This is a genomic window from Enterobacter sp. UPMP2052 (assembly GCF_053709675.1).
In genome coordinates this window covers 56,001-162,818 of record NZ_JBSKJR010000009.1, presented here as the reverse complement: position 1 = coordinate 162,818, position 106,818 = coordinate 56,001, and the positions used below count along the sequence as shown (strand labels likewise).

General features: G+C 57.1%; 83 protein-coding genes and 5 tRNA genes (1 of these 88 cut by a window edge). 30 read left to right on the top strand and 58 right to left on the bottom strand.

Annotated features, from left to right (window positions below; genetic code table 11):
• The 20 genes from ACWKX3_RS19445 to tssB form a co-directional block, all read right to left on the bottom strand.
• On the bottom strand, positions 1 to 1,193 hold a 1,193-nt coding region (locus ACWKX3_RS19445), incomplete at its 3' end, for a type VI secretion system Vgr family protein (RefSeq protein ID WP_454542249.1).
• Positions 1,194 to 1,197: 4 nt separating this feature from the next.
• Positions 1,198 to 1,722 (bottom strand): type VI secretion system lipoprotein TssJ, encoded by a 525-nt coding sequence (gene tssJ, locus ACWKX3_RS19440; protein WP_454542248.1) that lies wholly within the window; start codon positions 1,720 to 1,722, stop codon positions 1,198 to 1,200.
• A gap of 35 nt (positions 1,723 to 1,757) precedes the next feature.
• Positions 1,758 to 2,840 (bottom strand): type VI secretion system baseplate subunit TssG, encoded by a 1,083-nt coding sequence (gene tssG / locus ACWKX3_RS19435; protein WP_454542247.1) that lies wholly within the window; start codon positions 2,838 to 2,840, stop codon positions 1,758 to 1,760.
• On the bottom strand, positions 2,804 to 4,573 hold the full coding sequence (tssF, locus tag ACWKX3_RS19430) for a type VI secretion system baseplate subunit TssF (protein ID WP_454542246.1): 1,770 nt from the start codon (positions 4,571 to 4,573) through the stop codon (positions 2,804 to 2,806). The genes tssG and tssF overlap by 37 nt, the downstream gene beginning before the upstream one ends.
• A gap of 29 nt (positions 4,574 to 4,602) precedes the next feature.
• Positions 4,603 to 6,210, bottom strand: coding sequence for a type VI secretion system protein TssA (gene tssA / locus ACWKX3_RS19425; protein ID WP_454542245.1), 1,608 nt, complete (start codon positions 6,208 to 6,210; stop codon positions 4,603 to 4,605).
• Positions 6,211 to 6,312: 102 nt separating this feature from the next.
• Positions 6,313 to 9,693 (bottom strand): ImcF-related family protein, encoded by a 3,381-nt coding sequence (locus tag ACWKX3_RS19420; protein ID WP_454542244.1) that lies wholly within the window; start codon positions 9,691 to 9,693, stop codon positions 6,313 to 6,315.
• Complete coding sequence (locus tag ACWKX3_RS19415; protein ID WP_202560676.1) at positions 9,686 to 10,894, bottom strand: hypothetical protein; 1,209 nt, start codon at positions 10,892 to 10,894, stop codon at positions 9,686 to 9,688. The genes ACWKX3_RS19420 and ACWKX3_RS19415 overlap by 8 nt, the downstream gene beginning before the upstream one ends.
• Positions 10,895 to 10,896: 2 nt before the next feature.
• Positions 10,897 to 11,160 (bottom strand): PAAR domain-containing protein, encoded by a 264-nt coding sequence (locus tag ACWKX3_RS19410; protein WP_202560677.1) that lies wholly within the window; start codon positions 11,158 to 11,160, stop codon positions 10,897 to 10,899.
• A gap of 55 nt (positions 11,161 to 11,215) precedes the next feature.
• Complete coding sequence (locus tag ACWKX3_RS19405; protein WP_454542243.1) at positions 11,216 to 11,536, bottom strand: hypothetical protein; 321 nt, start codon at positions 11,534 to 11,536, stop codon at positions 11,216 to 11,218.
• Positions 11,537 to 12,052: 516 nt separating this feature from the next.
• Positions 12,053 to 12,481, bottom strand: coding sequence for a hypothetical protein (locus tag ACWKX3_RS19400; RefSeq protein ID WP_454542242.1), 429 nt, complete (start codon positions 12,479 to 12,481; stop codon positions 12,053 to 12,055).
• 1 nt (position 12,482) lies between these two features.
• On the bottom strand, positions 12,483 to 15,206 hold the full coding sequence (locus ACWKX3_RS19395) for a hypothetical protein (protein ID WP_454542241.1): 2,724 nt from the start codon (positions 15,204 to 15,206) through the stop codon (positions 12,483 to 12,485).
• 13 nt (positions 15,207 to 15,219) lie between these two features.
• Positions 15,220 to 15,729: a DUF3828 domain-containing protein gene (locus ACWKX3_RS19390; protein WP_337285606.1), complete on the bottom strand. Its 510-nt coding sequence runs from the start codon at positions 15,727 to 15,729 to the stop codon at positions 15,220 to 15,222.
• A gap of 29 nt (positions 15,730 to 15,758) precedes the next feature.
• A complete protein-coding gene (locus tag ACWKX3_RS19385) occupies positions 15,759 to 18,116 on the bottom strand; it encodes a type VI secretion system Vgr family protein (RefSeq protein WP_454542240.1) in 2,358 nt (785 codons plus the stop codon).
• Positions 18,113 to 20,764 carry a type VI secretion system ATPase TssH gene (tssH, locus tag ACWKX3_RS19380; RefSeq protein WP_454542239.1) on the bottom strand — a complete coding sequence of 884 codons (2,652 nt, stop codon included), beginning with the start codon at positions 20,762 to 20,764 and terminating at the stop codon, positions 18,113 to 18,115. Before tssH ends, ACWKX3_RS19385 begins: the two co-directional genes overlap by 4 nt.
• Before the next feature lie 286 nt (positions 20,765 to 21,050).
• The gene (gene hcp, locus ACWKX3_RS19375) at positions 21,051 to 21,542 is read right to left on the bottom strand and encodes a type VI secretion system effector Hcp (protein ID WP_006178104.1); all 492 of its coding nucleotides are present in this window, start codon (positions 21,540 to 21,542) and stop codon (positions 21,051 to 21,053) included.
• A gap of 1 nt (position 21,543) precedes the next feature.
• The gene (locus ACWKX3_RS19370; protein WP_454542238.1) at positions 21,544 to 23,223 is read right to left on the bottom strand and encodes an OmpA family protein; all 1,680 of its coding nucleotides are present in this window, start codon (positions 23,221 to 23,223) and stop codon (positions 21,544 to 21,546) included.
• Positions 23,223 to 23,912: a type VI secretion system protein TssL, short form gene (gene tssL, locus ACWKX3_RS19365; protein ID WP_454542237.1), complete on the bottom strand. Its 690-nt coding sequence runs from the start codon at positions 23,910 to 23,912 to the stop codon at positions 23,223 to 23,225. The genes ACWKX3_RS19370 and tssL overlap by 1 nt, the downstream gene beginning before the upstream one ends.
• The gene (gene tssK / locus ACWKX3_RS19360; RefSeq protein WP_454542236.1) at positions 23,909 to 25,258 is read right to left on the bottom strand and encodes a type VI secretion system baseplate subunit TssK; all 1,350 of its coding nucleotides are present in this window, start codon (positions 25,256 to 25,258) and stop codon (positions 23,909 to 23,911) included. Before tssK ends, tssL begins: the two co-directional genes overlap by 4 nt.
• 13 nt (positions 25,259 to 25,271) lie before the next feature.
• A complete protein-coding gene (gene tssC / locus ACWKX3_RS19355) occupies positions 25,272 to 26,807 on the bottom strand; it encodes a type VI secretion system contractile sheath large subunit (protein ID WP_454542235.1) in 1,536 nt (511 codons plus the stop codon).
• A 42-nt stretch (positions 26,808 to 26,849) separates the two neighbouring features.
• Positions 26,850 to 27,341, bottom strand: a complete 492-nt coding sequence (tssB, locus tag ACWKX3_RS19350) for a type VI secretion system contractile sheath small subunit (protein ID WP_088208393.1) — start codon at positions 27,339 to 27,341, stop codon at positions 26,850 to 26,852.
• Positions 27,342 to 28,204: 863 nt separating this feature from the next.
• Here tssB and ACWKX3_RS19345 point away from each other — a divergent pair.
• The 5 genes from ACWKX3_RS19345 to ACWKX3_RS19325 all read left to right on the top strand — a co-directional run bounded on the left by ACWKX3_RS19345 (position 28,205) and on the right by ACWKX3_RS19325 (position 46,137).
• Positions 28,205 to 28,561 (top strand): hypothetical protein, encoded by a 357-nt coding sequence (locus tag ACWKX3_RS19345; RefSeq protein WP_058608476.1) that lies wholly within the window; start codon positions 28,205 to 28,207, stop codon positions 28,559 to 28,561.
• A gap of 690 nt (positions 28,562 to 29,251) precedes the next feature.
• Entirely contained in the window at positions 29,252 to 41,284 is a 12,033-nt protein-coding gene (locus ACWKX3_RS19340; protein WP_454542234.1) for a BapA/Bap/LapF family large adhesin, read from the top strand.
• 80 nt (positions 41,285 to 41,364) lie between these two features.
• Positions 41,365 to 42,768, top strand: a complete 1,404-nt coding sequence (locus ACWKX3_RS19335; RefSeq protein ID WP_058608478.1) for a TolC family outer membrane protein — start codon at positions 41,365 to 41,367, stop codon at positions 42,766 to 42,768.
• Positions 42,765 to 44,957: a type I secretion system permease/ATPase gene (locus ACWKX3_RS19330; protein ID WP_454542233.1), complete on the top strand. Its 2,193-nt coding sequence runs from the start codon at positions 42,765 to 42,767 to the stop codon at positions 44,955 to 44,957. Before ACWKX3_RS19335 ends, ACWKX3_RS19330 begins: the two co-directional genes overlap by 4 nt.
• Positions 44,958 to 44,967: 10 nt before the next feature.
• The gene (locus ACWKX3_RS19325; RefSeq protein WP_088208688.1) at positions 44,968 to 46,137 is read left to right on the top strand and encodes an HlyD family efflux transporter periplasmic adaptor subunit; all 1,170 of its coding nucleotides are present in this window, start codon (positions 44,968 to 44,970) and stop codon (positions 46,135 to 46,137) included.
• 54 nt (positions 46,138 to 46,191) lie between these two features.
• On the opposite strand, the gene ACWKX3_RS19320 is transcribed toward ACWKX3_RS19325, so the two are convergent.
• The 4 genes from ACWKX3_RS19320 to ACWKX3_RS19305 form a co-directional block, all read right to left on the bottom strand.
• The gene (locus ACWKX3_RS19320; RefSeq protein ID WP_088208673.1) at positions 46,192 to 47,373 is read right to left on the bottom strand and encodes an aminotransferase-like domain-containing protein; all 1,182 of its coding nucleotides are present in this window, start codon (positions 47,371 to 47,373) and stop codon (positions 46,192 to 46,194) included.
• 74 nt (positions 47,374 to 47,447) lie between these two features.
• Entirely contained in the window at positions 47,448 to 47,972 is a 525-nt protein-coding gene (locus tag ACWKX3_RS19315; protein ID WP_058608480.1) for a 2-oxo-tetronate isomerase, read from the bottom strand.
• Positions 47,973 to 47,982: 10 nt separating this feature from the next.
• Positions 47,983 to 48,429 carry a DUF421 domain-containing protein gene (locus ACWKX3_RS19310; RefSeq protein WP_006178119.1) on the bottom strand — a complete coding sequence of 149 codons (447 nt, stop codon included), beginning with the start codon at positions 48,427 to 48,429 and terminating at the stop codon, positions 47,983 to 47,985.
• A gap of 9 nt (positions 48,430 to 48,438) precedes the next feature.
• Positions 48,439 to 48,951, bottom strand: coding sequence for a hypothetical protein (locus ACWKX3_RS19305; protein ID WP_006178120.1), 513 nt, complete (start codon positions 48,949 to 48,951; stop codon positions 48,439 to 48,441).
• A gap of 140 nt (positions 48,952 to 49,091) precedes the next feature.
• Between ACWKX3_RS19305 and ACWKX3_RS19300 the strand changes: the two genes are divergently transcribed.
• Positions 49,092 to 49,481, top strand: coding sequence for a YdeI family stress tolerance OB fold protein (locus tag ACWKX3_RS19300; protein WP_042321754.1), 390 nt, complete (start codon positions 49,092 to 49,094; stop codon positions 49,479 to 49,481).
• A 76-nt stretch (positions 49,482 to 49,557) separates the two neighbouring features.
• Here ACWKX3_RS19300 and ACWKX3_RS19295 read toward each other — a convergent pair whose 3' ends face one another.
• Positions 49,558 to 50,442 carry a LysR family transcriptional regulator gene (locus ACWKX3_RS19295; protein ID WP_058608481.1) on the bottom strand — a complete coding sequence of 295 codons (885 nt, stop codon included), beginning with the start codon at positions 50,440 to 50,442 and terminating at the stop codon, positions 49,558 to 49,560.
• A 97-nt stretch (positions 50,443 to 50,539) separates the two neighbouring features.
• Here ACWKX3_RS19295 and ACWKX3_RS19290 point away from each other — a divergent pair, with 97 nt between their 5' ends.
• A complete protein-coding gene (locus ACWKX3_RS19290; protein WP_454542232.1) occupies positions 50,540 to 51,142 on the top strand; it encodes a short chain dehydrogenase in 603 nt (200 codons plus the stop codon).
• Between the two features lie 127 nt (positions 51,143 to 51,269).
• Here the strand turns inward: ACWKX3_RS19290 and ACWKX3_RS19285 are convergent, their stop codons facing one another.
• The 6 genes from ACWKX3_RS19285 to ACWKX3_RS19260 form a co-directional block, all read right to left on the bottom strand.
• Positions 51,270 to 52,649, bottom strand: coding sequence for an amidohydrolase family protein (locus tag ACWKX3_RS19285; protein ID WP_454542231.1), 1,380 nt, complete (start codon positions 52,647 to 52,649; stop codon positions 51,270 to 51,272).
• 1 nt (position 52,650) lies between these two features.
• Entirely contained in the window at positions 52,651 to 53,607 is a 957-nt protein-coding gene (locus ACWKX3_RS19280) for a carbamate kinase family protein (RefSeq protein WP_454542230.1), read from the bottom strand.
• Positions 53,608 to 53,727: 120 nt separating this feature from the next.
• The gene (locus ACWKX3_RS19275) at positions 53,728 to 55,272 is read right to left on the bottom strand and encodes a xanthine permease (RefSeq protein ID WP_454542229.1); all 1,545 of its coding nucleotides are present in this window, start codon (positions 55,270 to 55,272) and stop codon (positions 53,728 to 53,730) included.
• 11 nt (positions 55,273 to 55,283) lie between these two features.
• On the bottom strand, positions 55,284 to 56,699 hold the full coding sequence (locus ACWKX3_RS19270) for an oxamate carbamoyltransferase subunit AllG family protein (protein ID WP_454542228.1): 1,416 nt from the start codon (positions 56,697 to 56,699) through the stop codon (positions 55,284 to 55,286).
• Positions 56,699 to 58,240 (bottom strand): acyl-CoA synthetase FdrA, encoded by a 1,542-nt coding sequence (gene fdrA / locus ACWKX3_RS19265; RefSeq protein ID WP_454542227.1) that lies wholly within the window; start codon positions 58,238 to 58,240, stop codon positions 56,699 to 56,701. Before fdrA ends, ACWKX3_RS19270 begins: the two co-directional genes overlap by 1 nt.
• Positions 58,241 to 58,346: 106 nt before the next feature.
• Entirely contained in the window at positions 58,347 to 58,952 is a 606-nt protein-coding gene (locus tag ACWKX3_RS19260) for an ankyrin repeat domain-containing protein (RefSeq protein WP_042321764.1), read from the bottom strand.
• Positions 58,953 to 59,273: 321 nt separating this feature from the next.
• Between ACWKX3_RS19260 and ACWKX3_RS19255 the strand changes: the two genes are divergently transcribed.
• The gene (locus tag ACWKX3_RS19255; RefSeq protein WP_137849814.1) at positions 59,274 to 60,203 is read left to right on the top strand and encodes a LysR substrate-binding domain-containing protein; all 930 of its coding nucleotides are present in this window, start codon (positions 59,274 to 59,276) and stop codon (positions 60,201 to 60,203) included.
• Here the strand turns inward: ACWKX3_RS19255 and ACWKX3_RS19250 are convergent.
• Positions 60,200 to 60,358 (bottom strand): YqaE/Pmp3 family membrane protein, encoded by a 159-nt coding sequence (locus ACWKX3_RS19250; RefSeq protein WP_006178132.1) that lies wholly within the window; start codon positions 60,356 to 60,358, stop codon positions 60,200 to 60,202. The two genes, ACWKX3_RS19255 and ACWKX3_RS19250, sit on opposite strands and share 4 nt — an antisense overlap.
• Before the next feature lie 179 nt (positions 60,359 to 60,537).
• Between ACWKX3_RS19250 and ACWKX3_RS19245 the strand changes: the two genes are divergently transcribed.
• The 3 genes from ACWKX3_RS19245 (at position 60,538) to ACWKX3_RS19235 (ending at position 61,627) form a co-directional block, all read left to right on the top strand.
• Complete coding sequence (locus ACWKX3_RS19245) at positions 60,538 to 60,837, top strand: ArsR/SmtB family transcription factor (RefSeq protein ID WP_006178133.1); 300 nt, start codon at positions 60,538 to 60,540, stop codon at positions 60,835 to 60,837.
• Between the two features lie 9 nt (positions 60,838 to 60,846).
• Positions 60,847 to 61,368: a rhodanese family protein gene (locus ACWKX3_RS19240; protein ID WP_058608489.1), complete on the top strand. Its 522-nt coding sequence runs from the start codon at positions 60,847 to 60,849 to the stop codon at positions 61,366 to 61,368.
• A 79-nt stretch (positions 61,369 to 61,447) separates the two neighbouring features.
• Positions 61,448 to 61,627: a hypothetical protein gene (locus ACWKX3_RS19235; protein ID WP_058608490.1), complete on the top strand. Its 180-nt coding sequence runs from the start codon at positions 61,448 to 61,450 to the stop codon at positions 61,625 to 61,627.
• Between the two features lie 38 nt (positions 61,628 to 61,665).
• Here ACWKX3_RS19235 and stpA read toward each other — a convergent pair whose 3' ends face one another.
• On the bottom strand, positions 61,666 to 62,070 hold the full coding sequence (gene stpA, locus ACWKX3_RS19230; protein WP_042322279.1) for a DNA-binding protein StpA: 405 nt from the start codon (positions 62,068 to 62,070) through the stop codon (positions 61,666 to 61,668).
• Between the two features lie 458 nt (positions 62,071 to 62,528).
• Here stpA and alaE point away from each other — a divergent pair, with 458 nt between their 5' ends.
• Complete coding sequence (gene alaE, locus ACWKX3_RS19225) at positions 62,529 to 62,972, top strand: L-alanine exporter AlaE (RefSeq protein ID WP_042321769.1); 444 nt, start codon at positions 62,529 to 62,531, stop codon at positions 62,970 to 62,972.
• 38 nt (positions 62,973 to 63,010) lie between these two features.
• On the opposite strand, the gene ACWKX3_RS19220 is transcribed toward alaE, so the two are convergent.
• Positions 63,011 to 63,355 (bottom strand): DUF2002 family protein, encoded by a 345-nt coding sequence (locus ACWKX3_RS19220; RefSeq protein ID WP_006178138.1) that lies wholly within the window; start codon positions 63,353 to 63,355, stop codon positions 63,011 to 63,013.
• A gap of 160 nt (positions 63,356 to 63,515) precedes the next feature.
• Here ACWKX3_RS19220 and ACWKX3_RS19215 point away from each other — a divergent pair, with 160 nt between their 5' ends.
• The 13 genes from ACWKX3_RS19215 (at position 63,516) to leuA (ending at position 78,372) form a co-directional block, all read left to right on the top strand.
• Positions 63,516 to 63,842 (top strand): DUF883 domain-containing protein, encoded by a 327-nt coding sequence (locus tag ACWKX3_RS19215; RefSeq protein WP_006178139.1) that lies wholly within the window; start codon positions 63,516 to 63,518, stop codon positions 63,840 to 63,842.
• A gap of 245 nt (positions 63,843 to 64,087) precedes the next feature.
• Entirely contained in the window at positions 64,088 to 64,327 is a 240-nt protein-coding gene (nrdH, locus tag ACWKX3_RS19210; protein ID WP_042321774.1) for a glutaredoxin-like protein NrdH, read from the top strand.
• Positions 64,324 to 64,734, top strand: coding sequence for a class Ib ribonucleoside-diphosphate reductase assembly flavoprotein NrdI (gene nrdI, locus ACWKX3_RS19205; protein WP_058608491.1), 411 nt, complete (start codon positions 64,324 to 64,326; stop codon positions 64,732 to 64,734). The genes nrdH and nrdI overlap by 4 nt, the downstream gene beginning before the upstream one ends.
• Positions 64,707 to 66,851 carry a class 1b ribonucleoside-diphosphate reductase subunit alpha gene (gene nrdE, locus ACWKX3_RS19200; RefSeq protein WP_404600168.1) on the top strand — a complete coding sequence of 715 codons (2,145 nt, stop codon included), beginning with the start codon at positions 64,707 to 64,709 and terminating at the stop codon, positions 66,849 to 66,851. Before nrdI ends, nrdE begins: the two co-directional genes overlap by 28 nt.
• A gap of 9 nt (positions 66,852 to 66,860) precedes the next feature.
• Complete coding sequence (nrdF, locus tag ACWKX3_RS19195) at positions 66,861 to 67,820, top strand: class 1b ribonucleoside-diphosphate reductase subunit beta (protein WP_101737087.1); 960 nt, start codon at positions 66,861 to 66,863, stop codon at positions 67,818 to 67,820.
• A 378-nt stretch (positions 67,821 to 68,198) separates the two neighbouring features.
• Entirely contained in the window at positions 68,199 to 69,401 is a 1,203-nt protein-coding gene (gene proV / locus ACWKX3_RS19190) for a glycine betaine/L-proline ABC transporter ATP-binding protein ProV (RefSeq protein ID WP_006178144.1), read from the top strand.
• Positions 69,394 to 70,464 carry a glycine betaine/L-proline ABC transporter permease ProW gene (gene proW / locus ACWKX3_RS19185; protein WP_058608494.1) on the top strand — a complete coding sequence of 357 codons (1,071 nt, stop codon included), beginning with the start codon at positions 69,394 to 69,396 and terminating at the stop codon, positions 70,462 to 70,464. Before proV ends, proW begins: the two co-directional genes overlap by 8 nt.
• Positions 70,465 to 70,473: 9 nt before the next feature.
• Positions 70,474 to 71,469, top strand: a complete 996-nt coding sequence (gene proX, locus ACWKX3_RS19180) for a glycine betaine/L-proline ABC transporter substrate-binding protein ProX (RefSeq protein ID WP_006178146.1) — start codon at positions 70,474 to 70,476, stop codon at positions 71,467 to 71,469.
• 161 nt (positions 71,470 to 71,630) lie between these two features.
• Entirely contained in the window at positions 71,631 to 72,815 is a 1,185-nt protein-coding gene (locus tag ACWKX3_RS19175; RefSeq protein ID WP_404600169.1) for an MFS transporter, read from the top strand.
• A 312-nt stretch (positions 72,816 to 73,127) separates the two neighbouring features.
• Complete coding sequence (gene mprA / locus ACWKX3_RS19170) at positions 73,128 to 73,658, top strand: transcriptional repressor MprA (RefSeq protein WP_006178149.1); 531 nt, start codon at positions 73,128 to 73,130, stop codon at positions 73,656 to 73,658.
• Between the two features lie 128 nt (positions 73,659 to 73,786).
• Complete coding sequence (gene emrA / locus ACWKX3_RS19165) at positions 73,787 to 74,959, top strand: multidrug efflux MFS transporter periplasmic adaptor subunit EmrA (protein ID WP_006178150.1); 1,173 nt, start codon at positions 73,787 to 73,789, stop codon at positions 74,957 to 74,959.
• Between the two features lie 16 nt (positions 74,960 to 74,975).
• Positions 74,976 to 76,523, top strand: a complete 1,548-nt coding sequence (gene emrB / locus ACWKX3_RS19160; RefSeq protein WP_006178151.1) for a multidrug efflux MFS transporter permease subunit EmrB — start codon at positions 74,976 to 74,978, stop codon at positions 76,521 to 76,523.
• Positions 76,524 to 76,722: 199 nt separating this feature from the next.
• Entirely contained in the window at positions 76,723 to 78,372 is a 1,650-nt protein-coding gene (leuA, locus tag ACWKX3_RS19155) for a 2-isopropylmalate synthase (protein ID WP_102890307.1), read from the top strand.
• Here the strand turns inward: leuA and ACWKX3_RS19150 are convergent.
• From ACWKX3_RS19150 to mltB, 19 genes are all read right to left on the bottom strand, one after another.
• A complete protein-coding gene (locus ACWKX3_RS19150) occupies positions 78,369 to 79,133 on the bottom strand; it encodes an AraC family transcriptional regulator (RefSeq protein ID WP_042321780.1) in 765 nt (254 codons plus the stop codon). The genes leuA and ACWKX3_RS19150 overlap by 4 nt on opposite strands.
• Positions 79,134 to 79,185: 52 nt before the next feature.
• A complete protein-coding gene (gene luxS / locus ACWKX3_RS19145) occupies positions 79,186 to 79,701 on the bottom strand; it encodes an S-ribosylhomocysteine lyase (protein ID WP_006178155.1) in 516 nt (171 codons plus the stop codon).
• A gap of 152 nt (positions 79,702 to 79,853) precedes the next feature.
• Positions 79,854 to 81,398, bottom strand: coding sequence for a glutamate--cysteine ligase (gene gshA, locus ACWKX3_RS19140; protein WP_058608496.1), 1,545 nt, complete (start codon positions 81,396 to 81,398; stop codon positions 79,854 to 79,856).
• Between the two features lie 83 nt (positions 81,399 to 81,481).
• On the bottom strand, positions 81,482 to 81,910 hold the full coding sequence (locus ACWKX3_RS19135) for a YqaA family protein (protein WP_058608497.1): 429 nt from the start codon (positions 81,908 to 81,910) through the stop codon (positions 81,482 to 81,484).
• Entirely contained in the window at positions 81,907 to 82,473 is a 567-nt protein-coding gene (gene yqaB / locus ACWKX3_RS19130) for a fructose-1-phosphate/6-phosphogluconate phosphatase (protein WP_006178158.1), read from the bottom strand. Before yqaB ends, ACWKX3_RS19135 begins: the two co-directional genes overlap by 4 nt.
• Before the next feature lie 247 nt (positions 82,474 to 82,720).
• Positions 82,721 to 82,797: transfer RNA gene (locus ACWKX3_RS19125), tRNA-Arg, on the bottom strand.
• 64 nt (positions 82,798 to 82,861) lie between these two features.
• Positions 82,862 to 82,938, bottom strand: a tRNA-Arg gene (locus tag ACWKX3_RS19120).
• A gap of 63 nt (positions 82,939 to 83,001) precedes the next feature.
• Positions 83,002 to 83,078 (bottom strand) — tRNA-Arg (locus ACWKX3_RS19115).
• A 64-nt stretch (positions 83,079 to 83,142) separates the two neighbouring features.
• Positions 83,143 to 83,219, bottom strand: a tRNA-Arg gene (locus ACWKX3_RS19110).
• 4 nt (positions 83,220 to 83,223) lie between these two features.
• A tRNA-Ser gene (locus ACWKX3_RS19105) sits at positions 83,224 to 83,316 on the bottom strand.
• A gap of 344 nt (positions 83,317 to 83,660) precedes the next feature.
• Positions 83,661 to 83,846 (bottom strand): carbon storage regulator CsrA, encoded by a 186-nt coding sequence (gene csrA, locus ACWKX3_RS19100; protein ID WP_000906486.1) that lies wholly within the window; start codon positions 83,844 to 83,846, stop codon positions 83,661 to 83,663.
• A 241-nt stretch (positions 83,847 to 84,087) separates the two neighbouring features.
• The gene (alaS, locus tag ACWKX3_RS19095) at positions 84,088 to 86,715 is read right to left on the bottom strand and encodes an alanine--tRNA ligase (protein WP_368746973.1); all 2,628 of its coding nucleotides are present in this window, start codon (positions 86,713 to 86,715) and stop codon (positions 84,088 to 84,090) included.
• Between the two features lie 131 nt (positions 86,716 to 86,846).
• The gene (recX, locus tag ACWKX3_RS19090) at positions 86,847 to 87,347 is read right to left on the bottom strand and encodes a recombination regulator RecX (RefSeq protein WP_454542226.1); all 501 of its coding nucleotides are present in this window, start codon (positions 87,345 to 87,347) and stop codon (positions 86,847 to 86,849) included.
• 70 nt (positions 87,348 to 87,417) lie between these two features.
• Positions 87,418 to 88,476, bottom strand: a complete 1,059-nt coding sequence (gene recA / locus ACWKX3_RS19085; protein WP_042321788.1) for a recombinase RecA — start codon at positions 88,474 to 88,476, stop codon at positions 87,418 to 87,420.
• A gap of 89 nt (positions 88,477 to 88,565) precedes the next feature.
• Positions 88,566 to 89,063 (bottom strand): nicotinamide-nucleotide amidase, encoded by a 498-nt coding sequence (gene pncC, locus ACWKX3_RS19080; protein WP_006178162.1) that lies wholly within the window; start codon positions 89,061 to 89,063, stop codon positions 88,566 to 88,568.
• Positions 89,064 to 89,193: 130 nt separating this feature from the next.
• Positions 89,194 to 90,072 (bottom strand): metal ABC transporter substrate-binding protein, encoded by an 879-nt coding sequence (locus tag ACWKX3_RS19075; RefSeq protein WP_042321791.1) that lies wholly within the window; start codon positions 90,070 to 90,072, stop codon positions 89,194 to 89,196.
• Entirely contained in the window at positions 90,072 to 90,947 is an 876-nt protein-coding gene (locus ACWKX3_RS19070) for a metal ABC transporter permease (protein ID WP_454542225.1), read from the bottom strand. The genes ACWKX3_RS19075 and ACWKX3_RS19070 overlap by 1 nt, the downstream gene beginning before the upstream one ends.
• Positions 90,944 to 91,597, bottom strand: coding sequence for a metal ABC transporter ATP-binding protein (locus ACWKX3_RS19065; protein ID WP_454542224.1), 654 nt, complete (start codon positions 91,595 to 91,597; stop codon positions 90,944 to 90,946). The genes ACWKX3_RS19070 and ACWKX3_RS19065 overlap by 4 nt, the downstream gene beginning before the upstream one ends.
• Positions 91,598 to 91,853: 256 nt before the next feature.
• Positions 91,854 to 92,954, bottom strand: a complete 1,101-nt coding sequence (mltB, locus tag ACWKX3_RS19060; protein WP_006178166.1) for a lytic murein transglycosylase B — start codon at positions 92,952 to 92,954, stop codon at positions 91,854 to 91,856.
• Between the two features lie 190 nt (positions 92,955 to 93,144).
• Here mltB and gutQ point away from each other — a divergent pair, with 190 nt between their 5' ends.
• Positions 93,145 to 94,110, top strand: coding sequence for an arabinose-5-phosphate isomerase GutQ (gene gutQ / locus ACWKX3_RS19055; protein ID WP_006178167.1), 966 nt, complete (start codon positions 93,145 to 93,147; stop codon positions 94,108 to 94,110).
• On the opposite strand, the gene norR is transcribed toward gutQ, so the two are convergent.
• A complete protein-coding gene (gene norR / locus ACWKX3_RS19050; RefSeq protein WP_042321794.1) occupies positions 94,103 to 95,614 on the bottom strand; it encodes a nitric oxide reductase transcriptional regulator NorR in 1,512 nt (503 codons plus the stop codon). The two genes, gutQ and norR, sit on opposite strands and share 8 nt — an antisense overlap.
• 187 nt (positions 95,615 to 95,801) lie before the next feature.
• Here norR and norV point away from each other — a divergent pair, with 187 nt between their 5' ends.
• Positions 95,802 to 97,247 carry an anaerobic nitric oxide reductase flavorubredoxin gene (norV, locus tag ACWKX3_RS19045; protein WP_006178170.1) on the top strand — a complete coding sequence of 482 codons (1,446 nt, stop codon included), beginning with the start codon at positions 95,802 to 95,804 and terminating at the stop codon, positions 97,245 to 97,247.
• The gene (gene norW / locus ACWKX3_RS19040; RefSeq protein WP_454542223.1) at positions 97,244 to 98,377 is read left to right on the top strand and encodes an NADH:flavorubredoxin reductase NorW; all 1,134 of its coding nucleotides are present in this window, start codon (positions 97,244 to 97,246) and stop codon (positions 98,375 to 98,377) included. Before norV ends, norW begins: the two co-directional genes overlap by 4 nt.
• Before the next feature lie 489 nt (positions 98,378 to 98,866).
• Here norW and ACWKX3_RS19035 read toward each other — a convergent pair whose 3' ends face one another.
• The 4 genes from ACWKX3_RS19035 to ACWKX3_RS19020 form a co-directional block, all read right to left on the bottom strand.
• Entirely contained in the window at positions 98,867 to 99,889 is a 1,023-nt protein-coding gene (locus ACWKX3_RS19035; RefSeq protein ID WP_454542222.1) for a HoxN/HupN/NixA family nickel/cobalt transporter, read from the bottom strand.
• Positions 99,867 to 102,113 carry a carbamoyltransferase HypF gene (gene hypF / locus ACWKX3_RS19030; protein ID WP_454542221.1) on the bottom strand — a complete coding sequence of 749 codons (2,247 nt, stop codon included), beginning with the start codon at positions 102,111 to 102,113 and terminating at the stop codon, positions 99,867 to 99,869. The genes ACWKX3_RS19035 and hypF overlap by 23 nt, the downstream gene beginning before the upstream one ends.
• A gap of 6 nt (positions 102,114 to 102,119) precedes the next feature.
• Entirely contained in the window at positions 102,120 to 102,665 is a 546-nt protein-coding gene (hydN, locus tag ACWKX3_RS19025) for an electron transport protein HydN (RefSeq protein ID WP_006178177.1), read from the bottom strand.
• 134 nt (positions 102,666 to 102,799) lie between these two features.
• Positions 102,800 to 103,813, bottom strand: coding sequence for a LacI family DNA-binding transcriptional regulator (locus ACWKX3_RS19020; protein WP_006178178.1), 1,014 nt, complete (start codon positions 103,811 to 103,813; stop codon positions 102,800 to 102,802).
• Between the two features lie 214 nt (positions 103,814 to 104,027).
• Here ACWKX3_RS19020 and ascF point away from each other — a divergent pair, with 214 nt between their 5' ends.
• Together ascF and ACWKX3_RS19010 are read left to right on the top strand one after the other, a co-directional pair.
• Entirely contained in the window at positions 104,028 to 105,479 is a 1,452-nt protein-coding gene (gene ascF / locus ACWKX3_RS19015) for a PTS cellobiose/arbutin/salicin transporter subunit IIBC (RefSeq protein ID WP_454542220.1), read from the top strand.
• An 18-nt stretch (positions 105,480 to 105,497) separates the two neighbouring features.
• A protein-coding gene (locus ACWKX3_RS19010) for a 6-phospho-beta-glucosidase (RefSeq protein ID WP_454542219.1) crosses the window boundary here: on the top strand, positions 105,498 to 106,818 show its 5' portion. The gene runs 104 nt beyond the window's last position; 1,321 of the gene's 1,425 nt are visible here — the first part of the coding sequence; it begins with the start codon at positions 105,498 to 105,500; its stop codon lies beyond the right edge, outside the window.

Below are 106,818 nucleotides of genomic sequence, written 5' to 3'. Positions count from 1 at the left end.
CTGTAGCGCCCCTGGTCATCCAGGTGAGCGTAAATGTCGTTCATCTCCCGGCTTTCAACCCGGGCCGGCAGGGTGCCGTGGATTTCAGGACGCGGGATTTCGGCAGGACGGTAACAGTAGCGTTCAGTGTAGGGCATCCCCCAGACCGACACGTGCAGACGGGAATCGCGTGCGCCCCGGAAGGTCACGAGCGTCAGAAGGACGCCTTCTTTCAGGGCAGCAATGACATCCTCCTGCGGCTCCAGCACCTGTCCGGGCGTAAGACCAGAGGCATTGCTGAACAGGTGAATGCGGGCCGATTTGTTCAGCTCCCGCTCGTGATGGATTCGCGCATAGAACGCCCCGGATTCGGTTTCCGGCTCCGGGCTGGTGTCATCACCCGCCTCGCGGTAAGGCGCGGCGTAGCGGTAGTGCTCCCCGGTGGTGACCGCATCGCTTCGCACGCTGACCGCCGCATCCATTGGCGTGGTGGCGGTGCGGTAGTTGTAATCCCGCGTCGCGACGGAGCCCGTGACAACCCTGTACCAGGTCCGCACGTCCCACACAGACTCTGCCGCGCCGTCGAACAGGCCCGACGGCTCGCGGTACGGCAGGCGCACATCAAACTGGTAGCTCACCTGGCTGTCGGCAAAAATAAACGTATCCAGCTCTCGGGTGTTATCCATCTCCGTGCGCCAGTAAATCCCCACCTCGGACAGAATGCGCTGGATAAATTCCAGGTCCGTTTCCCGCCACTGGGTGATAATTTCACGCGCCGGGTAAGTCCGTTCCAGCCGGAGCTCAAAGTCCGGCCCCTCCAGCCCGTGTTTACGCAGCACCTGCTCCACCACCTCCGGCACCGACTGGTTCTGAAAAACACGGCACTGGCGGGTGTGCTCCAGCAGGGCCAGGCGGGAGCTGAGCGTGAGCCGGTAGTGCGACTGGTCGGCGGTGGTGGAGAGCCATTCCAGGCGGGTGACGATACCGTGAACGTGTTTGCCGCTGCGCATGCGGAAGGAGGCATATTTCATCAGCACGTCTTCCGGGGGAATGTTCGCCTGCAGGGAGGTAAATTCGATGTCCCATTTAAACGGCTCGCTCAGTGCTTCCCTGCCGCGAAAGCGCAGGACGTCCGGTTTTACCGGGCTGTCAGTAATATCCAGAAAATAGCGGGTCTGCCCGTCAAAAAGCGCCAGCCAGTTATTCTTATCCATCACGTCACTCCTTTACCGGCACGAGGCTGAGCCAGCCGTCTCCCAGCTCAATCGTGCGGGGTTTGTCCGGGTCGAGGTCGTCCCGGGTCAGCACCAGACGCCAGCGATTGCCCTGCATATCCGGGCGGTTAAACAGCCCCACCACCGCCACAAACTGCGCGTCTTCATCCATCGGCATATTGAGCGTCACGCTGCCGTTGGGCATCACCAGCAGCGCTTTTGACGCCAGCACGTCCTCCTTCAGCACCGTATCAGCCTTGCGCAGCAACGTCTGATAATCGGCGGCATCCACCGCTTTACGATCTTTGAGCTGATAGACCCTGACCATGGTCGCCAGCGGCGTCTGTGCGCCATCGGCATTAATAGCCGTGCGCGGGATAAAATCCAGATGCAGCGTTTTAATTTTCTTATAGAAGATGGATTTCGTGATGCTGACCGTGCCGTCCGTGACGGTCTGCGTCAGGCCGCAGCCTGCGAGCAGACCACAGGCAATAAGCGTCAGCGCCCACCAGCGGGTTACTGTTGCCATGCAAAAATTCCTTTATTAAAAGAGGGAGTAGATGATTAGTCGAAGCGGTAATGCCCGTCTTCAGCGGGGGGGAACGCAGAGCATTGCAACCCTTCATAGCAGCCCAGATTGACGGTCAGGCTATCCCGGTTATTGCTGAGTTTGCCTTCCTTCAGACCCAGTAAACCAGTTCTGCCCAGCTGTATACGCCTGCCCTTACCCAGGCGAGGTTCAGGAAGCAATCGCACGGGCACGGTCAGACGCAGACGTGCATCACTGCGGTAGCCGAGATAAACACGGATTAAAACCAGCAGATCGGTATACAGGATCCCACCGGGTAACCACCCTTCGGCCTCGTCAGGATCTTCCGTTTCCAGCGTAACGAGTACCCGGCTACATGCCTCTTTTGCCGATTTACCCAGCGTGGCGCGCTGCGAAAGACGGATGCGATTTTCGCTACCCAGACCGCTGCGGTTGTCGATATGGACCTTAACCGGATCGGGCTCGGTGATGATTGCCCGGGTATTCGGTGCCAGCAGGCTCACCAGAGCCCGAATGCCTTCCGCATTGCGGGTGGGTAAGCGCATCGTACCGAGTAAGGCCAGAAAGCGGGAAACCGGTGTGGCCACCCGATCGGCCGTTCCCGGTATGCCAAGCCCAACCAGTCCCAGCAGACACTGTGATGTGGCATCGCGTCCACCAGCCTCGAAGGTGGCCGGATAGGCGTATTTTCGCCAGATTCGGTAATACTGCGTGGTGATGCGGTGGCTAAAGATGTCCAGAAACGAGGTGACCGCCTCGTATCCTTCCCGCCGCTGCGCAATATCATCCAGGTAAGCGGTTGGCAAGGGCGAGTCCACGCCATACATTCCCAGGAATGTAGTGCGAACGGTCGGGGGCAATTCAGGATGGTCTTCATCGGTTTCAACCGCTTTCAACGTGCTTACCGGAAACCCCATTCCGGGCCAGGGCCGGAAGCGCACCGGGTCGTTGGCCGGGTGGCTGGTGGTGCCCAGTTTAGGCGCGTCCGGATTTTCCTGCTCCAGCAGCTGGCAGAAACGATAGAAATTGGCCCGCCAGATATCTTTGTTAAGGGCCGGCGTCAGCCCGGTACGTGCTGGCTGTGATTCTCGCGCCATCTCAGTCGTTTTCCTGTCGGTTGCAGTACCAGCGTGAGCTGATTAAAAAGGTGAATATCCGCATAGAGCCCGAAGAACCGGTGCAACATCTCGCCGAAGAGATTCACATCACCTTCGCCTGCAAAGTTGTCCATGTTTAGCGTGATCTCAATGTCCACGCCCCGGAGCATAAAGCCCTTCTCAAAACGGCGGATCAGCGTGTGTCTCACCGCGACAATGGCTTCAAGCCGACGTCGGTTCATCTCATCGTCGGTCCAGTCATACAGCGCCAGCGTGCCGCGCAATACTTCTGGGTTGTCCATCATGCTGAGGAAGTTTGAGCCGAGATGGCTCATCACCCGCCAGTGAAAACGATCGTTTGCCGGGGGATACAGCGGCATCGTCGGTGCGGTGATGTTCAGCACCCTGACAGGCACTTTTCCTGCCTTAACAACCCTGTCCAGCAGCGTGCTTTCCAGCGCCTTACGCGGAAGCTGACCGTTGGTGCCGGTTATCCGCATCGACAGTGACTCCGGTTTTTCAGACAGTTGCTCAAGCTCGAACGAGCGCCCACCGAGAATGAGCCAGGTGTCATAAAGCCCTGACGGGCCGCGTTTCACGCGGGTGTGGAAGTAACGCTCAGGGGCATCGTGGCGCATCATACCGCCACGGTGGCGGAAGCTGGTGAACGGCACATAAGGATGTTTGCCATTTTTCAGCGCACCATGGATATTATCGACGCTGTAAATTTCGGTGTGGCCATCCTGAAGGCGCAGCGGCCTGAGAAGGTATTCATTTTCCAGCGGGTCAAGCGTCAGCGGGTCGGCTTCCAGCGTGAAGAGATTGATGACCGGCGCACAGTGCAGCCGGAAGTTTTCTGTCTCAAAGGGCAGATCGGATGACCAGGCTTCGCTGAGCACAATGTCGATTTCAAACCAGGTACTGGCCGCAGTGAGCCCGATGGCGTCGAGACCGCGCAGTTCAACAAACATAAACTTCTGGCGGAAGCTGAAATACTCCAGCAGCAACTGGTAACCGCTGAAGGCTGTATCCCCTTTCTTCCACAGTCCGTCATTGTCGTCAAAGCCCATCGGTTTACACCAGCCGTCAAACTGATGACGTTCGGTGTGTGTCCCGGCATGACGGGCATACATGGCATGTACGCGTCGGGTCATTGCTAAATGCAATGCTGAACTGACCGGGCTCTCCGCGTTGAGGAAGATGGCGACCTTGTCGATCCCGGCTTTGCTCCAGTCCACTTTTTCGGGGCATTCGAAGCGCAGGCGAATCGCCGAACGTCCATTGGTTTCCGTATGCAAACGGGCGTCCGCAAGATGCAGGGGCTGCAGCGGAACATCACGGGTCGCCCGGTACTGGCAGGCCGTTTTATGCGGCCCTACGGGGCGCGACAGAACAGAGAAACCTTCCTCCAGCATTTCGGCCTGGCGCAGGCTACGCCAGTCAGGTGAGAACTCGACGATGGCCAGCGACGGGATAGTCCGCATATAGTGCGGCCACAGCAGGCTCACCAGCCCTTCGGTCAGTTCCGGCAGGTCATCATCCAGCTTTTCGCGCAGACGGCCCATCAGGAAGGCAAAGCCTTCGAACAGGCGCTCCACATAAGGGTCGCGAGCACCGGTTTTATCCAGATTAAGCATCGCTGCTCGGTCCGGATGGGCCCGGGCAAATTCTTTACCTGCCTCACGCAGGTAGCGCATCTCTGCTTCGTAATAGCGCAGGGTTAAATCATCCATGCACAAAATCCCTGAAAGTATTTAAAAAATTAGCCACAGAGCACCATGGCACGGGCAGGATCGATGGCAATCAAGCCTGCGAGCAAAGACTCCATCTCAGGCATCAGACAGGCCTTATCCGATTCGCTGCGACCGGCTTTCATACGTAGCAGCTTCAGTCGGCGGGCCTGAACCTCAAACAGCAGGCCGGGTTCCCAGTCTTTAAGCGTCAGTTGTGGTGCACAGATAGTCAGTTCGCCAAGCAGATGAAGCGCCATTTCGTTTCGGCCATACTGCTCTGCCACCCGGGCCATCAGCAGGCGTATCAGCCAGCGGTGGCGCGGGGTGTCCATCCCCGGACGGGACTGGAGCCAGGCAAAAGCCGCTTCGGGCCCTTCCGAGTCTCCCTTCTCCATAGCTTCGGACTCAAGGAGCAGCACATCATCAGCCTGACCATTAACGACGGTAGCGGGTTCATCGCCATACATCAGACCTTCTTCATTCACTTTTTCAGCAATCCAGGCGGTGGTGACTTCATCAGCAAACGGGGTGCCGTCATTCCAGGCCAGACCTTCAAGGCCCGGGAGGCGCTTAAGTAGCAGCCGCAGATCGAACAGGACGGAGTCTGTCCAGGTATCCCACGGCTGACCCGCATGGCTGAGCCCCTGCCAGAGATACCACTGGAGATCGAGCCAGAAATGATTGACCCCTTCGCAATACATCTGGCTGGCCTGCTCAACCAGCTCGGTCCAGTTTTTCTGAAGCCAGAGCCGCTTAAGCTGAGCGCGATACTCAGGTTTCGGCGGTACAAGGCGGGTGCGACCGCTGCTGTCGAGAGGGGGGATTTGATCGACCGTATCCCACCGCACGGTCTTAATCAGCCGGTGAGAAGCCAGCCAGCCCTGCGGCTGCTCGCTCAGCCAGCGGGAAAGTAGCCTGGTCTGGTCGAGTAAATCGCGGCCCGATTTCACCGCAGACAATTGCGGTGAATCCGAATGGGCAGATTCACGCCCGTACTCCTGGGCGCTACTGTTCTGCGGGATCAGAGCGTCCATGCCACCTGAGCGTGCCAGGCGGTTTTCAAGAGCAGTACAGAGGCCTGCAAAAGACGGTTTTTCAGCATCGGGCCAGTTTGCCACAGCGGATGCAAGCAGGTTTATGGCACCAGCCGTCAGACCGGCATCATTGCTGTCCACCTCGGGCCATAACAGCAGTGCATCAATCACTTTTGCACTGTTCAGCCACTCCAGCGCCGCTTTCCGGGCAGCGGGACGCAGCGGATGACAGGCCTGCCCGTAGCGGGTCAGCATCGCGACAAGAAGCAGTAAGCCTTCAGACAACCCTTTTTCACCGTCGCGGCTGAGTCGGGCCTGCACGTACCAGGTCACGACACGAATGTCTTTGGCGCATTCGCAAAGACATTTCTGGGCAAGCTCGCACAATAACGCTGAATCGGTACCTGAGAGCTTGTTGATCTCCTCACGCATCAGCTGAAAATTATCGTCGTATGCGGGATCGTCCCCGGTTTCAGACCCGGAGGTGAACGGGAGCAGCCAGTTATCCCAGAGTGCCAGGGCGTCACTTGCCCGGGCGATAAGGCGCTTCTGTTCTTCTGTGTCGTTGGCGCAGGCGGTTAACAGCTCTTCCGGTGAACTCATTGTTTTTCCCGTTTGTTAGTCTCTTTCATAAATCTCACGACCGCTTTCGAAGAAGCGTCGTTTTACCCATTGGCGGTGTGCGCTGACGTCGATTGCCCTTCGTCACTGGAATCCTTCTGCGTCAGCGACGTCAGCGGCGACGTCGAAGATCGTTTCAGGAAGAGTGAACCCCTGAAGCTTCAGTAGCGCCAGAGGACCGTCTCCAAGCTCGCTGCGCATCACAAACTTCAGCGGATTCCCGTCAGGGGTGATCCACACCAGCTGCGTGCGGCTGGCATCAAGCGGAGTGATGAGTGCCTTGTCCAGCAGGCGAATAAAGCCCCAGTTCCCCTGGTTGCTGGCGTAAAGCTGCATACCGCTGTTAACGCTGCGCCAGTTGAGGCTAACACCCGGATAATACGTATTTCCCGGCCAGGTAAAGCTCTGCCAGCTTTCCATCTGGTTGAAGTAGTCGAGGTTTTGCTCATCAAGCGAAAGCTGTACGCGAGCAACGTCACGAGACGGACGTGCCATCAGCTCGAAATGAACATTCGCATCGCCCTGAGAGAAGACGATATCGGACAGTTCCGCCAGCTGGTTAATCGCACGGAGGAACCCGGGATCGACCACCATTCCCTGGCTTGCGGATGGATCAACGACCCAGCGATTCCCTTCCTGGTGAAGGATCCCGCCCAGGTTAGTTTTCAGAAAGGTGGTGATTCGACCCGAGTCGCTGCGCAGGAACTGCGCCAGCAGCGGCAGGGAGGCATCGCTGCCGGTAGCTTTGAACGGATAGCGTCCCGCAAAAGCCTTATTCCACTGTTCGACAATGGTCGACTGCCAGCGGGCATTGAGACTTCCCGCAGCCGGGGCAAGCACCTGTCGCCAGGCCAGATCCAGGGGTTGCACAAACAGCGACTGACCAAACCCGTTCCACTCCTGACCCAGGCTTGCCGCAACCAGGCTGCCGTAATCACGGGTATCGGTCAGATCGATGGCTTTTCCCTGAAACACGGTCTGGGCCAGCATCTGCGACATGGCCTGCGGATCCGGTGCGCTTGTAACCTGCTGAAGCTTCAGCCGCACCTGTGTGACGCGGGCAAGCCACGACTGGAAGCTGAGGTTACCGTTGCTACCGGTGCCCTCTTTCCCTTCCATCAGCCCCATCAGCGGGCCAAACACCGCATCGAGCGGACCTTTAGGGCCCTGCGCCTGTTCAATGAACTGTTTTGCGTTTTTATTCTTACCGACCAGTTTTTTCGCTGAATCCACTATTGAATCCGCCAGCGCCTCGCCTTTCTGTCCGGTTTTTCCCTGCCAGGCCAGCGTGTTCATAAGTGCGACCAGCGGCGACTGTCGGACATCGCCGATTAGATTAAGCTGGGCGATCGCTTCAGACAGTGAGGTGGCTTCCTGCCACTGAATGCTGTTGACCATGTTCAGCCACGCATTGCCAAAATCGGTAAAATAGCGTTCCGTCAGGCGGGCCTTCAGCGCTTCCGGGGAGATATCACTCCCGGCCTGATGGGTTTTATCCGTCAGTACCCAGTCGATTTCGTCACGACGGGTTTTGACCACCTCATCAATTGCATCCTGAACCTGCTCTTCCCAGGCCTGGCGCGTAAACATGCCCGGGACGGCGTCGCCGGTGCTGAATACCGTTGAGGCATCGGTATCACCGGTCATGTCCGCCAGCGTTAAATCAGGCCAGTTACTGGCAACGCGCTTAAGCATGTCCTGGTACAGCCCGGACTCAGCGTTCCGCTGGCCAATCTGTTTGAGCAGGATCTGACGTACTGTGCTGATTAATTCAGCATCGGGCTTAATTTTCCATTCCGGATGTGCCGGGAGGTTCTGCGCATAAAAGCCCAGTAGTTTCGGCGCTATTTCCCGCCACGTGCCGTCCGGCACATTCTGGCGTTTTGGCCAGGCCGTCATCACGTTTTTTGCCAGCCACCCCGCGTCTGCTTTGTCCGGACGGGCCATCATCAGGTAACTTTTTAGCACGTCGTAGGTATGCTGTGTGCCCTGTATACGGGCATCACTGGCGGGAGGAAGTTGCACAAAGGCATTCAGCTGCTGCCTGAGATGCTCTGCTGTGGCATCTCTCATCAGCTGTGCGTTATTTTTCGCATACAGTGGCCAGAGCCCGGCCAGCGTGTCGCCGTCCTGATTAAGACCAAATCGGGTGTACCACGGCGCACCTGTCTCTTCACGATGCTGCAGACGGGCAATGGATTGCTGAAGAATAAGTTGATTACGCAGCCGTTCAGCCAGCGGTAGCGAGGTATCCGCAGCCTGTCTCGCCGTCTCCTGCGCCTGATAAATCTGGGTACGGTTAACGATGAGGGACAGTAGCGTACCGGTCCCCCAGAGGACAATCAGGGAAAGCAGGGTTAACCGCAGCATCTTCAGCCCGTCGAAGCCCAGTTTTCTGCCGCTGACGGCATCACAGTCATCAATGACGACTTTCCAGGTCGGCGTGTCAAGGCGCGTGTTTGGCACCGTTCCAGCAGCGACCAGTTCAGGGCTGAACATGACACCGCGTAAACGCCACGCCGCAGATCCCTGCATCAGCCCGCAGAGTAAAACGGTCAAACTGGCTTTTAGCTCTTGCCGCAGATGAGAAGACAACTGAAGCAGGCCGTTATGTTCCGGATTATTCAGTATCTGTGCCATACCCGTTTTTTGAAGGTGTAGCGCCAGTGTAGAAAACGCTTCACCTGCGCCTTTCACGGTGCCTTCCGGCCCGAATATAACCCCTGTCGCAGCCGTTTCCGCGCCCTGCTGAGCACCGGTGGCTTTATCGGTCAGCCACAGCCAGACGGGCGCCTGCCAGCCCAACAGGTGGTCGGCTTTCTGGCGACAACGCAAGAAGGCATCCCGTTCGCTATCCGTCGGGAGGGCTGAGGTACTCATCACCTGGACGATGCCATCAACCGGTTGCCCGGAACGCAGGCGTTTCAGTTTTGAAAGGAAGATCTCATCCGGGAGTGACTGCGCATCACCGCCATAGATCAGCACGTTGCCGTCGCCTTCCTGCCAGAGGTCATGACACAGGCCCGGGGCCGCTTTCTGGACGTCGTCCGGATTACCCATAACCAGCAGGAAGCGCACCTTACGCTGCCAGCGGCGACCATAGCGAAATAACAGGTGTTCGGACACCGCATCTTCGCTGAAGATCGGTTCTTCGTCGTCTTCTATGCTAGCGATACTACCCGCTACAGGAGCGGCAATCTGAGATTTTTTCTGTCCCCAGTGGAGGTACAGACCCGATTTACCGGCGAAGTCGAAAGCCTTCTCTGTCAGCCAGCCGAGTAAAAACAGCGCGGCAACCAGCATGGCGCAGAACGTGAGTATGCGCTGGCCGTCATACGGACCGAATCCGGTGGCCAAGGCGACGTTTTCCGGAAAGGCATAAAACAAAAATGCCACGATAACCGTCAGGAAAAATACGACAGTCACTACGGAGCCGATGAGTGTTTTAACTTTTACCTTAGACATTCTTAGGCGATTCCTTGCGAACTTCTTCTTTGGTGATGACGGCGATCCAGACGTCGTCTTTGTCGGCGGCGGGTTGCGCGGCGATAACCTGCATCCCTCGTTGCTCATAGGCTGCATCGGCAAGCATGATGGCAACCCATGGAGCCGCATGGCCGGTGTAGCCCAGCACCGGGTCGATACTGAAGTTGTCTTCAGAAAGACTAAATTCCACACCGCTCGCCTCGCAGGCATTATTCCAGCCGCTGCCCGATGTCAATGTGGGACCGGAGATCCAGCTTCCTTTGAGTTCATTGGGTTTGGTCTTCGCCCAGAGTAGCGCCCGGTTGAGCGTCTTTGTGAGCGTTGTTTCTGTTCCCCTTTCGGGCCGATGAAGGCGAAGCGCATTCGGCCAGGCGTGGGCTTTACGATTGCTGAATACCACCATAGAGACAGCGTCAGCGTCTTCTTCCCGGGGGGACGCCGGTAATGACAGCGTGATGGCAACCAGCATGCCCGCATTGTCCCATCTCTTGTCCAGCCAGGCATCAAATGCGCCTAGTCCTTTACCGGCCATCAGGCGAAATATCCTGCCTGTTTTGAGTGAGAGCTCAGCCTTAAGCTGCTCTTCAATCAGGGGATACAGGTCATTGTCACAGTCCAGCATCAGCCAGCATGGCAGCTCTGGAGGAAGTGGCTGAACGATTACATCCACACGCGCGGTCAGCTTGATGACCGCTGCTTTCAACGCTTTCGACAAATCCGTTTGATATTCTGTTAATGCCGCGTACCTGACAGGTTTGTCACACCCTCTAGGGTGCGAAAAGTCGATATAGGGAGCGGCGACCTTCATCACCTCCAGCAGGTCGTCGGTTTTGTTTCCGGCCGGACTCTGTATATAAGTACCGAGGATCCAGGCACAGCGTTGACCGCGCAGAATTTCACTGTCAATGAGCGCTTCTCGCTCAACATTTCGGGACTCGGTCCCCACCTGTTCGGCTTTATAGGCAAACCTGCGTAAACCGAAAATAAGCCCCCAGGTGCAAAATGGAAGACCCAACGCAGTGAACCAGAAGACAAATCCGGTTCGCTCTGCCGTCCAGCACCATAGCGTGAGCGCTATCCCCCCCAGCATGATAAATGCCAGGAACAGCAGCCAGCGGCGGGTGCCGGGACGGGCTATCTTTGGGGCTTTTTCAGGAATAGCATCCAGCCAGACGGGCATAATCAGGCAACCTTTGCTGCGACAAATGAACTGATCAACGTACAACCACAGGCGCATTTGTGACCATGAAATGCAACCGGGATACCATGATCAAGATAATTAGGATTGCCTTCTATGATGGTTGTCGGGCCATGCCCCGGAACCGGGCATGACACTTTGTCGCCTTTACGGGCAGCACCTATACCGCCGAATTTCATCGTTTCGGAAGCGGTCATGACCGAACCACCGTGGGTGGTTTTATCGCCTTTGCGGATAATTTGAAGCATAAATTTACCTCATAAATGTCTGTGTCATGAAAGATGCCAATGCAATAAACGCTTCTTACCAAGTATTTTTAAAGTCAATTTTTCTCAATGAAGCCAATTTGACCCAGCCAATTACATTGTTTCCTGACTTCGTTTGATAAGAAACTTGGGTATAACTGCCCTGCGTTTCTAATCGCTGAACATAATCACCATTGACAATGAATGTGTTTGTTTTCTTCATGCCGGAATCAGTTTTTTTTTCAAAAAAACACTCACGCTTCTTACTTTGAACTTGATAAACAACCTCACCAGAAAGGAAATATTTTTGAGCTTTCTTATATTCATTGTTATAGGACAGCTTTATTGCTTTTTCTGGATCGATGGTTGTATTAAGCAACTCTGTTTAATTCTTATCAAACAAAACCCATCCTATTGTGCCTGTACCATCAATATCAACCACTAGCTTTGCTCTAATAATTGAATCATCATCTTCATCAATTATTAAGTTTACTTCTTTAGATTTAACATTCCATTCATTAAATGGATAGTTACTGCTCCTCACTTATTCAGTGAAATATGAGTGGCACTGTTCTGGGCTTGCAGCAAGCGACGTAGACAACGGCAACAAAGAAAGTAATAGGGCCGTCATTCTTTTATAATCTTTCATTTACTCTCCTCTTTAATTTCATCAGCAAAAGTATGCCTCATTTTAGAAATGGCAGTTCTGTTATGCTTTTGAATTATAGGGTTTCGTGAGTGCCAGTTAGCCCAATTACCTCTACTCCAGCGTATACAACCAACTTTATATTACATCGTAACTGATACTGATGGAAATATAATATCAAACATGCATTTTTAGATTTTCTGAAAGTTGGAATTTAGCACCTTCATTAGAAGGTGCTTATAGTACTGGTTAGTCTGTACCATATTCTTCTCCGTTCCAGCGAAGAATATACTTTGGTCCACATAATAGGTCTTTCATTCCATTATGACGTTCTCTGGACACACTTAGAGAAGTACACATGTATGAGCCATCGATAGACTTACCATCATGCATTTTTATCTGGAATGTTAATATTGGAGAGTTGTCCAAGCTAGACATGCAATCTGACTGATCACAAGTGCCAGGTGGTGTTGTGCTTGAAAAAGTATATTCAATAGTATCTTGGTACCCATCACTATTCAGATCAACATTTACAGTACCCGTTTGCCCATCCTGAAAACCTGTATCCTTGAGCTCGTTGGCGTTGACTAATACATCCTTGCTATGAGCACAATATGCTGAAATTGATATAACTAACAAACATAATGCTGTTGTAACGTGTTGTACTTTTGTTACCATATTATCCTGCCTCAGGAATGCCTAATTTGTAATATACCCTAATGTTTTCTGCTATTTCATTTTTCGTGATCTTACCATCATTATTTTTGTCATGATATAGGTTCTTACTATAGTAGTCCCCATCACTTCTTTGATAAACAATATCATTTGACCCAAGCAATATCGTTTTAGGTCTGAATATCGAGTAATATACATCCTCAAGAGTCCATTGTTCTGTTGGAACCCCGACATTGTCCGCCTGCATTTGAAAGTATTTCTTGACATATTCCATTTGCTCTACGTGGTCCATTGCTCGGAGTTGCCGGGTTGACGTTCCTAGATCTTTGGCCGTATCGTCCATAAACTGAATTAGCCCCGTTGCAGATGAGCCCGGGTTTTTGATATCTGTTCTAAATGTATTTCCTGTTTCTAGTGCGATACATGCCATAATGTAGTTCGGGTCAATACCTAATTCCTTCGAAACTTCTAATAACTTGGACCTAAATGCATCAGCTTTAACTAAACCAAATTTTTCTGCGAATTTTTTCATCCATATAATTTCATCTCTTTTAATCAGTGAGCCTAAAAACATTATTGGATGCATATGCCATAACGAAGGTCCAAGTTTTTCTTTCCTTCCTTTATTTACATCCTGCATCCATGCCATTTTATCGAGAAAATCTTCGCTGTACTTCTTCCATTCAGGGGCATCTTTCTTGAGCGCATTCAGGAACGGTTGCCAGATAGCATCCTCTTTTTTGAAGTACCAGTCGCTGGGATGTTTTACGATAGTTTTCTGAATAACGTCACGATAGTCGGGATTATGAAGTGCTCTCCAGTATTCCCCTGGTGAGTAACGGTCGCTTCCACTGTCAATTTTATCCAGCAGGCGCTGATAATTATGTTTTACCAGTGCATGACTGGTGCGAGTATCTCCTGTTGCGGCCTCGTAGAGCAAATTAATGAGCCAACGGAAGAATCCTACGGGCTGATTTTTCCCATCAAGGTAATCAAAGCTGTCAGGCTCTGCTGTTTCAGTTCTGAAACCCAGTTTGGCCAGATCATACTGCGACAGAAGCTGCGGTTCAGCCTGCCCTTTGAGCGCATATGCATTTTCTCGTCGCAACTGCCAGTATTCCTGTTTGGTCGATTTGTCGGTTTCCGTTTGCACCTGTTTTAGTGAAAGAAGCCCGCTCCTGGTAGTCGCTCTGGTATCTTTTGTGAATTTTCCAGTAGCGACATCTTTTTTATACAGAGCAAGCCCCGGAGCATACTTCAGCCAGAGGGGATTTTTCTCGCCGACTTTGTCAGGGTTAGTCAGGAATTTTTCCAGATTGTCATCCATGCTGATGCACTCGATATGTACCTGATATCGCGCCTCATATCCCCCGTCCTTAGGTGCCTGATAGTAGCCCATGTGCCCAACAGGTTCACCAGCCTTGATGGCATAAGGCGTCGGGCACACAACCTGGTCAAATTTCATTGCCTCTTTGGCTGGAGGCATCAATTTCTGCCACCAGGAAGGATGGGCCGGATTAGGCGAAATATTGTTGTTATCCACCAGTATCCAGTATTCCTGACCAGGCGTCAGGGAGCTTTCTTTCTTTTTCTCCGTCGTATCCTCAGGGAGTTCCAGGAGAGTAACAAGTCCGTATTCTCGCTGATTGAACGCAACAGTATGGAGACTTCCGTTCGTCTTGTCCCATTCGATAACAGCCCCCTTCGGCATCGTGCCTTTTTTATAACTGTTGCTGACACCTTTGTTCTTTGTACTGGCCGACATCACCCATTCAGGATCGTAGGCTGGCAGCGAATCCTGAAGTGCCCACTTTGTGTCGCTATAGGCAGAATACGGGGCCAAATGCATATACAGGGTATAAAAATGCACCCCGCTGGATTCTTTCTCACCTGGCTGGATATAGTGTTTTACCAGAACAAATGAACCCGAAAAACTCAGCGGACCAGATTCCCATGCAAGCGACAGATAATCCTTGCAGACACGATAAGCAACCACTTCCCCGTCAGCCATGCATCGCACTGCCTGTTCACCTTTAAAGGGAACCGGGAAATCAAAAGCCTCCAGAGGAGCTTTACCACTCAAGGCACACCATGGAGTGGTGGCTTCGGTAATATGAATACCCCCATGCCACATACCGCTGCGGCCAATCGTATACTGTCCAGTGGATTCCCCACCAATGTGGGACAGAATATCCTCTGTCGTTGAAAACTCCTGGCCGCTTTGCTTTGTGATGGGGAAGCAAATTTTTACCTGTTTATGCCCGTTATTTTCGGTATGCTTCTGCGGCTGCTCCTTGGCGTCAAAACGATACATGATAAATGCAGGTTTTAGATTCTGATAGGCACGTCCCGGATAAAAACCAAGCTGTTCCTGTCTGAAGTCTGAAACCCACTGGGTTCCGTTAAACATTGCCATATGCCCATATGGATGGCCGGGTATAGGCTGAATAACTACGACATCACCGGCCTGCTGTCCTGGAATGGATGTAACACTGGGTAATGATGAACCATCTCCGACATATGTATAAACAGGCATAAATTTCTTTGCCTGTATATGTGGACCATAATCAGCGGCTGCCGGAAAGGTTAAACCCGGACGGGGAGCAGGTCTTGTTATGGTAATACCACCAGCTTCAATTGCTTGCCTTACATATTTTGCACATTGAGACTTGCTATGAGCACGTGCATTAATATTAAGATGGGATAATGCTGAGTCTTTATTCCACATAAAATCATCTCAATTACTGGAAGCGGTAGGGTGCTATTCTCAAATCTGAAACCTTATCAATTTGCCACTTTTCATTGTTTTTAATCATGGAAACCATAATGATTTGCTGTGTTTCCCGCCTTCCCAAATAAACTTTAACGCTGGCTCGTTCCTTACCGGATTTTATCATTTCGGCTTTAATTACTTTCCAATCATCGTAAGCATCTTGTGCTCTAATGATATAGACATATCCCAACCCAGGTTCAACACCATCGATTTTACAAACTGGATCATGCCTACCTTCACATATTTCATTTTTCTTTATTTCTTTATTGAACCTGGGAGTGACATATTTATTCATCATGGATTGAAATATTACAGCGTCAGGCGGAATCATTTTGAAATAAAAATCCATATACATAGAATAAAATTCTTTAGAAACCTGTGCTGGGCTTTCTTTATTATCAATTGCGGACCAAGTACTGAAATTTACCAGCAACAGCACAGCAATCAATAGAATATAAAATCTTTTGGAAATATTCATAAAATATCCAGATTAAACCATAAGTTTTATTAGTCATTAAAAGATTTGCTGCTCATTTTATTTTCCTGAATAATATCCGTCAGGTTGAAGTTCGGTGTTTCGTTGGGAATATTTGCGCCAGTACCCGGAACTAAATAGCTGGTCGTTTTCATAATGAATTCACCTTCAGAACCATGCTCAATCCCGTTCTTACTCAGCCTCAGGTAAGACCCGCCACCGTTAAGCGTCAGTGTTTCAGGCGTGCTGATAATAATTTCATCTTCACTGCTGGTCACCGTCAGCTGTTTTTCAGAAAACAGAGCCATCGTGTTGTGCTGCGCCTGGATCTCAATATCCCCCTGGTTGGCCACCACCTTCGCCCCCTCTTTATGTACGAACAGCCCCAGCGCCTTTTCCACGCTTATCGACAGATTTTTCATCGCACCGACATTAAGATGCTGACCTGCATTGATCATCGTATTGCGGGTGCTGCTGAGCTGAAGGTGTTCACCTGAAGTCAGGGCCACGCCCTGCGGGGCGCTCCCCAGCAGCACGGCTGACTGAAGGTCTTTGATTCTGTCGGTCACCAGACTCATCTGGGTGCTGATATCCGATACCAGCGCCCCGGCAGCTTCAGCCGCGCTGTTCAGGGCCTGCATCTGGCTGTTGGCCTGGTTTATCTGGTTAATCGCAGGCGCCATCTCCAGCACCGGGCCCTGCGCTTTGGTCTGGCCATCCGCCGTCAGGAACAGCCCTTTTGCCGCACGGACTGCGCCATGCTCATCCGTTCGCAGTTCAAACCCGGCACCGCGTTTTTCACGCTGGCCATTGACCAGATGGCCCATGTTCAGCTGCGTCTTGCCGTATTCCGTCGCGAGCTTGATATGCTCCTCGCCGCGCTTATCCTCCATCCGCAGCTTGTTGTTTGCCGGCGTGCGCCACACGTTACGCGTGTGGTTGTCGCGGGTGACGAGGTCCGGATGCTCCGAATCATGCAGGGCGTAGGCGATATACGGACGGTCAGGGTCGCCGCCGTCAAACATCACCGCGACTTCCGTACCGTCGAGAAGCGGCGAGTGGAATCCGTACGTATCACCGGCGTACGGTTTCGCCAGCCGCAGCCACAGGTACGCATAGCCCTGTTCAGCACTGCTCCGGTCGAAGTCCAGCCTCACCCGGTAGCGTCCGTCCGGGTCGAGCCAGGAATAGGTGTCGCCTTTCTGCGTGCTTTCCACCCGGGCCGGAAGTGAGCCGGATATCACCGGGCGGTTAAGCAGTGCCGGACGCCAGCAGACGGTTTCGCTGTAGGGGATACCCTCAAACGTCAGCGTAAAGCTGCTTTTGCGTGAACCACTGGTGCGCACCGTGGTGATGACAATACCGTCCTTCACGGCATCGGGTAACGTGCCGTCCGTTTCCAGCACCTGCCCCGGGGCAAGATGCGGGCTGGAGGAATGCCCGCTGACGCGGAACTGCGCGTTCAGGATGCGTTCATGACGCAGTCGGGCGAAGTATGCCCCGGTCTCTGCGCTTTCCGCATCGCCTGCCGTCAGGAAGGGCTCCGCGTAGTGGTACGTTTCCCCGGCAGTGATACCGTCCTTGCTGCTGATACTCTCAGCGCTGTCCTGAGGCGTCAGCGCCTCGCGGTAGTTGTAGTCCCGGGTGGCCACACTTCCGCTCACCACGTTGTATGCGGTCTGGATATCCCAGATGCTCTCCTGCCCGCTGTCGCTCATCCCGGCCGGGTTACGCAGCGGCAGCGTGACGCCCGTTTCATACTGCTGCTGGCTGTCCTGGAATATCACCACGTCCTGTTCGAGACGGCTGTCCATTTCAAAGCGCCAGTAAATGCCCACCTCTGCCAGCAGGCGCTGGATAAACGCCAGGTCAGTTTCCCGCCACTGGGTAATAAGCTCCCGGGACGGGTATTCCCGGGAGAGCCGGAACGCAAAATCGGGGCCTTCCAGACCGTGTTTACGCAGGACATGTTCAACCACGTCAGTAACCGACTGGTTGAGGTAAACCTCACTGCCTTTCGTCAGGCCAAGAAGCGCAATGCGGGGAACCAGCGTCAGGGCGTAACGGGTATCCTCATTCGAGGTGGACACGCGGCGAAACGACTCAACCACGCCATAAACCGTGCGGACCGGCAGCGCCGGCGTCCCGTCATACACCGGGGTCTGGAAGGTAAATGACGCCGGTTTCAGCAGCAGCCTGTCGCAGGCGATATCCGCAGAGGAGCAGGTGACGACCACGTCATAGCGCCAGGGCTGGCTGAGGGATTCCAACGCGCTGAAACGCAGCACGTCCAGATGTTCAGTGCAGCCGTGCACGTCAACGCGATAGCGTGACTGTCCCGGCAGTTGTTGTATCCGGTCGCCAGCCTTGCTTATCAAAGCATCGATCATGACGCCACCACTTCTGTATGCTCATCAAACGCCAACACAATCCCCTCTTCCTCATCCCAGCCGAGGGTAAGATGCTGCGGCTTCTGCCCCGCCGCCATGTGCGTCAGCAACTGCTGGCTCAGCACCGGCAGTATCTGCTGGTTCAGCAGGCTGTCGATGTTGCGCGCCCCGGTGTCCGGCAGCAGGCAGGCACCGGTCAGTGCGTCCAGCAGGCCGTCGGCAATTGTGGTCTTTATGCCGTAGTGGCGCGCCAGGCGCTTGCTCACCTGGTTCAGCTTCATCCCGACGATGGTGCGCATGGCGGCCTGTGTCAGCGGGCGGTAAATCACCGTCTGGAAGCGCGCCAGCAGCGCGGGCTGGAAGTGGTCACGCAGGATGGGGCGCAGCAGCTCATGCAGGTCCCCGTCGCTGGCCTCCGGCTGCTCATCCAGCATCTGCATCAGGTGGTCGCTGCCGAGGTTCGAGGTCATCAGTATGACCGTGTTGCGGAAGTCGATTTCGCGCCCCTCGCCGTCGCGCATGAAGCCCCGGTCAAACACCTGGTAGAACAGGTTCATCACGTCCCGGTGCGCTTTCTCGACCTCATCAAGCAGCACCACGCTGTACGGGCGCTTGCGCACCGCTTCGGTAAGAATGCCGCCCTGGCCGTAGCCGACGTAGCCCGGCGGGGAGCCCTTGAGCTGGCTGACGGTGTGCGGCTCCTGGTACTCGGAGAGGTTGATGGTTATCAGCGATTTCTCGCCGCCGAACAGCTCGTCAGCCAGTGCCAGCGCGGTCTCGGTCTTGCCGGTGCCGCTGGTCCCGGTCAGCAGGAACACGCCCTGCGGGCCGTTCTCCGGCGCAAGGCCGGTTTTGGCGGCGCGCAGGCGCCGGGCGATGGCGTTCAGCGCCGCGTCCTGGCCCACCACGCGCCTGGCCAGGTTATCCTCCAGGCTCAGCAGCTCCGTCTGCTCGTCCTTCATTAACGAGGAGAGCGGGACCCCGGTCCAGTCGGCAATCACCGTTGCCACGGTCCGGGCGTCCACGTCCAGGCCCAGCAGCGGGCTGCCGTTCTGCACGCCGGTGAGCCGCTGCTGCAGGTCCGCGATGTCCGCGTGGCGGGAGAGGTCCTGGCGGCATTCCGAGAGCTGTTTTGTGAGGTTCAGCTCTTCCCCGTACCGGGCTTCCAGGGCACCGAGGTCGCGGGTGATGCGGCTCTCCTCCTGCTCAATTGCCGCCAGACGTTCGCCGGACAGGGGGCTGCCCATGGCGGTATCTTCCAGCAGCGCCTGCTTCTCCATATCCAGCGCCGTGAGCTGCGCCTTCATCCGGGTCAGCGGCTCCGGGACGGTGTCGAGGCTCATGCGCACACGCGCCGAGGCGGTATCGAGCAGGTCCACCGCCTTGTCCGGCAGCTGGCGGCCCGTGAGGTAGCGTCTTGAGAGGGTGACGGCGGCGCGGACCGCCTCATCCGTGATGTGCACCCCGTGGTGCTGCGCGTAGCGGGATTTCAGGCCCCTGAGCATCAGGCAGGCGGTGTCGTCGTCCGGCTCGTCGACCTTCACCATCTGGAAGCGGCGCTCCAGCGCGGCGTCGCGCTCGAAGTACTGCTTGTACTCGCTCCAGGTGGTGGCGGCGATGGTCCTGAGCTCCCCGCGCGCCAGCGCGGGCTTGAGCAGGTTGGCAGCATCCGCGCCGCCCGCCTGGTTGCCCGCCCCGATGATGGTGTGGGCCTCGTCGATGAAAAGGAGAACGGGCAGCGGGGACTGCTGCACCGCCTCAATGATGTTTTTCAGGCGCTGCTCGAACTCCCCCTTCACGCCCGCCCCCGCCTGCAGCAGGCCGAGGTCGAGGGTGCGCACGGCGACGGGTTTCAGGCTCTCCGGGACGTTGCCTCCGGCAATGCGCAGCGCCAGCCCCTCCACCAGGGCGGTCTTGCCGACACCCGGCTCGCCGACCAGAATCGGGTTGTTCTTGCGCCGACGTGAGAGGATGTCCACCATCTGGCGGATTTCATTGTCGCGGCCGAACACCGGGTCGATTTTACCGTCGCGGGCGCGGGCGGTGACGTCGAGGGTGAACCTGTCCAGGGCGTTCTGCAGCGCCGGGCTGAGCTCCCCTTCTTTTATATCCGCATTCACCGGGCGGCCCACAAATTCAACCTCATCACTTTTGGTTAATTCTTCTTCCTGCTGCACTTCTTCCCGCTCGTCGGACTGCGTATCCAGCAGCCCGCGCAGGCGCGCAAGCTGGCTCTGCCCGGTGGTGGTCAGCGGCCACAGGCCGTCGCAGCGCAGGAGCGACGGCTTTTCCACTATCGCCATCAGCAGGTGCTGGCTGCGGATGTGCGTCTCCCCCGCCAGCGAGGCGTGCAGCCACGCGCCCTGCATCAGGGTCTGCAAACCGTCCGAGAGCTGCGGGCGGCTGCGCACCGAACGCGGAAGTGTCTCCAGGAATGCCAGCAGGTCCTGCCATATCGCCTCCATGTCCCACTCATAGCGGCGGGCAATCACCGTGATGTCTCCCTCGCCCTGCTCCAGCAGCTTCAGCAGCCAGTGCTCGGGGAGGATTTCCGCATGCGCGCGGGTCTGACACAGGGAGGCGGCCCCTTCCATCGCACGGGCGCAGTAAGGGTTAAGACGACGTAGCAGGATGGCTGGATTTTCCATGAGATTCTCTCTTTGTCAGTTCCGGGCACGCTACCGCCCCTCGCTGTTGACTTACCAAAGCGCATCAGGTCAGGCAGGCAGATTGTGTGTTCTTTGCTGAGCGTCCGCGGGGCAGGCGCTCAGCAAAAACGGCGGACAGGGGCCCCTGTCCGCAAAGACGATTACCCTAAATCATTCGTGTCGCAGGAAGGCGGCAAGTTCGCGAATCCCCGGGAGCATAGATAACTATGTGACCGGGGTGAGCGAACGCAGCCAACGCACCTGCGGCGCGAAGGATGACGGGTAATTAGGCAGTCGTGCGTTCGTTCCACGAATCGGAATGAATGATGTTGCCGTCTTTATAGGTCCAGGTGATTTTCTCGTAGCGCAGCTCAATCTGTTCCAGATGGTTGTGCTTCTCGAACGCCGGGTCCTTGATGTCGTGCATTTTTGGCGCAACCTTCACCAGCTTCACGTTTTCCAGTTTTGTGTTGAAGTACTCCACTTCCTGGCCCGCGTCGTTGATTTTGTACCATTTGAATTCAGCCGATTTCAGGGTCTGGCCGGTGGTCACCGCCTTGTACAGGTACGGGCTGGAGGAGTCGATTTCCTTGGTGAACAGGAACGGCGTGTGGATACGCGTGCCGGTCAGCTTGCCGGTGTTGTTGTCGGTCGGGATGTACAGGTTATGCTCCTGCGCCACCACTTCGATACTGCCCTCGCGGTCCTTAACGTCCACGGACCCTTTGATGTCCGCGCCGCCGTCGTCCTTCAGCCACAGATAAACAGGAATTGCCATGTTATTTCTCCATTTCATTTTTTAATGCGCCATCATCCTGCGATGACGCATGGGGGTTGCCCGGTAACTTACAGGCGTTCGCCTGCGGCACCAGGCTGATTTCGACACGGCGGTTCAGCGCCCGGCCTTCCGGCGTGTCATTGGTTGCGACAGGACGGCTTTCGCCGTAGCCCTGCACCGCAAAACAGCTCTCCGGCACGTCGCCGGTGTCACGCATCCAGTCGCGCACCGATTCCGCGCGCTTAAGGGAAAGCACCTGGTTGGATTTGTCGTCGCCGGTGCTGTCGGTATGGCCCGCCACCACAATCAGCCAGCCGGGCTTCGCCTTAATGCCCACCAGCGAGTTGACCAGCAGCTTCGTGGAACCAGGCTTCAGCGCCCATCTGCCGGTGTCGAACAGCGACATGCTGTCGAGGCGGACGATTTTGGGTATCGGTTCAGGTTTTGGTGCCGGAGGTGGGACCCAGGTATCAATGGCCTGCTGCAACGCCAGCCACAGGCGTTGTCCCGGGTAATAGCCCAGACTGTAACGGACCGGCTCTCCCTGCCGCTGCCAGCGCTCAAGCAGGAGCGCATCCTGTTTGAGTACCGCCAGCGATTCGGCTTTAGGGCCATAGTGGTTCATCGGGATCGCGTTCCAGCGCTGTAAATCGGTGCCCACCTGACGAATCAAATTCCGGTTGTTGAGCGCAGAAATACCCAAGGCCGTCAGGGCACACAGCCACATCAGCAGAACAAGACGGCGGGTATGCAGCCCTCCCTGCACCAGAGAGGCGAAAGGGGCCAGTAGCGGCAGAACAGCATCCGGGAAACGGCTGGCCGGAGCAGGCGAAGCAGTCTTCCGGGGAAACTGCAGGCAGGTCCGGGAATAGAGCCAGCCTGACCAGACGGACTGCACTTCAGGATTAACGGAACCCAGACGCATTGCCACGGCAAAGGCATGAACAGGAGGCGTTAACCGATCGGATTTCTCCAGCTCATCAAGCAGGGTATTGCGGATAAATAAAAATGCCTGACTGAGCACAGACAGCACTTTGACGTTCTCACCTTCCTGCTGCCAGTCAATGAGCGCCTGCGGCGAGGCATTGTCCGGATACACTACCGGTTTGTTTCCGTGTACGAGCACCCACGGCGTTTCAGGTCCGGAAAATTCGGCGCTGACAACAACCGGTAATGAAAATCCCGTAAGCGAATGTATCTGTTTACTCTGCTGGCGGAGGGTTTTCAGCGTAGCGCGCAGGACGGCTTCATCCTGGTGCAGATCAGGCTGGCAGACGTACATCACCGAGAGCTGGCCAACCTGTCTTGGGAACTGAACCTGAATGCTGCGGACAACGTCAGTTAAGAGAGAGACATCGCCAGCGCTCAGCCACCAGCCCTGCGCAGTTTTACGCAGAGGGCTTCCCTGAAATAACGCATCCAGTTGGTCGCCACACACCAGCACCACAGGCCCCTGATTGTCCAGTAATGGCAGATCAACGCTTTCGGCACTGGCGTCGGATTCAGGATCCCCACGTCGGCAGTTTCTTAAAACAGTCCAGCATGCCAGACCCACAAGCAGCAGCGTGCCCAGACCTTTCATCACATTCCCTCCCGGAATGAAAGACCAAAGCAACCACAGCAGCGTGGCGACGCCGACAAGCGTGTGCAGGACTATCGGGAAAATGACTGATTTACGCATTAGCCGTGCAGCTCCGGTAATTGCGCAGACAGCAGCGCCTGAAGCCACAGATGGCCTCCCCACCAGACCACACCCGTCATGATGATGGCCAGTACAATCCAGAACCAGACGGATCGCATCGGACTCCAGCGATGTTTACCCGTCCGATGGACAACCAGGGAGAGACCCGCATCTGGCGGAGAAACGCGCTCAGAAAGGGCTTTGACCACCTCATCCCGCTGCGCCTGGCTAACGGCTTTCAGGCTGTACAACCCCTGAAATCCCAGAGCGATCACCCGGTGATAGCAGGTCAGAACAGCTATATTGGGTGCTGGCTGGCGCAGAACTTCCGCGATGCGATCCCAGAGCGCTTCACCTGCTCGCAGAGACCCAAAGAAGCGGGCCTGTAGCGGAGCCCTGCGCCATGCCATCTGACCTTCATCGATGAATGTGTCTTCACCTTCTCCGATGTTTTCGGATTTACGGCTCATCACCGTCTCGTCCAGCAATGCGCATTGTGCATAAGAGATATGGTCCACGCTGGCATCGTCGTATCCGGCGCGCTCCAGCGCTTCACGCACGCTTTCAACCTGTTTTACACATTTATCGTAAAGCGCACTGCCATTGTAGGTAATGGCACCTTTCTTCAGCATGGTGACGGTGAGCCAGGTCTCCGTCATCAACTGGTCGATATCAATTTCCGTTCTCATGAGCGCAGCACCGCAAACAGTTCAAGCTCCAGAGCACCCAGCAAATCGGGCACGTAGAACATACACACCCCCTGCTCCTGCATTTCATGCGCAGCCGCGCATTCCATATCAAGTGCGAAGTACTGGTTTTCCATACGTACCGGCAGTGCGGCAGGAACCCTGTTTACCGGGATCAACGGGATACCCTTGAGTGCAGCCCCATAAATGACATTGACGTCATCAGGGGAGCCTGCCTGACAGAGAGAAGGAAACTTGTCGGCGATCTGCCAGGCCGGGATATCTGAACGTACGGAAAGATAAAGGTCAGCCTCTTCACGCAGACGGATATCGTGGAGGTTTGCCTTCCAGGTCTGTCCGTCCGGACGGGACATCTCCAGAGCGATAACGCGGGATGGCAGGCTTGCTTCCAGCAGTTCAGTGACCAAGTCAAAGAGTGAAGGAAAAGCACTGGACGGCTCTGCATGGTCATAGCCCGGAATCGCGTCAAGATCGTGTTCCAGCGAGAAGGTCAGCATGCTACCTGCCAGACGGGCGAGTTCAGCCCATACCTGTTCAGGCGGCCGTTCCGGGAACCGTTCATATTCCGTCAGAACTATGGCATGCGAGTTAAGCGCGTTAAGAAGCCAGAACAGAGAGACATCGGCAACCGCAAAGTCGGCGAGCCTTTCGTTACTTTCACGTCGCATGGTCATCAGCCGCTGGCGTCGGGAGCGCAGTTGGCGATTCAGCAGCACGAGACGTTCACGCAGAACCAGGCTGGCGGCAAATGACGCAACAGGAGGAATGAAAGACGGATCCTGCCGCCATGCGTTTTGCCCATCACGGATGAGTCTTGCTACCGGGCAGACTTTCCAGGCGTCATTATTTTCATGGGCAAACCGAATCGTGCAATTGAAGCGGGCAACCGCCATGGACTCTTCTTCAGAACCAAAGGCATCCTGCACGGTTACCCACTCTTCGCGATAGCGAAGTGGACGATCGGCAGTGGCCCCTTCCTGTTCCACGTTAATCACGCCAGGCTGCATATGAGGTAGTGCAATAACTACCGTTACAGTATCAAGACCCGCCAGTTGAGCAGGATCCAGCTCACGAGGAGCTGGCGGCAAATCGCTTCGTTGAGCATCAATCAGCGTACCGTCATCCAGCCACAGGCGTAACTGTGTAATCTGGATTAGGCCCGATGAAAGAAGGCTGTCGTTAAACGCGATCTTTTCCACTCCCCACGGAAAAGGAGAAACCAGTGCCGATACGCCGGCACTGCGAAAAGACTCCCACTCAGCCTGCTGCTGGAACTGCTGAGGGGACAGCAACGCCCCCTCGTTCCACAGTGGACGATGAATTTTCATCCCTGCTACCGCCTTACGCTTTCGCTTTCGGCATCTGGCTGACCAGAGACAGGTTCACGTCCATCCCTTCCACCTGGAAGTGCGGCACCGCATACAGACGCACGCGGAAGAAGCCCGGGTTGTCCTCGATGTCTTCCACCACTACCTTCGCATCGCGCAGCGGGTGTGACGCCTGCAGCTCGTCGCCCGGATCGGTCATTTCGGTCACCAGACCGCGCACCCAGGTGTTCAGCTCCAGCTCCAGCAGGCGGCGATCCTTGGTGGTGCCGATGTTTTCACGCTGGATCAGCTTCAGGTAGTGGGCAATGCGCGACAGCAGGAAGATGTACGGCAGACGCGCGTTGATGCGGCTGTTGGCGGTCGCATCGGCGGTGTCGTACAGCGCTGGTTTCTGGGCGGAGTTCGCCGAGAAGAAGCAGGCGTAATCGCGGTTCTTGTAGTACGACAGCGGGATAAAGCCGAGGTTGGCGAACTCGAACTCGCGGGTTTCCGGGATCATCACCTCTGACGGGATTTTCACCTGGTTACCGGTGCCCAGATCATACAGATGGATAGGCAGATCTTTCACCGCGCCGCCCGCCTGCGGGCCACGAATTTGCACGCACCAGCCGTTATTGATGAAGCTCTTCACCATATTGGAGGCGAAGGAGAACGCCGCGCTGGTCCACAGGTATTTCTCGTGATCCGGGCCCTTCACCTGCTCAACGTAGTTGAAGCTGCGCACCGGCACGGTGTCCGGACCATACGGCAGGCGCCCCAGCACGCGCGGCATCACCAGCCCGATGTAGCGGGAATCGTCGGTGTCGCGGAAGGATTTCCACTTGATGTATTCGGCGCGGTCGAAGTAGTTGCCGATATCCTTAATCGCGGCCACCTCTTCCATGGAGTCTTTCAGGAAGAATGCCGGGCCGACGGAGCCGATAAACGGCATGTGTGCCGCGGCGGAGACTTTGGAGATGTTGCGCAGCAGCGCGATGTCCTGCGGGCTGGCGTCGAACTCGTAAGAGGAGATCACCGAACCGATCGGCTCGCCGCCCGGGGTGTCGTACTCGGCGGTGTAGGTGTGCCAGTACAGGCCGCTCTGGACCAGCTCCGGCGCATCCTCGAAGTCCTGACGCAGATCGTCTTTGGAGACGTCCAGGATTTCGGTTTTCACGTTCTGGCGATAATCCGTGTTGTCGACCAGCTGCTGCAGGCCGCGCCACAGGGATTCCACCTTCTGGAACGCTTCATGGTGCATCACCGCGTCCAGCTGGCGGCTGATCTGATAGTCCAGTTCAGCGATGTGCTGGTCAATCAGCGTTTTGTCGAGCTTTTCAACCTGCTGACCGGACTTGCGGATGCAGTCCATAAAGACCTGCATCGCCGCGGTCAGACGTTCGCCCGCCGGGGCGTCAGACAGCGCGGCATCGTCCAGAAAGGCGTTGATATCACCCAGGCTGGACGCCGGGGCTAGGTTGATTTTTTCAAACAGGGAGGCGTAAACGCCGTCCTTCTCAAGAACCGTGGTTTGCCCCTGTGCCGGGCTTGTTTCAGTATTAACAGACATCAGCATTCTCTCTTTTAATCCATTAAAAAACGTGCACGCAGCTTATTTCGGGGCAAGCGCGCTCATTTCGTCGCGTAATTCCCGGGACAGCGCCGGGTCTTTAAGAATTTTCTCGAGTTCTTTTCTGAAAGTGGCGTTATCAAGAAGATTGGATTTAAGGTCGCGTAATAAATTACGCATGGCCAGCATGGCGCGAAGCTGAGGGATCTGGCGGGCAACCTGCTCTGGTTCGAAGTCTTTCATATCGGAGAAACGTAATTTGACGCTCTCTTCTGAACCGTCTCCTGCCAGCGTATTACGGACAGTCAGATTAACCTCTGGAGAAAATTCTGAGAGCACACTGTTGAAGTTATTCTTGTTGACGTTGATTTTTTCGCGTTCAGATAATGGACGGGACTCTTTGCCATTACTGAAATCACCAACGGTAAGGAGTTTAAGGGGCAGTTCGACTTTCTTTTGCGCGCCCCCGGTGTGTAAAGCCAACTTTAAATTAATGCGTGCCTTAGGCACTTCATTCTGGAACGTATCAGCCATAGCAGTCCCTTTCCTTAAGGAATGATTGTTAAACGAACGACGTTTCTTTACACAGCAAATACTAGAACAAATAACCACCCAAGATCAACTTGGCAGATCGATTATCTTCAATAGGATATTTCTTAAGAATTTTCCACTAAATGTAAACAAGAACTCATGCTTTCATAGCATTAAATACAAGAAATATTGACTACTTTTTTACATAAATGCCGAATTAATAGCCACAAATGAGACAAAGAGTAGATAAATAAAGAATATCGTCTTTTTTATTGATTTAAATCAATACGGAATCTCAATCCCAGCAACATCAATACTTAACAAAGATTTTAAAGAAAGTAATAATCACCTGATTCTGAAGTATGGCGCTACTCTAAAACAGTCCAATAATGGACTATATTCGGGTTTAAAATACCGTCTATCCCGGCTAATAGATACTTTTAAAAAAACACATTTCATCCATCAATGATTGATTCGCCAGACTAATATTCTTTATTTATATTTCAAAAGAGAGGAGATACCCGTACCTTTAGCCATTTATCGGGCTGCGATGAGGTGCGGGGTTCGATTATAAAGGTTTATTGATTGCAGCCTGCAAAAGCAGGATAAAAAAATCTGCATATGCTGACGCTTCTCTTTTAACATTATTTCTCAGATGAATTATTCTCTATAAAAATGAAAAATTCTGATTGATGGTATTTATCCACTTTCGCTCAGGATAGCCATTCCCAACCCCCTCCCCTGCCCTCAGGATCCACTTGCGCGATCGGGGTCTTGATCTCATTACAGTTTTTTCCTAGAGCCACACCGTTTCGTCTGTGTCACCCTTAATCACGCTCACAACCGAAACGTTAGATGAGGATATTATGAAAAAAACAATTATTGCACTTTCTGCCATTCTGCTGGCTTCCCCTGTTTTAGCGGCAACTACACATGCAACAGATGATACCGTAGCGGCCGCCCATGCTAACGCTAACGACGCGAAGCAAAAGCTGCATGAAGAGCAGAACAAGGGTGAAGAGCTGAAACTGAAGCAACAGCATGCCGCTGAAGGTAAGCGTGACAGCGTCGGCAGCAAGGTAAGCGAAGATTCGCAGAAAGCCTGGCACAAAACCAAAGAAGGTACCGAGAAAGGGTGGGATGCCACTAAAGAAGGGACCGAGAAAGGCTGGAATAAAACCAAACAAGGTGCCAGCGACTTAGAAAAGAAAGTCACTGAATAATTCTCTGTGAACCTAAAAGGCCGCGCCAGCGGCCTTTTTTATTTCTGCGAATAATCTTTCCGTTTTTATGCTTTATTTCTTAACGCTTAAATTTTCGTCCATAGCAGAAGATACAGTATGCACAGGAATATATTTAAAAAATGCGAACACACATAATATATCCTATAGCAGATAACTTTACCCTAACTTAAATATTAATTAAGCACCCATACAACATAGAACTGTGTTAAATAATCCCTAGAAAATTTGCGCCGGAAAACGCAGACAGATAATCATCCAACTCATTGTTTTACATAGATAAAAAACCCACAAATAAATAGCGTGTTTTTTATTAGCCATAAATTATTTAATTTCCCCTTCATTGTTTCTCGATAGCTTTACAGAAGCTTAATTTGCATATTAATCCGTTTGTAGCTATATCATTTTTACACCTAAATATTTATTTCCTTTATTAATAACAGGGTTTTGCCTATTACAGGAAATTAATCACGCAACGTAATCTGTTCTAAATAAATAGTTTCATTCTGATGTTGCCACTTTTCACGCTGGCGGGCATCGATCGCGCCGAAAAAAGTACGGTAAGCGCTGATTAAACATCAGCAGCTCTGCCGGGGGCGCGCTTGTCCCTCCACAAAGAGATGGCCATGTCTTATTTGCCGTCCATGACAACTCTTCTGGAGTAATAACAATATGAGCCAAATCTCTGTTATCTCAAAACTTACCGGCGTGGAAACAACAATGGAGGGCTCTCAGGTTACCCTGAGTCATTCCTCGATCGTGGAGCTTCATGTCGAGCGAGCCGATATTGCCAACTACGCGCGCAACGGCAACGATTTGGTCATTTCCCTTCACTCCGGCGAAGTGATTACCCTCAAGAATTTTTACGTCGCAGATGCGCAAGGCGTGAGCCAACTGGTGCTTTCCGAGAGCGACGGCGCGCTGTGGTGGATAGAAGATCCTACCGGGGCTGCCACGTATGAATCCATTGCGTCGACAGACGTATTGCTTGCCGCCTCGGGGAGCGAAACCGGTGGCGCAGCCGTCTGGCCCTGGGTGCTGGGCGGGTTAGCCGCTGCTGGCGGGGTGGCTATCGCGGCAAGTAGCGGTGGTGGTGGCGGCGGAGATGACGATAATAATTCAAATCCCGGTAACCCGGGCAATCCCGGAAACCCAAACAATCCGGATACCACGCCGCCTGATGCACCGACCGGCCTACAAATTTCAGGCGATGGTAAAACGGTGACGGGCAGAGCCGAACCCGGCAGTACCATCACGTTGAAAGACAGCGAAGGTAACCTGATCGGCACGGGTAAAACCAACAGCGATGGCACCTTCACCATTGAGCTTGACACGCCGCTCACGAATGGGCAGCAAATTGTTGCGACGGCAACCGATCCCTCCGGAAATGTCAGCCAGGAGGCGCACGCCACCGCCCCGGACACCACCGCGCCTGACGCCCCTGAGATTGTGCTGGTCAATGACAACGTTGGCTCTGACGCTGGCCCCGTCGGCAACGGCAAGCCGACCAACGATGCAACCCCTACGCTAAGCGGCATTGGTGAGGCGGGAGCGACCATCACCGTTTACGATAACGGCAAAGCCATTGGCACCACGAAGGTGGATGCCGAAGGAAAATGGAGCTTTACGCCCGCAACCGCGCTGGCAGAAGGTAGCCATACCCTTACGGCCACGGCGACAGATGCAGCCGGAAATACCAGCCCTGCCTCGACAAACGTCTCGTTCATCGTAGACACCCTGGCACCTCAGGCCCCCGTCATTACCGGCGTGACCGATGATGTCTCCCCCAATACCGGCGCTGTGGGTAACGGCGGCAGCACCAACGATCAGCGTCCAACCCTGACCGGTACCGCCGAAGCTAATTCCACCGTCACCATTTACGATAAAGGGATCGCTATTGGCACCGTGAAGGCGGATGGCAGCGGCAAATGGACATTTACCCCGGACATTACCCTGGGTGAAGGCAGCCATCAGTTCACCGTCAAAGCCACCGATGCCGCCGGAAACACCGGTGCGGCATCCGGCGCGTACACGGTGATCGTAGACAGCGTCGCCCCAACGGTGCCCGTTTTAAGCAGCGTGACGGACGATGTGGGCACCCTCAAAGGCCCGCTCACCAGCGGCCAGGTAACCGATGACACCCGTCCGACGTTCAACGGGACAGGCGAAGCCGGGACCATCATTTCCGTCTACGACAAAGGTGTCTATCTGGGTCAAACGACCGTTTCTTCCAACGGAACATGGGCCTCCACGCCGTCGGCCGATCTCGCTGAAGGGTCGCATCAGATAACCGTGCGTTCCACCGACGCGGCGGGTAACACCACGGCTGCGGGCGGGAGTTTTACCTTCACCGTCGACGTCACGCCACCCGCCACGCCGGTGGCCGTCATTGTCAATGACACCAGCGGCAGCATCGTGGGGGCGGTCGAGAACGGCGGGCTAACGGATGAAACGCGCCCACGGCTGAGCGGTACAGGTACCGCGGGCGACACCATTACCATCTACGATAACGGCCAGCCTATTGCCACCGTTCCCGTCAGCGCGAACGGAACCTGGAGCTACACGCCAACGGGCGCTCTGGCCGAAGGGCCGCACGCCATCACCGTGCGGGAAACCGACCCGGCGGGCAACCAGAGCCAGCCGTCACAGCCGATCAACTTTGTCATTGATACCACCCCGCCCGAGCCGCCTCAGGTCGAGCCGATGGCCGATACCGGGATCTTCGTGACCGGCATAGCGGAAGCGGGCAGCACGGTCTTTATCTATGACGGCACCACGTTAATTGGACAGGGGATCGCCGGCACGGACGGACGCTATTCCGTTCGCGTGACGCCAGCGCAAACCGATGGCAAAACGCTGACCGCCGTCGCCGAAGATGCCGCCGGTAACCTCGGCAACGCCACGACCTTCACCGCCAGTAATTCCGGCTTCCCGGACACGCCAGTAATCATCCGCGTGGATAATGATAACGGAGACGACCCCGTCTCCGTCGGTTTCGGTCAGGCGACCAATGACAACACCCCGCTGATTAGCGGGACGTCGGCACCGAATGCCAGCATTACCCTGTATGACAATGGCGTACTGCTTGGCACCGCGCTGGCGAATGGCAGCGGTGAGTGGAGCTTCCCCTCACCGATCCTGCTCGATAACACGCACGTGATAACCGCAACGGCCACCACGCCAGCGGGCACCAGCGGTGATTCCATCTCCTTTACCGTGATTATCGATACCGTTCCTCCCGTTGCGCCTGACGATGTTGACGTTGTGGCGAACGGGACTCAGGTCACCGGCAGCGCCGAAGCAGGCAGCACCATCACCGTAAAAGATGCTAACGGCGTGACGATAGGCACGGGCGTCGCCGGAAACGATGGCAGCTTTACGGTGTCCATCTCCCCGGCACAAAAAAATGGCGAAACCCTGAACGTCACCGCGACAGACAAAGCAGGTAACGGAAGTCTCGCCACCCCGGTTGAAGCCCCGGACAGCACGGCCCCGAACAGCCCAACCGGTGTGGTCGTTGCGCCTGACGGAGGAAGTATTTCAGGTAGCGCTGAACCAGGCAGTACCGTGACCATTAAAGATCCAGACGGCACGACGGTCGGCGAAGGCCCTGTCGGCCAGGATGGTACATTCACCATTCCATTAAGCCCGGCGCAAAATAATGGCGAAGTGCTCGACGTAACGGCCACAGACGGTACCGGCAATATCAGCACACCGGCGCAAACCACAGCCCCGGATACCACGGCACCTGATGCCCCGTCGGGTCTGACCGTTAGCCCGGATGGCACCACCCTGACCGGTACAGCAGAGCCAGGCACCACGGTGACGGTGAAACAGGGCACCACCACCATCGGCACTGGCCCGGTTGATGATGCGGGTAACTTCACGGTCACCCTTAATCCGCCGCAGAAAAATGGCGAAACCCTCGACGTTAGTGCCAAGGATCCTACCGGTAATATCGGCGATTCCACCCCGGTCAACGCACCGGATGTTACTCCGCCAGCGGTGCCGGTGATTGTCTCCGTGGAGGATAACGTTGAAGCGAATACGGGCCTGCTCGGCAATGGCGTGACAACCAATGACAACACCCCGCTGCTTCGTGGAACCGGCGAGGCTGGCTCGACGCTCTCGATCTTCGATAACGGCAGGCTTGTCGATACGGTCCAGGTCGACGGAACCGGAAACTGGAGCTTCACGCCACCGGCGCTGGCCGAGGGCGGGCACATCTTTACCGTTTCAGCAGCCGATACGGCCGGGAACAGCAGCGGCTTGTCCAACAGCTGGAGCATCACGGTAGACACCCAACTGCCTGCCGCACCGGTGGTCAGCAGCGTGGTGGACGACGTCGAAGGCGTGACCGGGGCGCTGACCAGCGGTCAACAGACTAACGATAACCGCCCAACGCTCAACGGCTCCGGCGAGCCGGGTGCGACCATCACCATTCTCCTCGATGGTAATCCGCTCGGGACCGCAGTGGTGGGGCAGAACGGCGCTTGGGTCTTTACGCCGCCTGCCGACATTCCTGATGGCAATTATGTTCTGACAACGGTTGCCACCGATGCTGCCGGGAACCAAAGCCCGGCCTCCCCAGGTTTTAACCTGAACATTTTCACCGACGCACCGTCGGTACCGGTGATCGAGTCGATTACCGACGACGTTGGGCCAGTGACTGGCGGCCTGACTGACGGCGCAGTCACTGACGATTCTTCGCCTCTGCTGCAGGGGACCACCGATCCGGGCACCACCATTACCGTCTTCGACGGGGCGAACCCTATCGGCACTGCAACAGTGAACGGCACTGGCCAGTGGACCTTCACACCATCCTCTCCCCTGCCCGACGGCACACATTCGCTGACCGTCGTCGCCACCAACAGCGCGGGGACAACGACCACCTCGGATCCCATCGTTATCCGGGTGGATACGCTGGCCCCGGATACGCCGGACGCCCCTGCCGTCACGGTGAATCCGGACGGTTCAGAGGTTACGCTCGGTTCAGGCGATATTACCCGTGATACCAACCCGGTGCTGTCTGGTACCGGCACCGAAGGCGATACCATCACCATCTATAACGGGAACGAAGCTCTCGGCACCGTGGTGATCCCGCCGGGCGGCGTCTGGACCTGGACCCCGCCGGGTGGGTTAGACGATGGCACATATAACCTGACGCTGACCGTCACCGCGAAGGACGGGGCTGGTAACGAAAGCGCGCCGTCACAACCGGTTTCGATAACCATTGACACCGAAGCACCGGATGCACCAACTCCGCCAACCGTCGTTGATAACGTCAACGAGGTGACGGGGCCAGTCACCGCAGGGGACAGCATCAACGATCCGCGTCCGGTACTGAGCGGAACCGGCACGCCAAACGATGTCATCACCATCTTCGACAGCGTGAACGGCGGTGCAACCCAGCAGATTGGGGTGGTCACCGTCGGGGCGGACGGCAACTGGACGTGGCGTCCTGACACGCCGCTGGGCAATGCGCAGCATGCGATCACCACCACCGCCACCGATGAAGCCGGTAACGTCTCTGTTCCGTCTTCGGATATCACCTTTACCGTGGATACCACGCCACCCGTCACGCCGGTCATTACCGATGTCGCAGGCGTTGCTACCGGGGGAGCAACCGATGATGCCACCCCAACCCTCTCCGGGACGGGCACCACCGGCGATCAGGTGATTATTTACAATAACGGCGTCGAAATCGCGCGCGTGGTCGTTAACGCTGGCGTCTGGACATACACGCCAGACACCGCATTGCCAAACGGCACGCTGAACCTCACCGCTTCATCGATTGATGCGGCGGGCAACGTCAGCGGCACCAGCCCGGTCTACAGCGTGACGATCGATACCGTTGCGCCAACGACACCGCTGGTGGATAGCGTTTCCGACAGTAATCTGGTCGGCGGCGTTCACTACACTCAGGACACGGCACCGACGCTGAGCGGGACCGGTGAACCGGGTGCGACCATCACGGTCAGCATCGACAATACGCCATCGACCATCACCGCCGTGGTTCAGCCGGACGGCACCTGGACATGGTCACCCGATCCTGCGCTGGCGAATAACACCTCTCACACTCTCGTGGTCACCTCCACCGATGCGGCAGGCAACCTATCGGGATCGACCACCGTTACCCTCAACGTGGACAATCTGCCGCCGAGCGCGCCTGCCGACCTGGCGCTGACGGAGCAAGGCACGCCGCTTACCGGTACGGGTGAAGCCGGTTCAACCATCACTGTCCGCGATGGCACCACCGTTATCGGCACCGGGGTTGTGGGGCAAGACGGGACCTTCTCTATCGCCCTGACGCCTGCGCAAACCAACCCAACCACGCTGGAGGTCACGGCCACCGACCTCGCCGGTAACGTAAGCGCTGAAACGCCGTTCACCGTCGACGACGTGCCGGACCTGCCGGCTATCCCGGTGATCGCCACCCTGATTGACAATGAAGGCCCGGTCACGGGCGATGTGAAAGGCAGAAGCTCCGATGACACCACGCCAACCCTGAACGGCACCGCCGTCGCCGGGAGTACCGTCACCCTTTATCTCGATGGTGTGTTACTGGGCTCCGTGGTCGCAGACGCCACGACCGGCGCATGGAGCTACACCCCGACCACGGAACTGACGGAAGGATTACACCGCTTCGAGGTCACCGCGACGGTGGACGGGCAAACCAGCGGCCTCTCTCCGGCTGCGACGGTCACCATCGATACCACCGCGCCTGCGGCACCGACAATCGGTGCCGTAACGGATGATGTGGGGCCGGGAACCGGGCCACTCACCACCGGCCAGGCAACCAACGACGACCGTCCAACCCTCAGCGGTACCGCGACGCCTGGCGACACCCTTTCGGTTTACGATAACGGCAACCTGCTTGGCACCGTCGTGGTGGGCGCAACCGGCGCGTGGAGCTTTACGCCACCGTCTGCGCTCAGCAACGACACCCACTCTCTCACCGTGCGCGCCACGGATCCGGCGGGTAATCAGGGGCCAGACTCCGCTCCGTTTGTGGTTATTGTCGATACCGTGTCGACGACGCCGGTCATTACGGGCGCGGAGGATAACGTCGGGACGGTCGTCAACGTGCCGAGCGGCGGCACGACGAACGATGCCACGCCGTTGCTCTCGGGAACCGCCGAAGCGAACAGCACCATTGCCATTTTCGAAGGCGGCACGCAGATTGGCACCGTACTGGCCAACGCCAGCGGCGCATGGAGCTTTACGCCGACGTCACCGCTGACGGACGGAACCCACACCTTTAACGTCACGGCCACCGACCCACTGGGCAACGTCAGCTCATCATCGAACCAGTACACCGTGATCGTCGACACCGTGGTGCCCGATACGCCTGTGCTGACCGCCGTCACGGATAACGTTCCCGGCGGCGTGAATGGCGCGCTGACGTCAGGCCAAGTCACAAACGACAGCACCCCAACCCTGACCGGCACGGGAAATAACGGGGAGACGATCCATATTCTCGATAACGGCACGGAAATCGCCACCGTGCAGGTGGGCAGCGACGGCACCTGGACATGGACGCCAGACACCGCCCTGCCGGAGGGGCCGCACAGCATTCGCATCAACGCCAGCGATGCCGCAGGCAACGTTTCGGCGAATACACCGGCCTTTGTTCTGACGGTGGATACCGCGCCGCCGGTTGCGCCAACCCTCACCAGCGTGCTGGATGATATTGGCCCGGGCACCGGTGCGTTAGTCACCGGCTCCACCACCAACGACACCCAACCGACCCTGAACGGCACCGGGGAAATTGGTTCCACCATCCATATCTTTGATAACAACGTCGAGATTGGTACCGCCGTGGTGAACGCCTCCGGCACGTGGACCTTTACCCCCACCACGCCGCTTGGCGAAGGGCCGCACGTTCTGGGCCTGACGGCGACCGACCCGGCGGGCAATACCAGCACCGGCACCACCCTGTTTAACCTGACGGTCGATACCCTGGTCCCTAACGCGCCGGTGCTCAACACCGTCACCGACGATCAGCTGCCGTCGACCGGTACCCTGACCAACGGCCAGGCAACCAACGATCCTCAGCCGACGCTCGCCGGGACTGCGGAAGCCAACGCGGTTATTCGCATCTACGATAACGGCGTGGAGATCGCTCAGACCCGCGCGGATGAGACCGGTAACTGGACCTTTTCACCCACGCTGGCCAACGGCAGCCACACGCTGACGCTGACGGCAACCGATGCCGCGGGCAACCTCAGCCAGCCGTCGACCGGGTTCACAGTGGTAGTGGATACCGTTGCGCCGGTCGCGCCGATTATCAGCCAGGGCGTTGACGATGTCGGCACCCTGACCGGCACCTTCGGCAGCGGACAAGTCACCGACGACACGCTGCCGGTGCTCAACGGAACCAGCGAAGCCAACGCCGTGGTGCGTCTGTTTGAGAACGGCATACAGATCGGCCAGACCACCGCCGGGGCGGACGGCTCCTGGACGATTCAGCTCACGACGGCGCTGACCACCGGCCCGCATACCATTACCGCAACGGCGACCGATGCGGCGGGCAACGTCAGCACGCCATCGGGGGACTTTGTCATTAACATCGACACTACCCCGCCAGCCGTGCCTGTTGTCACCTCGGTGGTGGACGACGTGGGCGCGACGGTTAACCTGACCAACGGCCAGGTGACCAACGATGCTCTGCCGACCCTCAACGGCACCGCAGAGGCCGGCGCAACGGTGAACATCTACGATGGAACCACCCTGCTGGGCAGCGTGGTCGCCACCGGCGGGAACTGGAGCTTTACCCCGACCACCGCGCTGGGGGACGGCTCTCACACCCTGACCGTCACCGCGACCGACGCAGCGGGTAATGTCAGTGCGCCAACCACCGGCTTTGTTATCGTCGTGGATGCCTCCGCGCCAGCCGCGCCGGTCATCAGTTCCATCGTGGACGATGTTGGCACCGTAACCGGAGCCATTACCGGCGGTAACCCGACCAACGACACCCGTCCGACGCTCAACGGCACCGCTGAAGCCAACGCAACGGTGAGGATCTACGATGGCACCACGCTGGTTGGCACCGTCACCGCCGATGCCAACGGCAACTGGACGCTGCCGCAGACCAGCACCACGCTGACCGAAGGCCAGCACAACTTTACCGCCACGGCGACCGATGCCGCAGGCAATACCAGCGCGGCATCACCTGTCACCTCGATCACCGTTGATGTGACACCGCCAGCACTGCCTGTCGGACTGGCTGTTATTACTAACGGTACACACGTAACGGGCACCGCCGAAGCGGGCAGCACCGTCACCATCACCACCAGCACCGGGACGGTACTGGGTACGGCGACGGCGGATGGCAGCGGCAACTTTAACGTGACCATTGCTCCGGCACAGACCGGGGGCGAAACGCTGCTGGCGTTTGCCACCGATAAAGCGGGTAACGCCGGTGCCAACGCCTCGGTTACGGCGCCGTTCACCACCCTGCCGAACGCGCCGGTGATCGCGACCATTAACGATAACGTCGGTACCGTGACCGGCAATCTGACCAACGGCAAAACCACCGATGACACCACCCCGACCCTGAGCGGGACGGCGCAGCCTAACGCTACCGTCACTCTGTATAACAACGGCGTGGCGATGGGGACCGTGGTTGCCGACGGTGCCGGGAACTGGACGTTCACCACCCCGGCGCTGAGCGAAGGCTCCCACGCCTTTACCGCCTCGGCATCCAACGCGACGGGCACCGGTCCGATATCTGGCGCCACAACGGTGATTGTCGACGTTACCGCGCCGACTCAGCCTACCGGCACCTTTAATACGGACGGCAGCGTGTTGACCGGCAACGCCGAAGCGGGCAGCACCGTGACCATTCGTCTGGCGGATAATTCGACGGTCACGACTACCGCCGACAGCAACGGGAACTTTACCTATACCTTCCTGAATAAGCAGACGGAAGGCCAGACGCTGCAAATCACCGCCACCGATGCCGCGGGCAACGTCTCCCCGATCGGTTCAGCGCTTGCGCCGGTCGTACCGCTGTCGGCCAGCACTAACGTCGAAGAGCTGGAGTTGAGCACCACGGCCACGGTGACGAACGCGCAGTACAACGACTACGGCTTCCTGCTGGTGGGCGCACTGGGCAACGCGCTGACGCTGCTCGGCAATGACACTGCGCAGGTTGGCTTCACGGTGGGAAGCGGCGGCAGCGCGGATATCTCCGTCAATGCCAACGCCACTGGCGCGGTGCTGTCACTGCTCAACACCCTTGAGCTGGTGGTGCAGCGTTTCGATAGCGTGAATAACACCTGGACCACGGTGGTGGATACCGGACAGCCGCAGTTCGCAGACCTGCTGACACTAGGCGCAACCGGCGTCTCCCTGAACCTGGCCGGGCTTGCCAACGGTCAGTATCGCGTGCTGAGCTACAACACCAACCTGCTGGCGACCGGCTCCTACACCAGTATTGATGTGGCGGTGAAAGAGACCAGCGCAGGCACCGTGACCGGGGAAACCAGCCTCGGCGGGAACGTGATTCTCGATACGGATCCTACAGCCGGCAGCGATAACGCCCCGGCGGGAACCACGGTTAGCGCGGTCACTAACTCTCAGGGCGACACGGTCAACGTCACGGCGAACGGCACCGTCATTCAGGGCCTCTACGGTACGTTAACCATCAACCTTGACGGGACCTACACCTACAACCTGACCAATACCAGCGCCTCGGTGATTGGCCGGACAGAGAACTTCACCTACACCATCACCCATAACGGTGTCAGCGCCTCGGCGAATCTGGTGCTGTCCCTGGGTGCAGGCACCACCGCGAACAGCATTGTGGCCGTCGATAACACGGCGTCGCTGACCTACGACACCACCGTGCATGAGATCAATAACGGTACCTCGTCGCAGGGCGGCTTTACCGTGGTGGGGGTTAACCTTGGCAATACGCTCGGCCTGAACCTGCTGGATGACCTGAGCAATCCGATCATCTACAGCGTTGAGGAAGGCACCACCCGTACCATGACCATCCAGGCCTCTGTTGGCGGCGTGGCGCTGGCCTCGGTGTTTGACCTGTATATCTACAAGTTCAACGATGCGACCCAGACGTTTGAGCAGATGCGCGTTCAGCCGGGCTGGCTGCGTGCGCCGCTGCTGGGCGGAACCTCGTCTCAGCTGACGCTGAACCTGCCGTCCGGAGAGTATCTGTTCCTGCTGAATACCGCCGCGGGGATCACGGCGCTGACGGGCTATACGCTTAACGTGCTGGAAGACCACGTCTACAGCGTCTCAAGCGTGGGCACCAGCACCACCGGTAACGTGCTCGCAGACGATATTGCCCCATCCGGCACCGTCGTGTCTGACGTGAACGGCGTTGCGGTGAACAACAGCGGCGTAACCAGCATTGTCGGGGAGTACGGCACGCTGACCATCAACGCATCCGGGCAGTACACCTACACCCTGAAAACGGGCGTCGGTGCGGATCATATCGATACCCCGGATACCTTTGTTTACACCATTACCGCACCTGGCGGCGCAAAAGATACGGCGTCGCTGAACATCACGCCAACCGCTCGGGCGATGGACGCGGTGAACGATGTCAGCCAGGTTCTGGACGTCACCTCGGTGCACCATACCTCGGCCTACTCGGACACCACGGTGGGCACGGCGAGCTGGAACGCCGCCCTGCTGGCCCCAACGTCGGGCAGCGGCAGCGGGACCTTCGTGGTCGATGCCAATACCGCGCTGCATAACGTGGTACTGCACTTCAACGTCGCCTCGCTGCTGACGCTGGGCGGGCTGACCGTGAACTGGACGATCTCCCAGGGGGGGACCACCCTGCGGACCGGATCGTTCGGCGGCGGGCTGCTGCTGGGGGGCAATGCGGATATCGCCGTGACCGGTCTGGATCTTAACGCGGGCACCTACACCCTGAGCTATACGGGGAGCATGCCTGCACTTGGGCTGGGCGGCGTCACCATCACCCCGAGCGTCACCGGGACCACCTACTCCCTGAGCCAGTTCGACGCCACCATCGGCCACACCGTCAACGGTAATATTTTTGACGGTACGGATTCCGCCGGGGCAATGGATCAGCTGCACTCGGTGGATACCCGCCTGAGCGTGACGGGCTACAACGGCGTAACCACCACGCTGGATCCGTACACCGGCAGCGCCACCGTCAACGTCGTCGGTCACTACGGCACGCTGGCGATTGCGGCGGACGGCCATTACACCTACACCCTCAACGCCGGGGTGTCGCTCTCCACCATCACCTCGAAGGAGGTCTTTAACTACACCCTGACCGATGCGGCCGGTAAGACGGACAGCGCCACGCTGACCATCAACATGGCACCGCAGTTCATCAGCTCTGAGCATAACGACGTCATCACCGGTACGGCTTACGGCGATACGCTGATTTATCAGGTGCTGAACAACACGGTGGGCAACGCCACGGCGGGTAACGTCAACAGCACGGCGGGCGATCACTGGACCAACTTCTCACTGGCGCAGGGAGACAAGATCGACATCGGCGATCTGCTGGTGGGCTGGAACGGCAGTGCCTCTACCCTGGGTAACTACCTGCATGTCACTAATAGTAATGGCAATACTGTGATCTCCATCGACCGTGATGGTGCAGGGGGCACCTACACTAATACCACGCTCGTTACGCTGGACAACGTTCAGACCACCTACGACGAGCTGGTAAACCAGCAACACATCATTACCTGATAGCACCTGCACCAAATGACCCGGGCGCACAGCGCCCGGGCATAAACAATAAAGCAGTACTTTTTTATTAGGGATAAGACATGGGAATAAAGATGCCTTACTGGTGGCTCTCGTGCTGCCTGATATCTGTGCCCGCTATCGCTGCCAGTTCCGCCGCGATGATTAATACAGGAGAATTGAGCGAATCACAGGAACTACCTTCATTAAGCGGCCGCGTCGCGCCGGTGGTCGGAAACGCCGCACCCGGCACGCTCCAGCTCGGCGAAGCCGTTAACCGCGCCGTCACCTGGCACCCCGCCATCAGCGAAGCCGTCGGTAAACTTTACCAGCAGAGCGAAGAGGTCGACGTCGCCAAATCGAAATACTATCCGCAGGTTAATGCCGGCATGGAGAACGGCTACACCCACGACGGCGGTGACAATGGCTTTACCCCGTCGCTGGTACTCTCCCTTTCCCAGATGCTCTACGATTTCGGCAAAGTCGCCAGCCAGGTCCGCGCCGAAACCGCCGGGGTGGCCCAGCAGCAGGCCAACGTGCTGGTCAGCATCGATACCATCGCGCACGATACCGCCATCGCCATGGTACAGGTACAAACCATGCAGCAGATGGTCGACACCGCCAAAGAGCAGCTTGATGCACTCTCCTCCATCGGCAAACTGACCAAACTGCGAAACGACGAAGGGGCAACGTCGCTTTCTGACGTGGTGCAGACCGATGCCCGTATCGAAGGGGCACGCGCGCAGCTAATGCAGTATCAGGCCAGCCTCGACAGCGCTCGCGCCACGCTGATGAGCTTCCTCGGCTGGAACAGCCTCAACACCGTCAGCAACGACTTCCCGCAAAGCCTGTCCCGCAGCTGCGATATCGCCGAGCCGGACGATCGCCTGGTGCCTGCCGTACTGGCAGCCTGGGCACAGGCGAACGTGGCGCAGGCTAATCTCGACTACGCCAACGCCCAGATGACCCCTACCGTCTCGCTGGAGCCGGAGGTGCGTCACTACCTTAACGATCGCTACGCGGGCAACCAAACGCTGGACCGCACCCAGTATTCCGCGTGGGTGAAAGTACAGATGCCGCTCTATCAGGGCGGCGGCCTGACCGCCAGACGCAACGCCGCCGGACACGCGGTGGAGTCCGCGCAATCCACAATCCAGCGCACCCGTCTCGACGTGCGGCAGAAGCTGCTGGAGGCACGCAGTCAGGTGTTAAGCCTGATGAGCACGCTGCAAATTCAGGGTCGTCAGGAGGCGCTCAGCGCCCGCACCCGCGAACTCTATCAGCAGCAGTATCTCGACCTCGGATCGCGCCCGTTGCTGGACGTCCTCAACGCCGAGCAGGAAGTTTATCAGGCCCGCTTCACCCAGCAGCAAACCGCCGGGCAGCTTCATCAGCTCCAGCTGAACTGCCTCTACAATACCGGACGCCTGCGCCACGCGTTCGACCTTGAAAATCGCACCATCCAGACCGTGGAGATCCAGCCATGAAGCAACGCGATATCCCGCAGGGTGAGCCCATGACGGATGAGGCGCTGGCGCAGTGGGCGCAGGCCTTTGGCTACGTTGCCACGCGCTATCGCGTGGCCTGTTCGCCCGGCGCGCTGATGGCAGGTGCCCCGTGGCTTAAGGGCAAGCAGAGGGTCCCGGCCCTTACCCAGCTCGCCCGCGAAGCCGGGCTGTCGTTTCAGCTACTGACGGCGGATCGGCATGCTATCAACAGCTGGCGTCTGCCGGTGGTGGTGGAGCTAACCGAGGGGAGAATTGGCGTCATCGATCACTTCGACGGCGAGGACACACTGGAAGTCAGTTTCTTCGATGACGCCACGCACACCAACCGTCTGTCGCTGAGCGCGATGCTGCCCGCCATCCGCCACGTTATTGCCCTGCGCCCGCTGGCCGCGCTGAAGGACAGCCGCGTGGACGCCTATATCTCGAAATACCGTCCGGACTGGCTCTACCGGCTGGTGATGCGCGACCTGCGCCCCTACAGCTGGGTGATGCTGGTGGCGCTGTTTATCAACGTGCTGTCGCTGTCGGGCATTGTCTTTTCGATGCAGGTGTACGACCGGGTGATCCCCGCCCAGTCCTACCCCACGCTTTACGTGCTGACCATCGGCGTGCTGATCGCCACGCTGTTTGGCTTTGTGCTGCGCGTGGCGCGCGGGCACATCATGGATCTGCTGGGCAAACGCTCGGATCTGCGCGTCTCGGATCGCGTCTTCGGCCACGCCCTGCGCCTGCGCAACAGCGCCATCCCGCGCTCTACCGGCAGCTTTATCTCCCAGCTGCGCGAGCTGGAGCAGATCCGCGAGATGGTCACCTCCTCCACCATTTCGACCATTGTCGATCTCCCCTTCTTCTTACTGTTCGTGGTGGTGCTGGCGATCATCGCCCCGCAGCTGGCGTGGATCGCCCCGGTCGCGGCGGTCATCATGGTGCTGCCCGGCCTGCTGCTGCAAAAGAAACTGGCGGCGCTGGCGAAGCAGTCGGCGCATGAATCGACCCTGCGCAACGCGGTGCTGGTGGAGAGCGTGCAGGGGCTGGAGGACATCAAGCTGATGCAGGCGGAGAACCGCTTTTTGCAGCAGTGGAACAGCTATATCCAGATCACCGCCGAATCCGGCCTGCGCACCCGCGAGCTGACGCAGAACCTGATCAACTGGGGGATGACCATTCAAAGCCTGGTGTATGCCGGGGTGATCGTGGTCGGCGCACCGATGGTGATCGACGGCACCTTAACCACCGGTTCGGTGGTCGCCGCCTCGATGCTGGCCTCGCGCATGATTGCGCCGATGGCCACCCTGTGCGGCGTGCTGGCGCGCTGGCAGCAGGTCAAAGCGGCGAAGGAAGGGCTGGACAGCATCATGCAACTGCCCACGGAAAACCAGCGGGAAGAGACACCGATCCGCCAGGACGTGCTGCGCGGCCATTATCTGTTTGAGCAGGCGCAGTTCCGCTATCACCCGGAAGATCCGCGCATGGCGCTGCGTATTAACCGCCTGGAGATCAAACCCGGCGAGAAGGTGGCGATCCTCGGGCGCAACGGCGCGGGGAAATCGACGCTGCTACAGGCGATGGCGGGCGGCATGGATCTGGCGGGCGGCGAGCTGCGTCTCGACAACTTCAGTCTGCCTCATCTCGACGTGGCGGACGTGCGGCGCAACGTCGGCTTTATGACCCAGAACGCGCGGCTGTTTTACGGCACCCTGCGCGAGAACATCACTCTCGGCATGCCGCGCGCCACCGACGAAGAAATTTTCGAGGTGCTGGAGATGTGCGGCGCAGCGGCCTTTGTCCAGAAGCTGCCGAAGGGGCTGGACTACCCAATTATGGAAAACGGCGTCGGGTTATCCGGCGGTCAGCGCCAGTCCATTTTGCTGGCGCGTATGCTCCTGCGGGACCCGAATATCGTGCTGATGGATGAACCCACGGCCTCGCTGGACGAGCACACCGAGCGGGAGTTTATCCAGCGTCTGAGCGCCTGGCTCGGCAACCGCACCCTGGTGGTCGCCACCCACCGCGTTCCGGTGCTGGAGCTGGTGGAGCGCGTGGTGGTGCTGAAAGAGGGCATGCTGGTGATGGACGCGCCGAAAGCGCAGGCCCTGAGCAACAGCCGTATGCAGCAACAGCAGCAGGCAACCGGACGGGAGTGGAAAAATGAAAATCAGTCAGCGTGACGTCGCCGCGATGGAAGACCTGGACAATGCCCTCGACTCCGAAAGCGGCTACACCGGCGCACGGCGGATCGTTATCTTCTCCCTGCTGCTGTTTATCGCGCTCGGCATCTGGGCGTGGTTCGGCGTGCTTGATGAAGTTTCCACCGGGACCGGGAAAGTGATCCCCAGCTCGCGCGAGCAGGTTTTACAGTCGCTCGACGGCGGGATCCTCACTGAACTGAACGTCCACGAGGGCGATCAGGTCCAGGCCGGTCAGATCCTGGCGCGTCTCGATCCCACGCGATCGGAATCTAACGTTGGAGAAAGTGCCGCCCGCTATCGCGCGTCGCTGGCTTCCAGCGTGCGTCTGTATGCCGAGGTCAACGATCTGCCGCTGACGTTCCCGCCGTCGCTGGCGAAATGGAAGGATCTGATCGCCGCCGAAACGCGTCTCTACAATTCGCGTCGCGCCCAGCTGGAGGACACCCAGCGCGAGCTGCGTGCAGCGCTCGATCTCGCCAACAAGGAGCTGGCTATCACCCAGCGTCTGGTGAAAACCGGGGCCGCCAGCCACGTCGAAGTGTTGCGTCTGCAGCGGCAGAAAAGCGACCTGGAGCTCAAGCTTACCGACGTGCGCTCGCAGTATTACGTGCAGGCGCGCGAAGCGTTATCCAAAGCCAATGCCGAAGTGGATATGGTCTCGGCGGTCCTGAAGGGGCGGGAAGATTCCGTCACGCGTCTGACGGTCAAATCCCCGGTGCGTGGCATCGTGAAAAATATCAAAGTCACCACCATCGGCGGCGTGATCCCGCCGAACGGCGAGCTGATGGAGATTGTGCCGGTGGACGACCACCTGCTGATTGAGACCCGCCTCTCCCCGCGTGATATCGCCTTCATCCACCCAAACCAAGAGGCGCTGGTGAAAATCACCGCCTACGATTACGCCATTTACGGCGGGCTGCACGGGGTGGTGGAAACCATTTCACCGGACACCATTCAGGACGAAGCGAAACCAGAAGTGTTCTACTACCGGGTGTTCATCCGCACCAGCCAGGATTATTTGGTCAACAAAGCGGGACGGCATTTTTCGATTGTGCCGGGGATGATTGCGACGGTGGATATCAAAACCGGTGAGAAAACGGTGCTGGATTACATGATCAAACCGTTTAACCGCGCGAAAGAGGCGCTGCGGGAGCGGTAAGCAGTGCGACGCGTAGCCCTCTCCCGTTAAGAGAGGGCTACGTCAGGAACCCGCTTATAAAGAGGCTTTCAACCGTTTAACGGCATCAATAAGCTGTTCATCCGTTGGCGTCACAAATGACATACGCAAGGTGGTGTGGTCCGGGTTAGCGCAGTAGAAAAACTCGCCCGGCACGAACACCACGCCGTTGCTTAAGGTTTTCTCCAGCCAGCGCGTGGTGTTGATGCCATTGTTCATGTTGGCCCACAGGAACATCCCGCCTTTCGGTTTATGGAAGGACATCACGTCCCCCAGTTCCGCTTCAAGCTCGCGGGCAAAAAGCTGATACTTCTGACGGTAGGCTTCGCGGATGGTGGCAATCTGCCCTTTCAGACGTCCGGTTTTGAGGTACTCGGAGGTCATCAGCTGTGAGAGCGTGCTGGTGTGGAGATCCGTGGTCTGCTTAAGGTTAACCACCGCACGTTTCAGCCATTCAGGGACAATCACCCAGCCCACGCGAGTACCCGGGGCGAGAATTTTCGAGAAGGTGGAGGTATACACGACGTTATCCTCATTACCGATGGCTTTGGCATGGGCAATCAGCGGGCGGAACACCTCGTCGGTATAATTAATTTCGCTGTAGGGGTCGTCTTCGATGATGACAAAATCGTAGCGCTGGGATAGGGCCACCAGCTGCTTACGCCGCGCCTCAGACAGCGTGACGCCACCCGGGTTGCCAAAGGTTGGGACGATATAGACCGCTTTGATGGTTTTGTTTTGTACCAGCGTTTCCAGCTCATCGACAATCATGCCATCGCCATCGGTACCCACGGATTCAAACTGCGCCTGCGCCAGGCCAAACACCTGCAGTGCGGCTAAATAGGTTGGGCGCTCGACCACAACGATATCGCCTGGGTTAATTAAGGCGCGGGCGAGCACATCTAAAGACTGTTGCGAACCGGAGGTGACAACCACGTCATCCGCCGAACAGTGAATACCTCTGTCGGCACAGATCTGCTGGATCCCCTCGCGTAACGCCGGAACCCCTTCCGTCAGGCCGTACTGAAATGCCTCGCCAAACTGCTGGGATAACACGGCATCAGCCGCAATTTTTAGCCCTTCATGATCGAAAAGCGCAGGGTTTGGAATGCCGCCGCCCAGCGAAATCACGCCCGCCATTTTGCTATGTTTCAGAAGTTCGCGGATGGCGGAAGATTGCAGGCTTTGCACGCTGGTGGCGAGTTTTTGGGATGACATGCTGTTGGTACCTTATTTTTTCTTATGATCTCCTTCTTAGTATCATATGTCTGACGCTTTGATAACCCCTGCGCTTATGCCTTGCTCTTTTTCCATGCATAGAGGCTGGCGACCAGTTCCGCCAGAGCGTACCTTACCGACTTCTCCACCACGTCCTGACAATCCCCTGAAAAGAGCTGGCGGTCGGTCTTGATCTGGCCGTGGAAATTCCACGCAAACCAGACGGTGCCCGCGGGGGTGCCATCGTCTCCGCCGTCCGGCCCGGCATAGCCGCTGATGGCGATGCTGATATCGGCCCCGGCACGTTCCAGCGCGCCTGCCGACATCTCCCGGACGGCCTGCTCGCTGACGGCGGTGTACTTCTCAAGCGTTGAGGCCTGCACGCCCAGCATCTTCTGTTTGGCCTCATCGCTAAAGGTGATCACCCCAATGTCATAGAACGCCGCGGTACCCTCTTCCGCACAAAGCGCGGTGGCTAAATTGCCCCCCGTGCAGGACTCCGCCGTGGTTAACCGCAGGCCGCGATCGGTCAGAACGTTGGCGACCTGTTTGGTCAGTTCGCCGGTGGTTTTCGCTACGTTATAGGCTGATTGATTCATATCGCACCTTTTAACTTTCAACAGGAATAATTGAGATGTGGCCGTTGCGTTCCAGGATGGCATATTTGATTTTACTGAACTCGGTGATCCCCTGGTTTTGCCGCGCGGCGACCAGAATATCGTCGCAGGAGACATCCACCTTTTTAAGTTTGTCGGTAAAAGGCATGCCGTTTTCCACCAGAATCACCGGCGTGCCATCCAGCAGATTCTCGGCACCGGAGAAATATTTCTTCGCAATACCAAACAGAATATCGACCACCACCAGCGTGACAATGGTGAGCATGGCCCCGGTGACGGAGAAATCATTTCCCAGCAGCGCCTGCTGGGTGGCTTCGCTGATAATGAGCAGCAGAATGAGATCGAAGCTGGTCATCTGCAGCAATGCGCGACGACCGGCGATTTTAAATACCACCAGCAGAATCAGATAAATCGCCAGGGCACGGAATACCATCTCCATATCGTTCTCCTAGGGGTAGATAAATTGCCGGAAGGTGATGTCCGGCTGGTTATTCAGACCAAGCGAACTGACCGTATTCCCGAATTGCGTAGGGGTGATATACAGCCAGACGGTGAAGTCCTGTTTATTGCTGACGTTGTTATAGATCAGGTGCAGCGTATTACCCCGGCTGAACATGCTGTCCGGCTGCGGCGTAATACTGCCGGGCTGGAATGCCTTATTAAAATCGCCCCCCAGGCGAAACTCATAATGGTCTGCCTGTACCCCCTTCGCCGTAAAGGCCAGCTTATATTCCGTTTGTAATCGCCCATAACGCTCATAATTAACCGTCAGCGTTTTGGCGGTATTTTCTTTTGTTGCCGTGCTGACATAGCCGTTAGAGAAAACGCCCGCCACGGCCAATAAAATAATCAGTAAAAGAAGGCCCAGCCCCAGGCGCTGACAGGCGGCTTCAAAATTCAGTGCCAGACGACTCTCGTTTACGCCGGGTAAGGTATCTTCTTCACCATCAAATCCCGCCATTTGTCACTCCGTGCATTCCATTAAATTAATCATCCTTATGATTTATAAGGAAAAGCCCTTTTAAGACACATCTCGTTTGCCAGATTAAGCAATAGCAACCAGGCTTAATAAGTCAAGCCAACACGCTACCGGAGGCAAGAATGAAATTTTCCTACGCACCCTTATTTTGCTGCCTGCTGATGTCAACGGCCTGGGCAGACGATAACGGTGGATTGAAAAAAGGCGAGGCACCGCCACCACCGCATGCCCTGGACGATGGATATCGCGGTGCCGAGGATGCACGTATCATGACGGTCGAGCAGGCTAAAGAGATGCACGACGGGGCCACCATTTCACTGCGCGGGAATTTGATCGACGGCTCCGGGGACAAATACCGTTTCCGTGATAAAACGGGTGAAATAGATCTCGTCATTCCAAAGGCAGTATTTGATGGCCGAACGGTAGAACCTGATAATATGCTCTCCATCAACGGGAGTCTGGATAAAAAATCCTCACCGCCTGTCGTTCGTGTCAATCATATTCAAAAATAAATCCCGTTCGTACGCTACGCTTATTTCCCTTGTCGTTATCCTTATTTCCTCCCCCGCCATCCGGGGGAGAGAAATATCAGGCCAACGCGTGACGGATAAGATGTGCAATAAATTCTGTCAGTTTTGGCAGCGGGCGTAGATCCTGTCGCCACAGCAGATTTACCGGCCTCGGCGTTGGGGTGTAGTGCTCCAGCACCCGAACCAGCCCGCCGCTTGCCAGTTCTTCCGCCACCAGCACCTCCGGTTGAAGCAGCAGCCCCGCGCCCGCCCGGGCCGCCATGCGTAACCCGTAGCCGTCGTTACAGCGCAACACCGCATCGCGTTTCCAGCGCACCTCCCCTTCCACGCCCGGCAGCCGCCACTCGTTGCGCGCGGTCCACACCGTATGGGAAAGACACAGATGATCCACCAGGTCGGCAGGCGTTTGCGGCGTACCGTAGCGTGCCAGATAGTCCGGCGCGGCGCAGATCACCATCCGGTAGGGGCACAGATATTTCGCGACAACATCGTCGGCATGCATGTCCCCAATGCGAATTGCCAGATCGACCCCTTCCTCGACCAAATCGACCCGGCGGTTAGTCAGATCGAGTTCGACGCGCACCTGCGGGTAGCGCTGTAAAAACGTGGCGGTGAGTGGCGCTATCACGCATCCGCCAAACGACGTAGGGGCGGTGACGCGCAGCGTTCCGGCGGGCGTGGCGCGCAGCCGTTCGACCGCACTTTCGGCAATGGTGACCTGCTCCAGCACCCGCTTTGCCTCATCGTAATAGACGCGCCCGGCGTCGGTTAAACTCTGGCGGCGGGTATTGCGCTCCAGCAGGCGCGTGCCAAGGCGCGATTCCAGCTGGGCGATGTATTTCCCGACCATCACCGCCGACATCTCAAGCCTGGACGCCGCGCCGGTAAAACTTCCGCTTTCAACCACGGCGATAAAGGTCTCCATGCCGCGTAGCTTATCCATATTGCAAACCTCTGGTTAGTAATCCTCTAACTTTAACCCAGTTTATCCGACTTCTTATTTATTAAAGAATGCATGCTCACAACATAAGGAGTCGGCTATGAAAATCGTGATTATTGGTGCCAGCGGTACGGTCGGTCGGGCGGTGACGGAGGAGTTGAGCCGTCGTCATGAGACGATCCGCGTGGGCCGCACGCAGGGCGATCTGCAGGTGGATATCACCTCTCAGGAGAGCGTCAGCGCGCTGTTTGACTCGGTGGGTAAGGTGGATGCCATCGTCTCTGCCAGCGGTGGTCTGCACTTCGGCCCGCTCTCTACCATGAAAGACAGCGATTTCAACCAGGGCTTACAGGACAAACTGCTGGGACAGGTACGCCTGGCGTTGACCGGGCAACATTACCTGAACGAGGGGGGCTCCATCACGCTTATCAGCGGCATTGTGGCGCACGAGCCGATTACCCAGGGGGTGAATGCCACCACGGTGAACGCCGCGCTGGAAGGGTTCGTCCGCGCTGCCGCCTGCGAACTGCCGCGCGGGATCCGCATCAATTTGATTAGCCCGACCGTACTCACCGAGTCCGCCGACGCTTATGACGGTTTCTTCCCGGGTTTTGAAAGCGTCCCCGCTGCGCGCGTGGCGCAGGCCTATCGCCGCAGCGTGGAAGGGGTGCAGACCGGACGGGTATATACGGTAGGTTACTGAGCCTTACGGGCAGCGACTAATACCCCATCGGGAATGCCGGGTGGCGCTGCGCTTACCCGGCCTACAAAAGATGCGGCCTGATGCCCTCACTCCAACCCTCTCCCACGTGAAGAGGGAGAAATGCTCATCAGCCCACCGTCCCCCAGACGAGGTTGCCGTTATGGAACGTCGCGGTACGCGGTGAAATGCGCGCCACGGCCTCGGCGGAGCAGGAGGCATCCACCAGCACAAAGCTGGCGGCATCCTGCGCTTTCGGCCAGACGCGCTCGCCTTTCTCGTTCAGCGGCAGCACGTCACCGGTGGCGATACCCAACGCCCGGGAGAGCGTCTGCTCGTTCGGGCGGATATAGAGCTGGGCGTAAAGGTTGGCTTTTTCCAGCATGTCCCCCAGACCGTACGGCGACCAGTGGTCGATCACGCTGTCGGTGCCGGTCATGACAAACACGCCCTTATCGCGCAGCTGCTTCAGCGGCATGTGCAGTGTGCCAATTGGCACCGTGGAGGCAATGGTAACCTGCTGCGCCGCCATGCGGGTGGCGATCTCGTCCACCTGCTGTTCGTTCAGCGTCGCCAGCGCGAAGGCGTGGCTGATGGTCAGTTTACCCTTCAGTTCAGGCGTTTTTTCTACCGTCTCCACCATGTAATTCACCGCCGCCACGCCCGCCGGGCTGGTTTCATGCAGGTGGATGTCCACCCCTTTGTCGTAGTCCAGCGCAATCTGGAACATGGTATCAAGCGACTTCTCCATGGCGCCGTCAACGTTAGTCGGATCCAGCCCGCCCACGTAGTGCGCCCCGGCCTGCATCGCTTCGCGCATCAGCTTTTCAGAGTTAGATAACAGCAGGCCGTGCTGCGGGAAGGCCACGATTTCGCAGTCAAATCCTGCGCTGCGACGCGCCAGCACCGCCTGCAGGTTTTCGAGATTTTTCAGGCCGGATACCGGCTCGATGTTGCAGTGGCTACGGGCGATGGTGGAACCTTTCGACTGAATCAGGTCGATCAGCTTTTCTGCCCGCGCCTGAGTGTAGGGCTGCAGCTCCGGGAGCAGCTTTTGCTCAAGGCGGATCATATCCTGAATGGTGGTGCCCGCCGGGCGGTTAAGCGAGCGCCACGGGCCGCCGTAAAAGGTTTTATCGAGGTGGATATGCATATCGCGCATCGCCGGGAGCATCAGTTTACCGCCCGCGTCATAGTGCGGCAGCGTGGCGTCGGCGTAGCTTTGGTTGTCGCGCAGGGCGACGATTTTGCCGTCCCGGATCTCCAGCGTTTTCAGCTCGGTGCGGGTGCTTGTCGCCACCCCGCCGTCGAAAGTAAATCCGGCCTCCAGCAGCACGTTATCCAGGTAGTAGTGTTTTGCGGTGATGCTCATTGGTTTGCCGGTCTCGCAGGTTGGCTTTGCGCTATCGGCAGCATACGCGACGGAACCGGTCGCGCCAAACAGCGCGCAGGCGGTGACCATTTTGCCGCTCTGGCTAATAAACTCGCGGCGGCTTTTATTCTCTTTCATCTTATCTTCCTTCATTAACAATATGGGTACCGGTTTCGCCGCGCAGCGCCGCGGCCAGGCAGTCCGGCGAGGTAATCACCACGCGTTTGCCGCCGTGATGCAGGAATTCCAGAGAGGCAACGATTTTCGGCAGCATACTGCCCGCCGGGAAGTGTCCCTCCTCCCTGTAGCGCGTCATCTGCGCCACGCTCATCCGGTCCAGCGCCTGCTGGTTCGGCTTGCCGAAGTTGATGCACACTTTCTCTACGCCGGTGGTGATGACCAGCACGTCGGCGTGGATCTCGCGCGCCAGCAGCGCGGTGGAGAGATCTTTATCGATCACCGCGTCCACGCTCTGATACTCGCCCGCTTGCGTACGGACGACCGGGATACCGCCGCCGCCCGCGCCTATCACCACGAAGCCTTTTTGCGTCAGCGTTTTAATGGCATCGGCTTCCACAATGCGCAACGGCTGCGGCGAGGCCACCACGCGACGATAGCCCCGGCCAGAATCTTCAACGAACTGCCATGCCGGATGCTCAAGCTGGAGCGCATCGCGCTGCGCCTCGCTGAAGAACGCGCCAATGGGTTTGGTGGGATGGGTAAAGCCCGGATCGTTTTTATCCACCTCCACCTGCGTAACAACGGTGACCGCTTTTTGCTCGCCGCGCGCCGCCAGGCGGTTGTTCAGCGCCTGCTGGATCAGGTAGCCGATGCCGCCCTGCGTATCCGCCACGCAGTTTGCCAGCGGGGTGAGCGGCAGCCCTTCACGCTCGTGGGCAATTTCGGCGCGGCGCAGATCCAGCCCCACCTGCGGGCCGTTGCCGTGGGTGAGCACAATGTCATAGTCGGATGCCAGCATCTCCAGCACCGACTCAGCCACCGCTTTTACCGCCTGGGCCTGATGTTCCACCGATTGACTGGCGTTATCTTTGATAATGCTGTTGCCGCCGATGGCGACGACCATGAGCTCTTTCATTTGTTTTCCTTTAAAAAAGTGCGTTCTGGTGCCCTCACCCCGGCCCTCTCCCACAGGGAGAGGGGGATTAACGTTCCCTCTCCCCGTGGGAGAGGGTTAGGGTGAGGGCATCAGGCATTATCAGGACTCAGAAACCGGTGCCGCCGCGCTTGCCGCTTCCCGGCTGTCCAGCACATGCTTCACCACGAACATGCCGCCCATCATCAGGTAGGCCGTGACGAACAGCAGCGAGCTGCCCTCAGCGAAGCCGACCACCGGCGCGTGGATCACCCCGAACAGCGCCAGCAGCGCGCCACCTGCGGCAGCTACCGCGCCGCGCAACGGTTTGTTGATGATGGCGAAGATGGCGATACAGCCCCAGAGCATGCTGGCGAGCGGCGCGCCGCTGCCGAGATGCACCAGCCCTTCGTAGTAAATCCCTTTGCTGTGCAGCACGTCAGTCCCTATTTTCGCCGCGCTGGTGCCCGTCGCGCCCATCACGCTGTTCACCATGGTCAGCGCCCAGTTGGCTATCCACGGGAACAGGCAGATGAAGATAACGGGCACCTCCACCTTCGGCGTTTCGCGCACCACCTGGTTGGCGGTGACCACGCCGATAAACACCAGGATCGGCACGATGGCGGTCATCGGAATGATGGCGAGCATAAAGGCCCCCAGCCCGAACAGCGGCACGATGAACATGGTCACGCCGGAGGCCAGGGTGTAGCCGATGCTGGCCCCCATTGCCTTCCAGCCCGCGTGGCCCACGTAGACCGTCACCGGGAACGGGTTGCCCATCAGACAGCCGAGCATTGACGCCAGGCCGTTCGCCAGCATTACTTTACGCGTCGGGTATTCATCTCCCGCCGCGTGGGCGCTCTCGATGTTCTCCAGGTCAAAGATGTAGTTCGCCAGCCCCAGCGGCACGGCGGAGGCCAGATACGGCAGCGCGTGCGGCAGACCCTGCATAAAGCCGTCGATGTGTACGGATGGCGGGTTAAAGCCGAACGACGACATCGAGGCCCTGATCGCTTCCGGGCTTTGCAGGCCGGAGATCCACGCCAGCAGAGTACCGGCGATCAACAGCAGCAGGCCGGTCGGAATGCGGGCAAAGATCGGCTTCTTGCCGAACCAGTTGATGAAAATCAGCAGCAGTACGATGAACGACACGGTCGGCGCTTCGAAGGCCTGCAGCATCGGGTTCATCGCCAGCAACAGCAAACCAAGGCCAGAGAGGCACGACAGCAGCACGGTGCGCGGGATCATCCTGCGGATGGTCTCCCCGAGGAAGGAGCCGCCCGCGAGGATCAGCGCCTCAACGAAGCACCACACCAGGCCAATTTGAATGGCGAAATCCGCATCGCCGGTTTGCTGATAGACCGGCATCAGCACCAGAAAGGTCACGGTGAAGATCGACGGCGCGCTGGGGCCCGACGGCAGCGCGGTCACGTCGTTACGCCCGGTCTGGCGCGCCATCTGCAGGCCAAACCAGGTGTAGCAGACGCTCGCCACCAGAACCGCCAGCCCGAAGGCTGGCGCAATGCGTCCATAAACAATCTCCTTCGGGATGCCGACGACAAAAATGAGCAGCCCCATCATGGTCAGCAAATTGGTCAGGTTGTTGGTCATCAACCCGAAATACGCCGCCCAGTCACCTCTTTTCCACTCCAGCTTCATGTTTTTCATGGATGCATGCCTTATAAAAAGTAGCGATCGCGGAAGGTCAACAGCGCCTTTTCAAAACAGCTAAACGGCGGGTGAACAATGCCCGCGCCAATCATGCCGATACCGGCGTCCTTGTGGGCAATGGCGGTGTTGATCACCGGCAAAATGCCGCTGCCCGCTACCCTGGTGATGTCGATGGCGGTCGGAATGCCCATGAACGACAGCAGCGGAATGGTGACGTTGGGGTTTTCCCCGAGGGTGATTTCGCGCATCTGGCGGGAGACGTCGACGGCCTCCTCTACGGTGCCGCCCACCAGCGCCACAATCGCCGGGGCGGTTGCCATCGCGAAGCCGCCAATGCCGTAGGTTTCGGTGATGGCGCTGTCGCCGATGTCCAGCCCGGAGTCTTCCGGCCTGTAGCCCGCGAACATCGGGCCAATCACCTGCTGCGCCGGGCCGGTGAACCACTGCCCCGGCAGGCCGGAGACGCGCAGGCCAAACTCGTAGCCGTTGCGCGCCATGGTGGTGACCACGGTGCTGTACTCGATACCGTGCGCGGCGTCGAGCGCGGCCTTGCACATCGCCATCCACGTCGGGCCGGAGAAGTAGTCGCTGCTGGCGACAAACTCGAACACCTCGCGCTGCTGCTCTACCGGATACCCCGCCTGAATCAGCCCCGGCGTCAGCGCCTGGATCAACAGCGTGGTGCCCGCGTTGTTGCGGTTGTGGCACTCGTCGCCCATATGCAGCGCCTGCGCCAGCATCAGACGCAGATCGATTTCGCCGAGAATGTTCATTGCGTCGCGCAGCATCGGGCCGAGCACGTCACGCATCCAGTTCAGGCGGTCGATCACGCTCTGATCGTTGGCCCCCATGCGCAGGATCTTCGCCATCTGCTCGCTGAGGTTGGTAAACGCGCGGTTGCCGTAGGTTTTATTCTCCACGATGTGCATAAACATCGACGCGGAGGTGACGCCCGCCATCGAACCCACGCAGTCGTGCTCGTGGCACGGCGAGAAGGTGATGTCGCCCGAGGCCGCGACGCGCTCCGCGTCTTCGATATCTTTCGCCAGCCCCTCGAATACCAGCGCCCCGGTGACCGCCCCCTTCATCGCACCGCACATGTTTTCCCAGGCAACCGGCGGACCGGCATGAAGAATGGTGGTACGGGTCATGCCCGGCACCACGTTGATCGCCAGGTCGTAACCCACCAGCACCGGATGGGACTGAATAATACGCTCCAGCGCAATGGCGTTGGCGGCGGCGATTTTTTCCGCCAGCGGTGCGTCCGTGAGCTGGTCGAGCGCCTCCACCACCTGCATATTGCCCTGCCCCGGCGGCGTCCAGTCGAGGTGGGTGACAGGAATGTGCTGCTGTTTAAGATCGTCACTGAACATCGCAATACCAACGTTGATCACGTTCAGCGGCTGGTTAAATAAGGTGGTCATTATGCATTCTCCCCTTTGCAGACAAATTCGCGGGCCAGTAAGCCGGTGTTGGTGCTGCTGCTGGCCCAAATCACGCCAGCGTCGGTCAGCCGCTGGCACTGCTGCGCCAGCGACTGGGGATCCTGGTCGGTGCCGAGTACGTAGCCCAGAATGACCAGCGGACGGTTATCGGCTTTCGCTATCGCCTGCGCCTCCTGTATGGCGTCGATCATCACCCCGACCGGATCGTCATGTGCGCCAAAGCCGAGCACGAAGTCCATCACGATCACCGCCACTTCCGGATCGCGCGCCTCCTGCAGCAGGCGGGTGATGCGGTTGCTCGGATCGATCATCGGGTGCGGCCTGCCGTGGGTGAAGTCGTCATCGCCAAAATCCAGGAAGGTGTGGGCCTGGCTGACGTTGATGTCGCTCAGTCGCTTTGCCGGATCGGGCTGGATGTTGCTGTAGACGTCATCGTATTTCTCCAGCGCGGCAAACATCGCTTCATCGCACAGCGTGCCGCCGCAGAACAGGCCGCGAATATACTTTTGTTGCGGAGTCAGGCGGGCGCGTACCTCTTCAATCAGCGGCCAGTTGAGCGGGTGTAGATCGAGGGATTCCTGTTTAATGCCGGTCAGCAGCACCGCTTTAAGGGCTGCCTCTTTGGTGCCGCGGGCAAACTGCAGGCCGTCCTCGTCTGCGGGTGGTGCGTTGCGCCCCAGGAAACATGCAACAACCGGTTTGCGGCAGGCGCGGGCGCGGGCCAGCACTTTCTCCGCCACCGCTGGAGCTGGCGGCTTGGAGATGAGGACGATCGCCTGAGTGTTCTCGTCGGCTTCCAGCATGGCGATCGCGTCGAGCATCATCAGGCCGCCAATTTTTTCGCTCAGATCGCGCCCGCCGGTGCCAATCAGCTGCGACACGCCGCCACCGAATTCGTGAATGCGCACGCTCAGCTCCTGGCTGCCGGTGCCGGACGCCCCGACGATGCCGATCGATCCGCGGCGCACGGCGTTGGCGAAGCACAGCCCCGCGCCGTTAATGATGGCGGTGCCGCAGTCCGGCCCCATCATCAGCAGTCCTTTCTGGTGCGCCAGTTGCTTGAGCGCCAGTTCGTCGTCGAGGGAGACATTATCGGAGAACAGCATCACGTTGAGATCGTTCTCCAGGGCCTGTCGCGCCTCGCGGGCGGCAAAGGTGCCGTTGACGGAGATCACCGCCAGGTTTGCGTCAGGGCGGTGGGCTTTGGCGCTGGCAATAGTGGCGTAGCGGGCTTCATGGGAGCCTGCACTTTCCTTGCGGGTGAATAAGGCTTCAATGGCGGCCAGCGTTTCATCATTCGCCGCCTCGCCTTTAATCACGATCATCAGGTCGCCGTTTTTGGCCTCGGCTAATTCCGGCGTAAGCAGCCCGAGGTTATGTAATACGCCCTTATTCATTTCCGTCGCCATGGCCACGACGGCCTGCTCAACGCCCGGTAATTTATTGGCTTTGGTCGATACCGACATGAGCGAGACGGAATCAAACCAGGTATTCTTTTTGATAACGATTTTGGTGGGCATGGGTTTCTCCTGAATGCGGATAAAAGGGGGCCGCCATCGTGCAAAACGCACGACGGTAGAATGCTTTTTTATGTCGCTGCCAGCCGGAAAGGGCTGGCCGGATTAATTACGCGCCTGCGGCAAGCAGCAGGTCGGCGATTTCATCGAAGCCTTTTTCCCGGGCCAGTTCGAGGGGAGATTTTCCGTATTTATCGGTCATGTGCGGGTTCGCGCCGTTTTCCAACAGCAGCCTGACGATCTCCTGCTGCTTCGCGCCGCCGTCATTGAGGACAATGGCTTCCAGCAGCGGCGTCCAGCCGACAAAGTTGGTGTGGTTGACGTTGATATCGGTTTTTTCCAGCAGCTCGCGAACAATGTCGACGTGGCCTTTTTCACTGGCGGGGGTGATCCCCACGCCGCCAAAGCGCGTAAGGCGATCGAGATCGGGATTCGCAGGAAGTACAATGCGCAGCAAAGTAAGATCGTTGGTCAGGCAGCTAATCAGGAAAGGGTTAAAGCAGGTCTGATCCTGTTTATCAATATCCGCGCCGGCGGCAATTAAATATTCCACACACGGATAATGCTTTTTCAGGCTGGCAATAATAATGGCGGTTCTTTTCTGGCGATTCGTGGCGTTGATATCCACGCCTTTATCGAGGCAGGCTTTAAGCGCATCCACGTTTCCCTGCTCGGCCGCCAGCAGAAATTCAGTCACGAGTTCAGTTGCAGACATATTCACACTCCCTGGTTTTTCATTGCTGATGTCCCGAGAATAGCAACAGCCTTTCAGGAAAAGAATCCGCTTAAAAATCATTCATCGACAGGCAATTCATTATTGAGTTAAATTCAACAGTTCAGCCAAAATGTGCGGGTGTGCACTCTTTTTCTTATGTTTCGCCGCGTTTTTACGCCCGGCGCGACATTATGCTTATGGCTAAAAAAGCCTTGCGCCACGCGGCACGTAGCTACACGTCAAAATTGTGATCCGCTTCAAATGCGGTGTAACTGCGTTGTTAAAATATGTTCAAAACTAATGGTGGACGGGAGCAGTGATATGAATTCCATCTTTACCGAAGAAAACCTGCTGGCCTTCACCATGGCGGCGCGTTACAGCAGCTTCAGCAAGGCGGCGGAAGAGCTGGGCGTGACAACCTCAGCCATCAGCTACACCATCAAGCGCATGGAGACCGGGCTGGACGTGGTGCTGTTCGTGCGTAACACCCGCAACATTGAGCTGACCGAGTCCGGGTTTTACTTTTATCGCAAGGCGACCGACCTGCTGAACGACTTTCACGCCATCAAGCGCGGGATCGACACCATTTCGCAGGGCATCGAAACGCGGGTCAGGATCTGCATTAATCAGCTTTTGTATACGCCCCGCCACACCGCCCGGCTGCTGCAGGTGCTGAAAAAACAGTTTCCGACCTGCCAGATCACGGTGACAACCGAGGTCTACAACGGGGTGTGGGATTCCATCATCAATAATCAGGCTAATATCGCCATCGGCGCGCCGGACACCCTGCTCGACGGCGGCGGCATTGATTACACCGAGATCGGCGCGATTCGCTGGGTCTTTGCGATCTCGCCCGAACACCCGCTGGCATTTACCCCGGAGCCAATTGCCGAAAGCCAGCTGCGCCTGTACCCCAATATCATGGTCGAAGACACGGCCCACACCATCAACAAAAAGGTGGGCTGGCTGCTGCACGGTCAGGAGGCGATTCTGGTGCCGGACTTCAACACCAAATGCCAGTGTCAGATCCTGGGGGAAGGGATTGGATTTTTACCGGAGTATATGGCGCGGGAGGCCGTGGAAGAGGGGCTGCTGGTGACGCGGCGCATTAATAACCCGCGTCAGGATTCGCGCATGCTGCTTGCCACACAGCATGCGGCTACCGGTCAGGTGACCCGCTGGGTTAAACAACAGTTTGGCCCTGAGGGGGTACTGACCGGAATTTATCGCGATTTACTCTGGCGCGCCTAGCTTTTGGTCTGCACCCAGAACGCGTGGATCAGGCCAGGAATATAGCCCAGCAGCGTCAGGACGATATTCAGGATAAATGCCCATCCGAAGCCTTTACCCAGTAAAACACCCAGTGGCGGAAGAATGATTGTAAAGACGATGCGCCAAAAACCCATAAAATCTCCATGCAAGCTAAACAGTTGAATCTAAAAAAGAGTATTCCCTCTAAGCGTAGCCAGTTTACCTGCCCTCGCCATCACTTTTGCACCCTTTTACCCTCTTTTACGCTTTTGACACTGGTTTAATCCATACCATTAGTTTAGCATTATCTTAATTAAGGTAATGCTAAATAACCATGACTGAACTCGAACAACTTCAGGCCAGCGCTGAGCAGGCCGCCACGCTGTTAAAAGCCATGAGCAATCCGCATCGGCTGCTGATCCTGTGTACGCTGTGCGACGCCCCCGGAACCCGCGCGGGCGATCTGGCGCGCGCCACCGGGCTAAGCCCCTCGGCCACCTCTCAGCATCTGGCGCGTATGCGTGAAGAGGGGCTTATCGACAGCACCCGGGAAGCGCAACGCATTCTTTACTCCATCAAAAACGATGCGGTGCATAAGCTTATCAGCACCCTAAAATCCCTTTACTGTCCGTGAGGAGCTGCCATGTCACTTCCTGTTATTTCACCGCAGCAGGCACGCGCCCTGATTGATAAGGGCGCAAAACTTGTCGATATTCGCGATGCCGACGAGTATGCCCGCGAGCATATTCCGGCCGCGCGCGCCATACCGCTGGATTCCTTACCCGGCGAGCTACACCCGGCTCCCGGTGAAACGGTCATTTTTCACTGTCAGTCCGGGATGCGAACCTCAAACAATGCCGCACGTCTTGCCCTGGCGGCGTCGCCTGCGCAGGCATTCGTGGTTGAGGGGGGAATTCAGGGCTGGAAACAGGCCGGGCTGCCGACCATTGAAGACAAAACCCAGCCGCTTCCGCTGATGCGTCAGGTGCAGATCGCCGCCGGGCTGCTGATCCTTTGCGGCGTGTTGCTGGGTTACGGCGTCTCCAGCCTCTTTTTCCTACTGAGCGGATTTGTGGGGGCCGGACTGCTGTTCGCTGGCGTAACCGGTTTTTGCGGCATGGCGCGATTGCTGAAAGTGATGCCGTGGAACCGCCGTACCTCATAAGCAGTAACAGACAGATTAGACTGTACCCCGTCCGGGACGTGGGCTATGGTGAAGATCATTACAATGATGAGGAGGTGCTATGTTTTCTGTCGGCGATTATGTCCAACCGCGTCAGGGCGGTCCTAAATTAAAAGTGCTCGACGTGAAGGGTGAAAGCATTGTGGCCGTACAGGCCAGCGATGAGCAGGGCGAGAAATATACCCTGAAAGCGGCGGACGTTGTGCTGTATACCGAAGAAGGTGACTTCGGCGTCTGCTAAGTCAATAACCGGGCGGACTCTGCCGCCCGATTCACGGATTAGATCAGGAAATCATCCAGGCTCTTACCGTTTGCCAGTGCAGTCGCAATAGGCTTCGGCGTGCGGCCCTGGCCGGTCCACGTTTTCACCTCACCGTTGGCGTCGGTAAAGCGATATTTTGGTTCGCGCGTTTTACGTTTTTTCGCCGGCTGGCCCGCATTGATCAGGTCATTGCCGAGCAAATCGCTCGGGGAAATACCGTCGGCTTTCATCAGCTCCAGCAGCGCATTAATTTTCTCCTGCTGTTCAGCGCGCTGCCGTTCCAATTCCGCCTGCTCGGTGCGTTTTTCCTCAGTCACGATCCTGACTTTTTCCAGCACGTCTTCCAGAACTTCCAGGGATAATTCACGCGCCAGCGCACGAAGCGTACGGATATTATTAAGATTCTGTAACGTCAAAGACATATAAATTAAAAACCTTTTCAGAGGGGTAAATTGAAAATTAAGCTGCAAGAATAATTCATTTTTATCGCAATATCCACCCATGGACCCTTTTTGACATTATTGTAAATATTTTGAAAACATATTATTCATATATCCCCTCAGCACATGGATAGCGTTCCGGCGTATTAATCATCCCATCAATCAATGCTTCCCCGGATGAAAGGCAGGTTTCGGCACACTGTTAGCTCAACACATTGATTTGCAGTAATAAATGCGGGTAAGAGAGAGAAAATAACGCAGCGCGTAAGAAATAACCAATTTTAGAGAATTTTGTGGACAAAACGCCTGCAAATAAAAATTTATCACTAGTTGTTAGTTTATAGCCAGAGACTTATTCTATGCTCGATAAACAAACCAATCTAATGCACTGGCTTAAGCTGCTCAATGCCGTCATTTTGTCCATTTCAAGGAGTTCAGACATGTTCTCACCGCAATCTCGCCTGCGCCACGCGGTAGCGGATACGTTCGCGATGGTTGTCTACTGTTCCGTTGTGAACATGGTGATTGAAATCGTTCTCTCTGGCATGACGTTTGAGCAGTCGCTCTCCTCGCGCCTGGTGGCTATCCCGGTCAATATCCTGATTGCCTGGCCTTACGGGTTTTACCGTGACGCCGTGATGCGCTTTGCCCGCCGCGTTAGCCCGGGTGGATGGGCAAAAAATCTGGCGGATGTGCTGGCGTATGTGACCTTCCAGTCGCCGGTATATGTGGTGATTTTATTGACGGTAGGAGCAAGCTGGCAGCAAATCGCCGCGGCGGTCAGCTCGAATATCGTGGTGTCGATGCTGATGGGTGCGGTGTACGGTTATTTTCTCGACTACTGCCGTCGCCTGTTTAAGGTCAGCCGCTACAGCCAGGCCTGAGCAGGAAGGTAAGCGACTGGCGCAGGCCAGTCGCACGTTTACTGCGCGTCGCCAAACAGTCCCTGCAGGAACCGTTCCAGCGCCATGCGTGAACTGAAACCATGCGGTATACCATAATGCTCATGCCTTTCTCCGCCTAAATAGAGCGGAAATTGCTGATACTGATCGCAGGTTTTAATATCCGAGGCAGGCTCAGCAAATGTCTGACTTCTGTCTTTCAGTGTCGGGTGAATAATGAGAGCCGTACGCCCCATTCTCGCTTCACGGTTGACGTAAACATAATTCTCACCGCGGCGATATCCATAGGCTTTAGTCGTCACCGCATCCATGGTAAATCCCGCCTTTTCAAGAACGCGCGCCACCTCATCAGGTCGTAAATACATATATATTCCTCGTTATCTTTTCCTGCACGGCAACCTTACCGTATTGAGCAATAGCAGCGCCCTCAGAATATTCCATAAACTGCGCAATACGCCGTGACTGACTTCAGATATTAAATTCATGAGCTAAACTAAACGGGAATGCAAAATTAAGGAGGATCGTATGTTTAACAGACCGAACCGAAACGAAATTAACGACGACGCTCAGGATATTCGTAACGATGTCAGCCAATTAGCGGACACGCTGGAGGAAGTGCTGAAATCCTGGGGTTCTGATGCGAAGGACGAAGCAGATGCCGCGAAACGTAAGGCTCAGTCTCTGCTGCGTGAAACCCGTGCCCGGATGAACGGCCGTTCACGCACTTCACAGGCCGCCTGCGACGCGATGAGCTGCGCCAGCACCTTCGTGCGTGAGAAACCGATGTGCGCGCTGGGAACCGTCGCCGCCGTCGGTATTTTTGTCGGCGCATTGCTCAGCCTGCGTAAGTAATTCGCGGTGAACGCTGCCCCGGTTGCCTCAGGCGCCGGGGCTTTTCTTTGCCTGCTGCGCTGAAAAACCCGTACAGCACACCCTGCCCCGCTATGCTCATCATCGTGGCGATATCAATCTAAATTTCCCATATCTTGTATGGTTGAAACTTATCACAACTACATCTAGTATTCCCTTTAGCAAGATACACACAACCTGACGCGATACATCGCGCCGCTTTCTCATTCTAAATGGAAATACGAATCATGAGCATTATTATTTACACTCGTAACAATTGTGTTCAGTGCCACGCCACCAAACGCGCCATGGAAAGCCGCGGCGTTGCGTTTGAGATGGTGAATATCGACACGGTCCCGGACGCCGCAGACTCTCTGCGTGCGCAGGGTTTCCGGCAGTTGCCGGTGGTGATCGCCGGGGAAACCAGCTGGTCTGGCTTTCGCCCGGATATGATCAACCGCCTTGCCGCCCAGGCCGCCCGTGCATGAGTGGGCTGGTCTTCTTCTCCAGCAGCTCGGAAAACACGCTCCGCTTTATGGCGCGCGTCGGGTTGCCTGCGATCCGCATTCCGCTCAACGAGCGGGAGCGGATTCAGGTGACTGAACCCTACATCCTGGTGGTGCCCAGCTATGGCGGCGGCGGAACAGCGGGGGCCGTGCCCCGGCAGGTGATCCGCTTTCTTAACGATCCTCAAAACCGACAGCTTATCCGCGGCGTGATCGCGGCGGGTAACCGTAATTTCGGCGATGCGTTTGGACGCGCCGGGGATGTCATCTCTCAAAAATGCGGCGTGCCGTATCTCTATCGCTTTGAACTGATGGGGACACAGCAGGACGTAGAAAACGTGCGTAAAGGAGTGAACGAATTTTGGCAACGACAACCGCAGAACCCGTAGTCCAGGCGACACCGGATTACCACGCATTAAACGCGATGCTTAACCTCTACGATCGTGAGGGGCACATACAGTTTGGCAAAGACCATGATGCGGTGGACGCCTTTTTTGCCACCCACGTTCGCCCGAACACCGTGGCTTTTGAGAGCATCCAACAGCGTCTCGATTATCTTGTCAAAGAGGGCTACTACGAAGAGCGCGTGCTCGCCCGCTACGGGCGTGACGCCATCGTTAAGCTGTTCGAGCATGCGCACGCCAGGGGTTTTCGCTTCCAGACCTTTCTCGGGGCGTGGAAGTATTACACCAGCTACACCCTGAAAACCTTCGACGGTAAACGCTATCTCGAAACCTTTGAGGATCGGGTGGTGATGGTGGCACTCACCCTGGCGCAGGGGGATGAGGCGCTGGCCGTGCAACTCACCGATGAGATCCTCTCGGGCCGTTTCCAGCCAGCCACCCCAACCTTTCTCAACGCCGGGAAAGCGCAGCGCGGCGAACTGGTCTCCTGCTTCCTGCTGCGCATCGAAGACAATATGGAGTCGATTGGCCGGGCGGTGAACTCGGCTTTACAGCTCTCTAAACGCGGCGGCGGCGTGGCGTTTCTGCTCTCCAACCTGCGCGAAGCGGGTGCGCCGATTAAGCGCATCGAAAACCAGTCCTCCGGCGTTATTCCGGTGATGAAAATGCTCGAGGATGCGTTCTCCTACGCTAACCAGCTGGGTGCGCGTCAGGGAGCCGGGGCGGTGTATCTGCATGCGCACCACCCGGATATCCTGCGTTTTCTGGATACCAAACGCGAAAACGCCGATGAAAAAATTCGCATTAAAACCCTGTCACTTGGCGTGGTGATCCCGGATATCACCTTCCAACTGGCGAAAGAGAATGCCGATATGGCGCTGTTCTCACCCTACGATATCGAACGTCTTTACGGTAAAGCCTTTGGCGACGTGGCGATAAGCGAACGTTACGATGAACTCGTGGCCGACGATCGCATCCGCAAAAAGTACATAAACGCCCGCGATTTCTTCCAGACGCTCGCCGAGATCCAGTTTGAGTCCGGCTATCCGTACATCATGTACGAGGACACGGTAAACCGCGCCAATCCGATTGCCGGGCGCATCAACATGAGCAACCTGTGCTCGGAAATTTTGCAGGTCAACGCGGCGTCGACCTATGACGAAAACCTTGATTACGCCGACGTGGGCAAGGATATCTCCTGCAACCTCGGGTCGCTGAATATTGCGCACACCATGGACTCCCCCGATTTTGGCCGCACCGTGGAGACCGCCGTACGCGGGCTTACGGCGGTGTCGGACATGAGCCATATTCGCAGCGTGCCCTCGATTGAAGCGGGCAACGCCGCGTCGCACGCCATCGGCCTTGGGCAGATGAACCTGCATGGTTATCTGGCGCGCGAAGGAATAGCCTACGGCAGCCCCGAAGGGCTGGATTTCACCAATATCTATTTCTACACCATCACCTGGCACGCGCTGCACACTTCAATGATGCTGGCGCGCGAGCGCGGCCAGCGGTTCGCGGGCTTTGAGCAGTCGCGCTACGCCAGCGGCGAGTATTTTAATCAGTATCTGGAAAATGACTGGCAGCCGAAAACCGAAAAGGTGCGCCAGTTGTTTGCCCGCGCCGGGGTCACGCTGCCCACGCGCGCGATGTGGCAGCAACTGCGCGATGAGGTGATGCAACACGGCATCTATAACCAAAACCTGCAGGCGGTGCCGCCCACGGGGTCGATCTCCTACATCAACCACGCCACGTCGAGCATCCACCCGATTGTGTCGAAAATTGAGATCCGCAAGGAAGGCAAAACCGGCCGCGTCTATTACCCGGCCCCGTTTATGACCAACGAGAACCTGGCCCTGTATCAGGACGCGTATGAGATCGGCCCGGAGAAGATCATCGATACCTACGCCGAGGCGACAAAACATGTGGATCAGGGTCTGTCGCTGACGCTTTTCTTCCCGGATACCGCCACCACGCGCGATATCAACCGGGCGCAGATCTATGCCTGGAAGAAAGGCATCAAGACGCTCTACTACATTCGCCTGCGCCAGCTTGCGCTGGAAGGCACCGAAATCGAAGGCTGCGTGTCCTGCGCGCTGTAAGGAGAAAGGATGAAACTGTCACGCGTGAGTGCCGTTAACTGGAACAAGATCCAGGACGATAAAGACCTGGAGGTGTGGAACCGCCTGACCAGCAACTTCTGGTTGCCAGAGAAAGTGCCGTTATCTAACGATATTCCGGCCTGGCAAACGCTTAGCCACGCCGAGCAGCAGCTGACCATCCGCGTCTTTACCGGGCTGACGCTGCTCGACACCATTCAGAATACCGTGGGTGCGCCCGCGCTGATGAGTGACGCGCTGACGCCGCATGAAGAGGCGGTGATGTCGAACATCAGCTTTATGGAGGCGGTTCACGCCCGCTCCTACAGCTCGATTTTCTCAACCCTGTGTCAGACCAAAGATGTGGACGCCGCGTACGACTGGAGTGAGGAGTGCGAATCATTGCAGCGCAAGGCGAACCTGGTGCTGGAGTATTATCAGGCCGACGATCCGCTGAAGAAGAAAATCGCCAGCGTATTTCTGGAATCGTTCCTGTTCTATTCCGGATTCTGGCTGCCGATGTACTGGTCGAGCCGCGGCAAGCTGACCAACACCGCCGATTTGATTCGTCTGATCATTCGCGATGAAGCCGTACACGGATATTACATTGGCTATAAATATCAGAAAGGGCTGGAGAGCGTCAGCGAAGCCCGGCGCGAGGAGCTGAAAGGCTTTGCGCTGGATCTGCTGATGGATCTCTATGACAACGAGCTGAGCTATACCGAGGCGCTGTACGCCGGCTCCGGCTGGGAGGACGAGGTCAAAGCGTTTCTCTGCTACAACGCCAATAAGGCGCTGATGAACCTCGGCTACGAGGCGCTGTTTCCACCGGACATGGCGGACGTAAACCCGGCCATTCTGGCGGCGCTTTCACCCAATGCTGATGAAAACCACGATTTCTTCTCCGGCTCCGGATCGTCTTACGTAATGGGCAAAGCGGTTGAAACTGAAGATGAGGATTGGGATTTTTAAATCATTATTCCCCTCACGCTGCCCTCTCCCCTCAGGGCAGCGTGAGGGGATAATTAACGTTCATTAATTTATGATAAATCCCATGATTTTCTCCCTTATATTTCCCTGGCTACTACACTGTAATTTCCACGTCATATTCGCCTGAATCTCTTCGATACAGGCGAAATTTCCCGATGCAGAAACAAAAAATTGAGAAAAATTGAAACTGCCCTCAGCCCTTCTATCATGGGAAATTCAGCCGTTTCGCCTGTGGCAAAATTCGTGCCATAAGCAAACCCAGGGTTGTCTCAGATTCTGAGTATGTTAGGGTAATGCCAGTTAACTATTTACCATGGTAATGATATCGACATAAACAAATAACAGGACACTCTATATTGCATGGCAATTAAATTAGAAGTGAAAAATCTTTATAAAATATTTGGCGAGCATCCGCAGCGCGCATTCAAATATATTGAGAAAGGCCTCTCGAAAGAACAAATTCTGGAAAAAACCGGGCTATCGCTTGGCGTTAAAGACGCCAGTCTGGCCATTGAAGAAGGCGAGATTTTTGTCATCATGGGATTATCCGGTTCGGGTAAATCCACTATGGTTCGCCTTCTCAATCGCCTGATTGAACCCACCCGTGGACAGGTGCTGATTGATGGCGTGGATATCGCCAGAATATCAGATGCTGAGCTTCGCGAGGTGCGCAGAAAGAAGATTGCAATGGTCTTTCAGTCATTTGCGCTGATGCCACACATGACGGTATTAGATAATACCGCCTTTGGCATGGAATTAGCAGGCGCAGGCGCCGCTGAACGTCAGGAAAAAGCGCTGGATGCATTACGTCAGGTGGGCCTTGAAAATTATGCCCACGCTTATCCAGATGAACTTTCTGGTGGGATGCGTCAGCGCGTAGGATTAGCCCGCGCATTAGCCATTAATCCCGATATTTTATTAATGGATGAAGCCTTCTCCGCGCTCGATCCGCTAATTCGTACTGAAATGCAGGATGAGCTGGTAAAATTACAGGCTAAACATCAACGAACCGTGGTATTTATTTCTCACGATCTTGATGAAGCCATGCGTATTGGCGATCGCATTGCCATTATGCAAAACGGTGAAGTCGTGCAGGTCGGTACACCGGATGAAATACTCAATAATCCGGCGAATGATTATGTGCGAACCTTCTTCCGCGGTGTGGATATTAGCCAGGTGTTTAGCGCCAAAGATATTGCGCGCCGCACGCCGAACGGCATCATTCGCAAAACGCCAGGCTTCGGCCCACGCTCCGCGCTCAAACTGCTGCAGGATGAAGACCGTGAATACGGTTATCTGGTTGAACGCGGTAACAAATTTGTTGGCGTGGTCTCCATCGACTCCCTGAAAACCGCTCTGGCTGAAAATCAGAGCATTGATGCGGCCGTGATCGACGCCCCGCTTGCCGTGGACGCCGAAACGCCGCTTAGCGAGCTGCTCTCACACGTTGGCCAGGCACCCTGTGCCGTTCCGGTCGTCGGTGAAGAACAACAGTACGTCGGCATCATCTCAAAACGCATGTTGCTGCAGGCTTTAGATCGCGAGGGGACAAACAATGGCTGATCAATCTAACCCGTGGGGCACCACTGAAGCAGCGGACAGCGCTGCACAATCTGCCGACGCGTGGGGGTCATCCACGCCTGCGCCAACCGATGGCGGCACGGCGGACTGGCTCAACAGCGCACCTGCACCGGCGCCTGAACACTTCAATATTATGGATCCGTTCCACAAAACGCTGATCCCGCTCGACCGCTGGGTAACCGAAGGGATCGACTGGGTGGTGACGCACTTCCGCCCGGTATTCCAGGGGATCCGCGTCCCGGTGGATTACATCCTGAACGGTTTCCAGCAGATGTTGCTGGGTATGCCCGCGCCGGTAGCGATTATTCTGTTCTCCCTGATCGCCTGGCAGTTTGGCAGCGCGGGGATGGGGGTCGCCACGCTGATCTCGCTGATTGCCATCGGGGCGATTGGTGCATGGTCGCAGGCGATGATCACCCTGGCGCTGGTCTTAACCGCCCTGCTCTTCTGCGTGGTGATCGGCCTGCCGATGGGGATCTGGCTGGCGCGAAGCCCGCGGGCGGCGAAGATCATTCGCCCGCTGCTGGACGCCATGCAGACCACGCCTGCGTTCGTCTACCTGGTACCTATCGTCATGCTGTTCGGTATTGGTAACGTGCCGGGCGTGGTGGTGACCATTATCTTCGCCCTGCCGCCGATTATTCGTCTGACCATTCTGGGGATTAACCAGGTGCCAGCCGATCTCATTGAGGCGTCACGCTCGTTCGGTGCAAGCCCGCGTCAGATGCTGTTTAAGGTTCAGCTTCCGCTGGCCATGCCAACCATCATGGCAGGCGTTAACCAGACGCTGATGCTGGCGCTGTCGATGGTGGTTATCGCCTCGATGATCGCCGTGGGCGGTCTGGGCCAGATGGTGCTGCGCGGCATTGGCCGGCTCGATATGGGGCTGGCTACCGTAGGCGGCGTGGGCATTGTGATCCTCGCCATTATTCTTGACCGCCTGACCCAGGCCGTCGGTCGTGATTCACGCAGTCGCGGCAACCGTCGCTGGTATACCACCGGCCCTGTCGGGTTAATCACCCGCCCTTTCACGAAATCAAAATAAGGAACAACGATGCGACATAAGGTACTTTTTGCCACAGCGTTTGCCACCCTTGTCTCCACCAGCACGTTTGCGGCAGACCTGCCGGGCAAAGGCATCACCGTACAGCCGGTGCAGAGCACCATTTCGGAAGAGAGTTTCCAGACGTTGATCGTCAGCCGCGCGCTGGAAAAACTGGGCTACACGGTGAACACGCCGAGCGAAGTGGATTACAACGTGGGCTATACCTCCATTGCCTCCGGCGATGCGACGTTCACCGCCGTTAACTGGCAGCCACTGCACGACGACATGTATGCTGCTGCGGGCGGGGACAAGAAGTTTTATCGTGAAGGCACCTTCGTGACCGGCGCGGCGCAGGGTTATCTGATCGACAAGAAAACCGCCGAGCAGTATCACATCACCAATATTGAACAGCTGAAAGATCCGAAGATCGCCAAACTGTTCGACACCAACGGTGACGGCAAGGCCGATATGATGGGCTGCTCACCGGGCTGGGGCTGCGAGGCGGTCATTAACCACCAGAACAAAGCCTTCGATCTGGAGAAAACCGTCGACGTAAGCCACGGCAACTACTCGGCGATGATGGCCGATACCATTGCCCGCTTCAAAGAGGGTAAGCCGGTTATCTATTACACCTGGACCCCATACTGGGTGAGCGACGTGCTGAAGCCGGGTAAAGACGTGGTGTGGCTGCAGGTGCCGTTCTCTTCTCTGCCGGGCGAGCAGAAAGATATCGACACTAAGCTGCCGAACGGCATGAACTACGGCTTCCCGGTCAATACCATGCACATCGTTGCCAACAAAGCCTGGGCTGAGAAAAACCCGGCGGCGGCGAAGCTGTTCTCGGTAATGAAACTGCCGCTGGCGGACATCAACGCCCAGAACGCCATGATGCATGACGGCAAATCGTCTGAAGCGGACGTGAAAGGCCATGTCGACGGCTGGATCAAAGCCCACCAGCAGCAGTTTGATGGTTGGGTGAAAGAGGCGCTGGCCGCGCAGAAGTAATGCTTTGTCCCTTCACTCCTGCCCTCTCCCTCCGGGAGAGGGTCAGGGTAAGGGAGACCTAAACCGCACAATCCACCACGTAACAACTCCCCAACATTCTCAATCATTCGGTATGATGGTTTCCGGAAAAATAATCACTCAACTGACGATCCGCAAACCTGATGACCAAATCAACTCAAGGGCTTAGCCCGGCGCTTATCCTTTTAATGTCTGTGGCAACGGGCCTTGCCGTCGCCAGCAACTATTACGCACAGCCTCTGCTCGACACCATCGCCCGCGCGTTTGACCTCTCTGCCAGCTCGGCGGGTTTTATTGTGACGGCCGCGCAGCTCGGCTATGCCGCAGGGCTGCTGTTCCTCGTCCCGCTCGGTGATATGTTTGAGCGTCGCATGCTGATTGTCTCCATGACGCTGCTGGCCGCAGGCGGCATGCTGATTACCGCAAGCAGCCAGTCGCTGGGGATGATGATCCTCGGCACCGCGTTGACGGGGCTGTTCTCGGTGGTGGCGCAAATTCTGGTCCCGCTCGCCGCTACGCTTGCCGCACCGGAAAAGCGTGGCAAAGTGGTCGGGACCATCATGAGCGGCCTGCTGCTGGGGATTTTGCTGGCGCGAACCGTTGCGGGGCTGCTGGCGAGTCTCGGCGGATGGCGTACCGTGTACTGGGTGGCGAGCGTGCTGATGGTAATCATGGCCCTGGCGCTGTGGCGTGGTCTGCCAAAGGTGACGCAGGAAAACCACCTGAACTATCCCCAGCTTCTGGCCTCCGTTTTTAGCCTGTTCACTCAGGATAAACTGCTGCGTACCCGCGCTATTCTGGGCTGTTTCACTTTTGCCAACTTTAGCATTCTGTGGACATCGATGGCGTTCCTGCTCGCTGCGCCGCCGTTTAACTATTCCGAAGGTGTGATTGGCCTGTTTGGCCTCGCAGGGGCGGCAGGTGCCCTGGGCGCGCGTCCGGCCGGTGGGCTGGCCGATAAGGGCAAGTCGCACATGACCACCAGCGCCGGGCTAGTGCTGTTGCTGCTCTCGTGGGCCGCTATCTGGTATGGACATGTTTCCGTGCTGGCGCTGATCGTCGGTATTCTGGTGCTCGACCTCACCGTGCAGGGCGTGCACATCACTAACCAGACCGTCATTTACCGGGTGAAGCCTGAAGCGCGTAACCGCCTGACCGCGGGCTACATGACCAGCTACTTTATCGGCGGTGCAGCCGGGTCGTTGATTTCGGCCTCTGCCTGGCAGCATGCCGGCTGGACGGGTGTCTGCGCCATCGGGGCCATTGTCGCCACGCTGAACCTGCTGGTCTGGTGGCGCGGCTATCATCGGCAGGACGCGATTCATTAAGTTTTACATTGCTTTGGGCCTCTTAGGGTGTAAAGGGGCCCTGCTCTCTGTTAATGTAAACGTAATCATTTATCCCAGAAATTTTAATGTGGGTGACATATTTACAACCGGCATGAATAGTTCAGACCCCCGTCCTCACATCCTCCTTCCCTGGGAAATTCCCCGCCCTTTCTGTGCTCACCGGGTCACGGACCTACCCGGCGCTTTATGATGGTGACATTCATGCTGCGGATATAACCGCACAAATAATTCATTTACATTATTTGTCACTATCGTTACTATATCGGCTGTAATTAATGAGGTTATGCCCAAATGGATAGTTCGTTTACGCCCATTGAACAAATGCTTAAATTCCGCGCCAGTCGTCATGAGGACTTCCCGTATCAGGAGATCCTGTTGACCCGCCTGTGCATGCACATGCAGGGTAAGCTGCTGGATAACCGTAATAAGATGCTGAAAGCTCAAGGGATTAACGAGACGTTATTTATGGCGTTGATTACGCTGGAGTCTCAGGAAAACCACAGTATTCAGCCGTCTGAGCTGAGCTGCGCGCTGGGCTCGTCCCGCACCAATGCTACCCGTATTGCCGATGAGCTGGAAAAACGCGGCTGGATTGAGCGCCGTGAAAGCGACAACGATCGTCGTTGCCTGCATCTGCAACTGACCGATAAAGGTCACCAATTCCTGCGTGAGGTGCTGCCACCTCAGCACAACTGCCTGCACCAGCTTTGGTCTGCCCTCAGCACCGCCGAGCGCGAGCAGCTTGAGCAAATCACGCGCAAACTTCTTACCCGTCTGGACCAGATGGATGAAGATGGCGCCGTTCTTGAGGCGCTGCGCTAACGCGACAACACGCTCGAACATCCAGAGTTTAAAAAGAAAATCGACAGGCCAGCACGTAATACTGCTGGCCTTTCTGACAACAGGTCGGCTCAGCCGATGTGAAAATAAGAAGATTGTGGAGAACAACAATGAGCGCAAATGCGGAGACCACCAACCCGCAGCAACCGGCCAACAAGAAAGGTAAACGTAAGGGCGCCCTTCTTCTGTTGACCTTGCTCTTTATTATTATTGCCGTGGCATATGGGATTTATTGGTTTTTGGTATTGCGTCACGTCGAAGAGACGGACGATGCCTACGTGGCAGGGAACCAGGTACAAATTATGGCGCAGGTGTCGGGCAGCGTGACGAAAGTCTGGGCTGACAATACCGACTTTGTGCAAAAAGGCGATGTGCTGGTCACGCTCGACCCGACCGACGCCCAACAGGCGTTTGAAAAAGCGCAGACGCAGCTGGCCTCCAGCGTGCGTCAAACCCGCCAGCTGATGATCAACAGTAAACAGCTGCAGGCCAGCATCGATGTGCAGAAAACCGCACTGGCGCAGGCCCAGAGCGACCTGAACCGTCGCGTTCCGCTCGGCACCGCCAACCTGATTGGCCGTGAAGAGCTGCAGCACGCGCGTGACGCCGTGGCCAGCGCGCAGGCCCAGTTGGATGTCGCCATTCAGCAATACAACGCCAACCAGGCGATGGTGCTGGGCACCAGTCTGGAAAACCAGCCTGCGGTAAAACAGGCGGCGACCGAAGTGCGTAACGCATGGCTTGCCCTGCAGCGTACCAAAATCGTCAGCCCAATGACCGGCTACGTCTCTCGCCGCTCGGTTCAGCCTGGCGCGCAGATCGGCACAACGACCCCGCTGATGGCGGTGGTTCCGGCAAACAACCTGTGGGTGGATGCCAACTTCAAAGAGACGCAGCTTGCCCACATGCGTATCGGCCAGACCGCAACCGTTGTCAGCGACATCTACGGTGATGACGTGAAATACACCGGTAAAGTGGTGGGTCTCGATATGGGTACCGGCAGCGCATTTAGCCTGCTGCCTGCGCAGAACGCCACCGGTAACTGGATCAAAGTGGTTCAGCGTCTGCCCGTGCGTATCGAACTGGATGCCAAACAGCTGGCGGATCATCCGCTGCGTATTGGCCTTTCCACGCTGGTGACGGTCGATACCGCCAACCGCGACGGACAGATCCTGGCAAGCCAGGTGCGTAGCAGCCCGGCGTACGAAAGTAACGCCCGTGAAATTAACCTCGATCCGGTCAACAAGCTGATCGATGACATCGTGAAGGCAAACGCCGGTTAAGCCGAAGGTGAGCGCTATGCAACAGCAAAAGCCGCAAAAACCGCTGGAAGGGGCGCAACTGGTCATTATGACCATTGCGCTTTCGCTGGCGACATTCATGCAGGTGCTGGACTCCACCATCGCAAACGTGGCGATCCCAACGATTGCCGGTAACCTTGGCTCGTCGCTGAGCCAGGGAACCTGGGTCATTACCTCGTTCGGGGTGGCGAACGCCATCTCTATCCCTATCACCGGCTGGCTGGCGAAGCGCGTCGGTGAGGTGAAACTGTTCCTATGGTCGACTATCGCCTTTGTACTCGCCTCGTGGGCGTGCGGCGTGTCATCCAGCCTGACCATGCTGATCTTCTTCCGCGTGATCCAGGGGATCGTTGCCGGGCCCTTGATTCCGCTGTCGCAGAGTCTGCTGCTCAACAACTATCCACCCGCCAAACGCTCTATCGCGCTGGCGCTGTGGTCAATGACGGTGATTGTCGCCCCGATTTGCGGTCCTATTCTGGGCGGCTATATCAGCGATAACTATCACTGGGGCTGGATCTTCTTCATCAACGTGCCGATTGGCGCGGTCGTGGTGATGTTGACCCTGCAAACGCTGCGCGGTCGCGAAACCCGAACCGAGCAGCGGCGAATTGATGCCGTTGGCCTGGCGCTGCTGGTGCTGGGGATTGGTAGCCTGCAGGTGATGCTCGATCAGGGTAAAGAGCTGGACTGGTTTAACTCGAAAGAGATTATCGTTCTGACGGTTGTCGCGGTGATCTCGCTGAGCTTCCTGATTGTCTGGGAGCTGACGGACGATAACCCAATTGTCGATCTCTCGCTCTTTAAGTCGCGAAACTTCACCATCGGCTGCCTGTGTATCAGCCTGGCCTATATGCTCTACTTCGGCGCAATTGTGTTGCTGCCGCAGCTTTTGCAGGAGGTATACGGCTACACCGCAACCTGGGCAGGGCTGGCCTCTGCGCCGGTTGGGCTGATCCCAGTGCTGCTGTCGCCGATTATTGGCCGCTTCGCCCACAAGCTCGATATGCGCAGGCTGGTGACGTTCAGCTTCATTATGTATGCCGTGTGCTTCTACTGGCGCGCCTATACCTTCGAACCGGGCATGGACTTTGGCGCCTCCGCGTGGCCGCAGTTTATTCAGGGCTTCGCCGTGGCGTGCTTCTTTATGCCGCTCACCACCATCACGCTTTCCGGCTTGCCGCCTGAGCGTATGGCGGCGGCGTCGAGCCTGTCGAACTTTACCCGAACGCTGGCAGGCTCCATCGGGACATCGATCACCACCACGCTCTGGACCAACCGTGAATCAATGCACCATGCCCAGCTGACGGAAGCGGTGAATCCGTTTAACCCGAATGCCCAGCAGATGTACAGCCAGCTGCAGGGTATGGGCATGACGGAGCAGCAGGCGTCCGGCTGGATCGCCCAGCAGATCACCAACCAGGGGCTGATTATCTCCGCCAACGAGATTTTCTGGATCTCAGCAGGGATTTTCCTCGTGCTGCTGGGGCTGGTGTGGTTTGCCAGACCACCGTTTGGTGCCGGTAGCGGCGGCGGCGGCGCGCACTAACCTTTTGTGCAGGATGCCGGGCGGCGGCTACGCCTTATCCGGCCTATGTTAACCGGCACATCCGTAGGCCCGGTAAGGCGTAGCCGCCACCGGGCAACCATCGCCACCCTTGTCCAAAACGCGACAGCGATTGTCAGTTCCGATAAAGCAGCGCACCTGAAATCGATTCACGATAGTGAAAAGACAACAGGAGCGCATCATGCTGAACACACCCGCCGACAAATACCAACCCTACCCTACCGTTTCATTGCCCGACCGCCGCTGGCCTGAACAACGCATTACCCATGCGCCACGCTGGCTCTCAACGGACTTACGCGATGGCAACCAGGCGCTTGCCGAGCCGATGGACAGCGCGCGCAAGCTGCAGTTCTGGGATCTGCTGCTGAGCTGTGGATTCAAAGAGATTGAGGTCGCCTTTCCGTCGGCCTCGCAGACCGACTTCAACTTTGTTCGCCAGCTGATTGAAGAGAACCGCATTCCGGATGACGTCACGATTCAGGTGTTAACCCAGGCGAGGGAAGATCTGATCCTCCGCACTTTTGAGTCCCTGCGCGGCGCAAAACAGGCCACGGTGCATCTCTATAACGCGACCGCCCCGCTGTTTCGTCGCCTGGTGTTCGGCATGGAGAAGGCGCACGTCGTGGAGCTGGCCACGCGGTCCACGCGCCTGATCCGTCAGCTTTGCGAGGCTAACCCTGAAACTCACTGGCAGTATGAATACTCGCCGGAAACCTTCTGTTTTACCGAGCCGGAGTTTGCCCTGGAGATTTGCGAAGCCGTGACGGACATCTGGCAGCCGTGCGCCGAACGCCCGATGGTGATCAACTTACCCGCCACCGTAGAAGTCAACACGCCGAACGTCTATGCCGATCAGATTGAGTATTTCTGCCGCCACTTTAGCCGCCGCCGCGACGTTTGTATCAGCGTGCACCCGCATAACGACCGAGGCACCGGCGTTGCCAGCGCGGAGCTGGCCGTGATGGCCGGGGCCGACCGCGTGGAGGGCTGCCTGTTTGGTAACGGCGAGCGCACGGGCAACGTCTGCCTGGTGACGCTGGCGATGAACCTCTACAGCCAGGGCGTTAGCCCGAACCTTGACTTCAGCGAGATGGCGCGCGTGGTGGAAGTGGTAGAAAACTGTAATCAGCTTCCGGTCCATCCGCGCCATCCGTGGGCCGGCCGGCTGGCCTACACCGCGTTTTCCGGCTCGCATCAGGATGCGATTAAAAAAGGTTTTGATGCCCGCAAGCCTGACGCGCGCTGGGAGATGCCTTATCTGCCGGTCGACCCACAGGATATTGGCTGCACGTACGAAGCGGTGATCCGCGTGAACAGCCAGTCCGGTAAGAGCGGGAGCGCGTGGCTGATAGAGCAGAACCATGGATTGAAATTACCCCGTGCGTTGCAGCAGGACTTTAGCCAGCACGTGCAGCAGGAAACCGACCGTCACGGAAAAGAGATGACCCAGAACGCGCTCTGGCAGCTGTTCCGCAGCCGCTACGGCCTGGTGGCGACGCCGCGCTTTGCGCTGCAGTCCTATCGCAGCGACAGCGAGCAGGACGGGCAGTTACGCTTGACGGCAAGTATCCTGACCGAGGGAGGAACCCGCCAGCTGGACGGACAGGGAAACGGCTTGTTATCCGCCGCGGTTAACGGGCTGAGCCGCTGGATCAATGCGCCGTTTGCGATCAAGGATTATCACGAACACACGCTGGGCGAGCGCAGCGACAGCCGTTCAGTGGCCTATATTCGCTGCCTGTTCCAGGACGGCAGCAGCCGCTGGGGCGTGGGGATCGACAGTGACGTGGCGCGCGCTTCGCTGCAGGCGCTGCTGAATGCCGTCGGTTAACCGTCTTTGAAATACTCGCTGGGTGAAATGCCCATCACCCGGCGGAACATTGCGGTAAAGGCGCTGTGGCTGCCATAGCCCAGATCCAGCGCCACGCGTAATACCGGCTGGCCCTGCGCCAGCCGTACCAGCGCCTCCAGCAAACGCGCCCTTCTCACCCACTCGCCGTAGCGTAACCCCGTCTGCTGCTGAAAATGGCGGTTCAGCGTGCGCTCACTCATCCCGAGGGCGTTGGCAGCCTGGGCGCTGCTCCAGGGTTCACCCGGAGAATGGCGAATACGCAGGCTAAGCGTACGTAACGGTTCACTTTGCGGTTCGGGCAGATGAAAGGGCAGCACCGGCATCACGCGGATTTCATCCAGAATCAACTCATACACGCGTTCATCGCGGCTGCCGGGCGCGTAAGACTCGGGAAGCGTCAGGGAGGCGAGGATCAGCTCGCGCAACAGCGCGGAGATCTGCACGATCTGGCAGGTGGCCGGGAGATCGGCGCGCGCCAGCGGATCGATAAACAGCGTGCGGGCAGCAACGTTGCCGGAGATACGCAGGGAATGCGGTGTATCCGCCGGTAGCCAGACGCCGCGCCCCGGTGGGACAACCCAACAGCCGGAGGCGGTGTCCACCCGCACCACGCCGCTCAGGCTGTGCAGCAGCTGGGCGCAGTCGTGCTGATGCCACGGCTCGCTATCGCCATGAAGGTAATCATGCGCAAAGGGAATGAGGGGGCGATGGGTAAAGGAGAAGGTTGCGGTTGTGGTCATGGGCTAACAACCCTCACCCTACCCTCTCCCTGAGGGAGAGGGAAAAGGTGCACTAGATGTGCAGTTCCTGCAGTTTTTCTTTCGGCAGCGCCAGTTCGTCGTTGCTGTTCACGCGGACATCACGTTCGATGATGTGGCGCGCGATCTCCTGCGCTTCTTCCAGAGAGTGCATCTGGTAAGTACCGCACTGGTATACGTTCAGCTCAGGGATCTGATTCTGCTCTTTTACCTTCAGCACGTCCTGCATCGCCGCTTTCCAGGCATCCGCCACGCGTTTTTCTTCCGGCGTGCCAATCAGGCTCATGTAGAAACCGGTCCGGCAGCCCATTGGAGAGATATCGATGATCTCCACGCCGTTGCCGTTCAGGTGGTCACGCATAAACCCGGCGAAAAGGTGCTCCAGGGTGTGAATGCCTTTTTCAGGCATCACTTCTTTGTTCGGCACGCAGAAGCGCAGATCGAAAACGGTGATCGTGTCGCCGTGCGGGGTGTGCATGGTCTTCGCCACACGTACAGCAGGTGCTTCCATACGGGTATGGTCGACGGTAAAGCTATCTAATAACGGCATACGTCACCTCCGATAGTGATTTTTTTTAAAATAAACTGAACTCTTCTACAGAATGCGCGTCTGAGTATATGAAAGACGCGCATTTGTTATCATCATCCCTGAATTCAGAGATGTATATTTTGGCCACAGCGATGTGGCCTTTTTCTTTTGGCTCAGGCCTGCTTCGCCAGAAACGCCTCAAACGACTCGGTATCTGCCGCCTCGACCTCTCTCTGACGCACGATAGACGCCTCGCGTTCCGCCACAAAATCGGCTTCACTCAGCACCTCTAACGGCTCCTGCATCAGCATCTCACGGTACTCCGCTGCAAGCGAACGCCCGGTACCGCCAATGCCCTGATCAATCATAGAACGCAAGATACGCGCTGAGAACGTCAGTTCAGGGTTATCAAAACTTTCGACCAGCTGGTCGCACACTTTTTGATACTCCTCACCGCCATAGACGCTGTCCAGAGTCTGGGCGACACGTTTCAGATCGCGGAACAGATCTTTGCCTACCTTCGGTAGCGGGAATTGCGCGGTTTCACAGCCAATGCCCAGCGTCAGACCCGGTTTGCGCCCTTCCAGAATCACCCGATTCCAGTTCGTGCGGGTGCAGAGCAACTCATCCGCACTCATTTCCGGCGCATCCGCCAGCACGCACCAGACCATAAACAGATCGAGGAAGCGAACCTGCTGTTCATCAACGCCTATCGGTGAGAACGGGTTAATATCGAGCGAGCGAACTTCGATATACTCAATACCCCCGCGCTGCAGCGCATCCGACGGCGTTTCACCGCTGCGCGTTACGCGCTTCGGACGAATAGGCGCATACAGTTCATTCTCAATCTGCAGCACGTTGCTGTTGATTTGCAGGCGCTTGCCGTCTTTTTCGAGGCCGATTTTTTCGTACTCTTCGGACGGCGTTTTGATCGCCCGCTTCAATCCTGCCACATATTCATGCAATTCGTTAAACGTAATACCGAGATTGCTTTGCGATTTATTGGTATAGCCAAGATCGCTCAGGCGCAGAGATGTGGCATACGGCAGGTAGTACATACCGCACTCGGTCTTCTCAAACGGCAATGTGGTCGGTTTCCCCTGCAGGAACGACGAGCAGATGGCCGGAGAGGCACCAAACAGATAAGGAATGACCCAGCCAAAACGGTAATAGTTGCGGATCAGGCGGAAATAGCCCGCAGAGATCGCCTCTTTATCCGTTTCACCGCATTTCGCCTGCCAGAACGCCATCGGCAGTGAGAAGTTGTAATGGACACCGGAGATAGTCTGCATCAACGCGCCATAGCGGTTTTTCAGCCCTTCGCGGTAGAGCGTTTTCAGACGACCCACGTTAGAGGTGCCGTACTGCGCCAGCTCAATCTCCTGCCCCTGCTCGATATAGCACGGCATGCTGAGCGGCCACATGCGCTCGTCGCCCAGATTACGGGCGGTGAAGCGATGGACATCGCGCAGCGTTTTCAGCATATGATCAATATCGCCGTCTACCGGAGTAATGAACTCCAGCAGCGCTTCGGCGAAATCAGTTGTGATCCATTTATGTGTCAGCGCCGAGCCTAACGCTTCCGGGTGACCCGTTGTCGCTAAGCTACCATCCGCATTAACGCGCAGCGTTTCGCGTTCCAGCCCACGCTGAATACCCTTCAGTGCCTGAGGGTGGTTTTCCAGCCAGGCCAGCGCCTGTGATACGTCCGGGATCAATTTGACCTCCCGCCTGTCAAAGTAATGTTTCTCAGCATAATTGTAATGGTTGACGATTGAAGGTCGCTATCTCACTCCACCAATTAGTGCCACCACGTCATACCCTGTAGTGTTACCCATGCCACGAGAACATACCGTAACGCCTTGCCAAGGCACAAAAAAAAGAGAACCGGCCCCCAGGAGATGCGCATCCATCCCGCCAGAAGGCACAGCAAATCACCTATTACAGGCATCCAGCTTAATAACAGCGTGGCAGCGCCATAGCGTTTTAGCCAGCCGACTGCCTTTTCCTGCCAGCGCGATTTTTCGCGTAGCGGAAAGAAACGCCCAAGAATAACGTTAGTCAGCCCTCCAAGGCTATTACCCATTGTTGCTATTAACACGAGCAACCAGGGCTGACTTGCGCCGGACAACAGCATCGCCACCAGTACGACTTCCGAGTTGCCCGGTAATAGCGTAGCGCTTAAGAAACTGCTGGCAAACAGTGAAGCAAGTGACAGCGCGTCACTCACAGTAAGCGAACATCCACCGCGGCCATTCCGGCATCACGCGCAGCCTGAATACCAAAATCGGCATCCTCGAAAACAACGCATTTTGCTGCGGGTACGCCCATCAGTTCAGCACAGAGCAGAAAAGTGTCCGGTGCGGGCTTATGATTTTTAACATGATCGGCGGCAACCACGGCAGAAAAATAGTGGCGCAGGCCCAGATGATTCAGCAAGGCTTCCGCCACTGCGCTTTCGCTGCCCGTACCGACCGACATCGGACGACGTCCGTGCCACGCCTTCACCACATCAATCAACGGCAAAGGACGTACGGTATCTAATAGCATAGCTTTCACTGCGTCGGTTTTTTCGCGTGCGAGTTGATGCGGGTCGAGATCGGCCTGATTCAGCTCAATCACGGCCTGGGCAATACGCCAGGTGGGAGATCCGTTGAGGGCAACCATCGCCTGCAAATCGAAACGCATACCGTAACGACCCAGGACATCATCCCAGGCTTTGCGATGCGTCGGCTCGGTGTCTAAGAGGGTGCCATCCATATCAAAGATCAGACCGTCATACTGTGCGTACATCGTGCTCTCGCTAAACGATTAACAAAGCATTACTTTATCGTAAACGGGCGTTTTTGTCGCTGAAAGAGAGTGGGATTACTGACGGAACGTCGAAGGAATAAACAAGAGGAGAATATGGTGCATCCGGGAGGATTACCTGGCTGCGCCTTGCCCTTCGGGCCGTTGCTAAAGCAACGTTATCCTCCCTGGTGCTTGCAGCTAAACCGCAGACCTTGAAACAATAGCGTAGCTATTATCTCGGAGAATATGGTGCATCCGGGAGGATTCGAACCTCCGACCGCTCGGTTCGTAGCCGAGTACTCTATCCAGCTGAGCTACGGATGCATCAGGGTTTACTGCTGTACTACTCGATATTCATATCACTTCTAAAGCAATATGAAGTAATAGATGGTGCATCCGGGAGGATTCGAACCTCCGACCGCTCGGTTCGTAGCCGAGTACTCTATCCAGCTGAGCTACGGATGCATCGGGATTTACTGCTGTACTACTCGATGTTCATATCACGACCAGGTAATATGAAATAGTAAATGGTGCATCCGGGAGGATTCGAACCTCCGACCGCTCGGTTCGTAGCCGAGTACTCTATCCAGCTGAGCTACGGATGCATCGGGATTTACTACTGTACTACTCGATATTCATATCACTTCTAAAGCAATATGAAGTAATAGATGGTGCATCCGGGAGGATTCGAACCTCCGACCGCTCGGTTCGTAGCCGAGTACTCTATCCAGCTGAGCTACGGATGCAAAATGGCGGTGAGGCGGGGATTCGAACCCCGGATGCAGCTTTTGACCGCATACTCCCTTAGCAGGGGAGCGCCTTCAGCCTCTCGGCCACCTCACCACACAACGCCTCTTTCGAGTGCTTCGAGTAACTCGTTAAGAGCTTCTCGTCGCTGCGTGGCGCATATATTACTTTCTGGGACTTATAAGTCAAACAATTTTCCAAAAGCTTTTATCGTTTGGACAAATCGCAGGCAATTAGCATGTAAAACCCGCAAAGAGGGTGTTTTATAAGCGGATTTTGCAGGCAACTGTGCAGCATTCTCACGTGAGAAGCGTGAACTTTGCGGACGTTAAGGGTTATGGAGCGGTCAAAAAGAGCGCAATTGAAATAGAACGGTAACGTTATGGAGGAAGAATAACAGGAGGGGGTTGCGTCTCGCCCGACAGCGAGACGCAATAATATCAGTAACTGGACTGCTGGGATTTTTCAGCCTGGATACGCTGGTAGATCTCTTCACGGTGGACAGATACTTCTTTAGGAGCGTTAACACCAATACGTACCTGGTTACCCTTTACCCCTAAAACTGTCACGGTGACCTCATCCCCAATCATGAGGGTCTCACCAACTCGACGAGTCAGAATCAGCATTCTTTGCTCCTTGAAAGATTAAAAGAGTCGGGTCTCTTGTATCCCGGCATTATCCATCATATAACGCCAAAAAGTAAGCGATGACAAACACGTAAAGTGTAAGCAGTCACGGCATCACATTCTGTTAAACGTAAGTTTAGCCGATATACACAAACTCAACCTGACTTTATCGTTATCGATAGCGCAGTGAACAAGACGCCATAACGTTACCGCTACGGCGTCTGTTTGTGCTTTGTTGTTATTACAGTTTGGCGCTTACCCAGCTTTCAACACTGGCTAATGCCGCAGGAAGTGCCGCCGAATCAGTACCGCCGGCTTGCGCCATGTCCGGACGACCGCCACCTTTACCGCCCACCTGCTGAGCGACCATACCGATCAATTCCCCTGCTTTAACACGATCCGTCACATCCTTAGAGACGCCCGCAATCAGAGAAACCTTACCTTCTGCCACCGTCGCCAGCACGATTACCGCCGAACCTAACTGGTTCTTCAGGTCGTCGACCATAGTGCGCAGCATCTTAGGCTCAACGCCAGCCAGCTCGCTGACCAGCAGTTTGACGCCCTTAATGTCTACCGCTTTGCTGGAGAGGCTTGCGCTCTCCTGTGCTGCCGCCTGTTCTTTCAACTGCTGCAGCTCTTTCTCCAGCTGGCGGGTACGATCCAGCGCAACACGCACTTTCTCGCCCAGATTCTGGCTATCGCCTTTCAGCAGCTGCGCGATATCGTGCAGCTGGTCGCTCTGCGCGTGCAGGCTGGCAATAGCGGCCTCACCCGTCACCGCTTCGATACGACGAACGCCTGCCGCCGTGCCTGACTCAGACAGGATGCGGAACAGACCGATATCACCGGTGCGTGATGCGTGAGTCCCACCGCACAGCTCGGTTGAGAAGTCGCCCATGCTCAGCACGCGAACACGTTCGTCATATTTCTCACCAAACAGCGCCATAGCCCCTTTGTTCTTCGCGGCCTCGAGATCCATGATGTTGGTCTCGATTGGCAGGTTACGACGGATCTGCGCGTTCACCAGATCTTCCACCGCACGGATTTCAGACGGTTTCATCGCTTCAAAATGCGAGAAGTCGAAACGCAGCACTTTGTCGTTAACCAGAGACCCTTTCTGTGCCACGTGCGTGCCCAGCACCTCGCGCAGCGCGGCGTGCATCAGGTGTGTTGCAGAGTGGTTCAGACGGATGCGCGCACGGCGAGCTTCATCGACGTTAGCCTGCACGCCTTCACCGACTTTCAGTGAACCGGAAACCAGTTTGCCCTGGTGACCAATGGCCTGGCCGTATTTCTGCGTATCGCTCACGCTGAAGCTGAAACCGTTGCCTTTCAGTTCGCCTTTATCGCCAACCTGACCGCCGGATTCGGCATAGAACGGCGTTTTGTCGAGGATGACAACGGCTTCCTGGCCCGCGCTGAGGCTGTCTACGGCTTTACCGTCAACAAACAGTGCAGTGACGTTGCCGGTCAGTTCCAGCGCGTCGTAGCCTTTAAATTCAGAGGCGCTATCAACACGGATCATTGCGTTGTAGTCTGCGCCAAAACCGCTGGATTCACGCGCGCGACGACGCTGCTCTTCCATCGCGGCTTCAAAGCCGGCTTCGTCAACTTTGATGTTGCGCTCACGGCAAACGTCCGCCGTCAGGTCAACCGGGAAGCCGTAAGTGTCGTACAGGCGGAAAGCGGTTTCGCCATCCAGCGTGTCGCCCTTGAGCTTAGACAGTTCGTCGTCCAGCAGCGCCAGACCGCGCTCCAGAGTACGGGCAAACTGCTCTTCTTCGGTTTTCAGAACCTGCTCCACCTGCGCCTGCTGGCGTTTCAGTTCGTCGCCGGCAGAACCCATCACGCCAATCAGTGGCCCAACGAGCTTATAGAAGAAGGTATCTTTCGCGCCCAGCATGTTGCCGTGACGAATTGCGCGACGAATGATACGACGCAGCACGTAGCCACGGTTTTCATTCGACGGGATCACGCCGTCGGCAATCAGGAATGCGCAGGATCGGATATGGTCAGCGATAACGCGCAGCGATTTGTTATTCAGATCGGTTGCGCCCGTCACTTCGGCAACGGCTTTAATCAGCGTGCTGAACAGGTCAATTTCGTAGTTGGAGTTAACGTGCTGCAGAACCGCAGCAATACGCTCCAGACCCATGCCGGTATCCACAGACGGTTTCGGCAGTGGCTCCATGGTGCCGTCGGCCTGACGGTTAAACTGCATGAAGACGATGTTCCAGATCTCAATGTAGCGATCGCCATCTTCTTCTGCGCTGCCCGGCGGGCCACCCCAGATATGGTCGCCGTGATCGTAGAAGATCTCGGTGCACGGGCCGCAAGGACCGGTGTCACCCATCTGCCAGAAGTTGTCTGAAGCAAACGGTGCGCCTTTGTTATCACCAATACGGATAATACGTTCGCGCGGGATACCGACTTCTTTTTCCCAGATGTCGAACGCTTCGTCGTCCGTTTCATAGACGGTAACCCACAGACGCTCTTTTGGCAGGTTAAACCAGTTTTCACCGGTCAGCAGTTCCCATGCATATTGAATGGCATCGTGTTTGAAATAGTCGCCGAAGCTGAAGTTACCCAGCATTTCGAAGAAGGTGTGGTGACGCGCGGTGTAACCGACGTTTTCCAGGTCATTATGTTTACCGCCCGCACGCACGCAACGCTGTGAGGTTGTCGCGCGGGAATAATTACGCTTGTCGAGACCAAGGAATACGTCCTTGAACTGGTTCATCCCGGCGTTGGTAAACAGCAGAGTCGGGTCGTTATTTGGTACCAGGGAGCTGCTGGCAACAACCTGGTGTCCCTTACTATGGAAAAAATCGAGAAACGCCTGACGGATCTCAGCGGTGCTCTTGCTCATAATTATCCTGAAATCAAGCTAACAAAATGTCGCAGCAAGTCTGTATCTGTTTACAGTTGGACAGACCAGCTACTGGAAAAAGTGGGAATAAGATAAGTTTTCTTTAGTGGGAAGTAAAATCCCGCATGCGTTCAATCGACAAAATTGCGCCAGATATCCTGAATATCTTCCATCAGGAAGCCGCGGTAGAGTAAAAATCGCTGAATTTTGACTTTTTCCGAAAATTCACGCGGCAGCGGTTCTCCGTATTTCCGGATCGCCTGCTCTCGCGCCATCTCACTCCAGTCGAGATCGCACTCTCGCAGGGTTTTATCAATGGATTCCCGGGAGATACCCTTCTGGTTAAGCTCCTGGCGAATACGTGCAGGGCCGTAACCTTTCCGGCCACGGCTGGCAAGAAACCGGGAGGCGAAACGGTCGTCATCAAGATAGTTCTGCTCATAGCACCAGGCAATCACGCGGTCGTAGTCTTCCGCCGTGGCATCGATCTCTTCCGGCCCGTTTTTACTCATCACGGGTGCCGCCAGTTTACGCCGTAACTCCTGCTCGCTGTGGTCACGCACTGCCAGAATACGTACCGCGCGATCCAGCAGGCGCGCATAGGCAGGGCGACGAGATGTCGGTTCACTCATAAAAAAACCTGCTAATTCAGAAATGCAAAAAGGGCCGCATTCGCAGCCCTTCATTTTCTACACGGAAGAATTAGAAATCTTCGTTGGTTTCTTCAGCATCTGCAGCATCAACCACGAAATCCGGTTTGGAGTCCTGGTTGTTCAGCAGAAGCTCACGCACCTTTTTCTCGATCTCTTTCGCCGCGGCCGGGTTATCTTTCAGCCAGGAAATGGCATTGGCTTTACCCTGACCAATTTTATCGCCGTTGTAGCTGTACCAGGCACCCGCTTTCTCAATCAGCTTCTCTTTCACGCCCAGGTCAACCAGCTCGCCGTAGAAGTTGATACCTTCGCCGTAGAGGATCTGGAATTCAGCCTGTTTGAACGGTGCTGCGATTTTGTTCTTCACAACCTTCACGCGGGTTTCACTGCCCACCACGTTCTCACCGTCTTTCACCGCGCCAATACGGCGGATATCCAGACGCACAGACGCGTAGAATTTCAGCGCGTTACCGCCAGTGGTGGTTTCCGGGTTACCGAACATCACACCGATTTTCATACGGATCTGGTTGATGAAGATCAGCAGCGTGTTGGACTGTTTCAGGTTACCTGCCAGCTTACGCATCGCCTGGCTCATCATACGTGCCGCGAGGCCCATGTGAGAGTCACCGATTTCACCTTCGATTTCGGCTTTTGGCGTCAGCGCGGCAACGGAGTCAACCACGATAACGTCAACCGCACCAGAACGTGCCAGCGCGTCACAAATTTCCAGCGCTTGCTCGCCGGTGTCCGGCTGAGAACACAGCAGATTGTCGATATCAACACCCAGCTTACGTGCGTAGACGGGGTCAAGCGCGTGCTCGGCATCGATAAACGCACAGGTTTTACCTTCGCGCTGTGCCGCCGCAACGACCTGCAGGGTCAGCGTGGTTTTACCTGAGGATTCCGGCCCGTAGATTTCTACGATACGGCCCATCGGCAAACCGCCCGCGCCCAGTGCGATATCCAGAGAAAGCGAACCGGTGGAGATAGTTTCCACATCCATGGAACGGTCTTCACCCAGGCGCATGATGGAGCCTTTACCGAATTGCTTTTCGATCTGGCCCAGTGCTGCCGCCAACGCTTTCTGTTTGTTTTCGTCGATAGCCATTATTACTCCTGTCATGCCGGGAGAAGCAACTGCGCTTCACCGTGGATTTCTGTTCTGTTGGTGCAATTATACTGTATAGTCATACAGTATCAAGTATTTTGTAGAAAATGTTGCCAGAGCGTTTTTAACGCATATTCCGTCGCCTGACGACGCACGCTTTCGCGATCGCCGCTGAAGCATTCCCGGCGCGTTATCCCCTCGCCTTTCGAGGTTGCGAAACCAAACCACACGGTGCCAACAGGCTTCACGTCGCTGCCGCCATCCGGCCCGGCGATGCCGCTAATCGAAATCGCATAGTCTGCGCGCGCCTCTTTCAGGGCACCAATCGCCATCTCAATGACCACCGGTTCGCTGACCGCGCCATGCTGTTCAAGCGTCGCTTCACGCACGCCGATCATCTGGGCTTTAGCTTCATTACTGTAGGTCACAAAGCCGCGTTCAAACCAGGCGGAACTGCCCGCAATATCAGTAATCACTTTGGCTACCCAGCCACCGGTACAGGACTCGGCGGTGGTGATGGTCGCCCCGCGCTGCTTCAATGCCAGCCCTACCACTTCGCTAAGCTGCATCAATTCATGGTCAGTCATTTTCGCTCCAGGCTTCGGAAAAACGTGCAGCACAAGATAGCACTTTCTCGTTAAATATGGGGATGCGCTTCAGGTTTTACGAGGGAGCTTCAGAAAAAAGCCGACGCGGGCGCATCGGCTTGAAAGAACATTACTTCATGCTGTCGGCGAGGGTATTCACGTTGTGGCGGAACGCCCTGACGTAGGTATCCGCCACGCCGCCTTTTGCCGACAAGGCTTCCGGGTAGAGTTCACCGCCAGGCTCGGCTCCTGTTGCGCTGGCAATTTGCTTCACCAGACGCGGGTCGAGCTGGTTTTCCATAAACCAGGTTTTAACGCCGTCGGCTTTAATCTGGTTGATGATCTCAGCCACCTGCGCCGCGCTGGCTTCGCTCTCAGACGATAGCCCCTGCGGCGCCATAAAGGTGACACCGTAGGCGCGGCTGAAATAGCCGAAAGCGTCATGGCTGGTCAGTACGTTGCGTTTTGCCTGCGGGATCTGGCTAAAGCGCGTTTTGGCCCAGCCGTCCAGTTGGGTCAGTTGGGCGATATACGGCTTCCCGGTAGCCTCCAGCGCGGCTTTGTCGTCCGGGTCAGCTTTCACCAGCGCCGACAGTATATTTTGCGCATACAGCGCCCCGTTCGCCGCGCTGTTCCAGGCATGGGGATCGGTCACGGTTTTGCCGTCTTCCTCCAGCGTGTGCGTTTTCACCCCCGCCGAGGCCACCACCAGCTGGCCTTTAAAGCCGGAGGCTTTCACCAGACGGTCAAGCCAGCCCTCAAGCCCTAATCCGTTAACCACCACTACATCTGCCTTGCTTAACGCCGCACTGTCTTTCGGCGACGGTTCAAAGGTGTGCGGATCGCCATCCGGCCCCACCAGCGTAGTCACCTTCACATGTTCACCCCCCACTTCCTGCGTAATATCACCCAGGATGGAAAAGCTGGTCACCACATTAAGCGTTTTCGCCATCAACCCCGGCGACATCATTCCTAGCGCGAGCGCAATAGCTAACCCTGTACGTTTCATCATTTCCCCTTGCGTTGAAAAAGCGCACGCAGGCTGCCAGCCAGCCTGCTGCGCGAACCTAATAAAATCGAGATAAAAAACAGCGCGCTTGCGGTCAGCACAATGGACGGCCCGGCAGGTAAGCTTGCGGCCCAGGAGAGGCTTAATCCCAGCCACGCACAGCCGATACCGCTGAGACCCGCCACCGCCAGCAGCCCCGGTAGCGTGCGGGCCCAGCAGCGCGCCGCAACCGCCGGGAGCATCATCAGCCCAACGGCCATCAGCGTGCCGAGCACCTGAAAACCGGCCACCAGGTTGAGCACCAGCAGGGCGAGAAACAGGCCGTGCAGCAGGCCGGGCAGCCAGCGGACATTCACCTGCAGCCACGCGGTATCAAACGCCTCGGTAACCAGCCCACGATAGAAAATCGCCAGCGTAATAAGGGTGACCATACACACGCCCGCGACGAACAGCGCGGCGTCATTGTCCACCGCGAGAATAGAACCGAAGAGAAGATGCAGCAGGTCTACGTTCGATCCGCGCAGCGAGACCAGAGTCACGCCGAGGGCAAGCGATCCGAGGTAGAACCCGGCGAAGCTGGCGTCCTCTTTGAGCGGCGTGCGGCGGCTGACCACGCCCGCCACCAGCGCGACGGTAATGCCCGCCACGAAACCGCCCACACTCATCGCCAGCAGCGACATTCCGCTAAGCAGATACCCCACCGCCACGCCGGGCAAAATAGCATGGGAGAGCGCATCGCCCATCAGGCTCATCTGACGCAGCTGCAAAAAGACGCCCAGCGCCGTCGTGCTGACGGAGAGCGCCAGGCAAACCACTAGCGCGCGGCGCATAAAGCCGTATTCGATAAAGGGCTGAAAGAAGATGTGCCAGATCATGCCACCCTCACCCGTTCCGTGGTCCAGCAGGGAATATCGTTATCCAGCCGCAACGTTTGTGGGAAGTGCCGCGACACGCGCTCACTGTCGTGTAACACCGCCAGCAGCGTCTGCCCCTGCATGTACATCTCCAGCATGATCTCCATCAGGACGTTACTGGTCGCTTCATCGACACCGGTAAAGGGTTCATCGAGCATCACCAGCGGCGCCTGCTGCACTAACACGCGCGCAAATAGCATGCGCTGAAACTGGCCGCCGGAGAGCGCATCGATGGTCGACAGCGCCATTGACGCCAGCCCCACTCGCTCAAGCGCCCCCGCAATTCGCAGACGCGCGTCACGGCTAAACCCGGAAAAAAGTGATACGCGTGGCCAGCTGCCCATCCCCACCACATCCTGCACGGTCAGCGGAAATTGCGCCTCCAGCGCGTGCCGCTGCGCCAGCCAGCCAATCACCGGGCGTTTTCCCTGCCAGCGAAAGCTGCCGCTTACCGGCGGAAGAAAACCCGCAAGCGTTTTGAGCAGCGTGGATTTCCCGCAGCCGTTCGCACCGACGATGGCAGTCATGCTGCCGCGCTCAATAGCCCCCGATAACGCCCGCGTGACGGGCTGGCGGTCATAGCCCGCAATAAGTTCGTTCATCACGATCATGGCAGCGCCACCGCCCAGCGCACGGCGAGACCGAGAAAGATCATCAGCACCAGGGCCAGCAGAAGCCGCGCCTGAGCGGAGAGCGATAAAAAGGAAGTCGACATCTTTACACCACCTTAAATGTTATAACATAACAATAATAAAAGATGACAATGATGTAAATGAAGGAAGGGTAAAGGGAGTGTGGCGAAATGTTTCTAAGAAGAACGGGGCACACGGCTCCCCTCTCCCAACGGGAGAGGGGGAATAAGGTAACTTACTGGCTAAACGGTGACGCCGCCGGCACGCGCGCCTGGGATACCGCCAGCCCCAACTGCCACACGGCCATCGCATAATGCGTGCTGTGGTTATAGCGGGTGATGGTGTAGAAGTTAGGCAGACCGTACCAGTACTGATAACCCGTACCGACATCCAGGCGCAGCAGGCTCACCTGCTGGGCGTCACCCAGCGGCTGGGTCGGCGTTAAGCCTGCCGCCATCAGCTGCGCAGGGCTGTACTGGGTTTTGAAGCCATTTTCCAGGCCAAACGCCTGGCCGTTGGCCTGCACCGCCACCTGGCCGCCCGGCGTCCAGCCGTGCGCTTTGAAGTAGTTTGCCACGCTGCCGATAGCATCTACCGGATCCCACAGGTTGATGTGACCATCCCCATTGAAATCGACGGCATATTGCTTATAGGAAGACGGCATAAACTGGCCGTAGCCCATCGCACCGGCAAACGAGCCTTTAAGATCCAGCGGATCGTCCTGCTCGTTACGCGCCATCAGCAGGAAGGTTTCCAGTTCGGACGAGAAGTATTCGGCGCGGCGCGGGTAGTTAAAGGAGAGCGTTGCCAGCGCGTCGAGGATGCGGGTTTTGCCCATCACACGGCCCCAGCGGGTTTCCACGCCGATAATCCCGACGATGATTTCAGGCGGAACGCCGTAAACCTGCCACGCGCGGTTGAGCGCATCTTCATACTGGTTCCAGAACGCCACGCCGTTTTGCACGTTGTCCGGGGTAATAAACTGTTTGCGGTAGCGCAGCCACGCACCGTTCGGCCCGGTTGGAACCTGTGCCGTCGGGGCCTGCCTGTCCATCAGACGCAGCACGTAGTCCAGACGTTTCGCCTGAGACAAAATCTCGTGCAGCTGCTGGCGGTCAAAGCCGTGCTTGCTCACCATTTTGTCAATAAAGGCTTCCGCAGCCGGGTTGTTCGCAAAATCGCCACCCATTTGCATCATATTGTGCTGCGGCTCCAGCAAGAAGCCCCCGGACGGCGCGCCAGCCGTCTGCTGAACAGCTTCGGTCTTTGGTTTGCTACTACAGGCGGACAGCAAAATAAGTGCAGGCAACAGCGCTGCATAACGACGCTTGAACATGGGACATCCATTTAACGAGTTCGATAAGAACCCAGTATGGTAAAGCATCCCCAACTCCTCAAGGAAGCGGTTCTGTGGCCGTAAGCAAAATCTTTCGACATTGACCACGATCGCCGAAAGGAGAATGGATTACTATAGCGCCCTCCTTCCGCTGCGAAGGGAATGGAAACGATCGAAACCGGAGAGAGTGATGAGTGATTTTCTGTTAAACGCAGGCCGCCAGACCCTGCTGCTGGAGTTGCAGGAAGCAAGCCGCCTGCCGGAACGTCTGGGCGAGGATTTTGTCCGCGCGGCCAACACCCTTATTCAGTGTGAAGGAAAAGTGATTGTGGCGGGGATTGGTAAATCCGGCCATATCGGCAAAAAGATTGCCGCAACGCTTGCCAGCACCGGCACGCCCGCCTTTTTCGTCCATCCGGCTGAAGCGCTACATGGCGATCTGGGGATGATTGAAAGCCGCGACGTGATGCTGTTCATCTCCTACTCCGGTTCAGCTAAAGAGCTGGATCTCATCATCCCTCGCCTGCAGGAAAAATCGGTAGCGCTGCTGGCGATGACCGGCAAACCCCGCTCGCCGCTGGCGCTGGCAGCCAAAGCCACGCTGGATATCTCTGTTGAACGCGAAGCCTGCCCGATGCACCTCGCCCCCACCTCCAGCACCGTCAATACGCTGATGATGGGCGATGCGCTGGCCATGGCGGTGATGCAGGCGCGCGGGTTTAACGAAGAAGATTTTGCCCGCTCGCATCCGGCGGGGGCGCTGGGCGCGCGTCTGCTCAATAAAGTACACCACCTGATGCGCACCGACGAGGCCACGCCGCAGGTCACGCTTGATACCAGCGTGATGGACGCAATGCTGGAGCTGAGCCGTACCGGGCTGGGGCTGGTTGCCGTGTGTGATGACGGCGGCTTCGTCAAAGGCGTCTTTACCGACGGCGACCTGCGCCGCTGGCTGGTTGGCGGCGGTAAGCTGGAATCGCAGGTGTCAGACGCCATGACCACAGGCGGCTTAACGCTCAACGCCGAAAGCCGCGCCATTGAGGCTAAAGAGGTGCTGATGAAGCGTAAAATTACCGCCGCACCGGTGGTGGATGACAGCGGCAGACTGTGCGGGGCCATCAACCTGCAGGATTTCTATCAGGCCGGTATTATTTAAGCCCAAGACGCTTCGCCAGCCGGTGCAGGTTGGCGACGTCCGTCTCCAGCGCACGCGCGCACGCGGCCCAGCTGCGATTATTCTGCTCCAGCGCACGGGCGATGGTCTGTCGCTGAAACGCCTCCGTCGCCTCACGCAGATTCTGGGTAGCAATCTCCGGGACAACCTGCGTCACGGTCTGAACGGCTTCATCATGCAGGGCAAAATGACGGGCGTGGATCACCACCTCATCCCCTGACCGCGTGGCCCGCGCCAGCACCACCGCACGGTGAATGGCATGTTCCAGCTCGCGCACGTTTCCCGGCCAGTCGTAGCTCAGCAGATGGCTGCGCGCGCCCGGGCTTAACACCACGCGGGAAAGCCCCATCTTCAGACGACACTGCTCGCAGAAATAGCCTGCCAACAGCACCACATCTTCACCACGCTCGCGCAGCGGCGGCACGGAGAGCGGGAAAACGCTCAGTCGGTGAAACAGGTCGGCACGGAACTGTCCGGCCAGCACGGCTTCACGCAGATCGCGGTTGGTGGCGGCCAGCACGCGCACGTCGACGCGCAGGCTGCGATCGTCCCCGACGCGCTGAATATCACCATACTGCAGCACGCGCAGCAGCTTCGCCTGCAGCGACAGCGACAGCTCACCAATTTCGTCGAGGAACAGCGTGCCGTTATCCGCCATTTCAAACTTGCCGCTGCGGTTGCTGATGGCCCCGGTAAACGCCCCTTTGACGTGACCAAACAGCTCGCTTTCCGCCACGCTCTCCGGCAGCGCCGCGCAGTTAAGGTAGACCAGCGGGTTAACCGCACGCGGCGAGGCCTCGTGAATCGACTTCGCCACCAGCTCCTTCCCGGTGCCGGTTTCACCAAAAATCAGCACGTTCAAATCGGAGGCCGCCACAATGTCGATCTCTTTTTTAAGCTGCGCCATGCCCGGCGACAGGCCGATCATCTCGGTGTGAGCCACCTGCTCAAACGCTGCCGGGCTGCCGGGAAGAATGTTCTGGCTCTCCAGTTGCTCAATCAGCAGCGCATTGTTGAGCGCGCCGGCGGCCAGCGCGGCAATCAACCGCAGCTCCTCGTCGCTGAACGTGTCGAACTGATCCGGCGACATGCCGTCAAGCGTCAGCGCGCCGATGAGGTTTTGCCCGGCAAACAGCGGCAGGCCAATGCAGGCGTGCACCTTCAGGCTCTCCTGGCCGGGGATCAACCCGTCATAGGGATCGGGCAGATCGCTGTCTGCCGGAAAGCGCACCACGTCCCCCGCCCTGGCGATGGTTTCCAGGCGCGGGTGGCCTTCAAGGGTAAAGCGACGCCCCAGCACGTCCTGCGCAAGCCCGTCGATCGCCAGGGGGATAAACTGCCGCCCCTCGTAGCGCAGCAGCGCCGATGCATCGCACTCCAGCACGTGGCGCAGCGTGGAAATCAGCCGCTGAAAACGGTCCTGATGCCCAATTCCGGTTTGCAGTTCAATGGCAATCTTCGCCAGTACATCTACAGAAAAGCTCATGTTGACCTCGCTGTCATTTTGACAATACATATTGTCATATTGACAGTATTTATCATAGTCATTATGACTACCTATTAGGGAGAATAAAAAATAAAACCATATACAATCAATAGCTTAAAAAGTTGGCACGCAACTTGATATAGCTTAACCATCTTATTTAAAAACGTCGCATTAAACTGAGGTTGCTATGTCTATTCTGGTTAAAAATAACATTCATTGGGTTGGCCAACGTGACTGGGAAGTTCGTGATTTCCACGGAACTGAATACAAAACGCTGCGCGGCAGCAGCTACAACAGCTATCTCATTCGTGAAGGCAAAAACGTCCTGATTGATACCGTCGATCACAAATTCAGCCGTGAGTTCGTGCAGAACCTGCGCAGCGAAATCGACCTGAATGACATCGACTACATCATTATTAACCATGCGGAAGAAGATCACGCCGGCGCGCTGACCGAGTTGATGTCCCATATCCCGAATACGCCAATCTACTGCACCACCAACGCGATTGACTCCATTAACGGCCATCATCACCATCCGGAGTGGAATTTCCACACTGTGAAAACCGGTGACTCCCTGGATATCGGTAACGGCAAACAGCTGATCTTCGTGGAAACGCCTATGCTGCACTGGCCTGACAGCATGATGACCTACATGACCGGCGACGCGGTGCTGTTCAGTAACGACGCCTTCGGCCAGCACTACTGCGATGAGCGTCTGTTCAACGACGAAGTGGATCAGACCGAGCTGTTCGAGCAGTGCCAGCGCTACTACGCCAACATCCTTACGCCGTTCAGCCGTCTTGTAACGCCAAAAATCACTGAGATCCTCGGCTTTAACCTGCCGGTGGATATGATTGCCACCTCTCACGGCGTGGTATGGCGTGAAAATCCAACCCAGATTGTCGAGCTGTATCTGAAATGGGCGGCAGATTACCAGGAAGATCGCATCACCATCTTCTACGACACCATGTCCAACAACACCCGCATGATGGCGGATGCAATCGCGCAGGGTATCAACGAAGTTGACCCGAACGTGGCGGTGAAAATCTTCAACGTCGCCCGCAGCGATAAAAACGAAATTCTGACCAATACCTTCCGCTCCAAAGGCGTGCTGGTGGGCACCTCCACCATGAACAACGTGATGATGCCAAAAATTGCGGGTCTGGTAGAAGAGATGACCGGCCTGCGCTTCCGCAATAAACGCGCCAGCGCCTTTGGCTCCCACGGCTGGAGCGGCGGCGCGGTTGACCGTCTCTCAACCCGTCTGCAGGATGCCGGTTTTGAAATGTCCATGAGCCTCAAGGCCAAATGGCGCCCGGACATCGACGCACTGGAAATCTGCCGCCAGCACGGTCGCGATATCGCACGTCAGTGGGCGCTCGCTCCACTGCCTGAAGCCGTAGCAAAACCGGCCGAACCACAGCCCGCCAGCAGCTGTGCCGCCGCTTCTGCCGATCTCGGCCCGCGCATGCAGTGCAGCGTCTGCCAGTGGATTTACGACCCGGAACTGGGCGAGCCGCTGCAGGATGTCGCCCCGGGCACGCCGTGGAGTGACGTACCGGACAACTTCCTCTGCCCGGAATGTTCCCTTGGTAAAGACGTCTTTGACGAACTGGCTACGGAGGCAAAATGAGCAACGGGATCGTCATCATCGGCTCGGGCTTTGCCGCCCGCCAGTTGGTGAAAAACATTCGTAAACAGGATGCCAGCGTACCGTTGACGGTGATCGCCGCCGACAGCATGGACGAGTACAACAAGCCTGATTTAAGCCACGTCATTAGCCAGAATCAGCGTGCCGAAGACCTCACCCGCCAGTCGGCGGGGGAGTTCGCGGAACAGTTTAACCTGCGCCTGTTTCCCTACACCTGGGTAACCGATATCGACGCTGCCGCCCACGTCGTGAAAGCGAAAGACCAGAGCTGGCTGTACGATAAGTTAGTGCTTGCTACCGGTGCTTCTGCCTTTGTTCCACCGGTTGAAGGCCGCGAGCTGATGCTCACCCTGAACAGCCAGCAGGAGTACCAGGCCAGCGAAACGAGGCTTCGCGATGCGCAGCGCGTGATGATTGTTGGCGGCGGCCTGATTGGCACCGAGCTGGCGATGGACTTCTGCCGGGCGGGTAAAGCCGTCACCTTAGTGGACCACGCGGCGAGCATCCTGTCGGCGCTGATGCCTGCGGAAGTAAGCAGTCGCTTACAGCATCGCCTGACCGATATGGGCGTGCACCTGCTGCTGAAATCGCAGCTGCACAGTCTGACCAAAACCGAGGGCGGCGTGCGCGCCACGCTCGACGGCAATCGCAGCGTAGAGGTAGACGTCGTTATCGCTGCGACCGGGCTGCGTCCGGAAACGGCGCTGGCTCACCGTGCCGGAGCCGAGACCCACCGCGGCGTGAAGGTAGACAGCTACCTGCGCACCACGCAGCCCGACATCTATGCGCTGGGCGACTGCGCGGAGATCAACGGCCAGGTTCTGCCGTTCCTGCAGCCGATACAGCTTAGCGCGATGTATCTGGCGAAAAACCTGCTTGGGGGCAGTGCGCCCCTGAAATTACCCGCGATGCTGGTGAAGGTGAAAACACCCGAGCTGCCGCTGCACCTTGCCGGTGAAACCCAGCGCCGGGATCTTAACTGGCACATCACCCTTGAGTCTCAGGGGATGGTGGCACGCGGTGCTGACGATGAGGGCAATCTGCGCGCCTTCGTGGTCAGTGAAGATCGGATGAAGGAGGCTTTCGCTCTGCTGAAATCGCTGCCCGTTTAACCCTTAGCCTTTTACCACGCTTACTTAACCTTGGGATTTTATTATCCGCAGCCCCGATGTCCTGGGGCTTTTTTTTACGCAATCTATTCATAAAATAAATACAAATCAGATAAATCACCGCTATCAGTCCTTTTATTATTTATTCCATCAATACTGAAATACGAAATCACTAAAAAACACCGACCCGTTTTATTTTACTGATTTTATCTTAGCCCGGAAGCCCGCACTGCGCGGCTGCATATCCTGCTGAAACCTGCCACCAGGGTAAGTAGCAAAGGCCATGACACCCTTTTTAATGGTGTAAAATGCGGAATATCTCATTTAAGAATGAATGGTATATTTAAATAATAATTCGCCGTAAAAATATAATTTAAATTCATTTCTCATGCATTATTTTTTATTTCCCGGGCATCACCCTTTTCATAAAGCTGTTATTTTTAACAGCCGGAGGCTGGCCCGAGGTTACCCAGGCGAGCCTCCGTCGCAGGTTCAGGAGCGGACGACCAGCGCATCGTAGCCGCGCCAGCGGTAGTTAATCATCGAGATCAGCCAGCAGGCGACAAACAGCCCAACGACGACAAATCCGGCGTTGCCGAGGTTGTCGTTGACCGCGCCAATCAGCTCCCACACGCCGCCGCTGAGTGCGAATTTATCCATCAGCAGGCCCAGCGCTTCCAGCCCACCGATGAACAGCGCCACTATCACGGATGTCCCGGTGATGGTCATGTTGTAGTAGAGCTTGCGCTGTGGTTTATTAAACGCCCAGCCGTAAGCGCCCACCATTAACAGATTATCAAGCGTGTCGATCAGCGCCATGCCGCTGGCGAACAGGGCCGGGAAGATCATGATCGCCCACACCGACATCCCCTTTGAGGCGCTGGCCGCGGAGATGCCCAGCACGCCAATCTCGGTGGCGGTGTCAAAACCCAGTCCGAACAGGAAGCCGACCAGGTACATCTGCCAGCTTTTGTTGACCAGGCGGAACGTCGCGCCAAACAGCCAGTTCATCACCCCGCCCTGCGCTGGCAGCGCAAGATCGCCGCTGGCCGAACGCCCTTTTTTCAGCGCCTGAAAACTGCGCCAGACGCCGCGTAAAATCACCATATTCACCAGCGCCATTGCCAGCAGGAACGTGGCCGACACGGCGGTGCCAATCATCCCGCCCGTCTCGTGGAACCAGGCCATGTTTTTCTGGAAGGCCGTGGCGGTTGCCGCGATTGCAATGGACGCCAGCACCACGATGGTAGAGTGCCCCAGCGAAAACCACGCCCCCACGCCGGACGGGCGTTTGCCCTGCTGCATCATCTTACGCGTGACGGTATCGATAGCCGCAATATGGTCGGCATCCACCGCGTGTCGCAGTCCGTAGCACCAGGCCAGCAGGCTTGCGGCCATCAGTGCCGGGCTGGCGCTGAAGGTTGACCATGCCCATCCCCAGGCAAGCAGATTTGCCATTACCAGAGCCAGCAGCAGGAACGCCGCGCGAGGTTCATTGCGTAAGAGTCGTAACATTTTGAGTCCTTTGTGAACATGACCGGGCGGCGGCGACAACCGCCTGCCCGAAGGAGATAGCCCCATCACCTGCGGGCAGCTGACGAGGAAAAAGAAGGTGGTAGTCGGCAAGGTAATGACTAAGCCGCGCGCGCAGCAGACGGTTATGTAACACGCCGCCACTGCAGCACACCGTTGAAAGCGACAGACGCCGGGCATGGCGCACGGCAAGTTCCGCCAGCCCTTTTGCCAGGGCGTCATGGAAGGCCCATGCCCGCTCGCAGGGTTCTGCCTGCCAGTTGAGCCACTGCTGCCAGAAGAGAGAGAGGTTTTCCACCGACAGGGTAACCGGATGCGCCACACCCGCACACTGCGACGCCAGCGCTTCCAGCCCGCAGGCGGCTTCCCCTTCGTAGCGCTGGTTTTCAGCGGCAATGCCCAGCGCGCAAGCCACCGCGTCGAACAGCCGTCCACAGGATGAGGCCCGCGGCGCGTTGATCCCGCGCGCGATGGCGGCAGAAAGCAGCGGCCAGTTTTGCCGCTGCACGGCCTGCGTTTCCGGATAGCGTTGCCACGCCGGCACAAAAGCCAGGCAGTGGGCAAGCAAATTGCGCCACGGCTGGACGGCAGCCAGATCCCCGCCCGGCAGCGCCACGGCGGGCAGTCCGCCCAGATGTTCGCATTCGAGATAGTTCACCCGCAGGCATTCACCGCCCCACAGCGCGCCGTTCTCGCCCATACCAATTCCGTCCAGCGTCAGGGCAATCACATCCCCGCCGTCCAGCGGCCAGCCGTGCTCGGCCATGCAGGCCGCCGCGTGCGCGTGGTGGTGCAGCACCGTCTCGAGCGGCAACGCCTGCTCTTTGGCCCACGCGTGGGCGTGGTACCCCGGATGTGCATCACAGACCACGCGTTCCGCCTGGAAGGCGTAGATCCGCTGCATCACGTCAAGCGACGCGCGCCACTGCGCCTCCACGCCCTCCTCGCTGAGATCGCCAAAGTGCTGGCTCACAACCGCCTGGCTGCCGCGCACCAGACAAAATGTGTTTTTCAGCTCCGCACCGGTGCACAGCATGGCGGGGATATTGCAAAACCCTGCGGGTAATGTGATGGCATCCGGCACAAAACCGCGCGCGCGGCGCAGCATCACGCCGTCCTGATCCAGCACGGAGTCATCCATCCGCTGGAGGATGTCGCGGTTGTGCAGCAGGAACCCGTCCGCGATGTCACTCAGATCGTCCAGCGCCTGCTGGTTGGTCATGGCTGGCGGCCTGCCGCTGAGGTTGCCGGAGGTCATCACCAGCGGACGCTGGCAGTCCATCAGCAGCAGATGCTGCAGCGGGTTCGCCGGGAGCATGACGCCAATCGTCGAAAGGCCGGGAGCAATCCCGTCGGGCAGGTCAGGTAGCCACGACGCCGGCACTAACACGATGGGCGCAGCAGGAGAGTGCAGCAGCGTTTGGATTGAATCCGGCAGGCCATCCGCCTGCGGGAGGATCACCGCCAGCGGCTTCGCCGGACGACGCTTGCGCAAACGCAGTGTGGCTATCGCCTGCGGATGGCGGGCATCGCAGGCAAGGTGAAAACCGCCCAGCCCTTTGATGGCGACGATGCCGCCGTTTTTCAGCATCTCAACCGCGGCGCTCAGGGCCGCTTCACGCACGGCGGTTTTATCACCCGCGCGCCATTCCAGCCAGGGGCCACAGTCCGGGCACGCCACCGGCTGGGCATGAAAACGCCGGTCGGCGGGGTCGCGGTACTCCGTTTCACAGGGCGTGCACAGCGGGAAGTGCGCCATTGCCGTGGCCGGACGGTCATACGGCATCGCGCGGATAATGGTGAAACGCGGGCCACAGTGGGTGCAGTTGATAAAGGGATAGCGGTAGCGGCGCCCGGCAGGGTCGCGCATTTCGGCCAGACACGCCGGGCAGGTGGCGGCATCCGGAACAATCTGGGTGTCCATGGTCCCGCCCGCGCTGTGGCGAATGGAAAAATCGTCCGGCACGCGCGTCCAGGTAAAGGGCTGCGTATCAACGTGGTCAATGCGTGCCAGGGGTGGGCAGTCCTGATGCAGCCTCGCGGTAAAGGCCCCCCCATCACCCGCGAGGCGCACCAGCACGCCCTGTGCGTCATTGCAGACATCGCCCCTCAGCTGAAGCTGGTTCGCCAGTTGCCAGACGAAGGGACGAAAACCGACGCCCTGCACCCTGCCGCGTATGCGCAGCTGCACACCGTTACTGCTCATCGCGGCTTAAAACAGCAGAGATGACGACGTGTCGAACGCTGCCCGACGGCGTTTTTCCGCGCTCATCTGTTCGAGTTTGTCGCGATCCACGCAGACCAGCGCGTGCGTCGGACAGGCTTCCATGCAGGCCGGGCCGGCTTCGCGGTGGTAGCAGAGGTCGCATTTATTGGCTTCGGCCTTCTCCGCTCGCACGCTCAGCCCCGCGCCGCTGTTGCGCACCACCGGGCGAACGACCACTTCCATCGCGCCATACGGACAGGCCACCACACAGGTTTTGCAGCCGATACAGCGCTCCTGCATCACGTGTACAAATCCTTTTTCGCGTTTGATTGCCCCGTTAGGGCAGACGTTGGCGCACGGCGCGTCTTCACACTGGCGGCAGATCGCCGCCGTTGAGATATCCACGCCTTTGATAACGTGAATGCGCGGCAGGAAAGATTCCGGGGTCAGGGAGGCACAATCCTGATCCGCCTGGTGGGACACCACGCAGGCGACTTCACAGGTTCGGCAACCAATGCACTTACTGGCATCGGCCATCATAAAACGGTTCATCTACTACTCCAGCATATCAGTCATGCGCGAAGCTATTCACAAACCGTGCCAATTATTAACCTGTTGATTTATATATAAATGAACAACGAAAGCGGCACCGTCATCGTCACTTCTGACGATGACGGCTGTCGACGTCAGCGATGCGGACCGTCAGTGACGGAGTCGCGCAGGATCAGCTCGCCGGAGAAGGTTTGCTGAGAGGTGAACTCCCCGCCATCCAGCATGAAGATTAAGCGACTGATGGTCTCTTTGATCATCTCCGTCACCGGAATGCGCACGCTGGAGAGCGACGGCACGGTGTATGGCGCAATGGCGACATCGTCGAACCCAATCACCGACACCGCCTCCGGCGCGGCGATTCCGCTGTCATGAAGCTGTTTCAGGGCACCTATCGCCATATCGTCATTGCTCGCCACCAGCGCCGTAAAACGCTCGCCGCGGGATAACAGCCCGGCGACGGCCGCCGAACCGCTTGCCGGGGTCCACTTCCCTTCTGCTATCAGTTCTTCGCGCAGGGCAATGCCGTGCTGCGCCAGCGCGGCTTTGTAACCTGACAGACGCTCAACCCCGGTCGGGGAATCCAGCGAGCCGGTGATAAACGCAATCTCCCGGTGCCCTTTCGCAATCAGCTGCGACACCGCCTCCTGAGAGGAGGATTTATGATCGGACCAGACGCTGTGGCTGCTGTTTTTGCGCAGACGGCGGTTCAGCACCATAATCGGCTGCTCGCATTTCTCAACGATCTCGTCCATCTCCTCCACGCTGAGAAAACGCGGATAGATAATCACCGCGTCGCAGCGCATATCCAGCAGATACTGGATCGCCTCGCGCTCCTCTTCGGCGCTGTGCTTGCCGTCCGCCAGGATCAGCTGCCGCCCTTTCTCTTCGGTCATGCGCGCGGCGTGGAACAGCAGTTCGCTAAAGTAGACGCCGTGATACAGGGTGTTGGTCACCACCAGCCCCAGCGTCTGGGTGCGCCTGGTCGCCAGGTTGCGCGCCAGCAAATTCGGGCGATAGCCGCTTTCGTCGATGGCCTGAAACACCCGGTCTTTGGTCTCCTGGCTGACGTAGCCATTGCCCGACAGCACCCTGGAAACCGTCGCTTTCGAAACGCCTGCCCGTTTCGCCACTTCCAGCATCGTGGTCATCGTGTTCTTCCCTCTCAATCTGATGGTTCGCAGTGTACTGCACCGCATAAAAATTGTCGCAGCGGCAGCATCACGCTTTTTTCCGCGCCGGGTGATCGTCGTCACGAAACGAAAAAATGGACAAAAAGCGATCTTGTTTCATCAGGAAAAACTCATGATGATTATGTGAAACCGGTTTCCTACACGACTCACAACGATAACAGGAACACATCCGATGGCCAAAAACTATGCCGCGCTGGCAAACGACGTGATCAGCGCGCTCGGCGGTAAAGATAACATCGTCGCCGTCACCCACTGCATGACGCGTCTGCGCTTTGTTCTGAAAGACGAAAGCCTTACCGACGCCACGCGTCTGAAAAGCATCAGCGGCGTGCTCGGCGTGGTGCGCAGCGATAACCAGTGCCAGGTGATTATTGGCAACACCGTTTCTCAGGCCTACCGCGAAGTGGTCAGCCTGTTACCCACCGACCTCCAGCCTGCCGTGCCGGAAGGTCCGCAAAAAATGACCTTGCGGCGGATAGGCGCAGGGATCCTTGACGCGCTGATCGGCACCATGTCACCGCTGATCCCGGCGATCATCGGCGGCTCGATGGTCAAGCTGCTGGCGATGATCCTCGAGATGACCGGCGTGCTGGAGAAAGGCGCGCCGACCCTGACCATCCTGACCGTCATCGGCGACGGGGCGTTCTTCTTCCTGCCGCTGATGGTTGCGGCTTCGGCGGCGGTGAAATTCAAAACCAATATGTCGCTCGCCATCGCTATTGCGGGCGTGCTGGTACACCCGAGCTTTATCGAGCTGATGGCGAAAGCGGCGCAGGGCGAGCATGTAGAATTTGCCTTAATTCCGGTCACGGCGGTGAAATATACCTACACCGTGATCCCGGCGCTGGTCATGACCTGGTGCCTGTCGTATATCGAACGCTGGGTGGATCGCATCACGCCGGCGGTGACAAAAAACTTCCTGAAGCCGATGCTGATCGTGCTGATTGCCGCCCCGCTCGCCATTGTGCTGATTGGGCCGCTGGGGATCTGGATCGGCAGCGCCATCTCCGCGCTGGTGTACACCATTCACGGCTATCTGGGCTGGCTGTCGGTCGCCATCATGGGCGCGCTGTGGCCGCTGCTGGTGATGACCGGTATGCACCGCGTGTTTACGCCAACCATCATCCAGACCATTGCCGAAACGGGCAAAGAAGGGATGGTGATGCCCTCAGAAATCGGCGCCAACCTGTCGCTTGGCGGCTCGTCGCTGGCGGTGGCGTGGAAAACTAAAAACCCGGAGCTGCGCCAGACGGCGCTGGCGGCCGCGGCCTCTGCCATCATGGCGGGGATCTCTGAGCCGGCCCTGTACGGCGTAGCGGTGCGGCTGAAGCGTCCGCTGATTGCGAGCCTGATCAGCGGCTTTATCTGCGGCGCGGTGGCCGGTGTGGCAGGCCTTGCCAGCCACTCGATGGCAGCGCCGGGGCTGTTTACCAGCGTCCAGTTCTTCGACCCGGCGAACCCGATGACCATCATCTGGGTATTCGGCGTGATGGGGCTGGCGGTAGTGCTGTCGTTTGTTCTGACCCTGATATTAGGTTTTGAAGATATCCCGGTTGAAGACGACGCCGAAAAGGCACGCGCCCTGCAAACCGCCCCGGTTCAGGCCAACGCAGCACGAGCATAATTGTATAGCGAGGTAGAAATGTCGGTTTTTCCACAAGGATTTTTATGGGGCGGCGCGCTTGCCGCCAACCAGAGTGAAGGCGCGTACCGCGAGGGCGGCAAAGGGCTGACCACGGTCGATATGATCCCCCACGGTGCGAACCGTCTGGCGGTGAAACTCGGGAAGGAAAAACGTTTTTCATTGAGGGACGACGAGTTTTACCCGAGCCACGAGGCGATTGATTTTTACCACCGCTATAAAGAGGACATCGCCCTGATGGCGGAGATGGGCTTCACGGTGTTCCGCACCTCAATTGCCTGGAGCCGCCTCTATCCGAACGGTGACGAGCCGCTGCCGAACCAGGAGGGCATCGCCTTCTACCGCGCGGTATTCGAGAAGTGCAAAAAGTACAACATCGAGCCGCTGGTGACCCTGTGCCACTTCGACGTGCCGATGCATCTGGTCACCGAATACGGCTCGTGGCGCAACCGCAGGATGGTCGATTTCTTCGCCCGCTACGCGCGGACCTGCTTCGAAGCGTTTAACGGCCTGGTGAAATACTGGCTGACCTTCAACGAAATCAACATCATGCTACACAGCCCGTTCTCCGGCGCGGGGCTGGTGTTCGAGGAGGGTGAGAACGAGGACCAGGTGAAATACCAGGCCGCGCATCACGAGCTGGTGGCGAGCGCGCTGGCGACCAAAATCGCCCACGAGGTTAACCCTGAAAACCAGGTCGGCTGTATGCTGGCGGGCGGTAATTTCTACCCTTACTCCTGCAAGCCGGAAGACGTGTGGATGGCGCTGGAGAAAGATCGCGAGAACCTGTTCTTTATCGACGTGCAGGCGCGCGGCCGCTATCCGGCCTACTCTGCCCGTGTGTTCCGCGAGAAAGGGGTGGTGATTGTTAAAGACCCCGGCGACGACGAACTGCTGACAAACACCGTTGATTTTGTCTCGTTCAGCTATTACGCCTCTCGCTGTGCGTCGGCGGACATGAACGCGAACAATACCAATGCGGCGAACATCGTGAAGTCGTTACGTAACCCGCACATTGAGGTGAGCGAGTGGGGTTGGGGGATTGACCCGCTGGGCCTGCGCATCACCATGAACATGATGTACGACCGCTATCAGAAGCCGCTGTTCCTGGTGGAAAACGGCCTCGGCGCGAAGGACGAAATCGACGCCAACGGCGAGATCAACGACGACTACCGCATCAGCTACCTGCGCGAGCACATCCGCGCGATGGGCGACGCGATCGAGGACGGCGTGCCGCTGATGGGGTACACCACCTGGGGCTGTATCGACCTGGTGGCCGCCTCGACGGGCGAGATGAGCAAGCGCTACGGGTTTGTCTACG

What these genes read in the sequence shown, in the direction of transcription:
- ACWKX3_RS19340 (WP_454542234.1), top strand. Translation starts at nt 29,252, where the DNA reads ATGAGCCAAATCTCTGTTATCTCAAAACTTACCGGCGTGGAAACAACA.
- norV (WP_006178170.1), top strand. Translation starts at nt 95,802, where the DNA reads ATGTCTATTCTGGTTAAAAATAACATTCATTGGGTTGGCCAACGTGAC.
- ACWKX3_RS19215 (WP_006178139.1), top strand. Translation starts at nt 63,516, where the DNA reads ATGTTTAACAGACCGAACCGAAACGAAATTAACGACGACGCTCAGGAT.
- mltB (WP_006178166.1), bottom strand. Translation starts at nt 92,954, where the DNA reads ATGTTCAAGCGTCGTTATGCAGCGCTGTTGCCTGCACTTATTTTGCTG.
- gutQ (WP_006178167.1), top strand. Translation starts at nt 93,145, where the DNA reads ATGAGTGATTTTCTGTTAAACGCAGGCCGCCAGACCCTGCTGCTGGAG.
- recX (WP_454542226.1), bottom strand. Translation starts at nt 87,347, where the DNA reads ATGAGTGAACCGACATCTCGTCGCCCTGCCTATGCGCGCCTGCTGGAT.
- ACWKX3_RS19310 (WP_006178119.1), bottom strand. Translation starts at nt 48,429, where the DNA reads ATGGAGATGGTATTCCGTGCCCTGGCGATTTATCTGATTCTGCTGGTG.
- ACWKX3_RS19345 (WP_058608476.1), top strand. Translation starts at nt 28,205, where the DNA reads ATGAAAAAAACAATTATTGCACTTTCTGCCATTCTGCTGGCTTCCCCT.
- ACWKX3_RS19270 (WP_454542228.1), bottom strand. Translation starts at nt 56,699, where the DNA reads ATGACCACCTTATTTAACCAGCCGCTGAACGTGATCAACGTTGGTATT.
- ACWKX3_RS19035 (WP_454542222.1), bottom strand. Translation starts at nt 99,889, where the DNA reads ATGTTACGACTCTTACGCAATGAACCTCGCGCGGCGTTCCTGCTGCTG.
- ascF (WP_454542220.1), top strand. Translation starts at nt 104,028, where the DNA reads ATGGCCAAAAACTATGCCGCGCTGGCAAACGACGTGATCAGCGCGCTC.
- ACWKX3_RS19370 (WP_454542238.1), bottom strand. Translation starts at nt 23,223, where the DNA reads ATGCGTAAATCAGTCATTTTCCCGATAGTCCTGCACACGCTTGTCGGC.
- proV (WP_006178144.1), top strand. Translation starts at nt 68,199, where the DNA reads ATGGCAATTAAATTAGAAGTGAAAAATCTTTATAAAATATTTGGCGAG.
- ACWKX3_RS19395 (WP_454542241.1), bottom strand. Translation starts at nt 15,206, where the DNA reads ATGTGGAATAAAGACTCAGCATTATCCCATCTTAATATTAATGCACGT.
- ACWKX3_RS19250 (WP_006178132.1), bottom strand. Translation starts at nt 60,358, where the DNA reads ATGGGTTTTTGGCGCATCGTCTTTACAATCATTCTTCCGCCACTGGGT.
- ACWKX3_RS19255 (WP_137849814.1), top strand. Translation starts at nt 59,274, where the DNA reads ATGAATTCCATCTTTACCGAAGAAAACCTGCTGGCCTTCACCATGGCG.
- nrdI (WP_058608491.1), top strand. Translation starts at nt 64,324, where the DNA reads ATGAGTGGGCTGGTCTTCTTCTCCAGCAGCTCGGAAAACACGCTCCGC.
- csrA (WP_000906486.1), bottom strand. Translation starts at nt 83,846, where the DNA reads ATGCTGATTCTGACTCGTCGAGTTGGTGAGACCCTCATGATTGGGGAT.
- fdrA (WP_454542227.1), bottom strand. Translation starts at nt 58,240, where the DNA reads ATGCCCACCAAAATCGTTATCAAAAAGAATACCTGGTTTGATTCCGTC.
- hypF (WP_454542221.1), bottom strand. Translation starts at nt 102,113, where the DNA reads ATGAGCAGTAACGGTGTGCAGCTGCGCATACGCGGCAGGGTGCAGGGC.
- tssH (WP_454542239.1), bottom strand. Translation starts at nt 20,764, where the DNA reads ATGGAAAATCCAGCCATCCTGCTACGTCGTCTTAACCCTTACTGCGCC.
- tssG (WP_454542247.1), bottom strand. Translation starts at nt 2,840, where the DNA reads ATGGCGCGAGAATCACAGCCAGCACGTACCGGGCTGACGCCGGCCCTT.
- ACWKX3_RS19415 (WP_202560676.1), bottom strand. Translation starts at nt 10,894, where the DNA reads ATGCCCGTCTGGCTGGATGCTATTCCTGAAAAAGCCCCAAAGATAGCC.
- proW (WP_058608494.1), top strand. Translation starts at nt 69,394, where the DNA reads ATGGCTGATCAATCTAACCCGTGGGGCACCACTGAAGCAGCGGACAGC.
- nrdH (WP_042321774.1), top strand. Translation starts at nt 64,088, where the DNA reads ATGAGCATTATTATTTACACTCGTAACAATTGTGTTCAGTGCCACGCC.
- ACWKX3_RS19290 (WP_454542232.1), top strand. Translation starts at nt 50,540, where the DNA reads ATGAAAATCGTGATTATTGGTGCCAGCGGTACGGTCGGTCGGGCGGTG.
- norR (WP_042321794.1), bottom strand. Translation starts at nt 95,614, where the DNA reads ATGAGCTTTTCTGTAGATGTACTGGCGAAGATTGCCATTGAACTGCAA.
- norW (WP_454542223.1), top strand. Translation starts at nt 97,244, where the DNA reads ATGAGCAACGGGATCGTCATCATCGGCTCGGGCTTTGCCGCCCGCCAG.
- ACWKX3_RS19385 (WP_454542240.1), bottom strand. Translation starts at nt 18,116, where the DNA reads ATGATCGATGCTTTGATAAGCAAGGCTGGCGACCGGATACAACAACTG.
- ACWKX3_RS19070 (WP_454542225.1), bottom strand. Translation starts at nt 90,947, where the DNA reads ATGATCTGGCACATCTTCTTTCAGCCCTTTATCGAATACGGCTTTATG.
- emrB (WP_006178151.1), top strand. Translation starts at nt 74,976, where the DNA reads ATGCAACAGCAAAAGCCGCAAAAACCGCTGGAAGGGGCGCAACTGGTC.
- pncC (WP_006178162.1), bottom strand. Translation starts at nt 89,063, where the DNA reads ATGACTGACCATGAATTGATGCAGCTTAGCGAAGTGGTAGGGCTGGCA.
- ACWKX3_RS19320 (WP_088208673.1), bottom strand. Translation starts at nt 47,373, where the DNA reads ATGTCATCCCAAAAACTCGCCACCAGCGTGCAAAGCCTGCAATCTTCC.
- ACWKX3_RS19235 (WP_058608490.1), top strand. Translation starts at nt 61,448, where the DNA reads ATGTTTTCTGTCGGCGATTATGTCCAACCGCGTCAGGGCGGTCCTAAA.
- alaS (WP_368746973.1), bottom strand. Translation starts at nt 86,715, where the DNA reads ATGAGCAAGAGCACCGCTGAGATCCGTCAGGCGTTTCTCGATTTTTTC.
- tssA (WP_454542245.1), bottom strand. Translation starts at nt 6,210, where the DNA reads ATGAGTTCACCGGAAGAGCTGTTAACCGCCTGCGCCAACGACACAGAA.
- emrA (WP_006178150.1), top strand. Translation starts at nt 73,787, where the DNA reads ATGAGCGCAAATGCGGAGACCACCAACCCGCAGCAACCGGCCAACAAG.
- ACWKX3_RS19305 (WP_006178120.1), bottom strand. Translation starts at nt 48,951, where the DNA reads ATGGCGGGATTTGATGGTGAAGAAGATACCTTACCCGGCGTAAACGAG.
- leuA (WP_102890307.1), top strand. Translation starts at nt 76,723, where the DNA reads ATGCTGAACACACCCGCCGACAAATACCAACCCTACCCTACCGTTTCA.
- ACWKX3_RS19065 (WP_454542224.1), bottom strand. Translation starts at nt 91,597, where the DNA reads ATGATCGTGATGAACGAACTTATTGCGGGCTATGACCGCCAGCCCGTC.
- tssK (WP_454542236.1), bottom strand. Translation starts at nt 25,258, where the DNA reads ATGAAAATTCATCGTCCACTGTGGAACGAGGGGGCGTTGCTGTCCCCT.
- yqaB (WP_006178158.1), bottom strand. Translation starts at nt 82,473, where the DNA reads ATGTACGCACAGTATGACGGTCTGATCTTTGATATGGATGGCACCCTC.
- ACWKX3_RS19300 (WP_042321754.1), top strand. Translation starts at nt 49,092, where the DNA reads ATGAAATTTTCCTACGCACCCTTATTTTGCTGCCTGCTGATGTCAACG.
- luxS (WP_006178155.1), bottom strand. Translation starts at nt 79,701, where the DNA reads ATGCCGTTATTAGATAGCTTTACCGTCGACCATACCCGTATGGAAGCA.
- nrdF (WP_101737087.1), top strand. Translation starts at nt 66,861, where the DNA reads ATGAAACTGTCACGCGTGAGTGCCGTTAACTGGAACAAGATCCAGGAC.
- ACWKX3_RS19280 (WP_454542230.1), bottom strand. Translation starts at nt 53,607, where the DNA reads ATGAAAGAGCTCATGGTCGTCGCCATCGGCGGCAACAGCATTATCAAA.
- ACWKX3_RS19390 (WP_337285606.1), bottom strand. Translation starts at nt 15,729, where the DNA reads ATGAATATTTCCAAAAGATTTTATATTCTATTGATTGCTGTGCTGTTG.
- mprA (WP_006178149.1), top strand. Translation starts at nt 73,128, where the DNA reads ATGGATAGTTCGTTTACGCCCATTGAACAAATGCTTAAATTCCGCGCC.
- ACWKX3_RS19315 (WP_058608480.1), bottom strand. Translation starts at nt 47,972, where the DNA reads ATGAATCAATCAGCCTATAACGTAGCGAAAACCACCGGCGAACTGACC.
- alaE (WP_042321769.1), top strand. Translation starts at nt 62,529, where the DNA reads ATGTTCTCACCGCAATCTCGCCTGCGCCACGCGGTAGCGGATACGTTC.
- ACWKX3_RS19075 (WP_042321791.1), bottom strand. Translation starts at nt 90,072, where the DNA reads ATGAAACGTACAGGGTTAGCTATTGCGCTCGCGCTAGGAATGATGTCG.
- ACWKX3_RS19240 (WP_058608489.1), top strand. Translation starts at nt 60,847, where the DNA reads ATGTCACTTCCTGTTATTTCACCGCAGCAGGCACGCGCCCTGATTGAT.
- tssB (WP_088208393.1), bottom strand. Translation starts at nt 27,341, where the DNA reads ATGGCTGATACGTTCCAGAATGAAGTGCCTAAGGCACGCATTAATTTA.
- hcp (WP_006178104.1), bottom strand. Translation starts at nt 21,542, where the DNA reads ATGGCAATTCCTGTTTATCTGTGGCTGAAGGACGACGGCGGCGCGGAC.
- ACWKX3_RS19245 (WP_006178133.1), top strand. Translation starts at nt 60,538, where the DNA reads ATGACTGAACTCGAACAACTTCAGGCCAGCGCTGAGCAGGCCGCCACG.
- ACWKX3_RS19260 (WP_042321764.1), bottom strand. Translation starts at nt 58,952, where the DNA reads ATGTCTGCAACTGAACTCGTGACTGAATTTCTGCTGGCGGCCGAGCAG.
- ACWKX3_RS19335 (WP_058608478.1), top strand. Translation starts at nt 41,365, where the DNA reads ATGGGAATAAAGATGCCTTACTGGTGGCTCTCGTGCTGCCTGATATCT.
- ACWKX3_RS19285 (WP_454542231.1), bottom strand. Translation starts at nt 52,649, where the DNA reads ATGAAAGAGAATAAAAGCCGCCGCGAGTTTATTAGCCAGAGCGGCAAA.
- recA (WP_042321788.1), bottom strand. Translation starts at nt 88,476, where the DNA reads ATGGCTATCGACGAAAACAAACAGAAAGCGTTGGCGGCAGCACTGGGC.
- ACWKX3_RS19295 (WP_058608481.1), bottom strand. Translation starts at nt 50,442, where the DNA reads ATGGATAAGCTACGCGGCATGGAGACCTTTATCGCCGTGGTTGAAAGC.
- ACWKX3_RS19150 (WP_042321780.1), bottom strand. Translation starts at nt 79,133, where the DNA reads ATGACCACAACCGCAACCTTCTCCTTTACCCATCGCCCCCTCATTCCC.
- stpA (WP_042322279.1), bottom strand. Translation starts at nt 62,070, where the DNA reads ATGTCTTTGACGTTACAGAATCTTAATAATATCCGTACGCTTCGTGCG.
- tssF (WP_454542246.1), bottom strand. Translation starts at nt 4,573, where the DNA reads ATGGATGATTTAACCCTGCGCTATTACGAAGCAGAGATGCGCTACCTG.
- tssC (WP_454542235.1), bottom strand. Translation starts at nt 26,807, where the DNA reads ATGTCTGTTAATACTGAAACAAGCCCGGCACAGGGGCAAACCACGGTT.
- ACWKX3_RS19420 (WP_454542244.1), bottom strand. Translation starts at nt 9,693, where the DNA reads ATGTCTAAGGTAAAAGTTAAAACACTCATCGGCTCCGTAGTGACTGTC.
- ACWKX3_RS19330 (WP_454542233.1), top strand. Translation starts at nt 42,765, where the DNA reads ATGAAGCAACGCGATATCCCGCAGGGTGAGCCCATGACGGATGAGGCG.
- ACWKX3_RS19325 (WP_088208688.1), top strand. Translation starts at nt 44,968, where the DNA reads ATGGAAGACCTGGACAATGCCCTCGACTCCGAAAGCGGCTACACCGGC.
- proX (WP_006178146.1), top strand. Translation starts at nt 70,474, where the DNA reads ATGCGACATAAGGTACTTTTTGCCACAGCGTTTGCCACCCTTGTCTCC.
- tssJ (WP_454542248.1), bottom strand. Translation starts at nt 1,722, where the DNA reads ATGGCAACAGTAACCCGCTGGTGGGCGCTGACGCTTATTGCCTGTGGT.
- tssL (WP_454542237.1), bottom strand. Translation starts at nt 23,912, where the DNA reads ATGAGAACGGAAATTGATATCGACCAGTTGATGACGGAGACCTGGCTC.
- ACWKX3_RS19275 (WP_454542229.1), bottom strand. Translation starts at nt 55,272, where the DNA reads ATGAAAAACATGAAGCTGGAGTGGAAAAGAGGTGACTGGGCGGCGTAT.
- ACWKX3_RS19020 (WP_006178178.1), bottom strand. Translation starts at nt 103,813, where the DNA reads ATGACCACGATGCTGGAAGTGGCGAAACGGGCAGGCGTTTCGAAAGCG.
- ACWKX3_RS19400 (WP_454542242.1), bottom strand. Translation starts at nt 12,481, where the DNA reads ATGGTAACAAAAGTACAACACGTTACAACAGCATTATGTTTGTTAGTT.
- ACWKX3_RS19220 (WP_006178138.1), bottom strand. Translation starts at nt 63,355, where the DNA reads ATGTATTTACGACCTGATGAGGTGGCGCGCGTTCTTGAAAAGGCGGGA.
- hydN (WP_006178177.1), bottom strand. Translation starts at nt 102,665, where the DNA reads ATGAACCGTTTTATGATGGCCGATGCCAGTAAGTGCATTGGTTGCCGA.
- ACWKX3_RS19175 (WP_404600169.1), top strand. Translation starts at nt 71,631, where the DNA reads ATGACCAAATCAACTCAAGGGCTTAGCCCGGCGCTTATCCTTTTAATG.
- ACWKX3_RS19410 (WP_202560677.1), bottom strand. Translation starts at nt 11,160, where the DNA reads ATGCTTCAAATTATCCGCAAAGGCGATAAAACCACCCACGGTGGTTCG.